The following is a 115343-nucleotide window of genomic DNA, read 5'->3' as shown; positions in this document are numbered from 1 at the left end:
ATCTCACCGGCTATGTGGCCGAGGAGGGGTACGAGACGGGCTCCGCCGCCGCGGACGACAAGAACCGCTACGCGCTGCTGCGTCTGCTCCACCCCGCCCCGGAGAGCTGGGCCCTGCCGGTGGTCGCCGCCGTCCTCCTCGTGGTCGTCGCCCGAGTGCTGCTGCGCGGCGATCCCGGGCGGCCCTGGCGCGGCGCGCTGGTGGTGACCGGGACCGCGTTCCTGCTGATGACGCCGGGCTATCCCTGGTACGCGCTGCTGGTGGTGGCGCTGGTGGCCCTCGACGGGCGCTGGGAGTGGCTCGGCCTGTCGCTCGCGGGAGTTGCCCAGTATGTGACGGCCCGTGCGGTCGACGACGGCGCGTGGGTCGGAACGCTCGGGTACGCGGTCGCCGGTGCGGCGGTCATGGCCGGCTGGGCCGTGCGGGCCCTGCGGGCGGCTTCCGCTCCCCCGCCGCCGGGGCCCCACGCCGAGGCCCCGGGCGGCGGCGCCACACCCGGATCGCCACCCGGATCGCCAGCCATACGGCCGAGGCGCCGAAGAGTCCCGCGGTGATCAGCAGCCAGCGCGGCCAGAAGACATCGGCGCTCAGCCCGGTCGCGTTCTCGTAGCGGCGCTCCTGCCGGCCGAGGATCAGCGGGAACCACACCAGCAGAAGCAGCCCGGAGAGGAAGACGGGCACCCGCACATGGTTGATCCACCGGGCCGTGGCCGGGAGTACGGCGCCCACGGCCCGGTCGGCGATCGCGTACAGCGGGAGCAGCACCAGGTCGTGCAGCAGCGCGCCGCCGACGATCCACAGCACGATCCCGAACCAGTCGCCGCTCAGCAGCCTGACCCCGGCGTAGGCGGTCAGCGCGAAGGAGCACATCAGCAGCACGAGCTGCAGCGGCGACTCCTTCTCCAGCCGCCGCAGTCCGAGGCGGTGCAGGGCGGCCCGCGGCCCGAAGCGGCGCAGTGCGGCCTTCATACGGTCTCCTCGGAGCCCCTTCATACGGTCTCCCCGAAACCCTCTCCTGCGGCCTCCCCCAAGCCCCTTCACGCGGTCTCCTCAAAGTTCCCGAAGGTCAGTCGGCCGACCCACTTGGTGTTGTGCACACCCGGGGCCCCGGGCACGATCACCCGCGCCGGATAGCCGTGGTCGGGCGACAGATCCGCGCCGTTGACCCTCAGGGCCAGCAGCGAGCGGGAGTCGCGGACCTGGACGTCGCTCAGCACGACGCGGCGGAAGGAGCCGTGCCGCTGCACCGACTCCACCAGGACCCTCGGCGGCCGGTCGGCATGGCCCACCAGCGCGGCGAGGTCGGCCAGCCGCACCCCGTCCCACCGCTGGTCGGACGTGGACCACCCCTCCACACAGGCGATGGGCAGCGCCGCGCCGTGTCGCGGCAGCCGCAGCAGTTGCTCCCGGGTGAGGACGGTCTCGCGGCCCGTCGCGCCCCGTACCACCAGCCGCCAGTCGGGCCCGATGTCGCGGGCGCGGAGGCCGACGGCCATGGCGGTCTTGTTGATCTGGAAGCCGTTGGGCCCCGACCCCGGGTTGCGGCCGTGCGGCGCGAGCACGGCGGTCTCGCGCAGCGGGCCGCCGATGCTCTGACCGGCCGTCACCACCAGCAGCGCGAACGAGCCGGTGCCGACCATGGCGAGCGCGCCCCGCCGTGACATGGTGGGCGCGGCCGGTTGCGGGCTGACCAGGCCGGTCTCGTCCGGCGGCTCCGGCTTGGTGTCCGGGGCGCGGGTGCGCAGCTCGGCCCGCAGATCGCGACTGCGCAGCGCCCGCACCATGGCCGGGAACCGCAGCGCCACATGGACCACGAGGGCGGCCATGAAGATCCACGCCCCGTAGAAGTGCAGCGGGTAGAAGGACCCCGGGAAGATGTAGTCGAGCTGGACGTTGAGCACCCCGGTCGCGAACTCGAACAGCCCGCCGCCGACCAGCGCCAGCAGCGAGAGCCGCTCCAGCCCGTGCCCCACCGACCGCACCGGCGGCCAGGTGAACAGCTTGGGGATGACCGACCACAGCTTGGCCAGCAGCACGGGGACGAGCACGATCCCGAGGGTGACGTGCACGCCCTGGTTGACGCGGTAGAGCCAGGAGGGGTTGGTCGGCCAGGTGAAGAGATAGAAGCCGAGCAGCCCCTTGTCCGGGGTCTGATCGTTGACCGGGGACAGATCGGGGTTGTAGGCGGCGTACGACAGCAGTCCGGTCACGAACAGCACGGGCAGGCCGAAGAGCAGGATCAGGCCGAGGACAGACGTCAGCCAGGGGCCGCGCAGCGGGCTTCGCCACAGGGCGCGACGGTCACGGTGAGTACGGGGAGGGTGGCTCATGGCATGACCGTAGGGCGGGCGCGCCGCGTTCCGGAGCCTTGAACCCATGACAAAACGGTGACGTCAGCCGCCCCGGCCGCAAGGATCTGACGGTCCGGTGACGGCGCGCGGCGCGGCGGCCCGGACGCGGGCTTCACGACGTAGCGTGACGTCGTGAAACTCCCTCTCCACAGCGGCATCGACACCCGGGCCATCGGGAACGAGAAGCGGACCGGCCGCCGCCGGGACGTGCTCGCCGCCGCTGCCGCCGCCGTGCTCTTCGCCGTCGCCGCCGTCGTCGGCACCCTGATCCAGCGGGCCCATCACTCGCTGTACGTCGACTGGGCGCCGCTGTACGCCGACTGGCTGCCCCATGTGGGCCCCGGCACGCCCGCCGCCCTGGCCGTCGCCGCAGCGGTCGTCGTCCACGGCCCCCGGCTCGCGGTGCGGCTGCCGTGGCGCGGGCTGCTGGGGACCGTCTGGGCGGCGTCCATGGCCTGGATCTGGTCACTGGCGCTGGTCGACGGATGGCAGCGGGGGGTGGCGGAGCGGCTGACCGCGCGCCACGAATATCTGCGCGGTGTCGACCGGTTCCACGACATCGGCGCGGCCCTGCGCGGCTTCACCGGCCACATCCTGCTCACCCAGCCCGACCACTGGCCCGCCCATATCGCGGGCCATCCGCCGGGCGCCGTGCTCACCTTCGTGGGCCTGGACCGGCTGGGCCTGGGCGGCGGCGGGTGGGCGGGGGCCTTCTGCATCACGGTGGGCGGCTCGGCGGCGGTCGCGATCCTGGTCACGCTGCGCGCCCTGGGGCAGGAGCGAGCCGCGCGCGCTGCCGCCCCGTTCCTGGTCCTGGCGCCCGGGGCGGTCTGGGTGGGCGCCTCGGCCGACGGCTATTTCGCGGCCGTCGCGGCCTGGGGGCTCGCGCTGCTGGCGCTCGCGGCGACGCGTACGGTCCGGGCGCCCGGGGCCGTCGCGTTCGGCTCCGGGCTGCTGCTGGGGCTGACGGCCTATCTCTCCTACGGGCTGACGCTGCTGGCGCTGCCCGCCGCCGCCGTGCTCCTGCTCGCCCGCACCGCCCGGCCGCTGCCCTTCGCGCTGATCGGGGCGGCGGTGGTGGCCGGTGCGTTCACGTTGACCGGCTTCCAGTGGTGGGAGGGGTACTCGCTGCTGGTCGAGCGCTACTACCAGGGCGTGGCCTCGGACCGCCCGTACGCGTACTGGGTCTGGGCCAACCTCGCGGTCGCGACCGTGGTCGCCGGTCCGGCTTGTGTCGCGGGCGCGCGGCGCATGCTGTCGGCGGTGCCCGACACCGTAAGGCGGTTGCGCCCGGGCGGTCCGGGCGCCCCGGACGGGCTCGTGGTGCTGACCTTCGCCGTGCTGTTCGCGCTCGTCGTGGCCGATCTGTCCGGGATGAGCAAGGCCGAGACGGAGCGGATCTGGCTTCCCTTCCTGGTCTGGCTGCTGCCCACCGCCGCGCTCCTGCCCGCTGTTGATCGTCGCCGCTGGCTTGTGGCCCAGGCGTGTCTCGGACTGCTCGTCAATCACCTGCTTTTGACCGGTTGGTGAGGAGACCGATGTGAAGGGCACGTGATACTTCTGTGATACTGAGGGGGACGTACATCTGTACTGTTGCCAGGGGGCGGGACCCGTGAAGGCGCTGAAGATCGTGAAAGCGTTGAAGGCTTTAAACGCGAAGAACGCCTATGGCGTGGCCGCGCCCATAGGCGCGCTCACGGCCGTGGCCGTCGTGGTGGCGCTGCTGATAGCCCTGACCTCGCCGGGGGACGCGGGCGGCACACAGGACGGGGACCTCCCCGCCGCCGCGGCGTCTCCCAAGTCGGACCGGGTCCCCAGGGAGCCCAAGAAGAAGGACAAGTACGCCCATTGGGACGGCAAGGTCAAGGTGCTCGGGGACGGCTCCACGTCCTACACCGGACCGCAGCCCCATCAGCTCAAGCCCGAGAAGCTCAAACCCGGTGAGAAGCCGCCGCAGTTCGTGGTCTTCTCCTGGGACGGCGCGCTGGAGAACGACGACCATCTCTTCTCCCGCTTCCGCCAGGTGGCCAAGGAGAGCGACGCCACGATGACGTTCTTCCTGAGCGGCATGTATCTGCTGCCCAAGGCGAAGAGCGACCTCTATCGGCCGCCCCAGCACAAGCCGGGCTCGGCCGCCATATCCTTCCCCACCGACGAGCACATCAGGGAGACCCTGGAGCAGCTCAGCGGGGCCTGGCAGGACGGCAACGAGATCGGCTCCCACTTCAACGGCCACTTCTGCGGCGCCAAGGGCGGGGAGGACTGGTCCACCCAGGAGTGGAAGAGCGAAACGGAGCAGGCCGTCTCCTTTGTGAAGCACTGGAAGACCAACACCGGCTTCACCGACATCAAGCCGCTGCCGTTCGACTACGACGTGGAGCTGGCCGGCGGGCGCGCGCCGTGCCTGGAGGGCCAGAAGACGCTGATTCCGGCCATCAAATCCCTCGGCTGGCGCTATGACGCCAGCTCCCCCGGCGACTTCCAGCTCTGGCCGTCCAAGATCGACGGAATCTGGAACTTCCCGCTGCAGCTGGTGCCGTACCCGGAGAGCGAGAAGCAGGTCCTCTCGATGGACTTCAACTTCCTCTTCAACCAGTCCGGTGACAGCACCGAGGGCGATCCGGCGAAGTACGCGGAGTGGGAGCGGCTGACCCGCGAGGGGTATCTGAACGGCTTCGAGCGGGCCTACAACGGCAGCCGGGCGCCGCTGTTCATCGGCAATCACTTCGAGACCTGGAACGGTGGCATCTATATGCAGGCCATCGAGGACGTGATGCGGAGCGTCTGCCGCCGCGACGGGGTGCGGTGCGTGTCGTTCAAGCAGCTCGCCGACTGGCTGGACGCCCAGGACCCGAAGGTCCTGGCGAAGCTGCGGATGCTGGACCCGGCGGAATCGCCGGACTGGTCCACGTACACCAAGACCAAGTAGCGGCGGAAGCGGTCCTGTTGCCGGCCTTCCGCCAGGGCTTGTTCCGCCGGGGCTTACTCCGCCGCCCGGTCCGTCATATAGCTCTTCCAGATGTCCAGGGGGTAGGCGTCGCCCGAGGTGTCGGTGGCTTCCCCGCCCATCCCCTTGAGCGGCATCAGCTCCTGCGACTTGGGGTCCACCCGGGACAGCGAGACCGCCGTCGACAGCTTCTTGGTGTAGCCGACGAACCAGGCGGAGTTGCCGTCCTGCGCCGTGCCCGCCTTACCGGCCACCTCACCACCGGCCGCGGCGGCTCCGTGCGCCGCGCCGTCCGGGCTCTGGACGGCGCCCCGCAGCGCCTCGTCCACCTGCGCCGCGACCGTCGTGCTGAAGGCCCGCTTGGCGCTGTCCTTGCGCAGTTCGAGGCGCTGCCCGCCGTGGGTGAGCCCGCTCACCGAGTACGGCGCGTAGTGGGTGCCCTCGGCGGCGAACGTCCCGTAGGCGCTGGCCATACGGATCGAGCTGGGCGTCGCGGTGCCGAGCGAGAACGCGGGCACCCGCGCCCCGAAGCTGCTGGGCAGCAGCCCCGCGTCGATGGACGCCTGCCGGACCCGGTCCAGGCCGACGTCCATGCCAAGCTGGATCATCGGGGTGTTGATGGACCGCACGATCGCCTGGCGCAGGGAGACCTGCCCATAGGAGGCGTCACCGTCGTTGCCGGCCCGCACGATCTTGCCGCTGCGGTCCCAGTACGGCCCCTCGGGCGTATGCACCGCGATCTTGTTGTCGCCGTTGTAGAGCGTCGAGGGCGTCACGGGCGTCCGCTCCCCGTTGCGCTTCAGCAGAACGCCGTCGCGCAGCGCGGCGGCGTAGACGAAGGGGGTGAAGGAGGTGCCGGCCGGGACGTTGGAGGCGTTCGCGTCGTTGAATCCCTGCTCCAGATAGCCGGGGCCGCCGTACAGCGCGCGTATCGCGCCCCCGGGAGCCACCGAGGCTGCGCCGATCCGCACATGGCGGTCCTCGGGGCGCTGCTCGGGATCGAGCGTGTCCCGGGTCTTCTTCACCGCCTTGGCGAGCGCCTGGACCTTCGGCTTCTCGAAGGTGGTGTGAATCTGATAGCCGCCCAGGTCGAAATCGGCGGCGGATATCTCGGTATGGGAGCTCACATACGCCTTGGCCGTCTCGACCAGATAGCCGACCTGACCGGTGAGCCCGGCCGGCTTGGGCGGCGCCTTGGGCTCGGGGAACGACGTATAGCGGGCCCGCTCGGACCGGGAGAGCTTTCCGATGTCGACCATCCGGTCCAGCACCCACTTCCAGCGGTCGACGGCCCGCTTGTGGTTCTTGGCGCTGAGCGTCGGATCGATTGTCCCGGCACCCTTGAGCAGCGAGGCGAGCAACGCGCCCTCGCTCGCGTTGAGTTCCGAGACGTCCTTGCCGTAGTACGCGTACGCCGCCCGCTGAATGCCGTAACTGCCGCGCCCGAACCAGCTGGTGTTCAGATAGCGCTGAAGGATCTCCCGCTTGCTCATCCGGTCGTCCAGCTTGATGGCCATGAACATCTCGGTGAGCTTGCGGGAAAATGTCTGGCGCTGATTCAGATAGGCATTCTTCACATACTGCTGGGTGATGGTGGATCCGCCCTGGGTCTCACCGCCCGTCACCATCCGCGTCACGGCGCGCATCAGCCCGCTCGGGGACACTCCGCTGTCGGAGTAGAAACTGGCGTTCTCGGCGGCGAGCACCGCCCACTGGACATCCTGCGGCACCTTGCCCAGCGGCACCTCCTGCCGGTTGACCGGACCGGTGCGGGCCATCTCGGTGCCGTCGGCCCAGTAGTAGACGTTGTCCTGCTGGGTGGCGAAGTCGTTCAGGTTCTTGGGTATGTCGGTCTGCAGATACAGATAGCTCAGCAGACCGGTCAGCGAGCCGAGGCAGAACAGGAAGAACAGGGTGATCTGACGCCACGTCGGCAGCCATCGCCCCACACCACGCCGCCCCGCCCGGGGGTAGTCCAGCCGGACCCGCGCGGCCGCCCAGCGACGCAGCCGCATCCCCCGGCTCCCCGAGGACGGCTTTCGGCGGTGCTTGCGGTGCTTCCCCATGGCGTTGTCACTGCTGCCCAGCACGTGTTTCCCCCACGCTCGCTCCGCGCGCGGGCGCGGCACAAAGGTGTGATCTTCCATCCCCCCGGACCAGACCGATCCTATTTTCCCCTCTGAACGTCTGTCGCCACAGGGCCCGAATTTTTTGTAACAGTGACCATATTCAGCGACACCACCCACCCGGTGACCTTTCGCACCGCCCGGACCCACCGCTGCCCGACACCCCCGCGTACGCCCCTCCGGCATGATGCCGCGAAGCTCAAATGAAGCTCTGAACCAGGGGGCCGGGGGATTCGTCCTCCTTATACGGGGTCATCACCCCGGCACGCGAGAACAACACCGCGGGGGACGCGGTACGGAACGAGGAGGGGGAGCCATGATGCGCCTCGGTACCGGAATCGGCTGGCGACCGGAGATCGCCGACGACATCGCGCGACTGCCCGGCATCGACTGGGTCGAGGTGGTGGCGGAGAACATCTGCCCCGACCATGTGCCGGACGCGCTCCGGCGGCTGCGCGAGCGCGGGACCACGGTGGTCCCGCACGGGGTGTCACTCGGCCTCGGGGGAGCCGAGCGGCCCGACCCCGGCCGCCTCCGGGCGCTGGCCGAGCGCGCCGAGGCGCTGGGCTCACCGCTGGTCACCGAACACATCGCGTTCGTCAGGGCCGGGGGGCCGCTGACCGCGTCAGCGGCCATCGAGGCCGGGCATCTGCTGCCGGTGCCACGGACCCGTGACGCGCTGGACGTGCTGTGCGAGAACGTACGCATCGCGCAGGACGCGCTGCCGGTGCCGCTCGCGGTGGAGAACATCGCGGCGCTGATCTCCTGGCCCGGCGAGGAGATGACCGAGGGCCAGTTCCTGGCCGAGCTCGTCGAGCGCACGGGGGTGCGGCTGCTCATCGACGTGGCCAATCTGCACACCAACCACGTCAACCGGGGCGAGGACCCGGCCAAGGCGCTGGACGAGCTGCCCACGTCGGCGATCGCCTACGTCCATGTGGCTGGCGGGGTCGAGAAGGACGGGGTGTGGCACGACAGCCACGCCCATCCGGTGACCCAGCCGGTGCTCGACGTCCTCGCCGAACTGTGCGCCCGTACGGCACCGCCCGGCGTACTGCTGGAGCGCGACGAGGACTTCCCGACGGCGGGGGAACTGGCGGACGAGCTGGACGCGATCCGTGGGGTGACGGCGGCGGGGGCGGTGGTGGGGATGGCGGAAGAGGCTGCCGCCGCGGTGACGGCCTCGGCCTCCGTCTCGGCCTCCGTAAGGCCCTCCGCCGCGCCCGAGGCTCCCGTGCCGGACGCCGTCCGTGAACGGCTGGCGCTCGCCCAGACCTCGCTGCTGTCCGCGCTGGTCGGGGGCACGCCGCCGCCCGAGGGCTTCGATCGGCGGCGGCTGCGGGTGCAGAGCGCGGCGCTGACGGCCAAGCGGGCGTCCGTGGTCGCCAAGGTGGCCCCGGAGCTGCCGGAGATCCTGGGCACCGGCTACCGCCCGGCGTTCGCGCGGTACGCCGACGGCCGCCCGATGACCGGCGGCTACCGCCGCGACGCGCTGGCGTTCGCCGAACATCTGCTGGCGGACAGGCGGCCCGACGACCCGGCGGCTCGGCGCCGTCTGACGCTGTGGTGGCAGGAGCGGTCCGGGCCCGCGCCCCTGGCGTCCCATCCGGCGGCGCGGCTGGCCCGCCGGGTCCGGCTCGCGCTGAGCGGGCGGCGAGCGGCATGAGCGCGGCGGTGATCCTGGTGTACGTGGCCGTCGCGCTGTCGTCGGTGGTACTCATCACCGGCACGGTCCGGGCCCGGCGCGGGGCGGCCGTGGGGCCGGTGGACGCCCGGGCGTACGACCTGCTGGAGGCCGCCTTCCTGGCGGGCGGGCCGGGCCGGATGGCGGACACCGTGATCAGCACGATGTACGCGGACGGGCGGCTGGCGATCGGCGGCCCCGGAGTGGTCTCGGTGCGGCAGCCGATCGCGCGCGGCCCGGTCGAGGAGGACCTGCTGCGGCTGTGCGCCCGCTCCCCGCACGGCGCCCTGAAGTGGCTGCGCCGGGAGTTGATGCGCAGTGCGGCGGTGCAGGCGATCGGCGACCGGCTGGCGGAGCGTGGGCTGATGGTGCGGCCGGACGCCCTCCGGCTCTGGCGGGGCGCGGCACGGGCGCAGAACACGCTCTGCGCGGTGGGCATGTTCCTGGGCATCATGATGAGCGTCGGCTCCATCGCCGACGGCGGACTTCCGCTGATCTTCGCGATCGCCCCCGCGCTCTTCACCGGCCTCCTCATCGGCGGAATCTGCGCCGGTGCGGCCAAGCGCCGGCTGACCGCCGCCGGGAAGCGGGCGCTGGCGGCGTACCGGAGGGAGTCGGGGGTCGGCGAACGGCGGCACGCCCTGTCCGTCGGCCATCCGGCGACGGTCCCCGTCACGGTCGTCGTCGCGCTGACCGGGGCGGCCGCCCTGACGGACGATCCGCTGCTGCGGAAGCAACTGCTGGACGCGCAGAAGGTGCCGGGCGGATCGGGGTCGTCGACCGACTCCGGGTCTTCGGGTGCCTCGGACTCCGGCGGCGGATCGTGGTGCGGCGGGGGCGGCTCCGGCTGCGGAGGCTCCTCGTGCGGCGGCTCGTCCTGCGGCGGAGGCGGGGGCGGCTCGTCCTGCGGCGGAGGCGGGGGCGGCTCGTCCTGCGGCGGGGGCGGCGGCTGCGGTGGTGGTGGTGGGGGCGGCTGCGGTGGTGGTGGGGGCGGCGGCTGCGGGGGCGGCTGAGCCGCCACACCACGGGCCGGATTGCCGCCAGGAGGTCCGGGCCCGGGAGGGCCAGGAGGTCCGGCAGGGCCCGCCTCGCACCACGATCGGCGGGCGCCGGGAACGGGCGGCCGACCCCAGCCCGACCGGGCCGAGCAGCAACCCGGTGCAACCGCCCAGCCCCCAGTGCCGACAACCATCACGCACACCACCACCAGAGGGCCCCAGGTGCGGACGGCCGGGCCGAGACCCGATGAAACCGCCCAGCCCCGGTGCCGATGACGATCCCACGCCCACGAGCAGCGGGCGCCGGGTGCGGGCGGTCAACCGTAGCTCTGCCGGGCCGAGCAGCAACCCAGTACAACCGCCCGGCCCCGGTGCCGCTGCCGATCGGTGAGGCGTCCTCACCGATCCGCAGCGGCTCGGGCGCCGCGTCCCGCACCGCCGTGGCCGTGCGGGTCGCGGGTGATCGGTCGCGGCCCTCGGGCAGGCCGTGCGGATCGCGCGCGACCGGTCGCGGTCCTCGATCAGGGCGAGCCGCGCCCGGGCGAGTCGTTCACATCGTGAAAACCGTGGCGCGACAGCGGTCGGGTCCAGTAGAACTCGGCCATGTTGTGGGTCCTTTTCCTGCTCGTCGCGTGGGGCGCGGCGGTTGTCAGTTGCACGCGTCTGTGCCTGGCGGCGGTCGCCGCCGCCCAGCCGATGGACCCTGATCCGGCGGCGGATGCGAAGGGCCTGAGCCTGTACGAGGCGGCGTTTCTGTCCGGCGGTCCGCGGCGGGTGGGCGAGCTGGTCCTCGTCACGATGTACCGCGAGCGCCGGCTGCTGCTCGCCCACACCGGCTGGGTCACCGTCGTGGTCCCGGACGGGCGGGACGAGCTGGAGCGGTCCGTGATCACCGCGATAGGACCGGAGGGCCAGTCCCCGGTGCGGCCGGTGCGGGCCGCGCTCGCCACCGCCGCCCCGGTGCGGGCGCTGGGCGACCGGCTGGTGGCGGCGGGGCTCGCGGTGCCCGCCTCTGCGCGTACGAACGTGGCGGTCGCGGTGCGGCATGTGCGGGCGGCCTGCGCACTGGTTCTGGCGACGGCGGCAGCCGCGCTGCTGCTGGTGCCGCCCGCGGCGGGGCGCGGTCCGGTGGCCTCGTGGTTCATGCTGCCCCTGCTGCTGACGGTGAGCTGTCTGCTGATCGCCCGGGTCGAGGCGCATCCGTACTCACGGTGGGCCTCCCCCGCCGGTCAGCGGCTGCTGGGCCGGATCGACGTGCCCCCGCGGCGGACCCTCGCCCAGCGCTCCGGCGGCGGCCCGGACGGCGGTGACGACGACGGCGAGGTGCTCACCGCGCTCGCGGTGCACGGCACCGCCGCCCTCCCCGACCGGGCGCTGCGCGCGGCGCTGAAGGGGCATTGGGGTCATTGACCCCGACACCGCGGCCCGGTGCTTTACATGGTCATCCGCCGCGCCAAATATCCCTTTCATCGCGCGATGCACGAAGGGATGGCCAGTGAGAGCAGCAGCGCTGTACGGCATCCTCGGCCCGCTGTCCCTGTCGCTGGCCATGAGCGCACTGCTCGCGACGCCCGCCACCGGCCGCCCGCTCGCCGCGTCCACCGCCCGCGCCGCCACGACGGCCACCGCGTCCAACCGGTCCGCCCCGGCCCCGGCCGGTGCGGCGGGCGCGCCACTTACCGGCCCGGCCTCCCCCACCGCCCCTTCGGCCTCCGCCGCGCCCGTCGCCCCCGCCGCGCCCGCCTGGAGCTCCTGGTCCGGCTCGCCCGCCTCGGTCGCCACGGCCGCCGCCCCGCCCGGTGACGCGGCCGCGGCCCGCGGGGTGGCGCTCGCCGCCCGGCGCGCGGCGGAGCGGGGCATCGGCTTCCGCCGCTGCCCCCGCGCCGAGGCCCTGGCCGCCCCCATCACCTGCGGAAAGGTCTCCGTCCCGCTCGACTACGCCCGTCCCGGCGGCAAGCACATCGCCCTCACCGTCAGCCGGATCCGGGCCACCGGCCCCAAGGCCCGGCGTCAGGGGGCGCTGGTCTACAACCCCGGCGGACCGGGCGCCTCCGGTATGGCGTTCCCCGAGTACGCGGCCGAGGTGGCCTTCCGCCGCGTGGCCGCCGCCTACGACTTCGTCGGCTACGCCCCACGGGGCGTGGGCCGTTCAGCCCCGCTGTCCTGCCAGCGGCCGTCGGCCTACGCCAAGGCGCCGACCAGCTCCCCGCCGCACCCCACCGCCGCCTTCAAACGGCGGCTGGTGGCGCGGGCGCGCGCCTATGTGCGGGGCTGTGTGCGCCGCGCGGGCAGCGCGCTCGCGCACTACACCACGCTGAACAACGCCCGCGATCTGGAGGTGCTGCGCGCGGCGCTGGGCCAGCGGCGGCTCACCTTCGTGGGCGCCTCGTACGGCACGTACTACGGGGCCGTCTACGCCACGCTCTTCCCGGGGCGGGTGCGCCGGATGGTCTTCGACAGCGTGGTCAACCCCGCCCCCTGGCGGATCTGGTACCGCGACAACCTCGACCAGTCGGTCTCCTTCGAGCGGCGCTGGCGGGACTGGCGCCGCTGGGTCGCCCGGCACCACGCCGTCTACCACCTGGGCACCACCGCGGATCGGGTGCTCGCCTCGTACGAGAAGGCGCGGCGGCGGGTGGGGCACAAGCCGGCGGGCGGGGTCGTCGGCACCGCCCAGCTCCAGAGCGCGTACCTGCGGACCGGCTACAACGACGCCTACTGGGATCCGGCCGCCCGGGCGCTGGCCGCCTATCTGCACGGTGACCCCGAGCCGCTGATCGCGCTCGCCGCGCCCGATCCGGCGCAGGCGGCCGACGACGAGAACGGCAACGCCGTCTACACCGCCGTGGAGTGCAACGACGCACCCTGGCCGCGCACCTGGGCCACCTGGAACCGCGACAACACCGCCCTCGCCCGCCGCGCGCCCTTCGAGACCTGGGACAACGTGGCGATGAACCTGCCGTGCGCCTTCTGGCCGCTGAAGCCCGGCCGCCCCCTCGACGTAGGGAACTTGGAGGCCGTGGGTCCCCGGACGGGGCGGGTCGCGCTGCCGCCGGTGCTGCTGCTGTCGGCGGAGCGGGACGCGGCCACCCCGTACGCGGGGGCGAAGGAGCTGTGGCACCGGCTGCCGGGCTCCTCGCTGGTGACCGAGCGGAAGGCGGGCACCCACGGGGTGTGGGGCGGGCCGAACGACTGCGTCAACCGCCATGTGGACACGTATCTGCTGACCGGGAGGACGCCGGGCCGGTCCGCCTCCTGCGCCCCGCGCCCGGAGCCCGCACCGCTTCCGGCCCCGGCCCCGCTGCCCGACTCGGGCAAGCAGCCGGCCGCGATCCCGGGCACGCCGTAAGAGACCGCAAGAGGCCGTAAGAGGACACGGGGCCCGTGCGGGACGACCGTAAGGCCGTCCCGACCGCCATAACCGCCATAACCGCCCTAAGGGGGACCGCCGTAAGGCCGTCAGGCCAGGCCGGCGACGAGCTCGGAGACCGCCTTGCGCCGCCCGGTGTAGAACGGCACCTCCTCGCGCACATGACGACGCGCCTCGGAGGCGCGCAGATGGCGCATCAGGTCGACGATCCGGTGCAGCTCGTCCGCCTCGAAGGCCAGGATCCACTCGTAGTCGCCGAGCGAGAAGGACGCGACCGTGTTGGCACGCACATCGGGGTAGCCGCGCGCCATCTTGCCGTGGTCCGCGAGCATCCGGCGGCGGTCCTCGTCGGGCAGCAGGTACCACTCATAGGAGCGGACGAACGGGTACACGCTGACGTAGTCACGCGGGTTCTCGTCCGCGAGGAACGCCGGGATGTGGGCCTTGTTGAACTCGGCCGGGCGGTGCAGCGCCATGTTGGACCACACCGGCTCCAGGGCGCGCCCCAGCCGGGTGCGGCGGAAGAGGTTGTACGCCTCCTGGAGGGCGTCGGAGGTCTCCGAGTGCCACCAGATCATGATGTCCGCGTCGGCGCGCAGCCCGGACACGTCGTAGGTGCCGCGCACGGTGACGTCCTTGGCGGCGAGCTGGGAGAAGAGCTCCTCGACCTCGTCGGCGTAGCCGGTGCGGTCCTCCGGCAGCACATCGCGCAGCCGGAACACCGACCACAGGGTGTAGCGGATGACCTCGTTGAGGTCCTTGGCCTTCTTACCGGCGTTGGGAGTCTTCTCAGGTGCAGCAGTCATGGCCCTATTCTCGCTCGCCGGCTCCGGAGCCCGGCTCCAGGGTGGCCGCCATGGCGCCCAGCAGCTCGTCGGCCGCCTTACGGGCGCTGCCGACGCACGCCGGGATGCCCACCCCGTCGTAGAGCGCGCCGCACACCCCCAGCCCCGGCACCTTGGCGACCTCGGCGCGGATGCGGGCCACCCGGTCGAGATGGCCCACCGGGTACTGCGGCAGTCCACCGTCCCAGCGGTCCACCCGGCTCGCGACGGGCCGGGCCGTCAGGCCGACGGCCTCGCCGAGATCGGCGAGCGACATCCTTACCAGGTCGGGGTCGTCCCGCTTCAGATCCACCTCGTCGTCAAACCGCCCGATCGAGGTACGCAGCACGAAGAGATCGGGCCCGGCGTCCCGCAGCCAGCCCCACTTGCGGCTGGAGAACGTCGCCGCCTTGATCGTCCGGCCGTCGACCGGCGGCACCAGGAAGCCGCTCCGCTCAGCGAGCGCGTCCACGCCGGTGAGCGCGTCGCGCCGGAAGGCCATGGTGACCAGCGCCATCGAGGCGTAGTCGACGGTGGCCAGCTCGGTGGAGGCGGCCGGGGCCTCGGCGGCCAGCAGCCGGGCGGCGGCGGGCGCGGGGACCGCCAGCACGACGGCGTCGGCCGTCACCACCGGCGGGCCGTCCGTGCCGTCCGTGCCGTCCGTGCCGTCCGTGCCGTCCGTGCCGTCCACGGCGAGGGTCCAGCCGTCGGCGGTGCGCCGCAGCTCCCGTACGGTCGCCCCGGTGCGGATCTCGCCGCCGGCGGCCCGTACGGCGTCGGCGACCGCGAGCGGCAGTCGGCCGATCCCGCCGTCGATGCCCATGAACACCGGGCCGTCCTGCCGTCGCGCGGCGCGCTCGGCCAGCTCCCGGACGCCCTCGGTCAGCGGGCCGCCGGAGCGGGCCACCTCGAAGAGGGTGGGGACCGAGGCGCGCATCGAGGTGCGGTACACATCGCCCGCGTACACCCCGCCCAGCAGCGGTTCGACCAGCCGGTCCACGACCTCGCGGCCGAGTCGAGCCGCGAGGTACTCGCCGAGCGCCACGTCCTCGCCGACCGGGGTGGGCGGCAGCTCCCGGTCGCGGGCGATCCGGTCCAGCCCCTCCTCCGAGATCACCCCGGAGGAGGCCAGCGGCGCCAGATCGCCGGGAACGCCCATCACATGCCCCTTGGGCATCGGGCGCAGTCCGCCGCGCGTCCAGAGGGAGGCGGTCGCGGTCGCGGGCGGCTGCAGCCGGTCGCCGAGGCCCACGGCGCGCGCCAGCTCGACGCCTTCCGGACGGCGGGCGAGCATCGACTCGGCCCCGAGGTCGACCGGTACGCCCTCGATCTCCCCCGCGCGCAGCTTGCCGCCGAGCCGCCCCGACGCCTCCAGGAGCGTCACCCGCGCCCCGCCGTCCAGCAGCCGGTGAGCCGCCGCGAGGCCCGCGATTCCGCCGCCGATGACCACGACATGGCCGGTGCGTCCCGTCCTCGGGGAGTTCGCCGCTCTCATGCCCCCACTCTCTCACCCGCCCCCAGGGCGTGATGTGCCGAGGCCGTCGCCAGATCGGCCTCGATCCGGGCCGCGGTGGCGCGCAGCGCCGGGAGGAGTTCGCGGCGGGCGCTCTCGGCGGTGCCGTGGCCGGCGTGGGTCGCCACGTTGAGCGCGGCCACCACCCGTCCGCGCGCGTCCCTTACGGGCACGGCGAGCGACCGCAGCCCCTCCTCCAGCTCCTGGTCGACCAGGGCGTGCCCCTCCGCCGCCGCGCGCTCCACCACGCGCGCCAGCTCGGGCACGTCGGTCACGGTGTGCCGGGTCAGCGGCCGGGGCCGCACCCCGGCGAGATGGGCGGCACGGGCCTCGGCGTCCAGGCCCGCGAGCAGCACCCGGCCCATGGAGGTCGCGTAGGCGGGGAAGCGGGTGCCGATGGTGATGTTGACGCTCATGATGCGGACGGTGGGGACGCGCGCGATATAGCGGATGTCGCCGCCGTCGAGGACGGCCAGGGAGGCCGACTCATGGACGGTGCGGACCAGTTCGCGCATATGCGGCTGGGCGATATCGGTGAAGCCGAGCTCGGCGAGGGGGGCGTAGCCGAGCTCCAGCACGCGCGGCAGCGGCCGGAAGACCCGGCCGTCGGCCTCCACATACCCCAGCTCGACCAGGGTCAGCAGCGAGCGCCGGGCGGTGGCCCGCGCCAGCCCGGTGGCCTCCGCGACGGCGCTGAGCGTCATTCCTCCGCCCCGGCCGCCGCCCGCCGTGACGGTCTCGCCCTGGCCCGCGCCCTCCGCCCCGCCCAGTGCCCGCAGCACGGCCAATCCGCGCGCGAGCGACTGCAGGAACCCCGCTCCCAGCTCCCGCTTGGCCATCCGCGCGGGGTCCTCGCCCAGGGCCGTCGGCGCCCCGCCCGGGGTGCCCCACGCACGCTCGGCGGCGGGGCGTGGCCGCCCCCGCCCGGCCGCAGCCGCCAAAGCCGCCTCCATCGCCGGTACTTGCGCACTCAGCGGCCCCAGCACCGCCGCCCGCAGCGAGTCCACGTCATGGCGGCTGGTGTGGCTGACCACGTTGACCGCGCAGGCGATCCGGCCCAAGGCGTCCCGTACCGGAACGGAGACCGCCACCAGGCCCGGCTCGATCAGCTGGTCGTCGGTGGCCCAGCCGTCGCGGGCGGCCTCCTTGACGCGGGCCTCGAAGTCGCCGCCGGAGGCGGGCCGGAGGCGCGGCGGGACGGCGGGGAAGGAGGTGTCCAGAGGGTCCTCGGCGCGGCGGGCGCGCCAGGCGGCCCAGCCGGACCCGGACCACTCGGCGGCGAAGAGCGCGCCGGGGGAACAGCGCTCGGCGGGGAGCAGATCGCCGATGCGGAAGGCGAGGGACATGGTGCGGCGGCGGGTCATCTGGACGACGAAGCGCACCCCGTCGCCGTCGGGGACGGCGACCGAGACCGACTCGTCGAGCCCGTCCGCGAGCCGCTCGGCGAACGGGCCGAGCGCGGCGGGCAGCCCGCTCGCGGCCAGATACGCGTTGCCCAGCTCCATCAGCCGGACCGACAGGCCGATATCGCGCCCGTCGAGCGTCACATATCCGAGCTGTTCGAGGGTGCCCACCACGCGGTCGACCACGGACCGGGCGAGCCCCGTGCCGCGGACGAGGTCGCCGGGGCGGACCGTCGTCCGCCCCTCGTGCGCGGCCAGCCGGGTCAGCTCGCGCAGCACGGCGAGGCCGCGCTCGAGAGGCCCGACGGGGCCATTGACAGGTGGTGGCACCGGGCTGAGACTCATCACCAGTCAATTATGAACGAAGTTTCACTCAGCGAACAAGTGGCGAGCCGCATGGACCACCACAGCGAGGGGACGATGTGATGCGCACGACCGTCGGCATCATCGGCGGCGGACCCGCCGGACTGCTGCTCGCCCGTCTGCTGCACCGCGCCGGGATCGACTGCGTGGTGCTGGAGAGCCGGGACCGGGCGTATGCCGAGCGGCGCCAGCGGGCCGGGATCCTGGAGCAGGGCACCGTGGATGTGCTGCGGGAGTGCGGCGCCGGCGGGCGCCTGGACCGCGAGGGGCTGCCCCACCAGGGCATCGAGCTGCGCTTCGAGGGCCGTGGCCACCGCGTGGACTTCCCCTCCGCCACCGGCGGCAAGTCGGTGATGGTCTACGCCCAGACCGAGATCGTGAAGGACCTGATCGCGCTTCAGCTCGAGGAGCCCGGCGGTCCGCCGCTGCTGTTCGAGGCCGAGGCGCTGGCCATCGAGAAGCCGGACTCCGCCGCGCCCGTCATCCGCTTCCGCCACCAAGGCCGCGAGCAGACCCTCAGCTGCGACTACGTGGCGGGCTGCGACGGCTTCCACGGCATCGCCCGGCGCGCGCTCCCCGCCGACCGGGTCCGCACCTTCGAGCACACCTACCCCTACTCCTGGCTCGGCGTGCTGGCCGATGTGGCGCCGTCCTGCGAGGAGTTGATCTACGCCCGCCATCAGCGCGGCTTCGCCCTGCACAGCATGCGCTCCCCCCAGGTCTCCCGGCTCTACCTCCAGGTGCCGAACGACACCGATCCGGCCGACTGGTCCCATGAGCGGATCTGGGACGAACTGTCGGCCCGTTTCGCGCTCGACGGGGACCGGACGCTGGAGCGCGGCCCGATCACCGCCACCTCACTCACCCCGATGCGCAGCTTCGTCCAGGAGCCGATGCGCCACGGCCGGCTGTTCCTGGCGGGCGACGCGACGCATATCGTGCCGCCCACCGGCGCCAAGGGGCTCAATCTGGCCGTCACCGACGTGATCACTTTGGCCCGTGCGCTGATCCACCACCAGGAGACCGGCTCCCCCGAGCTGCTGGACGGCTATTCGCAGACCTGTCTGCGCCGGGTGTGGCAGGCCGAGCGGTTCTCGTACTTCATGACGGACACGCTCCACCGCCGCCCGGACGAGAGCCCGTTCGAGGACCGGGTGCGGCTCGCACGGCTGGAGCGGATCGCTTCCTCCCCCACCGCCTCCGCCGAACTCGCCGAGAACTACGTCGGCCTCCCGCTGTCATGACGGCCCCGGGCCCGCTCACCCCCATGAGCCCACCGGGCTCCCGCGCCGCCGGCAGCCCGGACGCGGGCCGCTCGGTCGCCGGCCGGATGCTGGCGGTCCTCGACGCGTTCGACGCCTCGCACCGCTCGCTGTCCCTCACCGCCCTCGCCCGGCGCGCCGGGCTGCCACTGGCCACCGCGCACCGGCTGGTCGCCTCGCTCACCCGCTGGGGCGCCCTGGAGCGCGACGCCACCGGGGCGTACCACATCGGGCTGCGGCTGTGGGAGGTGGCGACGCTCTCACCGCGCGGGGTCGGGGTGCGCGAGGCGGCGCTGCCGTTCATGGAGGATCTGTACGAGGCCACCCACGAGAACGTCCAGCTCGCCGTGCGGGACGGCCTGGAGGTGGTCTATGTCGAGCTGATCTCGGGACACTCGGCGGTCCAGGTGCGCACCCGGGTCGGCAGCCGCTGGCCGCTGCACGCGACCGGCGTCGGGTTGGTGCTGCTCGCGTACGGGCCGCCACGGCTGTACGAGCGGGTGTGCGCCCGCCCGCTGCGCCGCTACACCGAGCTGACCATCCAGGACCCGCACCGGCTGCGGGCCGCCCTCGCCGAGGTGCGGCGCACCGGGATCGCGGTCAGCGACCGGCAGATCACCATGGACGGGCTGTCCATCGCCGCCCCGGTGCGCGGACCGCGCGGGGAGGTGGTGGCCTCGCTTTCGGTGGTGGTGCCGGCCGCGGAGGGGCGGGCCCCCGGGCTGATCCCGGCCGTACGGGTCGCCGCCCACGGCATCTCCCGTACCCTCGCCGCCGCCCTGGGGCAAGAGCCCGTCGCGGAGGCTTCCGGTCGGTGAAAGACCCCGGAACGCGCCTTGCCGCGGCCGGTATTCGGCCACATCCTGTGTGGCACATACCGCGCTGCCGAGCCTGAACGCCCAGGCCCGAAGGGGGACATGGAGACATGCCCGAAGTGACCGCAGAGCCCACCGCGCAGGGGCGGGAGGCGCCTCGGGGCGGCTGGCAGCCGTACCACACCCTGTGGGCCATGCTGCTGGGCGGCTGGCTCTTCTCGTACGCCGACCGCACCATCACCGGCCCGGTCGTCACCTGGCTGATCGAGAACGACCACGCCATGCTGGGCTCCGCCAGCCATCCGCACGCGCTCGGCGGCCTGATCGGCAGCCTCTTCTTCGCGGGCTACATGCTGACCCAGTTCCCCGGCGGCTATCTCGGCGACCGCTTCGGGCACCGCACCATGCTCGCGGTCTCGCTGCTGTGGGCGGGGGTCGCGACCCTCGCCAGCGGCCTGATGACCGGGCTGATCGCCTTCGTCGTGCTACGGGTGCTGACGGGCCTCGGCGAGGGCGTCTTCTACTCCAACGACCGCTCGCTGATCGCCCAGCGCACCCCGCCCGCCAAGGCCGGTCTGGGCATGGGCGTCGCCATCACCGGACTGGCCATCGGGCTGACGGTAGCGACCATCAGCGCGCCGTATCTGATCGACTGGGGCGGGGAGGTGCTCGGCGAGGAGGACGCCTGGCGGATGCCGTTCCTGGTGCTGGGCGGTGCGACGCTGGCCTTCGGCTGGGTCACGGCGGTCTATATGCGCCGCATCGGCGGTCCGCTCAAGGCCACCGGCTCCACCCTGCGGCTGCTGGGGATCTCGGCGGTGCTGTGCGCCGCGGTCATGGCGGTCTATCTGATCGCCGACGGGGCGGGGATGCCGAGCTGGGGCGTGGCCGTCCTGGAGTGCGTACTGGCGTTCCTGCTCATCGGGGCCATCTTCGCCCGGCGGAGCGGCAAACTGGGCTCGGTCTCCCGGAACCGCAATGTGCTGCTGCTCAGCTTCGCCTTCATCGCGGTCATGTGGAATCTGTGGTTCTTCAGCTTCTGGTCGGTGTCGATCGTCGCGGACGCCGCCCACAGCTCCTTCCAGAACGCCGCGCTGGTGGCCACCTTCAACGCGGGCGCGGGCATCCTCGGCTTCCCGGCCGGAGGCATGCTCTCGGACCGGGCGAAGGCCCGGGGCTGGGGGCGGCGGCCGCTGCTGATCGCGTTCACCGTGGTCCAGGGCGTGCTGGTGCTGGTGTTCGCCGCCTATCTGCAGACCAATGAGAAGCCCTCCCTCTGGGTGATGTCCATCCTGCTCTTCGTGACCAGCCTGTTCTTCAACGCGCTCCAGCCGATGGCGCACGCGCTGCTCAACGATGTGGTCGACGCGGCCGAACGCGGCGCGGCCTTCGGCCTGTTCAACCTGGTCGGGGAGATCGGCGCGGTGGTCAGCCCGGCCCTCAGCGGCACCCTCTTCGACCACTACGGAAGCTGGACGCACGCGGTCTACATCGACGGCGCGCTGATGCTCGCCAGCGCGGGGCTGTATGTGCTGATCCGGGAGAACACCTCGCGCGCATAGGTTGGTCCCCTAAAGCCGGACATCCAGTGGCGGAGGGGCATACATGGCGGCGGCACGACGCATGGTGGTCATCGGGGGCGACGCGGCGGGCATGTCCGCCGCGTCGCGGGCGCGCAGGCTCAAGAGCCGGAGCGAGCTGGAGATCCTCGCCTTCGAGCGCGGCCAGTTCACCTCGTACTCGGCCTGCGGCATCCCGTACTGGGTCGGCGGGGTGGTGGACGGCCCCGACGAGCTCATCGCCCGTACGCCCGAGACCCACCAGGGCCGCGGGATCGACGTACGGACGCACACCGAGGTCGTCGAGATCGACCTCGCCGGCCAGCGGGTCCTGGCGCGGGACGTCGACCCGCGCGGTAACGGCGACGAGCGCTGGCACGGCTTCGACGACCTGGTCATCGCGACCGGCGCCCGGCCGCGCCGCCCCGACATGCCCGGGATCGACGCCCCCGGCGTCCACGGGGTGCAGACCCTGGACCACGGGCGAGCGCTGCTGGAGACCCTGGAGTCCACCCGGGTCGAGCGCGCGGTCGTGATCGGCGCCGGATACATCGGGGTGGAGATGGCCGAGGCGCTCGTCCAACGCGGCTGCCAGGTCACCGTCCTGGAGCGCGGTGAGCAGCCGATGTCCACGCTCGACCCCGACATGGGGCGGCTGGTGCGCGACGCGATGACAGGGCTCGGCATCGACACGGTGACCGGCGCGGAGGTCACCGAAGTGGTCACCGGGGAGGACGGCCGGGTGCGGGCCGTGGCCACCAAGGTCAGCGAATACCCCGCCGACCTCGTGGTCCTGGGCCTCGGGGTGGCCCCCGAGACCGGGCTCGCCCAGGAGGCGGGGCTGCCGGTGGGCTCCTACGGCGGGCTGCTGACCGATCTGGCCATGCGCGTGCGCGGTCACGACAACATCTGGGCGGGCGGCGACTGTGTCGAGGTCCTCGACCTGGTCTCCGGCCGCACCCGGCACATTCCGCTGGGCACCCACGCCAATAAGCACGGGCAGGTCATCGGCGCCAATGTGGGCGGCGACTACGCGACCTTCCCCGGTGTCGTCGGCACTGCTGTCAGCAAGGTCTGCGATCTGGAGATCGCCCGCACCGGGCTGCTGGAGGCCGAAGCCGCCGCCGTGGGGCTGAAGTTCGAGGCGGTCACCATCGAGTCGACCAGCAGGGCCGGGTACTACCCGGACAGTCGGCCGATGACGGTGAAGATGCTCGCCGAGCAGCGCACGGGACGGCTGCTCGGCACGCAGATCGTCGGCCGCGAGGGCGCGGGCAAGCGGGTCGACATCGCGGCGGTCGCACTGACCGCCCGGATGACGGTGGAGCAGATGACGGCGCTGGACCTGGGCTACGCCCCGCCGTTCTCCCCGGTGTGGGACCCGGTACTGGTGGCAGCACGCAAGGCGGCGGGGACCGTGAAAATCAGCCCCTCCGGCGATTGAGGAGCGAGCTGAAACCAGCCCCTCCGGCGCTTGAGGAGCAAGGCCCGGGACCCCGGAACTGAAACCAGCCCCTCCGGCGCTTGAGGAGCGGGGTCCGGGGCGGAGCCCCGGTTGTGGGGAGGGGCGGGTAGGGGAAGGCTCGCCGCAGGCGCGCCACCCCAGGGGCGGGTCCCGGGCTGGTGGTACACGGGACCGCGGCCGGACAGGACCGCCCCGTACGCCTGCGTCAGGTCCGGCAGCGCGGCCCCGGGGCGCCGCGGCCCCGGCGCGCCCGGCCGCCGATCAGTTCGCGCCGTCGATGACCCGGAGCGCGAGCCGCACCCGCTGGGCCACATGGCGGGGGCAGCTCCACGCCTCGGAGTCGAAGGGCCACTCGGGCGTGTCGTACTCCCGGGGCGCGTAGAGATGGTTGAGATGGGCGCCGTAAGGGTCCTCGTGGAAGCCGAAGTGACGGCGCCCGACCAGCTCGGTCAGCACGTCCCAGGGATGCGCGTCCCCATGCGGGCAGGTCTCGGCCGCCGGAGCGGTCCGCACCGCGCCGAGGATCGCCCGCAGATCCCGGTGGACGGCCTCGGGCGGGGGCTCCTCGCCCGAGGTGACCGACCAGCAGGCGACCAGCAGCAGCACCAGCCGCTCGCGCGGATCGGCCGGGCCCGCCGCGAACCGCCGCGCGGCCCACAGCCCGGCGTCCTCCGCGGCCTGTCCGTCCCGGCACCGGAAGCGCACGGCGTGGGTGAGCCGTTCGATGTCGAGCCGTCCGTCGGGGCGCAGCAGCACATCGTCCAGATGGTCGGTGTCCCGGAGGCCGAACAGCCGCTCCCGGCCGGTCCGCAGATGGTCCAGCGCCTCGCGGGCGATCGCGGCGAGGAAGGCCGGGCACAGCCACGCCTCCAGTGGCGCCGTCTCCAGCTCCTCCCGGTGCCAGTGGCGGTAGACGCCCTGGCCGCCGGGGCTGAGCAGATGGATGCCCACGGTGGCCTGCTCCGCGGTGTCCCGGCCGACCTCGGGGTGGTCGCCCTCGCCGTGTGCGCAGGACGCGTCGCCGAGGCCGGGCAGCACCGCCTCCAGGGCGTCCACCATGGTGTCCAGGACCCGCTGGTCGCGGATCCGGCCGCTGGCGGCATACCAGCAGGCGGCGTGCAGGACGACCACGAGCCCGGCGCGGTGATAGCCCAGGGGGTTGGCGACCAGGTTCCTGGCGTAGGCGGACAGCTCCTGGCCGGGGTCGACGGCCGCGCTCGGGTAGTCCCAGACGATCGAGCGCAGATCCTCGGCGCGGCGCGCGTCGCGGGCCGGGAGCCGGGGCGGGATGCCGCCCACGCTGCCGGGGGCGATGATGTCCACGGCGACCCGCGCGTACCCGGCGATGTCGCGCGGGCACAGCCACCGCTCCTTGGTCGCGTCGTCCTCCCAGTCCGGGTCCTCGTCCTCGGCCAACCCGTTGGTGAGCAGCGGCAGATCGTCCACGAAGTGGTCGATCCGGTCGTCCAGATCGCTCTCGTAAGGATGCGTCCGGTGGGCGCAGGGCAGGTCACGCAGCCGCCGGTCGGTGGCGTGGAGGGCCTCCAGGGCCGCCGCCGCGACGTCCTTACGGGAGAACCGGCCGATGTACGCGGCCATCATGACCAGCCCGAGCGTCCAGGCGTACGCCTCTTCGCCCGCGGGATCGGCCGCCAGCCGCCTGGCACAGTCCAGGACGGCCCGGTCCGCGTCGCCGCCGTAGGTCTCGTGGAGGATGCCGTCCCATTCATCGACGAAATGGACACACTCCGGCAACTCTGACGAATCTGACAGCGCGGTGGCGGGCATGTCGGTCATGCCCCTCACGACGCCACGGGAGGCACGCGGGTTCCCGCTTGGTTCAGACCTTCACAGAAGGTGCGCGCGATGCACTCCTTGTGTGCACATACTCCACAAGGCGGGTCAGCGCGTCCGGGTCGGTGCTGGGCAGCACGCCGTGGCCGAGGTTGAAGATGTGCCCCTCCAGCCCCCGGGCGGCCTCCAGCACCTCTTCCGCCTTGGCCTCGACCGCCGTACGCGGGGCGAAGAGCACGGCGGGGTCGAGATTGCCCTGGAGCGCCTTGCCGGGGCCGACCCGCCGGGCCGCCTCGTTCAACGGCACCCGCCAGTCGACGCCCACGACATCCGCGCCCGCCTCGCCGAGCAGTCCGAGCAACTCACCGGTGCCCACGCCGAAGTGGATGCGCGGCACCCCGTATCCGGCGACGGCGTCGAAGACCTTCGTGGAGGCGGGCAGCACGCTGCGGCGGTAGTCGGCGGGGGCGAGGGCGCCCACCCAGGAGTCGAAGAGCTGGACGGCCGAGGCGCCCGCCTCGATCTGCACCTTGAGGAAGGCGGCGGTGATGTCGGCGAGCCGGTCGAGCAGCGTGGCCCACAGCGCCGGGTCGCCGTACATGAGCGCCTTGGTGTGCTCATGGTTGCGCGAGGGGCCGCCCTCGACCAGATAGCTGGCGAGCGTGAAGGGGGCGCCCGCGAAGCCGATGAGCGGGGTCGCGCCGAGCTCGCCGACGAGCGCCCCGACGGCCTCGGTGACGTACTTCACATCGTCCGGGTCGAGCGGACGCAGCCGCTCCAGATCGGCCCGGGTACGGATCGGCCGCTCGACGACGGGCCCGACACCGGGCTTGATGTCGAGGTCGATGCCGATGGCCTTGAGCGGCACGACGATGTCGCTGAAGTAGATGGCCGCGTCCACCCGGTGCCGGCGCACCGGCTGCAGGGTGATCTCGGTGACCAGGTCGGGCCGCATGCAGGACTCGAGCATCGCGGTGCCCTCACGCAGCTTGCGGTACTCCGGAAGCGAGCGCCCCGCCTGCCGCATGAACCACACCGGCGTATGAGGCACCGGCTCCCGACGGCAGGCCCGCAGAAAGGCCGAATCGGCTGTGGCACGAGCCGCGGCGCGGCCGGTCTGCTGCTGGCCCGAGGGCCGCTCATTGGCGCTCATGCCCCAAATCTTCGCACGGGCCGAACGAGTGACCCGCCAACCCGGGTGTTCCTCCCCGGTTAGGGCCCTCACTGCGCCTAGTCTTCCGGGCATGGCAGCGGTTCAAGGACACCTCTCGAACGGTGCTGACGGCCCTGACGGCACGGAAGCAGGCGGTGAGGACACCCCTCCCGCCTTCCGGCATGCCGTCGCCGCGCTGTGCGGTGTGCGGGTACGGCCCGAGGTGGAGCTCGATCCGACCCCACCCCCGCGTCGGCTCGCACCCTACTCGTACGCGCTGGAGGCGGTGGTCACCGGCGCGTCGGACGACGAGGAGCTGGCCGAGGGGCGGCTGATCCTGCTGCACGACCCGGCCGGGCACGACTCCTGGCGCGGCACCTTCCGCCTGGTCACCTTGGTCCACGCGGACCTGGAGCCGGAGATCGCGGCGGATCCGCTGCTGCCGGAGGTGTGCTGGTCCTGGCTCACCGGCGCGCTGGAGGCCCGCGGTCTGCCGTACGGGGAGCCCAGCGGCACGGTCACCCGGGCGAGCTCGCACTACTTCGGCGCGATGGGCGAACGGGAGCCGTCGACCCGGATCGAGATCCGCGCCTCGTGGACCCCGGCCGCCCACCCGGCCCCCGAACCGGCCCGCCCCGGCCCGCGGCGCCCGGAGCCCGGAGAAGAGGGCGCGGGCGAACCGCTGGGCGCGCCGGACACCGCGGGACATCTGGCCGCCTGGTGCGACCTCCTGTGCCAGATCGCGGGCCTGCCCCCGGTGGGGGCAGCGGAGGCGGGGGTCGTCTCGCTGCCCCAACGGCGGGGCCCACAGGCTCGCTGACCTTCCGGATGCTTGGGTCTTCCTACCGAGGTCACCCCCTTGCGGCACCCCGGTAAGCCCAAGGGCGCCGCAGAGCACCAGGGGGCTCGGGTCTTCCGGCCCGGGTCACCCCCCTGCGGCAACCGAGTAAGCCGAAGGGCGCCCCAGCGCATCCGGGTACTTGGTCTTACCGGCCGGGGGCACCTCCCAGCGGTAGCTGGGGGAGACTTTTGCGCCCCGGAGGCGAACCGAGCCTCAAAAAGTACTCCCGTGATCGATCAGTCGTCCTAATTGCCCGAATTGTTACTCACCAAATCGTGATCATTCCCTAAAGCCGGGCCGTATCGGTGCCGAAGGACGTGGTGACCCGTCCCACAACTCCCAGGAGGCCTGGTGTCTGTTCTCCTTGAGCAACCGTCCAGCCTGGTCGCCTACCGCCCGAACAAGCCGACGGCCATGGTCGTCGTCGCCGACCCCCGCGTACGGTCCACCGTCACCCGCCACCTCTGGGCCCTCGGGGTGCGCGACGTCATCGAGGCGTCGTCCATCGCCGAGGCCCGCCCCCGCATCGGAAATCCGCGCGACATCTGCGTCGCCGATGTCCACCTTCCCGACGGCTCCGGCCTCACCCTGCTCTCCGAGACCCGCGCCGCGGGCTGGCCCAATGGGCTGGCCCTGTCCGCCGCCGATGACATCGGCGCCGTAAGGAACGCGCTGGCCGGCGGAGTCAAGGGCTATGTCGTCACCGGCACCCGCACCAACCTCGGCATCCCGGGCCGTCCCGGCACCGCCCCGCTCGGCGCCGCCGCCCGGATGCACCGCCGCCCGCCGGGCGCCCCCGGCCACCCCGGCGGCTACCGGGAGCTGTCGGGCCGCGAGGTCGAGGTGCTGAGGCTGGTTGCGGAGGGCCAGTCCAACAAGGCCATCGGCGTCTCGATGGGCCTGTCCGCCCTCACCGTCAAGAGTCACCTCGCCCGGATCGCCCGCAAGCTGGGCACCGGGGACCGGGCCGGCATGGTCGCGGTCGCACTGCGCACCGGGATCATCCACTGAGCCGTATCGCCCACCCGGCCGTCGCGCCTCTTCCCACCATCCCCGCGCCCGTCGACGGAACGTTCCGTCGACGGGCGCCCTGCGTACTCGCCGCACACAGCTACCCTTGACAGGTGACCGACGCCCAAGAGACCGCAGCAGAGACGACACTGCGAACCACCGGGGGCGCTCCTCCGGACGACCTCCCCCCGGCGCCGGTCCCCTTGCTGGAGCCGCGCGAGGGCATCCCGCCCGTCACCGCCGACGCGGACGCGCTCGCCGAGGTCATCGCGACCTTCGCCGCGGGCCACGGCCCGGTGGCCGTCGACGCCGAGCGCGCCTCCGGCTACCGCTACGGACAGCGGGCCTATCTGGTCCAGCTGCGCCGGGCCGGAGCGGGGACCGCACTGATCGACCCCGTCGGCTGCCCCGACCTCTCCGGTCTGGGCGCCGCGATCGCCGACGCCGAATGGGTCCTGCACGCGGCGACCCAGGATCTGCCCTGTCTGCGTGACATAGGCATGATCCCCGCCCGGATCTTCGACACCGAACTCGCGGGCCGGCTGGCCGGATTCGCCCGGGTGGGGCTCGGCGCCATGGTCGAGAACATCCTTGGATACGCCCTGGAGAAGGGCCACTCCGCTGTCGACTGGTCGACCCGCCCGCTGCCCGACCCCTGGCTGCACTACGCCGCGCTCGATGTCGAGCTGCTGGTCGACCTCCGCGACGCGCTGGAGGAGGAGCTGGAGCGGCAGAGCAAGCTGGAGTGGGCGCATCAGGAGTTCGCGGCCATCGCCGCGGCCCCGCCCGCCCCGCCGCGCAAGGACCCCTGGCGGCGGACGTCGGGGATGCACAAGGTCCGGCGGCGCCGGCAGATGGCCGTGGTGCGCGAGCTGTGGACGGCCCGGGACCGGATCGCCCAGCGCCGCGATGTCTCGCCGGGCAAGGTGCTGGGCGACGCTGCCATCGTCGAGGCCGCGCTGGCCCTGCCCGCGAACGCCCGGGCGCTGGCCGCGCTGAACGGTTTCGGCCACCGGATGAACCGGCGCCAGCTTGAGCAGTGGCAGGCCGCGGTGGACCGGGCGCGGGAGCTGCCGGAGGCCGACCTCCCCCAGCCGGGCCAGCCGGTGACCGGTCCGCCCCCGCCCCGGGCGTGGGCCGACAAGGACCCGGCCGCGGCGGCGCGGCTCTCCGCGGCGCGTGCGGCCGTCACCCAACTGGCCGAAGGGCTGAATCTTCCGCAGGAGAACCTGATCGCCCCGGACACCGTCCGGCGGCTGTGCTGGGAGCCGCCCGCCGAGCCGACGACGGACGCGGTCGCCTCCGTTCTCGCAGGTCACGGCGCCCGTCCCTGGCAGATCGACCAGGTGACCCCGGCGCTCGCGGCCGCCTTGCTGGCGACCCCGGCATGATGTGACGCGCGTGGACCGGCGGCGGGCGCCGCCGGCCCGCGGCTGTGACCTTCAACCCTCCGGTCGTGAGGACTGGGCAGCTTGGTTACTCATAAGTAGCATGAGGCTGTGAGGCGCGCCCCGGGCGTGCCCGCAGCAGTGCCATCCCGCACCTGGAGGAGAGCCAACGTGCCTCGTACCGCTAGGGACGTCGTCTTCGTCGACGGCGTCCGGACCCCATTCGGCAAGGCGGGCCCGAAGGGCATCTACCATGAGACCCGCGCCGACGACATGGTCGTCAAGTGCATCCGGGAGCTGCTGCGCCGCAACCCGGATCTGCCGCCGGAGCGCATCGACGAGGTGGCCATCGCCGCGACGACGCAGATCGGCGACCAGGGCCTGACCATCGGCCGCACCGCGGGCATCCTGGCCGGGCTGCCCCAGTCGGTCCCCGGCTACGCCATCGACCGGATGTGTGCCGGTGCGATGACGGCCGTGACGACCACCGCGGGCTCCATCGCCTTCGGCGCCTATGACGCCGTCGTCGCGGGCGGCGTCGAGCACATGGGCCGCCACCCCATGGGCGAGGGGGTCGACCCCAACCCCCGCTTCGTCTCGGAGAAGCTGGTCGACGAGTCGGCCCTGTTCATGGGCATGACGGCGGAGAACCTCCACGACCGGCTGCCGCACATCACCAAGGCGCGCGCCGACGAGTTCGCGGTGCGCAGCCAGGAGAAGGCCGCCAAGGCGTACGCCAACGGCAAGATCCAGCAGGACCTGGTGCCGGTCTCGGTGCGCCGCACGTCCCCCGAGGGCGGGGAGCTGGGCTGGGGTCTGGCGACCGCCGACGAGCCGATGCGCCCGGGCACCACGCTGGAGGGCCTGGCCTCGCTGAAGACCCCGTTCCGCGCGCACGGCCGGATCACGGCCGGCAACTCCGCGGGGCTCAACGACGGCGCCACCGCCTCGCTGCTCGCCTCCGAGGACTTCGCCCAGGAGCTGGGCCTGCCGGTGCGGATGCGCCTGGTCTCCTTCGCCTTCGCGGGCGTCGAGCCCGAGGTGATGGGCTACGGCCCGGTCCCGGCGACCAAGAAGGCGCTCGCCAAGGCCGGTCTGTCGATCGAGGACATCGGCCTGTTCGAGATCAACGAGGCGTTCGCCGTCCAGGTCCTGTCGTTCCTCGACCACTACGGCATCGCGGACGACGATGCGCGCGTCAACCAGTACGGCGGCGCCATCGCCTTCGGCCATCCGCTGGCCTCCTCCGGTGTCCGGCTGATGACGCAGCTGGCGCGGCAGTTCGAGGAGCAGCCGGAGGTCCGCTACGGCATCACCACGATGTGCATCGGCTTCGGCATGGGTGGCACCGTGATCTGGGAGAACCCGCACTTCGAGGGGAACAAGTGACCAACACCGCAGAGCTTCTCAAGGGGGCGGCAGAGCTGTTCCCGGGCGAGGTCGTGACGCAGGCGCACGTCCGCCACCTCGATCTCCCCCAGGGCGCGGGCCGGTTCGCGCTCATCACGCTGGACAACGGCCTGGACCACACCAAGCCCACCACCTTCGGCCCGGCCTCGCTCGCCAACCTCAACACGGCGATCGACCAGGTCGAGAAGGATGCGGCGGACGGCGAGATCACCGGTGTCGGCATCACCGGCAAGCCGTTCATCTTCGCCGTGGGCGCCGACCTCAAGGGCGTGGAGCTGCTGAAGCGTCATGAGGACGCGCTGGCCATCGGCAAGGGCGGCCATGACGTCTTCAAGCGGCTGTCCTCGCTCGCCGTGCCCACCTTCGCGTACTACAACGGCGCGGCGATGGGCGGCGGGGTCGAGGTCGGGCTGCACTGCGCCTACCGCACCGTCTCCGCGGCGCTGCCGGCCTTCTCGCTGCCCGAGGTGTTCCTGGGCCTGGTCCCCGGCTGGGGCGGCTGCACCCTGCTGCCGAACCTGATCGGCGCCGACCGCGCGGTCTCGGTCATCATCGAGAACTCGCTCAACCAGAACAAGCAGCTCAAGGGCGAGCAGGTCTATGAGCTCGGGATCGCGGACGCGATCTTCGAGGGCGCGGACTTCCTGGAGCAGTCGCTGATCTGGACCGCCTCCGTCCTCAAGGGCGAGATCGAGGTCGTACGGCCCGAGATCGACCGCGGCGACGCCTGGCACGAGGCCGTGGTGCGCGGCCGGGCCATCGCCGACGGCAAGGTGCACGGGGCGGCCCCGGCCGCCTACCGCGCGCTGGAGATCATCGACGCCGCGCGCAACGGTGACCTCGCCCGGGGCTACGAGGCCGAGGAGAAGGCGCTCGCCGACCTGATCATGGGCAGTGAGCTGCGCAGCGGCATCTACGCCTTCAACCTGGTGCAGAAGCGCGGCAAGCGCCCGGCCGGCGCCCCGGACAAGTCGCTGGCGCGCCCGGTCTCCAAAGTGGGCGTCGTGGGCGCGGGTCTGATGGCCTCGCAGCTGGCGCTGCTGTTCGTGCGGCGTCTGGAGGTGCCGGTCGTCCTGACCGACATCGACCAGGAGCGGGTCGACAAGGGCGTGGGCTATGTCCACGGCGAGATCGACAAGCTGCTGCTCAAGGGCCGGATCAACCAGGACAAGGCCAATCGCCTGAAGGCCGCGGTGACCGGTTCGCTGGACAAGGCCGCCGCCTTCGGTGACGCCGACTTCGTCATCGAGGCCGTCTTCGAGGAGATGGGCGTCAAGCAGAAGGTGTTCGCCGAGGTCGAGGCGGTCGCGCCGGAGCACGCCATCCTCGCCACCAACACCTCCTCGCTGTCGGTGTCCGAGATGGCGTCCCAGCTCAAGCACCCCGAGCGGGTCGTGGGCTTCCACTTCTTCAACCCGGTCGCGATCCTGCCGCTGCTGGAGATCGTCCGCGGTGAGCAGACCGATGACGCGGCGCTGGCCACCGCCTTCGGCGTGGCCAAGAAGCTGAAGAAGACCGCCGTCCTGGTCAAGGACGCCCCGGCGTTCGTGGTCAACCGGATCCTGACCCGCTTCATGGGCGAGATCCAGAACGTCATCGACGAGGGCACCCCGGTCGACGCCGCCGAGCGCGCCATCGAGCCGCTGGGCCTGCCGATGTCCCCGCTGGTGCTGCTGGAGCTGGTGGGCCCGGCGATCGGTCTGCATGTCTCCGAGACGCTGCACGGCGCGTTCCCGGACCGCTTCACGGTCTCGGAGAACCTCCGGCGCGTGGTCGAGGCGGGCAAGCGCGGCTTCTACGTGCATGACTCCGGTAAGCCGGAGCTGGACCCGGAGGTCGCCGCGCTGCTCCAGCAGGGCGACACCGTCCTCACCGAGGAGCAGGTGCGCACCCGGGTGCTGGACGCCGTCGCGCAGGAGATCGGCCTGATGCTCGAAGAGGGCATCGTCGCCGAGGCGCAGGACATCGACCTGTGCCTGATCACCGGTGCGGGCTGGCCCTTCCACCTGGGCGGCCTCACGCCGTACCTGGACCGCGAGGGCGTCTCGGAGCGGGTGAACGGGAAGGCGTTCCTGGCTCCGGGCGTGGCGAGCGTTCCCGCGTAGCGTCGGCGGCGCAGGGCATTCCCGGGTGCCGGGCGGGCGAAGGCCCGTCCGGCACCCGGGTGTTTGGGTGTTCGCCCCACCGGCGTCGCCCCCGCGCTCCGGCGCGGGGCGCCCCGCTCGCGCCACCCGCCGCGGCCGGACATCGGCCCGGCGGCAACACCCGCCACCCGCATCCGGGGCCGGTCACTCCCGGCGGCCGGGTCACGCCCGGGGCGGGAAACGGACCGGCGGCACCTTCCCCGGGGGGCCGCGCCGACCGGGCTCTCAGGCGGGCTGCAGGGCCGCTCAGCCGCTTCCCACGCGGTTCCAGGCCCTCAGTGCCAGCCCGCCCTCGTCGGTCTTCTGACGGGCCACCAGGAGCCGTCCGTCCACTCCCAGGGCGGCCAGCACCACCCGGCCCTGTCCGTCCAGCGCCAGCGCCGGGGTGTGGGCGCCCTGCTCGCCCGAGGGCGTCCACCACACCCCCGCCGCCTCGTCCTCGCTGGGGTGGGCGGCGACGGCCAGCCGCCCGGCGTCCTGGTGGGCCAGGACGGTGCAGTCGTGACCGTCCACCACGGCGCGCACGGCGGCGACCGGGCCGGTGCCCGTGGACCCGCCCAGCGGCGCGGGGGCCGGGGCGTCCGGCCGCCAGGCCAGGAGCTCGCCGCTGTCGGCGTCGCGCCAGTAGTGGGTGAGGGTGCCGGGGCTGGTCTCCACCACGGCCGCCGAATCCGGCCGGGCGTCGGCGGGGACGTCCTCGCCCCGCTTCGGGGCGGCGCCGGGCTTGGGCTGGTACCAGCGCAGCGCGGCGCCCTTTCCGGCCGGTGCGAGCAGTTCGAGACGGCCGTCGGCGGTCGCGGCCGCCGACAGTCCGCCCAGCACTTGCGTGCCCTTCCAGTCGGTCCAGCGCTCCCAGGTCCCCTTGGGGTCCTGCCGCCGCGCGCTCACCCCGCCCCCGGCGTTGCGGACGAAGACGCGCAGGGCGCCTGAGGAGTCCACCGCCATGGCGGGCGCGCCGGTCCGCCCGGCCTTACGGGGGTCCTTCGGATGCGGGGTGCCCAGCGAGTGCCACGCCGTCAGCGGGCGGCCGGTCTGGAACTGGGTGGCGTGGACGATGTCGACGCGCGCCGGCTCGCCGGCGCCGCCCGGCCGGTGCCGAAGCCCTACCAGATGCGCGTACCCCTCCGCGCTCTGAGCGACGGTCAGACTGATTAGGCCGGGTGCCTGGATCAGCCAGGGGCCCGTCCACTCCGGCCCTCCGGGCCGGTCTTCCGTCCAGCGCGCGACACCGCCCGCCACCAGTGCATAGGCCGTGAGCCTGTCGTCCTTGCCGCGGAGCAACCGCAACGCCATGGCCCGCTGCCAACCTTCCCCGAGTTGGTCCACCTGATCGAACGACGTCCATAGTAATTTGCCTGGACTATGGATGGACTTGTGGTCGTCGATGCCGCCAACGTGATCGGCTCGGTCCCCGACGGCTGGTGGCGTGACCGCCGCGGCGCAGCGGAGCGGCTCCGCGACCGGCTGGCCGTCCTCGCCAGGACCGGGCTCCCCGACCGCCCGGGCGTGCCCGGCTGGGCCACCCGCCCTCCGGTGGACATCGTGATGGTGGTCGAGGGCGCGGCGCGGGGCGTGGAGCCGGTGGAGGGCGTACGGGTGGAGAGCGCGCCGGGCAGCGGCGACGACCAGATCGTGAAGGTGGTGGCGGCCCGTGACGAGGGCCGCCCCTGCCTGGTGGTGACGGCGGACCAGGGGCTGCGGGCGCGGGTCACGGCGCTGGGCGCGCAGGTGACGGGCCCCCGCTCGGTCCGCCCCGACGGCTCGTCCTAGGACGGCAGGACCGGTCAGGCGGCTCCTCGCGGGCCCTTTTCCGTATGCGTCCCCGTCTCGGCCACCCGGCTGTGGCGGCGCCCGTACAGGAAGTAGACGACGAAGCCGATGGCCATCCACACCGCGAACCGCAGCCAGGTCTCGGCGGGCAGATTGAGCATCAGCCACAGCGAGGCGGCCACCGACACGATCGGCAGCACCGGCACCCATGGCGTGCGGAAGGCGCGGGGCAGATCGGGCCGGGTGTTGCGGAGGATCAGCACGCCGAGCGCGACGACGACGAAGGCGAAGAGCGTGCCGATGTTCACCAGGGCGGCGAGCTGGGAGATGCTGGTGAACCCGGCGACGATGGCGATGAGCGTGCCGAGCAGGATCGTCGAGCGGTAGGGCGTGCGGAAGCGCGGATGCACCCGGGAGAAGACCCTGGGCAGCAGCCCGTCCCGGCTCATCGCGAAGAACACCCGGCTCTGGCCAAGCAGCAGGATCATGCACACCGTGGTCAGCCCGACCGCGGCGCCGAAGCTGATGACGCCCGCGTAGAAGGGGTGTCCGGTGGCCTTGAAGGCGTCGGCGAGCGGGGCGTCCACCGTCAGCCGGGTGTATTTCTGCATCCCGGTGACCACGATCGACACGGCGACATAGAGCACGGTGCAGATGAGGAGCGAGCCGAGGATGCCCCGGGGCATGTCCCGTTGGGGGTTCCTGGTCTCCTCCGCCGCGGTCGCCACCACGTCGAAGCCGATGAAGGCGAAGAAGACCACGGCGGCGGCGGTGAAGATGCCCTCGACGCCGAAGGTCGTCGGCTGGTAGCCGAACATCAGCTGGATCAGCGGCGCGGTGAGTCCCGAGCCCGAGACCGTGCCCTTGGCCTCGGGGATGAAGGGGCGGTAGTTGGCAGGGTCGATGAAGAAGGAGCCCGCGATGATGACCAGCAGCACCACGGCCACCTTCACCCCGACCACCACCGAGGTGACCCGCGCCGACAGCTTCATCCCGAGGACCAGGATCGCGGTGATCACCAGCACCAGTGCGGCGGCGAGCACATCGAAGGAGAAGCCGTGCGCCGCGTCGGGCCCGGACAGGGCGGCGGGCAGCTCCCAGCCGGCGTTGGCCAGCAGCGAGCGGATGTAGCCGGCCCAGCCGACCGCGACCACGGCGGTGCCGAGCGCGAACTCCAGCACCAGGTCCCAGCCGATGGTCCAGGCGGGCAGCTCGCCCAGTGAGGCGTACGAGAAGGTGTACGCGGATCCGGCCACCGGCACGGTCGAGGCGAACTCGGCGTAGCAGAGCGCGGCCAGCGCGCAGACGATGCCCGCGACGACGAAGGCGAGGGCGGTCGCGGGGCCCGCCTGCTCCTTGGCGACGGCCCCGGTGAGGACGAAGATGCCGGTCCCGATGATCACGCCGACGCCGAAGACCGTGAGGTCCAGGGCGGACAGCGACCGGGTCAGGGCGTGTTCGGGCTCCTCGGTGTCCTTGATGGACTGTTCGATCGACTTCGTCCGCAGATAGTCCGGCCGGACCTTACGGCCGCCATCGCCACCAGTGCCGCCGCCGGAGCGGCCCTCGGGTTCCCGCTCGCTCACCGATGCCACCTCCGCGCCTGCCCGTGCCCCGTGGGCGCCCATGGTTCTGCCAACCGGGCGGGAGGGAGGTGCGCACACCCGAAGCCCCGGCCGATTCACCCGATGGGGGCGGGCCCGGGGGACACACGATGGGCCGGTCGGAGCAGGAGGCTCCGGCCGGCCCGGGTGGGAAGGGGGTGGCGACCCGGTGGTTCAGTCGCGCACCGGCTCGGCCGTCGTCGATCGGGTCACATCCGCGCCCTGGGAGCCCGCGTGCGCCGACTCGCTCCCGTAGCGGCCGCCGATCCTGGCGACGAGCCCGGTGACCTGCCGGGCGATGTCCGGTGCGGTCAGCCCGATCTCCGCCATGACCTCCTTACGGGAGGCATGGTCGAGGAAGCGCGGCGGGATGCCGAAGTCGCGCACCGGCATGTCGACGCCCGAGTCGCGCAGCGCCTGGGCGACGGCGGAGCCCACACCGCCGACCCGGCTGTTGTCCTCGACGGTGACGACGACGCGGTGGCGCTCGGCGAGGGCGGGCAGCTCCTCGTCGACCGGCTTGACCCAGCGGGGGTCGACCACCGTAGTGGAAATGCCCTGTTTGTCGAGAAGGTCGGCAATCTCCAGGCACATCGGGGCCAGCGCGCCCACCGAGACCAGCAGCACATCGGGCCGCTCACGGTCGGCCGCCGCGGGCTCCCGCAGCACGTCCATGCCACCGATCCTGCCGACGGCCGCGACCGCCGGGCCCACCGCGCCCTTGGAGTAGCGCACCACGGTCGGCGCGTCCTCCACCTCCACGGCCTCGCGCAGCTGGGCGCGGACCTGGTCGGCGTCGCGCGGGGCGGCGATCCGCAGGCCCGGGACGACCTGCAGGAGCGACATGTCCCACATACCGTTGTGCGAGGCCCCGTCGGTGCCGGTGATACCGGCGCGGTCCAGCACGAAGGTCACCCCGCACTTGTGCAGGGCCACATCCATCAGGACCTGGTCGAAGGCGCGGTTGAGGAAAGTGGCGTAGACGGCGAAGACCGGGTGGAGCCCGCCGGTGGCGAGCCCGGCCGCCGAGACGGCCGCGTGCTGCTCGGCGATGCCCACGTCGTAGACCCGCTCGGGGAAGCGCTTGGCGAACTCGGTGAGCCCCACCGGGTGCAGCATGGCCGCCGTGATCGCGACGATGTCCTCGCGCTCCTCGCCGAGCTTGACCATCTCCTCGCCGAAGACCGAGGTCCAGTCGGCGCCGGAGGCCGAGATCGGCAGCCCGGTGTCCGGGTGGATCTTGCCGACGGCGTGGAAGCGGTCCGCCTCGTCCTGCAGGGCGGGCTGGTAGCCGCGGCCCTTCTCGGTGAGGCAGTGCACGATGACCGGGCCGCCGAAACGCTTCGCCCGCTGCAGCGCCGACTCCAGCGCCTCGATGTCATGGCCGTTGATCGGGCCGACGTACTTCAGCCCCAGGTCCTCGAACATGCCCTGCGGGGTGATGAAGTCCTTCAGCCCCTTCTTGGCCCCGTGCAGCGTCTCGTACAGCGGCCTGCCGACGACCGGGGTGCGCTCCAGCAGGTCCTTGCCGCGGGCCAGGAAGCGCTCATAGCCGTCGGTGGTGCGGAGGGTGGCGAGGTGGTTGGCCAGGCCGCCGATGGTCGGGCCGTAGGAACGCTCGTTGTCGTTGACGACGATGACCAGCGGGCGGTTCTTGGCCGCGGCGATGTTGTTGAGCGCCTCCCAGGCCATACCGCCGGTCAGCGCGCCGTCGCCGATCACGGCGACCACATGGTCCTGCTTGCCGAGCAGCTCATTGGCCTTGGCGAGGCCCTCGGCCCAGCCGAGGACGGTCGAGGCGTGGCTGTTCTCGATGACGTCGTGCTCGGACTCGGACCGCGAGGGATAACCGGACAAACCACCCTTGCTCTTGAGCTTGGAGAAGTCCTGGCGGCCGGTGAGCAGCTTGTGGACGTAGGACTGGTGCCCGGTGTCCAGCAGCACCTTGTCCCGGGGCGACTCGAAGACCCGGTGCAGGGCGATGGTCAGCTCCACCACGCCGAGATTGGGGCCGAGATGGCCACCGGTCTTGGAGACGGCGTCGACGAGGAAGGAGCGGATCTCCGCGGCCAGCTGGTCCAGCTCCTCCGGAGTGAGCCGGTCCAGATCGCGCGGTCCCGTGATGCGGGTCAGCAGCACCCGTGCCTCCTTGCTTCGAGCGTCTCCATGGAGCTTGCCGGTCCGCCCGAGTCTAATGTTCCGTCCTCCGGCGCAGACCTCCCCCCATGCGATGTCCGTCACGCGTGTTCTTTTCAGACAGCTGCCCGGCGCCTCCGTGGAGGCACCGGGCAGCCGGGTGAGACGTCCGGGTCAGCCGCGACCCGCGGACCGTTGTGTCCTGCGGGACACCGAGTCGATGACGACGGCGGCCAGCAGCACGCCACCGGTGATCATGTACTGGACGGAGTTCGCGACGCCCAGCAGGTTCATCCCCGACGAGATCGAGCCGATGACCAGCATGCCGAGCAGCGCCGACCAGACCGAGCCACGGCCGCCGAAGAGGCTGGTGCCGCCGATGACCGCGGCCGCGATGGCCTCCATCAGCAGGTTGCCGGTGCCGGCCTGCTGGCTGGCGGAGCCGATCCGGGAGGCGATCATGATGCCGCCGCACGCGGCCATCAGCCCGGCCAGCGAGTAGACCGAGATCCGGATGGCGACGACGTTGATGCCCGCGCGGCGGGCGGCCTCGACGCTGCCGCCCAGGGCGATCACCTTGCGCCCGTAGGCGGTGCGGCGGACCACGAAGTCGAGGATCACCAGGACCGCCACGAAGATCACCAAGGCGAGAGGCAGGCCCTTGTACTCGTTCAGCCGCCAGGCCGCGGCGAAGGCGATCACCGCGAGCACGCCCGTGCGGACCAGGATCTCGCTCAGCGGCCGCGAGGGCACGCCGACCGCCTTACGGCGCCTGCTGTCCAGGAACTGGGCGAGGAAGAAGCCCGCCGTCGCCAGCGCGGCCACCCCGTACGCGGCGATGAGCTGGCTGAAGTAGTGGGCGGTGAGATCCCGCACGAAGCTGTCGTCGGCGATGCTGATGGTGCCGGTGGTGCCGAGCACCTGGAGCATCAGACCGTTCCAGGCCAGCAGACCGGCCAGGGTCACCACGAAGGCCGGGACGCCTATCTTGGCGAAGAAGAAGCCGTGCAGCGCGCCGAGAGCCGCGCCGCTGGCGAGCGCGGCGATCACCGCGATCCCCTCGGGCACCCCCTCGTTGACGTTGAGCACCGCCAAAGTGGCCGCCGCCAGACCGCTGAGCGAGCCGACGGACAGGTCGATCTCACCGAGCAGCAGCACGAAGACGATCCCGACCGAGATCATGCCGGTGCCGCCGAGCAGGATCGAGAGGTCGGAGAGGTTCTTGGGCGAGAGGAAGGCGCTGTCCTTCCACTGGAAGACCGCCCAGATGATGGCGATGCCGACGATGACCGGGACCGCGCCCAGATCGCCGCTGCGCATCTTCCGGCCGAACTCCGCCAGATAGCCCTTGAACCCCTCCTGACGGACCAGCAGCCGGGGGTCGACGACGGTGACTGCGTCCTTGGCGACGGGGTTGACGTCGGCCGGGCCGCTCGCCTTGTTGCCGCCGTTCGACGCGCCGCCGTTGGTCTTGTCGACGTTCGTGGTCACTTCGCGACCTCCCCGCTACGCGCCTTGCGACGGGTCACGGCGTTGTCCGTGGCGCCGGTGATGGCGGAAATGATCTCTTCCTGAGAGGTGGTCTTCACATCGAAGATGCCGTTGTTACGGCCCAGCCGCAGCACCGCGACGCGGTCCGCGACGGCCTTGACGTCGGCCATGTTGTGGCTGATGAGGATGACGGCGAGACCACGGTCGCGCAGCCGCTCGACCAGGTCGAGGACCTGCGCGGTCTGCTCGACGCCGAGGGCGGCGGTCGGCTCGTCCAGGATCACCAGCTTGGGCTCGCCGAGCATCGAACGGGCGATGGCGACGGTCTGCCGCTGGCCACCCGAGAGCGAGGCGATCGGGATCCGCACACTGGGGATGCGGATCGACAGGGTCTGCAGCAACTCACGGGAGCGCCGCTCCATCTCGACCTCGTCGAGCACCCCGGCGCGCAGGATCTCGCGGCCGAGGAAGAGGTTGCCGACGACGTCGATGTTGTCGCAGAGGGCGAGGTCCTGGTACACGGTCGCGATGCCCAGCTCCTGGGCGTCGTGCGGCCGGTTGACCTGGACGGACTTGCCCTGCCACTCGATGACGCCTTCGTCGGCGGGGCCGACTCCGGCGATGGACTTGACGAGGGTCGACTTGCCGGCGCCGTTGTCGCCCACCAGGGCGACGACTTCACCGGCGTGGACCTCCAGATGGATGTCGGTGAGCGCCTGGACGGCGCCGAACCGCTTGGAGATCCCGCGCAACGCCAACACGGGTCCGTTCGGCACGATGGCCATCTCCGTTCCGGGCAGGGAGATCCCTGCTGTGTGACGGAGGGGAGAGCGCGCTCTCCCCTCGGTTGGGGGGTGTGTCAGGGGGCGGGCGGGCCGTCCGCGAGGTGACGGACGGCCCCGCGCCGCTACTTCAGACCAGCCGCGTCGCACGCTGCCTTGTACTTGGCGGTGCAGATCTGGGCGACCGTGTAGTTCCCGTCCTTGACGACGGTGTCCTTGATGTTCTTCTTGGTCAGCGAGATCGGGGTGATCAGCGTCGCCGGGATGTCCTTGGTGGTCGGGCTGTCGACCGTGTTGGACTCGTTGACCTTGTCGCCGCGGCCGAGCGCGATGGCCATCTCCGCGGCGGCGGCGGCCTCGTCCAGGTAGGACTTGTAGACGCTCATGTACTGCTCGCCGGTCACGACCCGGCGCACACCCTCGAGTTCGGCGTCCTGGCCGGTGACCGGGGGCAGCGGGTTGAAGCCGCCGCTCTTGAGCGCGGTGATCGCGCCGCCCGCCATGCTGTCGTTGGCCGAGTAGACGCCGACGATGTTCTTCTTGCCGAGGGAGGAGATGGCACCCGTCATGGCCTCATTGGCCTTGTCCGCGAGCCAGCGGTCGATGTCGTACGACTTACCGACGTTCACCTTGCCCTTGAGGACGGACATCGCGCCCTTCTTGAACATGGCGGCGTTGGGGTCGGCCTCCCAGCCGTTGAGCATGACGATCTTGCCGCTCTTGGCCTTGTCGCCCAGCGCCTCGAGCAGCGCCTGGCCCTGGACCTTGCCGACCGTCTCGTTGTCGAACGAGGTGTACGCGGAGACTGGGCCCTCGGCCAGCCGGTCGTAGGCGACGACCGGGATACCGGCCTCGTCGGACCTCTTGACCGAGGAGGCTATGGACTTGGAGTCCACCGAGTCGAGGATGATCGCGTCGACCTTCTTGGTGATCATCGAGTCGACCTGCTGCTGCTGAACCGAGGGATCCGACTTGGCGTTGACGTAAAGGATCTTGCAGTCCGCGCAGAGCGCCTTGAGCTTCTTGGTGATGTATGGCCGGTCGAAGTTCTCGTATCTGGCCGTCTGGTCCTCGGGCAGCAACAGCCCGATCGTGAGCGGACCGGTCTTCTTCTTCTCGTCCTTCTTGCCGCTGTCGGCCTCCTTCGCCGAACCACAGGCGGCGAGGGCGACGGTCATCGACAGGACAGAAGCAGCGAGAGCGACGCGACGCATCGTTGCGTTCATTTGGGGGTGACCTCCCTGACGAGGCCGCGTCATTGCGGCCGAGGTGGCTGGAAGTCAACTCGGCCGCCCGCATGACGTCAAGAAGTAAATCCTTAACGAGATGGCAACGGTGCCATTCGTTATCTGAGTGAACGCAGCCGGACAGGCCGGATAGACGGAGCGTGACCGGACAAAGCCGCTCAGGCAAGACCGGGGCCAACGGCCGCGATCCGGCGGTCAGGTGAGGGCCGGAGCCCCCGCCGAGAGCGCACCGTCCAGCAGCGTCGAATCTCCCATCTCGCTGAGCACCAGCGCCAGCGCGCCCAGCACCTCGGCCCGGCCGCCGAGTGCCCCGGGCATCACCGACAGCTGATGCGCCGCGCTGGGGATCGCGTACCGCGCGACCGACTCCCGGATCGGGCCCAGCACCAGCTCCCCCGCCTCGGCGAGCTGACCGCCCAGCACCATCCGGCTCGGATTGATCAGATTGCAGAGGTTGGCCACCCCGCTGCCGATGTGCCGGCCGACATCCCCGATCACCCGCCGGCAGCCGGGGTCGCCCTCGCGGGCCAGCTGCACCATGCGCTCCACGGTGAGATCCGCGCCATGGCTGGATCGCAGCAGCGGCAGCACATAGCGGGCCGCGGTGAAGGTCTCCAGACAGCCGCGGTTGCCGCAGCGGCACACCGGGCCCGACTCGTCGAGGGTGATATGGCCGATCTCGCCCGCCGTACCACCGGGGCCGCGGTAGATCTTCCCGCTGATCACCAGCCCCGCGCCGACACCGTCGGCGACCTTGATGTACGCGAGGTCGGCGACCCCGCGGCCGGAGCCCCAGACCAGCTCGCCGAGCGCGCCGAGGTTGGCGTCGTTGTCCACATGCACCGGCACCCCGAGCCGCTGCGCCAGGTCATCGCGCGGATTGGTGCCCGCCCAGCCCGGCAGGATCGCGGTCGAGCCCAGCGTGCCGGTCTCCACATCGATCGGGGCGGGCACGCCGAGACCGACGCCGACCACCTTGTCCTGGCTCAGCCCGCTGGCCGTGATCAGCCTGCTGACCAACTGCTCCGCCCGGTCCAGCCCCTGCGAGGAGGAGGCGTCCACATCCAGCGGCTCGGCCTCCTCGGCCAGCACCTGATGGGCGAGGTTGCCGATGGCGACGCGCAGATGCGTATGGCCGAAATCCACCCCTACGACGATGCCCGCGTCGCCGCTGAGCGAGACGCTGCGCGCCCGGCGGCCGCCCGCCGAGGTGGGGGTGACCTCGACCGTTCCGCCGTCCTTGAGCTCACGCACGATGTTGGAGACGGTGGCGGCGGACAGCCCGGTGGACCGGGCGATCTCCGCCTGGGTCAGCGAGCCCGCCATCCGCACCGCACGGACCACCCGCTCGAGATTGGCCCGGTGCAGCGACGACTGCGATCCCGGAGTCTCCACGCCCATCCACTCCCGCCTTCGCGGGCGGCACGACGGCCGCTCCGCCGGCCGGGCCGCAGCAGTGAGGCCCAGCGGTGTCTCCAACATGTGAACTCTAAGCTGAGCCGCCACGGTTGTCCCACGTCAAGTCCCTGACCGTCGCGGGACGCCCGGCGGCACCTTCCGACACCTCCGGTCCACCTCCTGATACCTCCCGCCCGTCTCCCGGCGGGTCCGCGGCATCGCGGCGATATTCCAGCCAGCGTACGGCCGGCGCGGCGGAACGGAATCCCTGGGGCGGCCCACAGCACACGGCCCCGTCCTTTCCGCGCGACGCCGCGCGACGGAAAGGACGGGGCCGTGAAAAGCGCTCTCCGGCCGCCCCTATTTGAGCGCGCCCGCGGTCAGGCCCGCCTGGACCTGCCGCTGGAAGAGGATGTAGACGCCGAGCACCGGAAGCATCGCCAGCACCAGACCGGCGAAAAGCGCGGACCAGTCGCCCTTGTACTGCTGGCTGGCCGCGAGCTGCACCAGCCCCTGGGTGAGCACCCGCTTGTCCTCATCGGTGTTGAGCACCGTGGGCAGCATGTACTGGTTCCACTGGCCGAGGAAATTGAAGATCCCGACGCTGATCAGGCCGGGCTTCGCCATCGGCAGCATGACCTGGAAGAACGTACGGGTATGGGAGGCCCCGTCGATCAGGGCCGCCTCCGCGACCGAGGACGGCAGCGTCTTGAAGAACGAGGTGAGGAAGAAGACCGTGAACGGCAGCGAATAGGCGATATAGACCAGAATGAGCCCATGGAAGGTGTTGAGTAGGCTCATGTTCTTCATCACGAAGAACAGCGGCACCAGCGCCAGGATGATGGGAAAACTCATCCCGCCGACGAACATGAAATAGATGAATCGCTTTCCCGGGAATTCAAAGCGAGCCAGGATGTATGCCGCCATCGAGCCCAGCAGCATCGTCCCGATCAGGGAGCAGCCCACCACCAGGATCGTATTGAGGAAGAAGTCGCCGATGTTCGACTTGCTCCAGGCCCGGGTCCAGTTGTCGAAGTGCAGGGCGGAGGGCAGTCCCCAGGGCGAGGTGAAGATCTGCTTGTCGGTCTTGAGGGAGCTCATCACCGCCCACAGCAGTGGCAGGGTGACGAGCAGCCCCCAGACCACCAGGATGCCGTGCGAGAAGACGTTGAGGACCTTGCCCTCGCCGCCGACCCGGCCCTCGGGGGTGAAGCCCGGCGGCGGCTGCTTGCGGACGGGCCCGGCGGGCGGCGCCTCGTCCTCCTTGGTGACGCCCGGGAGTTCCGAGGGCTCTGCGTGCGAGGTCACTGCGGTACCCCCAGATCGGTGGTCGGGCGGCGGCGGCCGGGTGCGGTCGGTGTGATCGGCATCAGTACTCCAGCCGCTCGCGCCGGCCGAGCCTGGTCACGATGACCGCGAAGATCAGCGTGACGATGAGCATCGCGACGCCGATCGTGGTGGCCCGTCCGGCCTGCCCGTCGTGGAAGGTCTTGGTGTAGACGTAGTAGCCCATGACCTGCGTGGAGTCGGCGGGGCCGCCCGGCCCCACGGTCATGATCTGCACCACGGCGAACGCGTCGAGCGCGATGATGCCCATATAGATCCAGCCGGTCTGGACCGTGTCCCACAGCAGCGGCAGGGTGATCTTGAAGAAGGTCTTGATCCGGTTGGCCCCGTCGAGCAGCGCCGCCTCGTAGAAGTCCTTCGGGATGGAGCTCATCCCGGCGGAGAAGAGGACGACGTAGAAGCCGACGTTGCTCCAGACCATCACCGCCATCAGGCACCACAGCGCCAGCTTGGGATCGGCCAGCCACTGCTGCTGGAACGATTCCAGGCCGATTCCGCCGAGGAAGGCGTTGATCGCGCCGTTGCGCGGGTTGTAGGTGAACTGGAACAGCAGGGCGACGATCGCGATCGACAGCACCTGCGGAAAGAAGTAGATCACCTTGTACAGGCTCGACCCGCGCACCCCGGAGATCGCCGAGTTCTTCCTCCCCCGGCCGCCCACATTGAGCATGAAGGCGAAGAAGAGCCCGAGGCCGAGCGTCACCAGCGGCACCACCAGCAGCAGCACGACATTGTGCCCGACCGCTTTCCAGAAGAGGTCGTCATGCAGCAGCCAGTTGTAGTTCTTGAACCCGACCATCTTGAAGTCGGAGCTCAGCCCGGTCCAGTCCGTGAAGGAGTAGTAGATGGCCTGGACGAACGGCGAGATCACGAAGACCGCGTAAAGGATCACCGGCAGGGCCAGGAACCCCGCGATGAACCGGTACTTCCCATGCTGCATTTCTACCGACCTCGGTCTTCCCCTACGGATAATGCCGCCGGCGACGCGTGGAGCCGCATCAGACGTGCTTGTACTTCTTGACGGCGTCGTCCTTGGCCGTTTCATCGGCGAACTTCTGGCACTTCTTGATCGTCTCGGCGGGGGTCATCCGGCCCGCCATCATCTCGCCGAGCGCGCCGACGCCGATCTGCTGCTTCTGCAGCGTCACGTACCAGTCCTGGAGCCGCGGGTTGACCACGTTCTTGCCCGCCTTGGTCAGCGCCTCCTGCGCCGACGCCAGGCCCGACGGCAGGCTGAGGCCCTCGGTGCCGCCGTTGAGGGAGGAGAGCGAGGAGACCTGCTTGACGAAGTTCTTGGTGGACTTCTCACCGAGCATGATCCGCAGCAGTTCCATGCCGCCCTGCGGGTTCTTGGCCGCCTTCGGGACGATGAAGGGCTCACCGCCGGAGGCCCAGAGGGTGCCGAACGGCAGCTTGTCGCTCCTGTCCAGGCTGGACGGCGCGGCCACCGCCATCTGGAAGTCCTTGGGCGTGGTCTTCTTCGCCTCGTTCTCCACCCAGGAGCCGTTGGGGATGAACAGCGCCTTGCCCTGGTTCCACGCGGTCTGGGACTCGATGTGGGACAGACCGGGGGTGCCCTTGAGGATGTAGCCCTTCTTGTAGAGCTCGTAGTACGCCTCGAAGGCGGCCTTGACGGCCGGGTGCTTCCAGGCGTTCGGCTCCAGGTTGTCGATCGAGTCCAGGACGTCCCGGCCGCCGATCTTGGCGATGAAGGGGTAGAGGCTGAAGGGCAGGTAGTAGGGGAACTTGCCGGGGTAGGTCCAGCCCGCGATCCCCTTCTTCTTCGCCGCCTCGCAGACCTTGAGCATGTCGTCCCAGGTCTCGGGGTACTCCACGTCGAGCTTGGCGAGATTGCTCTTGGAGTACCAGACGCCGTAGACGGTGTAGGCGTAGTAGAGGATCCACACCGGCTTGCCGTCGAACTGGCCCATCTCCACGACACCGGGGCGCAGGGTCTCGCGCACCGTCTTGCTGGGGTCGTCGAGGGAGGGCGCGTCCAGCAGCGGGGTGAGGTCGGTCAGCTGGTTCTTCCCGACCAGGGTGCCCATGTCCATCTGCTCGGCGCCGGAGTTGTCGACGAGGTCCGGCGGGGTGCCGCCGTTGAAGCGCGGCTGGAGCACGGTCTGGATCTTCTGGGTGGCCGCGTGCTTGACCTTGCCCTTGGTCTTCGGGAAGGCCGCGGCGTACTCCGCCTCGGCGTCCTTGGCGTACTGCTGCCCGAAGCCGCCGTCGAAGATGACGACGTCGAGCGCGGCGCTCTCATTGACGGCGAGCGGGTTCTTGGCGCTCTTCTTGCCCTTGTCGACCTTCTTGGCCTCGTCGTCACCGCCACTGGCACAGGCGGACAGCGCGCTCATCGCGGGCACGGAGATCAATCCGAGCGCCGCCGAGCGCTTGATCAGATCGCGACGGCCGACATCTGAGGTGGATCCCATGCTCAAGTCCTCGCCTTCGTCAGGACTCAGGCGGTGTAACGGTTTCCCGTACATACTCGCCTCCGGCGAGGGGCCCGACACCGCGGGTCAGTTGAAGCGTCAAGCGGAGTATTGCTGGGTGTACGCCGGGGAGTGCGGATGACCCGCCGAGGCCCTCCGATATGGGCCGCGGTGCGGCCTTCCCCCTGGGGCGACAGGTATAGTCCACTGGGCCTCATATGGGCAAGATCGAGAGGTCATCGGGTATCAGTCTTTCCCGAGTTGAGACCTGCCCGACATACCGTAGGTGGAGACAGTCCGTGCGGCACGCCGCCGTGCGCGCTCCCCGAAAGGCGGTTCCCGTGTCCCGGAAGCAGCTCACCCTCGTCACCAGCATTGTCGTGACCGCGACACTCGCGATCACCACGGGGTGCGGCTCCGGCAAAGGGGGCTCGTCGGCCGGGGACAGCAAGGGCGGCGCGGCGATAGGCAAGGGCATGGCCCAACTGCCGGTGGAGCCCACCCAGGCGCCGACCGAGGAGCCCACCGACGACCCCACCGACGACCCGTATGACGATCCGTCGGACTCCCCCACCGGCGGCTCCGGCCTCATCACCCCGGACGCCAAGATGGGAACGTGCGGATGGGGTTCGGACGGCAAGCCCTACGCCAATGTGAAGATCAGCAACTCCGGCTCCAGCACCGCCTACTACTCGCTGCTGGTCGGCTTCGTCGACAGCTCCGACAAGGCCGTGACCACCGGGGTGGAGTCCGACGCGGCCGTGGCGGGCGGCGCCGACAAGACCATCAAGGTCACCGGGCTCAAGGCGGACAGCTCCCACACCGCGAAGAAGTGCAGGCTCTCGCTCGCCACCAAGTCCGACAGCGCCGACTGAGTCCGACAGGGCCGACTGAGCCCGACAGCGACGGCTGAGGACGTACCAGACACAGCCTCATCAGGCGCGCCGAAACGCCCCCATGGACACGGGCCGTACCACCGATGGTGGTACGGCCCGTGTCGTACCGTCCGCCGGGCGCAGCCGAATTGGCGGTTGTCCGCATCCTTGACACCACCCTCCCCCTGCCTCCCTACTTATCTCTGCCCGACTCAGAGGACAACGTTGTCAGACTCGTTGAGAGGCTGCGTATGCGACAGAGACGACCACAGAGACGATGGCGTGGGATCGGACGGACGGCCCCCCTGGTGGCGGCCGTCCTGCTGGCGGTGACGGCCCAGGGCGGTGCGGTCGCCGCCCCCGCCGGCCCGGCCTCCGCGCACCACGCCGACCGCGCCTTCGCCTCATCCTTCGAGTCGGGCGATCCCCAGCCCGACTGGCGCAACACGGTCGAGACCGGACCCGACGGAAAGAAGAAGGCGTCCGGGGTGGACGGAGGCTACTCCTCCGGAATCCCCGGCAATGTCTCCGACAAGGTCACCGAGGTCCGGGCGAGCGGGGAGAACGCCGAAGGCGGGGAGGTCAAGGAGAACCTCGTCGACGGCGAGCTCACCAGCAAGTGGCTGGCCTTCGACACCACCACCGCCTGGCTCGAGTTCGATCTGAGCGAGCCGGTGAAGGCCGTCCGCTACGCCCTCACCTCCGCCAATGACGCCCCCGGCCGGGACCCGAAGGACTGGACCCTCAAGGGCTCGGCGGGCGGCTCCGACTGGACGACGCTGGACACCCGTAAGGACGAGACGTTCTCCTCGCGCCAGCAGACGCGGGAGTTCTCCTTCGACGGCACCACGGCGTACCAGCACTTCCGGCTGGAGATCACCCGCAACGCCGGGGACGACCTCATCCAGCTCGCGGAGGTGCAGTTCGCGACCGGCGACACCACACCGCCCGCGCCCTCCGACATGCGCACCCAGATCGACCGCGGCCCGACCGGCTCCCCCACCGCCAAGGCCAACGCGGGCTTCACCGGCACCCATGCCCTGCGCTACGCGGGCACCCACAAGCCGGGCGGCCGGGCGTACTCGTACAACAAGGTCTTCGACGTCGACACGGCCGTCACCCGGGACACCCGGCTGTCCTACCGGATCTTCCCGTCGATGCCCGAGACCGATCTCAACTACCCGGCCACCCATGTCTCGGTCGATCTCGCCTTCACCGACGGCACCTATCTGAGCGATCTGCCCGGCGCGGTCGACCAGCACGGCGCCCGGATGAGCCCGCAGGGCCAGGCCGACTCCAAGACGCTCTACGTCAACCAGTGGAACAACAAGGAGTCGCGGATCGGCGCGGTCGCCGCGGGCAAGACGGTCGACCGGATACTCGTGGCCTACGACTCCCCCAAGGGCCCCGCGCAGTTCCGCGGCTGGGTGGACGACGTCTCGATCGCCCCCAAGGCGCCCGAGAAGCCGCTCGAGCACCTGTCGGACTACGCGCTGACCACCCGCGGCACCAACTCCAGCGGCAGCTTCTCGCGCGGCAACAACTTCCCGGCCACCGCCGTCCCCAACGGCTTCAACTTCTGGACGCCGGTGACCAACGCGGGCTCCACCGACTGGCTCTACCAGTACGCCCGCGCCAACAACGCCGACAACCTCCCCACCATCCAGGCGTTCAGCGCGAGCCATGAGCCCAGCCCCTGGATGGGCGACCGGCAGACCTTCCAGGTGATGCCGTCCGGCGCGGCCGGCACCCCCGACGCCGGGCGCTCCTCCCGCGCGCTCCCCTTCCGCCATGAGAAGGAGACCGCCCGGCCGTATTACTACGGGGTGACCTTCGAGAACGGCCTCAAGGCGGAGATGGCGCCCACCGATCACGCCGCGGCGATGCGCTTCACCTATCCGGGTGAGGACGCGAGCGTCCTCTTCGACAACGTCACGGGCGACGGCGGGCTGACCCTCGACGCCGAGCACGGCGTCGTCACCGGCTACTCCGACGTCAAGAGCGGACTGTCCACCGGCGCCACCCGGATGTTCGTCTACGGCGTCTTCGACACCCCGGTCAGCGCGAGCGGCAAGCTGGACGGAGGCGGCGGCAAGGATGTCACCGGCTACTTCCGCTTCAAGCCGGGGAAGGACCGCACCGTCACGCTCCGGCTCGCCACCTCGCTGATAGGCGTCGACCAGGCGAAGGCCAACCTCGACCGGGAGCTGCCCGCGTCGAGGTCGTTCGGGCAGGTCAAGCAGGCCGCGCAGGCGGAATGGGACAACATCCTGGGCCGGATCGAGGTCGAGGGCGCGGACCGCGGCCAGCTCACCACGCTCTACTCCAGCCTCTACCGGCTGTACCTCTATCCCAATTCCGCTTTCGAGAACACGGGGACGGCGGCGAAGCCCCGTCACCAGTACGCGAGCGCCTTCTCGCCGGGCACCGGGGAGAACACCCCGACCCACACCGGCGCGAAGATCGTCGACGGCAAGGTGTACGTCAACAACGGCTTCTGGGACACCTACCGCACCACCTGGCCCGCCTACTCACTGCTCACCCCCAAGCGGGCGGGCACGATGGTCGACGGCTTCGTACAGCAGTACAAGGACGGCGGCTGGATCTCCCGCTGGTCCTCGCCGGGCTACGCCGATCTGATGACCGGCACCAGCTCGGACGTGGCCTTCGCCGACGCGTATCTGAAGGGCGTACGGTTCGACGCCGAGGCGGCGTACGAGGCGGCGCTGAAGAACGCCACCGCCGTCCCGCCCTCGTCGGGCGTCGGCCGTAAGGGCATGGCCAGCTCGCCCTTCCTCGGCTACACGAGCACCGAGACCCATGAGGGGCTGTCCTGGGCGCTGGAGGGCTATCTCAACGACTTCGGCCTCGCGAATATGGGCAAGGCGCTCTACGCGAAGACGAAGAAGGCCCGCTACAAGGAGGAGTCCGAGTACTTCCTGCACCGCGCGCAGGGCTATGTCTCGCTCTTCGACGACAAGGCCGGCTTCTTCCAGGGCAAGGACGCGGCGGGGAAGTGGCGCGTGCCCTCCGACAAGTACGACCCCCGGATCTGGGGCTACGACTACACCGAGACCAACGGCTGGGGCTACGCCTTCACCGCGCCCCAGGACAGCCGGGGCCTGGCCAACCTCTACGGCGGCCGGGCGGGCCTGGCCAAGAAGCTGGACACCTATTTCTCCACCCCGGAGACCGCCTCCCCCGAGTTCGCCGGTTCCTACGGCGGCGTCATCCATGAGATGACCGAGGCGCGGGACGTCCGCATGGGCAATTACGGCCACAGCAACCAGGTCGCCCACCATGTGACGTATATGTACGACGCGGCGGGCCAGCCGTGGAAGACCCAGGAGAAGGTGCGCGAGGTGCTCTCCCGCCTCTACACCGGCAGCGAGATCGGCCAGGGCTACCACGGCGACGAGGACAACGGCGAGCAGTCGGCCTGGTACATCTTCAGCTCGCTGGGCTTCTATCCGCTGGTGATGGGCGGCTCCGAGTACGCGGTCGGGTCGCCGCAGTTCACCAAGGCCACGGTGCATCTGGAGAACGGCCGCGATCTGGTGATCAAGGCGCCGCGCAACAGCCGGACGAACGTCTACGTCCAGGGTCTGAAGGTGAACGGCAAGGCGTGGAACTCCACGGCCCTCCCCCACTCGGTGCTCGCCAAGGGCGGCACCCTGGAGTTCGCGATGGGCGCCAAGCCGTCGGCCTGGGGCACGGGGAAGAACGCCGCGCCGTCCTCCATCACCCAGGACGACAAGGTGCCCACCCCGCGCCACGACCTGACGGTGCCGAGCGGTGGCACGGCCCTCCTGGACAACACGTCGGGGACGGAGGCGACCTTCGAGACGGTGGACCTGCCGATCACGAAGGCGGGCCGCGCGGTGCAGTACACCCTGACCTCGTCGGACCGGAGCAAGGCCCCGGCCGGATGGGTGCTCCAGGGTTCGCGCGACGGCGAGAAGTGGCGGGACCTGGACCGGAGGTCGGGAGAGACCTTCAGCTGGGACAAGCAGACCCGCGTCTTCTCGGTGCGGACGCCCGATACGTATGAGCACTACCGGCTGGTGCCGGACGGCAAGGCGACGCTGGCGGAGGTGGAGCTGCTGAGCTGAGCCGTCGGGTGGGCCGGGTCCGGCGTCCGGACCCGGCCTGCCCGACTGTAGACGCCAGTGGGCGAGTCCGGGACGTCCCGACGCCGTTGGCGGCGATCATTCACGAGGCCGCGCGGCGCGTTCGACGGTCTCACCGGGACCGGTAGTGGCGGCCTCCGCGCCGTCGTAGTGCAGGCGGGCACGCTCGACCTCGGGCAGGTTCTCGGCCGACCACGTCGCGAGCGTGGCGAAGAGCGGGCCCAGACTGCGGCCGAGATCGCTGATCTCGTACTCCACCCGGGGCGGAACCTCCGGATGGTACGTACGGCACACCAGCCCATCGCGCTCCAGTTGCCGCAGCCGCTGGGTCAGCACCTTCGGCGTGACCGCGCCGATGCGGCGCTGCAGCTCCACGAACCGCTGACGGCCGTGCTCATGGAGCGTCCAGAGGATGGGCGTGGTCCAGCGACTGAAGACGATGTCGACCACGGGAGCGATCGGGCACGCCTGTTCCGGTTCTTTCGACATAGTCACTTTCCCCTAGGTACCTACTATCCCCACGATGCTAGCTTCACCGTGCCGCGGCAAGGACAACGTCCGGCAACGTCTGTCACTACGGAACGGGGAGTCGCACATGATCGTGGTAACCGGAGCGACCGGGAATGTGGGTCGGCCACTGGTGGAGGCGCTGGCCGCAGTCGGCGAGCAGGTGACAGCCGTGTCGCGACGGCCCGGCGGCACGGAGTTGCCGGAGGGGGTACGTCACCATCAGGCCGATCTGGCCGACCCTGGGAGTCTGCGGCCCGCGCTGGACGGGGCCGATGCGCTCTTCCTGCTCTTCGCCGGCGAACTGCTGACCGGCGAACGGCCCGTCCGCGAACTCCTGGAGACCGCCGGATCCGCGGGGGTGCGGCGCGTGGTCGTGCTCTCGTCCCAGGCGGCCGAAACGCGGCCGCAGGCGATATCCCACGCCCCCTTGCGGGCGCTCGAGGAGGCCGTGCGGGCATCGGGGCTGGACTGGACCGTCCTGCGACCGGGAGGCTTCGGCTCCAACGCGTTCGCCTGGGCCGAGTCGGTCCGTACCCGGCGGACGGTCGCGGCGCCGTTCGGCGATGTGGGACTGCCGGTCGTGGACCCGGCGGACATCGCCGAGGTCGCGGCGGCGACGCTGCGGGGGCGGGGCCACGCGGGACGTACATACGAGCTCACCGGCCCGGCGCCGGTCTCCCCGCGCCAGCAGGCGCAGACGATCGGGGATGCGCTGGGCGAACCCGTACGGTTCACCGAGCTGAGCCGGGAGCAGGCACGGGCGGAGCTGCTGCGGTTCATGCCGGAGCCCGTCGCGGACGGCACCCTCGACATCCTGGGCGAGCCGACGGCCGCCGAACAGCGGGTGAGCCCCGATGTCGAGCGCGTCCTGGGCCGACCGCCGCGCGCCTTCGCCGATTGGGCAATGCGCAACATCGCGGCCTTCCGCTGATCCCGGAATGCCAGGATGGCCCGCATGGCAACCGTCCTGGCATTCCACGCCCACCCCGACGACGAGGCGCTGCTGACCGGGGGCACGCTCGCCCGACTCGCCGACGAGGGCCACCGGGTGGTGCTCGTGGTCGCCACGGACGGCCACATGGACGCCGCCCCGCCGGGCCGCGAGCCGCCTCGTCTGCACGAACTGCGGAAGAGCGCGTGCGTGCTCGGCGTCGACCGCGTCGTCCACCTCGGCTACGCGGACAGCGGTCACGGCCCGCTCTTCAACGCCGACCCGCCGGACCGTACGCGCTTCGCCCGGGCCGACACAGAGAAGGCGGCGGAACAACTGGCCACGATCCTGCGCGAGGAGAACGCGGCGATGCTGCTCAGCTACGACCCCAACGGCGGCTACGGCCACCGCGACCACATCAAGGTCCACGAGGTCGGCCGACGCGCGGCGGAACTGGCCGGGACGGCACGGGTGTTGGAGGCGACGCTCCCCCGCGACACCGTCGAACGCCTGGTCCGACTCATACAACTCCTGCGCATCCCCCTGCGCTTCGATCCCGACGAGCTGAGCACCCGCTTCAGCCCCCGCAGCGCCATCACCCACCACTTCGACGTACGCCGCTACGCCCGCCAGAAGCAGGCGGCCCTGGCCGCCCACCGCTCCCAGATGAACGGCACGGGCCGCATGAGCGCCGTCATGCGGAGGATGCTCCGGCTGCCGGCCCCGCTCTTCGGGCTGCTGCTGGGCCGGGAGTGGTTCATCGACGCCTCCCCCTCCCGGCCCTCTCAGCGCTAACCGTCGGCGAACAGATCCTCGGTGCGGGAGGCGGTCACGGCACGGTCCAGCCAGGTGTCGAGGAGATCCAGATCCTTGCATGCCTCAATGCGCTCGCGCGTCTTGGGAGTCACCTCAAGCCCTCGAAGGCTGAGCACGCGCAGAACATCATTCGCGCCTTTTACAGCCTGGCCCTCAGCCCGAACCTCGGCGAAGGCTCGCTGGGCATGCTCGGAGCGGAAGAAGTTCAGCAGCGCGGACATCAGGTCTCTCCAGATCTCTCGTGCCGGGGTGTCTCCGAGACCGGCTTCAACGAGTTCGGCGTAGATGGTCGCCTGGTTGGGGTCGAGCGTGTTGAGCGTTGTCGCCAGCGCCTTCAGTATGGCATCGACGTTTTCGCTCTTACTATGCGTAATCGCCGAGAACATGGCCATCGGAACATCCCGGACCACATCCTTCGCGTCAGTGACGATGAGAGTGTTGCCGGGCCCAGAACAAGTGGGCGAACCGTCAGGGACGGGTGGTCGGGAATGCCGAGCGTGATCGGGCGGGCGGCCCAGCGGGCCGTGGCCTCGTCCGGGCAGAGCACGACCAGCACCGGCTGGTGACCGAATTTGGCGTGCATATACGAGAGGTAGTAGGCCCAGGCCGCAGGCTTCTTCGGGTCTCTTCTGCGCTGCGACTCGATGGCGAATAAATACGTGCCGTCATCCTTGGTCTCGACCTGGAGCAGCGTGTCCACACGCCTTTCGACCGGTGCGATCTCGGTGAGGTCTGGGCTGACGACGAACACGCTGCTCGTCTCCGGGAAGGGGACGCCGAGCAGTTGTCTGAGCGCTCGGACGACGGCCCCCGTGTCCTCCTGGAAAATCCGATGGAGGGCTTCAGGTGAGGAACTGACCATGCGTTGAACGCTAAAGACCTAACGGCAAGTGCCGATGGCACTTGCCTTCACTTCGCTCGATCGTATGTGGCGGCTGTTCGCGTTGACGCCGTGCTCCAGGGCGGCGAGATGGCGGGCCCCGCGGGGCCGTTCGGGGACCCGCGAAGCGCCTCCGCGCCGCGCCTCCGCGCCGCGCAGGACTTCGGTGCCGCCCCGCACCCCCGCGACGGGACGGCACCGGCTTGGGGCGCTACTCCACGGGTGCCGGAGCGGGATCCGGGGCAGCGGCTGCGGGCGGCGCGGCGGCGGGATCCGCGGTAGCGGGGGTGGGCGCGGGCCGCTCGGTCAGGCCGATGCGGTGGTGCAGGCGGCGCAGCGGCCCGGGAGCCCACCAGTTGCCCCGCCCGGCCAGTCGCATGAAGGCGGGTACCAGCACGCCGCGGATCAAGGTGGCGTCCACGATCACCGCGAGGGCCATCCCGACCCCCAGTTGTTTGAGGAAGACGACGTCCCCCGTGGCGTACCCGGCGAAGGACACGGCCAGGATGGCGGCGGCGGCCGTGACCAGGGGCGCGCTGCGTGCGATGCCGCGCGGGACGGAGCCGATGGGGTCGCCGGTGCGGTCGTACTCCTCCTTGATCCGGGAGAGCAGGAAGACCTCGTAGTCCATGGACAGCCCGTAGGCGATGCAGAACATCAGGATCGGGATGCTCGGCTCGATCACGCCGGTGGGGGTGAAGCCGAGGAGGCCGGACAGATGGCCGTCCTGGAAGACGAAGACGAGCGCGCCGAACATGACGGACAGGCTGAGGACGTTGAGCACGGACGCCTTGAGCGGGGCCACCACGCTGCCCGTCATCAGGAACAGCACGACGAAGGTCACCGCGACGATCAGACCGGCGACGAGCGGGAGCCGGTCCGTCACCCCGTCGCGGTAGTCCGTGAGTTCCGCCGGATAGCCGCCGACCTCCACGGCGAAGGGCGCGGGCACCGCCCGTACGTCACGGACCAGGCCGGTGGCGTCGGCCTCCAGCCGGGTGGAGGAGGGCATGACCGCCAGCCGGGTGCCGGTGCCGTCCTCGGCGTCGTAGGAGACCCCGGAGGGCGAGGTGACGCGGTGTCCGTCGGCGTACGAGCCGGCGGCCGAGTCGACGCGTACGACCCCCTCGATTCCGGAGAGTTCGGCGGCGTAGGCGCCCACCGAGCCTCCGCTTCCCGCCGGCGCCACGACCTGGACGGCGTCGGACTCCTCGACCGTGAACGAGTCGCGGACCTGGTCGTACATCTGGCGGGCCGGTGCCGAGGCGGGCAGCACCCGGTCGTCGGGCAGCCCGAAGCGCACCCCGAGGAACGGTGCGCCGAGCAGCAGCGGGCGGCGCATCACACAGATGGGGGCCGCGCACCGGGAGGCGTTCGAAGCGATCGACTTCGCCGCCCTCACCCTTGACGACCTGCTGGACCGGATCGTCGATCCCATCGTCGGCTTCAACATCGCCAACCCGGGCTTCAAGGCGCTCTTCGCCCGCCCCGATATGCCCGATGGCCTCAGCGACGCCGCCCGCCCCATCCAGGCGGCCCTGCTCGGCCGGATCGAGACGATGATCGGCGCCCGGGCCCCCGGTCTGCCGGAGGGCGAACGGCAGCGCACGGCCCGGGTCTGCGCGCAGATCTTCCAGGCCATGGTGGTGCTGGTGGTCGCCGCCGAGGGCGACGAGCGCCAGGCGATGACGGGGGAACTGAAGAAGGCCCTGCGGGGCTATCTCGCCCCCGTCATCGGCTAGTTCACGGCTGGTTCACCGACTGGTCCATCGGCTGGTCCATCGGCTGGTTGGTGCGCGGATCAGGACGGTTCCGTGCGTGGGCGTCCGTCAGCCGCGGGCGATCGCGAAGACGTGGAGATCCGCGTTGTCGGGCAGGGTGACGCTCTTGACCGTCTTGCCCTCGGGCGCGTGGAACGCCTTCGTGGCGAAGATGTACGCGTCCACCACGTCCTTGTCGCCGCCGCTGATGTTGCGGTAGCCGGTCTTGGCGAGGGTCACGTTCCCGTACTGGACCGTTCCGCCGCCGCCACCCACCGTCCAGTCGGTGAAGGCCAGCTCCGCCTCGTCCGAGCTGCCGTCGGTGTAGGTGATCTTGGCAGTGGCCTTCTGGTTGCCGTTGACCGCGCTGCCGATGAAGGACAGGCCGGTGGACTCGGGCAGGGTGATGGTCTGGCCGGTGGTGGAGGCGTTGTCGGGGCGGCCGGGCGGGGAGGCGGGCCAGGTGAAGTCCAGGCCCTGGGTGGTGCCCTTGGCGCCCGGCTCCAGGCCGGCGGCGACGAGGGCCTGGCGGGAGTAGCTCCAGCCGCCGCCGTCGTAGTCGCCCTCGTCGTGCTCGCCGTCGTCGGCGGTCGCGCCGGTGTTGTTGTACGCGGCGAGCAGAGTGCCGGGGGCGGCGACGGTCAGCGTGATCGGCTGGACGACCTTGGTGTCCTGGCTGGTCACCGTCACCTTCGCGTCGTAGAAGCCCTCGGGCGTGTCCTTCCCCGCGCGCAGGGAGATCTCCGCCGTGCCGTCCGGGCCCACCGTCCCGGAGGCGGGTGAGGCGGTGAGCCCGTCGGGGGCGTCGGTGGTGAAGCGCACCTCGGGGCGGTCGCCCTCGCCGACCGGGACGGCGGCCACCTTCACGGTCAGGCTCTCGCCCGGGGCGAGCGTGCCCGTGGTCGGCCCGACCCCGATCTGGTACGGCTGCTCGCCGTCGCGGAAGGAGGGCGGGGCGTCGGACGGGGACGCGCCCCAGGCGCGGTCCGGGGTGTCGGACAGGGTGTAGTCCAGCGTGCCGCCGTGCCGTACGAAGGACTCCGGCAGCCAGGGACGGCCGCTCGCCCGCCCGTTCACCTTCAGCGACTGGACGTACGGCGCGCCGGGCGCGGCCTGCGGGGCGCGGATGGAGATGTCCCGGGCGCCGCGGTCGATCTCGATCCTCGGGAAGAGGGGCGAGGCCAGGACGAGTTCGGCGCGGGAGGGCACCTGCGGGTACATGCCGAGGGCGGAGAAGACGTACCACGAGGACATCTCGCCGAGGTCGTCGTTGCCGGGGATGCCGTCGGGCTTGGTGGTCCACAGCTGACGCATCGCGGCGCGCACGGTCTCCTGGGTCTTGTACGGCTGCCCGGCGTACGCGTAGAGATAGGGGACGTTGATCGACGGCTCGTTGTCCAGCTCGGACTTCTCGCCGCCCTTACCGGTGAGCGCCCAGCCCCCGTCGGCGTCGTGGAAGAAGGCGTCCAGGCGCTTGATCGCGGCGTCCTTACCGCCCATCGCGGCGAAGAGACCGGCGGGGTTGTGCGGGACCATCCAGGTGTACTGGGCGCTGGTGCCCTCGACGAAGCCGTTGCCGGTGGCCGGGGTGAAGCCGGTGACCCAACTGCCGTCGGCTTTACGGTTGGCGATATAGCCGCCGGTTTCCGGGTCGGCGGCGGCGTTGAAGTTGTTCTGCCACCACTGGGCGCGGTGCGCGAAGGTGTCGGCGGTGTCCTTACGGCCCGCGGCCCGCGCAAGCTGGGAGAGGGCGAAGTCCGCGCCGGACATCTCCAGGGTCTCGGCCGCGCCGCCCCACGCGTTGGAGACGGACGGCATGTAGTGCAGCTTGAGGTACTTGTCGAGGGAGGGCCGCTGGCCGGCCGACATGATGGGCTTGCCCGCCGGGCTGAGGTCCTTCTCCGTCGGCACGGTGGCCGCCTTGAGAAGCGAGTCGAGGGCGGCGTCGAGGTCGAAGTCACCGCCGCCGAAGGCACGGATCCCGGCGAGGGCGGCGGCCGACGGATCGCCGTTCATCACATGCGTCCCCGAGGCGCCCTGGAGCCAGCGGTCCCAGACGCCGCCGTTCTGCTGGGCGAGGTTCAGCAGGGACTGGGCGATGTCGGAGCCCGTCTCCGGCTCCAGCAGGGTGAGGAGCTGGAGCTGGGAGCGGTAGATGTCCCAGCCGGAGAAGGTGCCGTACTGGGCCCGGTGGCCCCGGCTCACCCGGTGCACCGCACCGTCGCTGCCCCGGTAGCGGCCGTCGGTGTCGCTGATGACGTTGGGGTGCAGCAGGGAGTGGTAGAGCGCGGTGTAGAAGGCGGTGCGGTCCGCGTCCGCGCCGCCGCCGACCCGGATGGCGGACAGCTGCCGCCGCCAGGCGTCGTACGCCGCGGTCCGCACCTGGTCGAAGCCGCGCCGCGGCGGGTTCTCGGCGGCGAGGTTGGCCCGGGCGCCCTTGTCGCCGACGTAGCTGATGCCGACCTTGACGCCCACCCGGCGGGTGCCCGGGGCGAATTGGAGATAGCCGCCGGAGCCCTTCCCCGCCACCGGGCGGCCGTCGGTGCCAAAGCCGCCGGAGCCGCCCTCGGCGCTGGTCGTGCCGGGCCGCAGGGTGCCGTCCTGCCAGGTGCCCTGGGCGGTGAACGCGGTGTCGAACGTGGCGGTGAAGTGCAGCGTGTAGTAGCTGCGGCGCCCCTCGGGGTCGAGATAGCCGCAGAAGTTGCCGCTGGTCACCGAGCCGGAGACGGTGCGGTGCGCCGGCTCGATGGTGAGGTCGGCGTCGCTGCTGCCGACCTCGGAGGAGGAGGTGCGGATCAGCAGGGAGGCGGTCTTGTCCGCGGGGTAGCTGAAGCGGGCCGAGCCGGTACGGGCGGTGGCGGTCAGCTCCGCGCCGGCGCCGGAGGCGAGGGAGACCTTGTAGCGGCCGGGTTCGGCGGTCTCGTCGGAGTGGCTGAAGTCGGAGGCGTAGACCTGGTCCTTGGTGTCGGCGGCGGGTGAGGAGGTGACCTCGCCCACGTGGGGGAAGAAGGGGATGTCCCCGGCGCCGCCCGCACAGCCGGTGCCGGACATATGGGTGAGGCTGAAGCCGCGGACGCGGGTGGCGTCGTAGTGGTAGCCGCCGGGCGCGGCGGTGCGGGTGGCGTCGCCGCGGGTGTTCTCCGGGCTCCACGACAGCATGCCGAAGGGGGCGACGGCGCCGGGGAAGGTGTTGCCGCCGGCCGAGCTGCCGATCAGCGGATCGACGTACGCCGCCGGGTCCTTGACCAGCGTCGGCGGCGGAGCGGCCGAAGCGGGCGCGCCGGCCGCGGTGGCGAGGAGCCCCGCGGTCAGGGCCGCGGCCGCCAGGGCGGCCAGGGGTCTTGAGGGCATTGCGGTCCCACCTTGTCGGAAGGGCCGCGATCACCGGGTCGAACAAGCCGTGGGGACCGTACCGCACGGGGGCCGTCGGCCGTAAGAGTGCGCGAACGGTCTTGACAGGGACACCCGGTTGGCGGCGTACTGATCGTTAAAGCCATGCTGACAACGTTGTCGCGTTCGCCGGTCGAGCAAGCCGCTTCCGCGCACCGACAATCCCCTCACCGGACGCGCCATCATGGGCTCATGATCCTCCGCCAGCTACGCGACACCGACGAGGACGCCGAGGCCGCCTGGGAGGTGGTGGCCGCCGCCTTCGGGGACGCCGCCGCCCTCGCGGGCAAGGACGGATGGCCACCGGGGTACATCGCCGAGATCCACGACCGGCACCGGCATCTCGCCCGTACCGACCCGGGCGGCTGCTGGATCGCCCTGGACGACGCCGGTATGCCGCTCGGCGTGGCGCTGTCCGCGCGGCGCGAGGGCACCTGGGGGCTCGCGCTGCTCGCGGTGCTGCCCCGGGCCCAACGGCAGGGCGTGGGCCGTGAGTTGCTGGCCGCCGCGCTGCTGTACGGACGGGGCTGCCTGCGCGGCATCATCTGCGGATCGGAGGATCCGCGCGCGGCGAGCACCTACCGGCGTGCGGGATTCGCGCTGCATCCGGCGATGCGGCTGCGCGGCACCGTCGGACCGGAGACCAAGGAGCGGCTGTCCCCGCCCGACGGCGCCGTCCACGAGGGCGTGGCCCGCCACCGGGACCTGCTGGACTCGGTGGACCGCCGCACCCGGGGCGGCGCGCACGGCGCCGACCACGAACTGCTGCTCACCCAACGGCGGCTGCTGGTCGTGGACGACCTGGCGGGCAGCGGCTACTGCTATGTCGCCGAGGACGGCAAGGTCGAGCTGCTGGCCGCGACCTCGCGGCGGCTGGCGAAACGGCTGCTGACGGCGGCGCTGCTGTGCCTTCCGGAGGGCACCGACGCCCGGGTCGCGGCGCTGACGGCCGAGCAGCAGTGGGCGGTGGACGTGGGGCTGGAGGCCGGGCTCGAGCTGTCCACGAGCGGCTATGTGTGTCTGCGGGGCATGCCGCCGCCGATGCCCTACATCCCGTCCGGGACGTTTCTCTGATCGCAAGGCAGCTGGTACGCGGACGGGCCGCACCCCCGCCGGGGGTGCGGCCCGTCGCCGCTGCCGTAAGGCGCCGCCGTAAGCCGTGCTTACTTGCGGATCAGCGAGCGCAGCACGTACTGCATGATGCCGCCGTTGCGGTAGTAGTCCGCCTCACCGGGGGTGTCGATCCGCACCTTGGCGTCGAATTCCACCGCGCCGGCCTTGACCTTGACCGTCTCCGGAATGCCGCCCTCGTTGAGCGCGGTGACGCCGGTGACGTCGAAGGTCTCCTCGCCGGTCAGGCCCAGCGACTCCGCCGAGGCGCCCTCGGGGAACTGGAGCGGCAGGACGCCCATGCCGATGAGGTTCGAGCGGTGGATGCGCTCGTACGACTCGGCGATGACGGCCTTGACGCCGAGCAGCGCGGTGCCCTTCGCGGCCCAGTCGCGGGACGAGCCGGAGCCGTACTCCTTGCCCGCCAGGATGACCAGCGGGGTCCCGGCGGCCTGGTAGTTCTGCGAGGCGTCGTAGATGAACGAGACCGGGCCGTCCGCCTGCGTGAAGTCGCGGGTGAAGCCGCCCTCGGTGCCGGGCGCGATCTGGTTGCGCAGCCGGATGTTGGCGAAGGTGCCGCGGATCATGACCTCGTGGTTGCCCCGGCGCGAGCCGTAGGAGTTGAAGTCACGACGCTCGACACCGTGCTCGGTGAGGTACTTGCCGGCCGGGGTGTCGGCCTTGATCGCACCGGCCGGGGAGATGTGGTCGGTGGTGACCGAGTCGCCCAGCTTGGCCAGCACGCGGGCGCCCGCGATGTCCTGGACCGGGCTCGTCTCCATGGTCATGCCCTCGAAGTACGGGGGCTTGCGCACGTAGGTGGACTCGGCGTCCCACTCGAAGGTGTTGCCGGTGGGGATCGGCAGGGCCTGCCACTGCGCGTCACCCGCGAAGACGTCCTGGTAGGACTTGTTGAACATGTCCTCGCCGATGGCGTTGGCCACGACGTCGTTGACCTCGGCCTCGGTCGGCCAGATGTCCTGCAGGAAGACCGGCTTGCCGTCCTGGTCGGTGCCCAGCGCGTCCGTGGTGATGTTCACCTTCATCGAACCGGCGATGGCGTACGCGACGACCAGCGGCGGGGATGCCAGGTAGTTCATCTTGACGTCGGGGTTGATCCGTCCCTCGAAGTTCCGGTTGCCGGAGAGCACCGAAGTGACGGCGAGGTCGGCCTCGTTGACGGCCTTGGAGACCTCGTCCGGCAGCGGGCCGGAGTTGCCGATGCAGGTGGTGCAGCCGTAGCCGACGAGGTTGAAGCCGACCTTGTCGAGGTAGGGGGTCAGGCCCGCCTTGTCGAAGTAGTCGGTGACGACCTTCGAGCCCGGGGCCAGGGTGGTCTTGACCCACGGCTTGCGGGTCAGGCCCTTCTCGACCGCCTTCTTGGCCACCAGGGCGGCGGCGACCATGACGTACGGGTTCGAGGTGTTGGTGCAGGAGGTGATCGCGGCGACGGTGACGGCGCCGTGGTCGATCTCGTACGTCGAACCGTCGGGGGCGGTGACCAGGGTCGGCTTGGTGGGCACGCCGTTGGAGACGGCCGGGGAGTCGGAGGCCGGGAAGGACTCGTCACCGGCCTCGTCCAGGTCGGCCACGGGGAGGTAGGCACGGACGTCCTGCGCGAACTTCTCGGCCGCCTCGGCGAGCACGATGCGGTCCTGCGGGCGCTTGGGGCCGGCGATCGACGGGACGACCGTCGACAGGTCCAGCTCCAGCTTCTCGGAGAAGTCCGGCTCGGCGGCCGGGTCCAGCCACAGGCCCTGCTGCTTGGCATACGCCTCGACGAGCGCGACCTGCTGCTCGGAGCGGCCGGTGAGCTTGAGGTAGTTCAGGGTCTCGTCGTCGATCGGGAAGATCGCGGCGGTGGAGCCGAACTCCGGCGACATGTTGCCGATGGTGGCGCGGTTGGCGAGCGAGGTGGCGGCGACGCCCTCGCCGTAGAACTCGACGAACTTGCCGACGACACCGTGCTTGCGCAGCATCTCGGTGATGGTCAGCACGAGGTCGGTGGCGGTGGTGCCGGGCTTCAGCTCACCGGTCAGCTTGAAGCCGACGACGCGCGGGATGAGCATCGAGACGGGCTGGCCGAGCATCGCGGCCTCGGCCTCGATGCCGCCGACGCCCCAGCCGAGCACACCGAGGCCGTTGACCATGGTGGTGTGGGAGTCGGTGCCGACGAGGGTGTCCGGGTACGCCTGGCCACCCCGGACCATGACGGTGCGGGCCAGGTGCTCGATGTTCACCTGGTGGACGATGCCGGTGCCGGGCGGGACGACCTTGAACTCGTCGAACGCGGTCTGGCCCCAGCGCAGGAACTGGTAGCGCTCCTTGTTGCGGCCGTACTCCAGCTCCACGTTCTGGGCGAAGGCGTCGTTGGTGCCGAACTTGTCGGCGATCACGGAGTGGTCGATGACCAGCTCGGCCGGGGCCAGCGGGTTGATCTTCGCCGGGTCGCCGCCGAGCTCCTTGACGGCCTCACGCATGGTGGCGAGGTCCACCACACAGGGCACACCGGTGAAGTCCTGCATGATCACGCGGGCCGGCGTGAACTGGATCTCCTGGCTGGGCTGGGCCTGCGAGTCCCAGTTGCTCAGGGCGCGGATGTGGTCGGCGGTGATGTTCGCGCCGTCCTCGGTGCGGAGCAGGTTCTCCAGCAGAACCTTCAGGCTGTATGGAAGCCGGGCCGACCCCTCGACCTTGTCCAGCCTGAAGATCTCGTACGATTCGTCGCCCACCTGCAGGGTGCTGCGGGCGTCGAAGCTGTTCGCCGACACGACAGTCTCCTTCATGCATGATTTCGCGCGTACCACCGCAATGCTGCCGTCACATGCCCGCGCCGATCCGCTAAGGTATGGCTAAGTTAGGCAAGCCTTACCGGTGCGGGGCGGCGATGCGTCTTCCAGCAGGTATCTCGATGTCGAGATAACTCTAATACATCGCCCCCGCGCGGTCATGCCCTGCCCGGGCGCGAGCGCGCCCCCCGGGTCGGTTCATGGGCGCTCACCGGCGTTCACCGGTAAGGGTGACCGCTTGCCGTAAGGGCCCCGGATGGCGGCGTTCCGCGTTAGACCTGAGGCCATGAGCATGCGCGCGGACGCGACCGACGGCCCCGGAACGGACGACGGCCGGGCCCGAACCGGCCCCGGTCACCCCCGAGTTCGGAACTGAGCCGCCCCGGCCCCCGCGATACTGCTGCCATGGACCCGCACCTGCTCCGCACGTTCGTCTCCGTGGCCCGCTGCGGATCCTTCTCCGACGCCGCCCATGAGCTGGGCTTCACCCCGGCGGCGGTCTCCGAGCACATCGCGTCCCTCGAAGCGGATCTGCGCACGTCACTGCTGACCCGGCGGCCGGTCATGCTCACCAGCGCGGGCGCACGGCTGCTGGAACACGCCGGTCCGCTGCTGCTGCGGCTGGACGCGGCGCGAGCCGATGTCGAGCGGCTGTCGGGGTCCGGCGCCGCCCGGCTGGTGGTGGGGGCCTCGCCGCTGGCGATGACCCCGAGAATCGCCGCGGCCCTGGACCGGGTGCGCCAGGCGCATCCGGCCATCCGGGCCTCGCTGCGGATCCTCGGCCGCCGGGAGATCCCGGCGGCGGTGGCGTCCGGGGCGCTGGACCTGGGGCTGATCGACGGCCCGGCCACCCCCGCCGACGCCCTGCCGCTGCCCGAGGTGGGTCCGCTCACCACGGTCACGGTCGCGGAGGCCCCGCTGGTGGTGGCCCTGCCCACCGGCCATCCGCTGGCCCGCCGGCTCGGCCTGCGGCTGGCCGACCTCGCCGACGCCCATTGGCTGGACGCCCCGGACGCCGCCATGCCGCTCGCGCAACTGCGCGCGATGAGCCGGAGCGGCGGCTTCCGCGCCTCGCTGACGTACGAGGGCACCGATGTACGCGGCCTCGTCGCCCTCACCGCCGCGGGCCACGGCCTGGCCCTCCTCCCCCACCCCGCCACCAAGAGCGCCCCCGGCATCGTCACGGCCCCCTTGATCGCCCCCCGCCTGGTCCACCGCACCGAACTCCTCCACGGCCCCGCGGTGGACGGCCCGGCGCGGACGCTGGCGGCGGTGGTGACGGGGGATCGTCACCGGTACGGGTGATCGCTGGGCATATTTGCCCAAGCCCGTGGAGGATTGCGATAGACCTTGCGCAGTCGTCATGCTGCAGTTACGCCGCCTGGTGGAGGACCGATGAGCGCGCAACCCCATTCGGAAACGGCTTCGTATGTGGCCGACGACCCCGAAACCGCATTGAAGTACGCGATCCAGCACATCCGGGGGGATGACCGGGTGCAGATCGTGGAGGGGGTCATCGAGCAGTTGTCACCGACATGGGACCATGAGAACGCCGCCGACGTGATCCGCGAACAGATCGGGCCGGTCATGCGCAAGCTCGACTGCAGAGCTGGGTCGGGAAATCTGGACTTGCCGGGCAGCAGCAACTGGTACGTACCGGATCTGGCCGTTGTGCCACGCGAGCTCGCCAAAGGTGGAGGAGCCCTGCTCCCCGACCAGACCTTCCTGGTCGTCGAGGTGACCTCCGATTCGAACGGGGACACCGACCGGATCGTCAAGCGGCGGCGCTATGCCGAGTACGGCGCCCCGCTGTATCTGCTGGTCGACCGGCAGCAACGCGCCTGCACGCTCTATTCCGCGCCAGGGAGCCTCGGCTACACCAAGGTGGACGGCCCCCACCCCTTCGGCACCCCCCTCGCGCTCCCGGAGCCGTTCGATCTGGAGCTGGACACCTCCGAGTTCTGATGGGCGGCAGCCGCCCGGCGGCTGACCGGAAAGCGCGCGCCGGCGAGAGGAAACACACCCGGATGGCCGTCACTCCTTCGCCCCCTCCGGTCGCGTGCGCATCTCATATGTGAGATAGCCTCTTCTGCATGACTGACGACTACCTCGCACGTATCGGCAAGCTCATCCGTGACGCCCGCCAACACCGAGGCTGGACCCAGTCCCAGCTCGCGGAGGCGCTCGGCACAAGCCAGAGTGCGGTCAACCGCATTGAGCGGGGAAACCAGAACATCAGCCTTGAGATGATCGCCAGGATCGGCGAGGCCCTGGACAGTGAGATCGTCTCCCTCGGCTACGCGGGCCCGATGCACCTTCGGGTGGTCGGCGGCCGCAGTCTCTCCGGTGCCATCGACGTCAAGACGAGCAAGAACGCGTGTGTGGCGCTGCTGTGTGCCACGCTGCTCAACGCGGGCCGTACGACACTGCGGAGAGTCGCCAGGATCGAGGAGGTCTACCGGATCCTCGAGGTCCTGGGCAGCATCGGCGTACGCACCCGCTGGATCAACGACGGCGCCGATCTGGAGATCGTGCCGCCCGCCGAGTTGGACCTCGAGGCCATGGACACCGAGGCCGCCCGCCGGACGCGCAGCGTCATCATGTTCCTCGGTCCGCTGCTGCACCGGATGAACCACTTCCGGATTCCCTACGCGGGCGGTTGCGACCTCGGCACCCGCACCGTTCAGCCGCATATGACCGCCTTGCGTCACTTTGGCCTCGAAGTGACCGCCACCGACGGGATGTACCACTCCGCGGTCGATCGCTCGGTCGCCCCCACCCGCGCCATCGTGCTGACCGAACGGGGCGACACCGTCACCGAGAACGCGCTGCTGGCGGCCGCCCGGCACGACGGCGTCACGGTGATCCGCAACGCCTCGTCCAACTACATGGTCCAGGATCTCTGCTTCTTCCTGGAGGAGTTGGGCGTCAAGGTCGAGGGCGTGGGCACCACGACGCTGACCGTCCACGGCGTCGCCCACATCGACCGCGATGTGGACTACTCGCCCTCCGAGGACCCGGTCGAGGCGATGAGCCTGCTGGCCGCCGCCGTCATCACCGAGTCGGAGCTGACGATCCGCCGGGTGCCGGTGGAGTTCCTGGAGATCGAGCTGGCCGTCCTGGAGGAGATGGGGCTGGACCACGAGCGCGGCCGGGAGTACGCGGCGGACAACGGCCGCACCCGGCTGGTCGACCTGACCGTGCGGCCGTCCAAGCTGCAGGCCCCCATCGACAAGATCCACCCGATGCCGTTTCCCGGCGTCAACATCGACAACGTGCCCTTCTTCGCGGCGATCGCGGCCGTCGCCCAGGGCTCGACGCTGATCCACGACTGGGTCTACGACAACCGCGCGATCTACCTCACCGAGCTCAACCGGCTCGGCGCCCACGTCAAACTCCTCGACCCGCACCGCGTCCTGGTCGAGGGCCCGACCCGCTGGCGCTCCGCCGAGATGATGTGCCCGCCCGCCCTGCGCCCCGCGGTGGTCGTCCTGCTGGCGATGATGGCCGCGCCGGGCACCTCGGTTCTGCGCAATGTGTACGTCATCAACCGGGGTTACGAGGACCTGGCCGAGCGGCTGAACTCGATCGGCGCCCAGATCGAGACCTTCCGCGACATCTGACCAAGCGTCTGCCGCCGCACCCGGTCCGACCTGTGAGGCAGCATCTCAGGAGGAGGTGCGGCGGCAGCCGTGGGACTTTCCTGCCAGAGATGAGCTCGCCTGCTGGGGTGGGTCGCGCGGCGATGGTCAGGAGGACGGCCCCGGCGTCGCGGCCGACGCGCCACCCTCCGCGAGCTGAGTCCGCACACCGCGAGGCACACGCAGGCCGTGACTGCGCAGGTTGCCGATGAATCGTGCGACGAGCGGATCCGGTTCCCCGGACGTCCCGCATGGCACCGCCCTCGCGCAGCAGATCGCCGAGGCCGCCCCCGCGAGCGCCCATGTCGTCAAGGCGTTCAACACCATCTTCGGCCATGTCCTGGCCGAGGACCGCCCGCTGGACGTGTTCATGGCCGGCGACGACGCGCAGGCCAAGGCGAGCATGTCCGCGTTCATCGAGAGCATCGGACTGCGCCCGCTGGACACCGGCGATCTGAAGATGGCGCGGTGGCTGGAGGGAGCGGGCCTGCTAATGATGGGCCTGGGCCGCCATGGCGTGGGGAACTACGACTTCTCTCTCGGCGTCAGCCTTCCCGGCTGAGCGCTCCTGCGCCCGCCGCTGCCGCGCATGCGGCGCGTGACGCCATCCCGGCCTGCCAGGATCCCGTCTGCCAGGCTCCCGCTTGCCAGGCCGGGATGGCGGGCAGCCCGCGCACCATCCAGTCCATGGAAACACCGTGAGGTTGTCCGGTCAGCCCAGCGACGCGCTGGCCGCACGCAGTTCGTCCAGGGCCGCCAGGGCGTACCCGGCGAGCTCGTCCTTGCCGTCACGGTCGCCCGCCGACCATTCGGCGTACCCCCGCTTGAAGGCGAGAAGGCCCAGTTCGCCCGCGAGAGCCGCGGTCGGATCGGGTACGCCGCGGGCGACCAGAGCGGTTGTCATCGCGGCCGCGAGGCTGACGCTTTTGAGGGCGTCACGCTCTTGAAGCTCGGCGCTGGCGGCGACGGCCGCCTTCAGACGAGGGACCAGTTCTCGATTGATGGGGCCCATGGCGGTCGAGGCGCGCTCGAGACCGGCAGCGACCGCCTCGAGCGGACTGGCGCCATCGGGCGCCTCGGCGATCCCCTCGGCCAGCAGCCGGCTCAGCGTCTCCTGCCCGGCCACCAGCAGCTCGCGCTTATCGGGGAAGTGCCGGAAGAACGTGCTTTTGGTGACCCCGGCGCGCTCGGCGATCTGCGCGACCGTCGTGGCGTCGTAACCCTGCTCGGTGAACAGGTCGACCGCGGCCACGACGAGGCGTTCGCGCGCCCCTGGTTCCCACCTGCCCATGGGCCCATCATAGGCGATGGGACTCTTGTCCCATCACTCGGCTATAGTGACGGGACAAGAGTCCCATCACTCGCGGGAGAATTTCCATGCGCGTCTTTGTCACCGGCGGCACCGGCCTGATCGGGTCCGCCGTCATCGCCGAGCTGCTCGGCAGCGGCCACACCATCCTCGCGCTCGCCCGCTCCGACGCGTCCGCACTGGCCGCCGAGGCGGCCGGCGCCGAGCCGCTCCGAGGAGCTCTCGCCGATCTGGACATCCTTCGCACCGGTGCCGCGCAGGCCGACGGGGTGATCCACCTCGCATTCGCCAATGACTTCAGCAGCCCCGACGCCCTCGCGAAGGCGGTCGCCGAGGAAAGCGCCGCCATCGCGACCCTCGGCGAGGAGCTCGTCGGCAGCGACCGCCCCTTCGTCACCGTCTCGGGTACGCCCCATGCGCCGGGCCGCGCCTCCACCGAGGCCGACCCCCTCATGACCGATGGGCCTGTCGGTGGCCGCGGTCGCGCGGTCACGGCGGCCCTCGGCCTGGCCTCGCGCGGGGTCCGGAGCACGGCCGTACGCCTGCCGCGCACGGTTCACAACCAGGGCACGGGCGGGTTCGCCGGCCTGCTGACCGACATCGCACGCCGGACCGGAATATCCGGCTACCCGGGAGACGGCGCACAGCGCTGGCCGGCCGTGCACGCACTCGACACGGCAGTCCTCTTCCGGCTGGCCCTGGAGCAGGCACCGGCCGGCAGCTCCTGGCACGCCGTGGCCGACGAGGGAGACACAGTGCGTGATATCGCCTCGGTCATCGGCCGCCGGCTGGGCCTGCCGGTCGAGTCGGTGTCATCGGAGACCTACGGCCCCCTCGGCCCGATCTTCGCGACCGACCAGCCCTCATCCAGCACCCACACCCGAGAGGCGCTCGGCTGGGAGCCGAAGCACCCGTCCCTCCTGGAGGACCTGGAGAACATCCAGCCCTGAGCGGCGGCCGGGAAGACCGGCCGGGCCCGCTGCCGGCGCCCGCGCCGGCAGCGGAAGACCCTCACCTCCGGACCCTGGTGACCCGGCCTCTACCGTCGGCATCCGTCGAGCAGCAGCCGAATGGTGAGGCGCGCGTCGTACTTCGGATCGACCCTCTCTCCGCCCGCGCAGATGTCGCCGATCGCGCGGATCAACTGGTAGGGGGAGATGTCGGCCGTGACCTCGCCCGCGTCCCGGGCGGCGCTGAGGATGTCGGCGAGAGCCGGCACGAGGCGCTCGATGAACAGTGCGTGCAGGGCGGTGAAGCCGTCGGGATCGTCGCGCATGGCGGCGGCGAGCCCGTGCTTGGTCGCCAGGAAGTCCACAAAGAGTTCCACCCATTGACGCAGCGCGGCGAACGGTGACGTCGCCGTCGCAAGCAGGGTGGGCCCGGCTTCGGCACAGGTGTCGACCTGGTGCCGATACACGGCCACGACGAGGTCCGCGCGCGTAGGGAAGTGCCGGTAGATCGTGCCCATGCCGACGCCCGCCGCGGCGGCGATCCGGCGCACCGGCGCGTCCACTCCGTCCGTGACGAACACCGACGCCGCGGCATCGAGCAGAGCCCTCTCGTTCCGCCGGGCGTCCGCGCGCTTGGCGGAGCTCGGGGTGGTCGACAACGGCTTGTCGCCTTCACTCACGGGGCGCTCCTGTTCTACGACCGCGCTTGCCAAGCGGAACGCCGCTCCGCATATTCAGAACGTCGCTCCGCTTAACCCGCGTATCCGGTAGCTCATGTCGTCGGACCTGCGCCGGCGACGCATGTATTCCCCCATGAACGCGGCGCTCATCGCAACCGAAGAGCAGCCCCACATGCCCGCACGACCCGACACGGCCGCCCCGCGCACCGTTCCCTCATCGACCACTGCGATCAGCCCACATCCCTCGATTCGCCGACTCTCGACAGCACTCCCGCCGACCCGCGGTACCCCGACATCTGGCGCATCCGGGGCCAGGACGTCGAGCGCTTACTCGACGAACGAACTCGACCACATCGTCGCCGCGGTCCCCGGCCTCGGCGACCACGTCGACAGCGAGCGCATCGCCGTCGCGGGACACTCCTGAGGCGGGCAGACCGTCAGCATGCCGCCCGGCGCGCGCGTTGTCGGCGCGGACGGGCAGCCCGGCCCCGACAAGACCGACACTCGGGTGAAAGCGGGCGCACTGCTCGCTACGACAGCTGCTGGCCGTACCACTCGACGTCACCGACCACGAGCAGGCCGCCGCGGCCGCCGCCGCGGGCATCGAGCGTTTCGGCAGAATCGACGTGCTGGTCAACAACGCCGTACCGAGTTCCGGTCTGCGCGCAGCATGCGCCGGGCAAGCGGCCCCCTTACGGCCCACGCCGATGCGGTCTGCACGTTCCTGACCGCGGTGGACGCCGGCGACGGCAACCAGCCCGGGGATCCCGCCAAGGCCGCCGCCATCCTGCGACTGGCCACCGAGCCGGAACCCCCGCCCCGACTGCAGTTGGGCAGCGACTGCGTGTCTCTGGTCGAGGGCAAGCTCGGCTTCGTCGCCAAGGAACTGGACCAGTGGCGCGAGTGGGCCCTGTCCGCCGATTTCCGCTCCGCGTAGCAGATAGCAGATAGCAGGCCGCCGGTCGCGCCTTACTGCTCCCCAGCGACTTACTACTCCCCCAGCGACGCGGCGGCGCCGGCCAGCAGCCAGTCGAGGCCGAGCTCGAAGCTCGCCTCAGGATCGTCGTTGTACAGCAACTCGCTGAAACCCGTGTCGGCGAGGTGGGGCAGCTTGCCGGTGTCGATCTGCGTCTGGACGAATGCGGTGGTGGCGTCGCGGCGGGCGGTGTTCGCCGCGGCCGTGGCGCGGCGCCGAATCCCGCCGGACAGCTCGGCCATGACATGGCCGAACGTGAACGTATCGACCGCAAGGATGAGCGCGCGCCGAACAGCGCTGTCGGCGTTGAGTTCGCGAACCGCGGCAGCGGACTCGTCCATGCGCTTGAGCGAGGCGGGGCCGATCGGGCACCCGGTGTCGCGCGTCGCGAGCAACCAGGGGTGGCGCAGGGCAGCGGCCCTGTTGTGCCTGGCGACCAGGCGCAGTGCCGCCCGCCAGTCGGCGGGAACGTCACCCACGAGCGTCTCCTCCACCACCGCATCGTGCATGAGGTCGAGGAGGTCGTCCTTGCTGTCGAAGTGTGCGTAAAGGCTCATCGGACGGGCCTTCAGCTCGCGCGCGATCCGGCGGATGGAGACGGCGTCGAGGCCCTCGCTGTCGGCAACCGCTATCGCCGCTTGGACGATCCGCTCGCGCGTCAGCGGATGAGGTTTCGCCTCGCGCTCGGCCTCGCGAATCCAGAACGGCTCGCTGTGGCTCTTGGGCAGGCGCTCGCCGGATGGACGCGGAGGGGGTGTCGGCACAGACCGAAGTGTAGCGAGATGTAGCGAGACGAGATCCGAGTGTGCGATACGCTGTACCGAGAACGATACGACGTATCACCCTCCTGTCATGGAGCTCCCCCTAATCGCTGCTCTGCCACTAATCGCTGCTCTGCCACGGAAGGAACAAAGTGGAGACCGTCCCTTGCTATCGATTCGTCGAGAACGACCTGACCTCGGCGAACGGAGACATGTCCTGGCGGGTCGGAGAGTGGAACAAGGTGAGCGGGCCCATCGCCTGTTGCTCCAGCGGTCTGCACGCGTCGTCGACACCCAGGGACTCCCTTCGAAACGTATACGGACAGCGGTGGTTCATCGCGGAAGCGAAGGGAGAAATCTCCCACCGGGGCCACAAGTTCGCGGCGAGCGAGATGAGGCTCGTTGAGGAGATTCCGGTTACCGTCCTACGGCGCTTCGCCATCAGATGCGCGAAAGACAGCCTCGACTACATCGAGCGGCGGCAACCGCTCGATACGCGGATACATCAATGCATCGAGGCCGCCCAGGGATATCTTCACGGTGAGCTCCGGGAAGAGGAGTTGCTCCAAGGGCGCCAAGCGGTTGGCGACGCACTTGCCTCCGGGGCAGTCGCCGGTGCCGACACCGGACGCGCCACGGCTGCCGCGATCGCCGCGTCCTGTGCCGCGAACGGGGATGCCGCGAGCTGGACAGCCGCCGCAGCAGCGGCCGCGTACGCTGCCCACGTTGCCGCGGATGCCATCAAGGCGGTCGGCGCCCTTACGGCCACGTACGCGACGGTGCACGATGTCGCGGCAGGCATCGCCGCCGCGCAGGCCGCCGATCATGCGGCGGCCTGCGCGCACACAGCCGCCGCCGCAGGAGCCGTCGCGCACGCCGCGGGCGTGGCCGCGGCGCGCGGTGCCTACGCGGCGGATACCGTTTCCGACCCCTACTTTGTTGCCTTCTCGGCGTTTGCCGAGCATCCCGCCGATCATCACTACCGAGCCCAGAATGCGGTACTGCTCGAGTTGATCGGCGACTCGACAGGAACGCGTACCTGACCCTCAGGCGCGCTGTGGCCAGTGCGGGAAAGCGTGCTGTCTGCCCGCGACGGTTGGGATCGCCGCGGCGATTCCCGGAAACCGGGGGCCGTGTGTGGCAGTTTCACGCGCCGTCGGCAGCCACCGAGTTCCTGACGGCGTCCAGACCGGTGGCATGGGAAACCATGGGCTGGTAATCGAGTTCGGCCACGGCCTTGTCCGTCCACAGAGTGCACGGCTGCCCGAGGAACCACCGGGCGGGAACGGGCACCTCGTGGGCGGCGGTCGTGACGTCGGTCGTGTGCCGGCCTCCGTCGATCCAGGCGAACTGTCCCGCCCTCGCCGCGGCCACCAGGCCCTCGATGAGGACGCTGCCGGGACCCCAGACGAACCGGGGGCGGATCGACACCGTGGCGAAGCCGGGGGCGTTCGCGTCGAGCACGATCTTCTCGGCAGCGGCCTTGAGCCTCTCCTTCGCCTCGTGCGCTGTGGATGGCTTCGCTTCGGGCGCGGCAGCGGCTCTCGGAAGGCCGACGCTCCCCGGAGAGCTGTTTGAATAAATTAGGAATAATTCTTGACAGGGTTTCGGCCGCGGGCCACAGTCTTCGCCGTGACGCCGTCGACGCCCGTCCGAGGGCGGCCGCGTCATGTCTCCTCCTGCTTCCCAACCTTCCGGAGAGGCACGTGTCTTCACACCCGCCCGCGCACAGACCCCGCCACCGAACGCTCACCCGCGGCGCCGTCGCGACCGCGATCGCCCTGGTCCTGGCCACGACCGCGGCCCCGGTGGCCATGGCCGCCCCCGCCGTGGACCAGGGGGCGCCCGACTACTACGACAGCGGGCTTGCCCCGACGCCCTATATGGGGTGGAACACCTACTACGGACTGGGGGCGCCCACCGAGAAGGAGGTGCGCGCGGTCGCCGACCGGCTCGTCAGCAGCGGGCTGCGCGACAGCGGATACGACATCGTGTGGCTGGACGGCGGCTGGCAGGCCGATGACCCCCGGGACGCACAGGGGCGGTTGGCGGCCCACCCGGACCGGTTCCCCTCCGGCATCCCGGCCCTCGTCTCCTACCTGCATCAGCGCGGTCTGCGGGCCGGGATCTACACCGACGCGGGCACCTACGACGGTGGCAAGAGCTGCGGCCTCGGCAGCCGTGGCCACTACACCGAGGACGCACGGCAGTTCGCCCACTGGAAGATCGACGCGATCAAGGTCGACTTCCTGTGCGGCATCGGCGAGAAGCTCGACCCGGGCCCGGCGTTCAAGGAGTTCAGCGACGCGGTCGCGAAGTCCGGACGCCGGATGCTGCTGAACCTGTGCAACCCGCTCACCGACGACTGGGGCCTGCCGCACACCCCCGAGCAGGACGCGCACAACACCTACGCCTACGGCCCGACGGCCGGGGACTCCTGGCGCACCGGCACCGATATCGCCTGGGGCACTCCGAGCCCCGGCCAGTGGCCCAATGTGCTGCGCAACATGGACGCCAACGCCTGGCACCCCGAGGCCCAGGGGCCCGGCCACTACAACGACCCGGACTATCTGATCCCGATGCGCCGTATGACCGACGGGTCGTACGAGCTGACGGAGGAGGAGTCCACCACGCAGTTCGTGATGTGGGCCGAGATGGGTTCGCCGCTCGTGCTGGGCTCCGACCCGCGCACCCTGTCCGACTCGATGCTCCGGACGCTGCGCAACCCGGAGATCATCGCGGTCGACCAGGACCCGCTGGCCGTCCAGGGCGTGCGGGTGGCCACCGACTCCGTCGGCGATGTCTACAGCAAGGTCCTCTCGGGTCACGGCCGGCGTGCGGTCGTCCTGCTCAACCGCTCGGACCAGCCCGTCGAGCGCACCGTGAACTTCGCCGATGCGGCGCTGGGCGGCGCGGTCGCGGTCCGTGACCTGCGGGCGCGTGCCGACCGCGGGACGCACACCGGCTCGTTCACCGTCGAGGTACCGGCGCATGGCACCGCGTTCCTCAGGCTCACCGGTGAGGACGCCCTCCCCGGTGCCGACCTGGGCGCGAAGGCCACGGCGAGCCCGGCCGTCGTACGTGACGGCGAGGCGCTGACCACGTTCTTCCGGGGGCCGGGCGGATCGCTCGTCCAACAGGCGGATGGCAGGACGCGGGACCTCGGCGGCCCGGCGCACGGGAAGATCCTCGGCCAGCCCGCCGCGTACGCCTCGGCGGGCGGTCGGATCGACGTCTTCGTGCGTGGCGCCGACTCCCGGGCGTACCGGCGGGTGTTCTCGCAGGGGCGCTGGGGCGCCTGGCAGGACCTCGGCGGGAAGCTGACCGACGCGCCCTCCGTCGCCTTCACCGATGCCACCCACTGGACGCTGTTCGCGCGCGGCGCCGACGGCCGGATCGCGCAGCGGGGGCCGTCGGCCGGCTGGTCGTCGCTCGGCGCGCCGGGCGACCGGCCGACGTACGGCAGGCCGTCGGCCGCCGTGGACGCGCAGGGCCGCGTTCAGCTGGCCGTGCGCACCGCTGCCGACGACGTGTGGACGCGGTCGCGGGACACCTCCGGGCAGTGGTCGGCGTGGAGTTCGCTCGGCGGGACCGTCAGCGGCAGCCCGACGCTGGTCGCCGTCGGCGACGCGGTGGCGCTGTTCGCCCGGGGCGGCGACTACACGCTCTGGCAGCGGCGGTACGAGAACGGCGCCTGGCAGGAGTGGAGCAAGCGGCAGGAGTTCCCCAGCGCCGCGTTCGACGGTGCGCTCGGGGCGGTCGCGGGCCAGGACGGTGTGATCGACGCCGTGTACCGCGGGGTCGACGGTTCGGTGCACCGAACCCAATTCAAATAAATTAGGTATTAATCTTGACGTGGTGCGAGCGCCACGCGAACCTGGATCCGCCGCGAGCGGGGCCCGGCGGCCAGCAAGCGGCCGGGCCCGCCGAGTGGATCCACAAGGAGCACTCCATGACGAACCAACACCCCAGCCGACGACTGCTTCTCGCCGGCCTCGGCGCCACCGGGACCACAGCACTGCTCAGCGGCTGTGTCACCGCCAGTTCCTCCGGCAAGGGCTCCTCCGGGGGCGGCGCGGTGACCCTCCAGTCCAACCTGTCCGCCCCGCAGGCGAAGGCGGCGATGGAGGACCTCGCCGCCGCCTACGCCAAGCAGGGCTCCGGGCGCGCGAGCCTCAACACGGTCGCCGCGGAGACCTTCCGCACCCAGCTTCCGACGTATCTGACCTCGGCCAATCCGCCGGACGTGCTCACCTGGTACCCCGGCTCGGTGGCGGAGGCCTACGCGAAGAAGAACCTGCTGCTCGACCTCAGCGACGTATGGGCCTCGCCCGATCTCAAGCGCTACTCCACGGCGCTGAACAAGCTGTGCACCGCGGCCTCGGGCAAGAAGGTCTTCGTCCCCACCACCTACTACTGGTGGGGCATGTTCTACCGGAAGTCCAACTTCGCCAAGTGGGGCGTGAGCGAGCCGAAGAGCTGGGACGACTTCCTCGACCTGTGCGACAAGCTCAAGGCCAAGGGCGTCGCCCCGATCGGTCTGGGCGCGGGCGGCAACACCACCTGGGTGGCGTCCGCCTGGTTCGACTACCTGAACATACGGATCAACGGCGCCCCCTACCACCGCGAACTCCTCGCCGGGAAGCACCGCTTCGACGACCCCGAGGTGCACAAGGTCTTCGACCGCTGGCAGGAGGTGCTGCCGTACTTCGACCCCAACGGCACCGCCGTGGCCTTCCAGGACGCCACGACCGCCCTGCTCAACGGCCGCAGCGGCATGATGCTCATCGGCACCTTCTTCGCCGACGCGGTGCCGAAGAACGCCCTCGACGACATCGACTTCTTCCGCTTCCCGGTCATCGACCCCAAGGTCCCGCTCGCCGAGGAGGCGCCCACCGACGGATACTTCGCCAGCGCCCGCACCGGGCGCCGGGACGAGGTCTTCGACCTGCTGCGCTATCTCGCCACGGCCGAGGCGCAGGAGATCTACATCAAGGGCTCCTCGGGCACCGCCCTGCCCTGCCACCCCGATGCCAAGGACTCCGGGACGCCGCTGGTGAAGAAGGGCCGCAAGCACATCGAGGAGGCCGCGGAGATCACCCAGTTCTTCAACCGCGACTCCAGCGACGCCCTCCAGCCCGCGACGGACACCGCGCTGACCAAGTTCATCGCCAAGCCGAAGAGCGTCGGGTCGATCCTCACCAACTGGCAGCGCGACGCCGAGAAGATCTGGCGGGCCTGACGTGGCCGTCCTCACCGCCCCCGAACGCACCTCCCCGGCCCCGCCGCCGCCCCGCGGCAGGCGGGCCCGGGGCCCTCGGCGCACACCCCCGCTGGTGCTCGCCTTCCTCCTCGTCCCGCTGCTCGCCGAGGCCGTATGGGTCTTCTGGCCCGCGCTCCAGGGCTTCTACCTCGCCCTGACCAACTGGGACGGCGTCTCGGCGCCCGAGTTCGTCGGCCTCGGCAACTTCCGCGAGATGGCCCACGACGAGGTCTTCCGCACCGCCGCCGTCGACACCGTGCTGTGGCTGGTGCTGTTCGGCGGGCTGTCCGCGCTCCTCGGCCTCGGCGCGGCCCTCCTCCTCCAGCAGGAGCGCCGCGGGGTCGGTTTCTACCGCGCCGCCCTGTTCCTGCCGGTCGTGTTCTCCCTGGTCGCCACCGCCCTGGTCTGGCAGGCCATCTACCAGCCCGACGGCGTCCTGAACCAGCTCCTGGAATCGGTCGGCCTGGACAGCCTGCGCCACGCCTGGCTCGCCGACCAGGACACCGCCCTGTACGCGGTGATCGTGCCCGCGCTGTGGCGCCAGGTCGGCTATGTGATGGTGCTGTACCTCGCCGGGCTCAAGGGCATCGACCCGGCCCTGTACGAGGCGGCCAAGGTCGACGGCGCCGGGCCCTGGCAGCGCTTCCGCTATGTGACGCTGCCGCAGTTGCGCGGCGTCAACGCCGTCGTCCTGTCCGTGATCATCATCGACTCGCTGCGCTCCTTCGACGTCGTGTGGTCGCTGACCCGGGGCGGTCCTTACCACTCGTCCGAACTGCTGAGCACCTACATGTACTCCACCGCCTTCCAGTCCCTGCGGCTGGGATACGGCTCCGCGCTGGCGGTCGTCATCTTCGTCCTGGCCTTCGGCGTCATCGCCTCCTACCTCGTGCGCGCCTTCCGGGAGGCCGACTGATGTCCGCCATCTCCACCGCCGTGCGCCGCAAGCGCGCCGCGACCGCCGGATTCCACCTGGGCGCCGGTGCGCTGGCCGTCCTGTGGCTGCTGCCCATCGCCCTGGTCCTGGTGACCAGCCTGCGCTCCTTCGACGACATCGCCGTCCACGGCCTGGGCAGTTGGCCCCGCTCCTTCGCTCTCGACAACTTCCGTCAGGCCTGGGTCGACGGCGGCCAGCAGCGCGCCCTGATCAACAGCCTGGTCGTCACCATTCCGTGTGTGCTGGTGACGCTGACCCTGGCCGCCATGGCCGCGTTCGCCCTCAGCCGCTACGAGGTGCCCTTCCGCCGCTCCCTGTTGCTGCTCATGCTCGGCGGCAACCTGCTCCCGCCGCAGATCCTGCTCATCCCCGTCTCCAAGCTGAGCGAGCTGATGGGCGTCTACGACACGCTCCCCGCGCTCATCGGGGTGCAGATCGGCTTCGGCGTCGGCTTCTACGTCTTCGTCCTGCACGGGTTCATGCGGTCGATCCCGGTCGAGATCCAGCAGGCCGCCGTCATCGACGGCGCCGGTCCCTGGCAGATCTTCTGGCGGATCATCCTGCCGCTCACCCGCCCGGCGCTGGCCGCGCTCAGCGCGCTGTCCTTCACTTGGATCTTCAACGACCTGCTGTGGGCGATCACCGTGCTGCGCAGCGACAGCAAGATGCCCATCACCGGTGCCCTGATCGGGCTGCAGGGCCAGTTCGTGTCGATGTGGAACGTGATCGCGGCCGGGTCCGTCATCGCCGCGGCGCCCACCGTGGCCGTCTTCCTCCGCTTCCAGCGCCACTTCGTGGCCGGGCTCAACCTCGGGGCGGTGAAATGACGTCGTACCAGCGCTGGACCCTGCGCACCGAACACACCGGCTACACCGTCCGCCTCTCCCCCGACGGCCCGTGGGCCGAACTCGACGCGTGGGGGCCGCCCGGCGTCGAGACCGGCCCGTCCGCGCTGGACTGGTCGAGGCGCACGCACTTCATCACGCCCGCGGATGCGGCGCCCGCCGAGTATCTGCCGTACGGGCTGCGGCCGTTCACCGGGGCCGACCTGGTGGCGGGGCGCCCGGGTGCGGAGCGGGGAGTGTGGTGGGAGTTCGAGGGCGCCGAGGAGGGGCCGGGGACCCTGCGGCTCACCTTCACCGACGGCCTGCTCGGCCTGCGTACGGTGCTGTGCTACGCCACGGTGCCCGGCACCGACGTCATCCACCGCTGGACCGAGCTCACCTGCACGGGCGAGGAGGAGCTGCGGCTGGAGCGGTTCGACTCGGCCGCCGTGAACGTCCCCGTCACCGCCGGTGCCCGGCTGACGTACCTCACCGGCCAGTGGTCGCAGGAATTCCAGCGCACCCAACTCACCCTGACCAGGGGCACGTTCACCATGGGCAGCAGCCAGGGCGTGCCCGGACACGCCTACGCGCCCTGGCTCGCGGTCCAGGACGCCGCGGACCCCGGGGACCCTCCCGCCTATGGCGTGGCCCTGGAGTGGCCCGGCAACTGGCACATCACCGCGGAGGCCGAACCGGGCGGCGCCGTGCGCGTACGCGCCGGCCGCGTACCGCACGAGGGCCTGGTGCGCCTGGCGCCCGGCGACACCCTCACCACACCGCGCCTGGCCAGCGCCTTCAGCGCCGAAGGGCTCGACGGGCTGTCCCGCGTCTGGCACCGCTACGAGCGCCATCTGACCGGCGAGCGGCTGCACCGCCCCCGCAAGGTCCTCTACAACTCCTGGGAGGCCACCACCTTCGACGTCGACGCGGCGGCGCAGCTCGAACTGGCGAAGACGGCCGCGGACATCGGGGCCGAACTGTTCGTCGTGGACGACGGATGGTTCACCGGCCGTACCGACGACACCGGTGGGCTGGGCGACTGGTATCCGGACCCGGCGGCCTTCCCATCCGGCTTCGACACGTTCGTGGCCGACGTACGCGCGCTGGGCCTGGACTTCGGCCTGTGGATCGAGCCGGAGGCCGTCAGCCCCGGCAGCAGGCTGCACGCCGACCACCCCGACTGGGTGTACCGGATCGACGGCCGCCCCACCCGTCTGGTGCGCAACCAGCTCCTGCTCGACCTGGGCCGGACCGATGTCCAGGACTTCGTCATCGCCACCTTGGACCGGCTGCTGACCGGCCATGACATCAGCTATCTCAAGTGGGACATGAACCGGCCGCCGACCGAGCGCGGCCGCCCCGGCGCCGGTCCCGCCGACCGTCTCGACCTGGACGCCCAGCACGTCGCCGGATATCTGCGCGTCCTGGACCATCTGCGCACCGCCCACCCCCGAGTCACCGTCGAGGGGTGCGCGGGCGGCGGCGGGCGTATCGACCACGCGACCCTCGCCCGTACCGACGTGGTCTGGCCCAGCGACAACACCGCGCCCCTGGACCGGCTGGCCGTCCAGTACGGCTTCCTGCACGCCCATGCCCCGCATGTGATGAGCTCGTGGGTCACCGACGCCCCCGGTGTCTTCGACCCCCGTCCGCGCAGCCTCGCCTTCCGCTTCGTGAGCGCCATGTGCGGAGTCCTCGGCATCGGCGCCGACCTGCGGCAGTGGGACGCCGGGCAGCGCGCCGAGGCCGCCGGCTGGATCGCCCGCTACAAGGAGGTGCGCGATGTCGTCCACCTCGGCGAGGCCCGGCTCCTGGGCAGCCCGCTGGACGCCACCTGCGGCGTCCAGTACGACGGCCCGGACGCGCGTACCGTCGTCGCGGCGCTCGGCACCGGCCGCCTGGACGGGTCCCCGCTCGTCCCGGGGCGTCCGGCCCGGCTCCGGCTGCGCGGCCTCGACCCGGCCGCCCGCTACCGGGACGCCGCGTCGGCGACCACGTACAGCGGCGCCCATCTGCTCCACTACGGGCTGCCGTTCACGTGGAGCGCCGACCACGACGCGGAACTGGTGGTGCTGACACGGCAGTAGACCGCCGACCGGCCCATGTCCGCCCCCGCCCGCAGTACAGCGAAGGAGCCCGAACCCCCGATGGAACAGTCCCGCCGGGACGGTGACCGCTTCACCGCCCGCACCGCCGTGGTCACCGGAGCCGCCTCCGGCATCGGTGCCGCCACCGCCGAACGCCTCGCCCAGGAGGGCGCCGCCGTCGTGCTCGCCGACATCTCCGAGGAGCGCGGCGCGGCGGTCGCCGCGCGGATCGGCGAGGACGGCGGCCGCGCCCGCTTCGTGGCCGCCGACGTCTCCGCGGAGGAGGACTGGGGGCGGATCGCGGCCGCCGCCCGCGACTTCGGCCCCGTCGACCTGCTCGTCAGCAATGCCTACACCGTCGACGTCACCCCCGCCCACGAAATGTCCCTGGGCTCCTGGCAACGGCAGCTCTCCGTCAACCTCACCGGCGCCTTCCTGGGATTCAAGGCCGTCCTGGACGATCTGCGGGCCCGCCGCGGAGCCGTCGTCCTGACCTCGTCCGTCCACGCCCACAAGGGCATCCCCGGCCACCCCGCCTACGCGGCCTCCAAAGGGGCGCTGCTGTCGCTGTGCGGACAGCTCGCCGTCGAGTACGGGCCCGAGGTGCGGGTCAACGCCGTCCTGCCCGGCCCGATCCTGACGGCGGCCTGGGACCGGGTGTCCCCCGAGGACCGCGCACGCAGCGTCGCCGAAACCGCGGCCGGCCGTTTCGGCACCCCGGAGGAGGTGGCCGCGGCCATCGCCTTCCTGGGCTCCCATGAGGCCGCCTACATCACCGGTGCGAGTCTTGTCGTGGACGGCGGCTGGAGCGTCGTCAAGTCCTCCGCATGACCACCGCGATCAGCTCGCAGCAGAAAGGCACTACGACATGACGCCCTACGCCCGTCGCGGCGTGCACGGCCAGACCGTGGAGGCCCTCGCCCGCCGCATCCTGGGCGGCGAGATCCCCGAAGGAGCCACCCTGGACCTGGTCGCCCTGCAGAGCGAACTGGACGTCAGCCTCACCGCCCTGCGCGAGTCGCTGAAGGTACTGGCCGCCAAGGGGATGGTCGACGCCCGTCAGAAGCGCGGCACCTTCGTACGCAACCGCTCGGACTGGAATCTGCTCGACGCCGATGTGCTGCGCTGGCAGTTCCACAGCGACCGCACCACCGACGCCGACCGCGCGCTGCTGCGCAACCTCGCCGAGGTGCGCTCCATCATCGAACCGGCGGCCGTACGCCTGGCCGCCGAGCGGCGCACCGACGCCGACCTCGCCGCCCTGGACGCCGCCGTGGACGCGATGGGAGCGGGCGGCTCGGACGCCGCCCACGCGGTGGAGGCCGACCTCGCCTTCCACCGGGCCCTGCTCGTCGCCACCCACAACGAACTCCTCGAACGCATGGAGATGGTGATCGAGTCGGGCCTCGCCCACCGCGACCGCATCGTGCACAGCTCCCCCCACAGCCAGGACCCCGTACCCGCCCACCGCGCCGTCCTGGACGCCGTGCGCGCCCAGGACCCGCGGGCCGCCGAGGCCGCCATGCGGGCTCTGCTCGACCAGGCAGGCCGCGACCTGGACCGGGTCGGCGGCTCCGACAACGACATGGAAAGGCCCTCTGGCCAGTGAAGATCACCCGTATCGAGACCTTCGCCGTGCCGCCGCGCTGGCTGTTCTGCCGCGTCGAGACCGACGACGGCGTGGTCGGCTGGGGCGAGCCCGTCGTCGAGGGGCGCGCCGAGGTGGTCCGCGCCGCCGTCGGCGTCCTCGCCGAATACCTGATCGGCAAGGATCCGCTGCGCATCCAGGACCACTGGCAGGTGCTCACCAAGGGCGGCTTCTACCGCGGCGGCCCCGTGCTCTCCAGCGCCGTCGCCGGACTCGACCAGGCCCTGTGGGACATCGCCGGCAAGACCTACGGCGCCCCTGTGCACGCCCTGCTGGGCGGTCCCGTGCGCGACCGGGTCCGGGTGTACGCCTGGGTCGGCGGCGACGAGCCCGCCGAGCTGTCCGAGCAGATCACCGCGCAGGTCGAGGCGGGCTTCACGGCGGTGAAGATGAACGGCGCCGGGGCGACCTCTCCGGTGGCCACCGCCGCCGAGACCGCCGCGGTCGTCGACCGGGTGGCCGCGGCCCGCGAGGTCCTCGGCCCGGACCGCGACGTGGCCGTCGACTTCCACGGACGCTTCACCGCCGCCAGCTCCCGCCGCGTCCTGGCCGAACTGGGCGCCCTCCACCCCCTGTTCGTGGAGGAGCCCGTCGTCCCCGAGCACAGCCATCTGCTCCCCGGCCTGGTCGCCTCGACCCCGGTGCCGCTGGCCACCGGTGAACGGCTCTACGGACGCACGGAGTTCCTGCCCGTCCTCGCCGCCGGTATCGCCGTCGCGCAGCCCGATCTGTCCCACGCGGGCGGCATCTCCGAGGTGCACCGCATCGCCTCGCTCGCCGAGACCTACGGCGCCCAGCTCGCCCCGCACTGCCCGCTCGGCCCCATCGCGCTGGCGGCCAGCCTCCAGGTCGCGTTCGCGACACCGAACTTCCTGATCCAGGAGCAGAGCCGCGGCATCCACTACAACAAGGACGCCGATCTGCTGTCCTACCTCGTCGACACCGAGCCGTTCCGCTTCGTGAACGGCCATGCGCCCCGCGGCCACGCCCCCGGCCTGGGCATCACGATCGACGAGGCGGCCGTACGCGCGGCCGACCGCACCGGTCACACCTGGCGCAACCCGGTCTGGCGCCACCCCGACGGCTCCTTCGCGGAGTGGTGACGACGGTGCTGCAGATCGTCACCGACCCCGCGCACGGCGGCCGCTGGACCTCGCTGCGCGCCGGGGACCGCGAATGGCTGTGGCGCGGCACGGCGGCCGGACGGGACCGGGTGTCGCCCGGGGACGTCTTCGTGGACGCGGGCGGCCTGGAGGAGTGCGTCCCCACCGTCCGCGGCGCCCCCGACCACGGCGACGCCTGGTCACGCCCCTGGCAGCGCGAGGGGGACACGGACACCGTCCAGTGCGACCGGTTCGCGCTGCGGCGCACCATCCGCGGTACGGCCGACGGCGCGGAGGCCGACTACGTCCTGCACGCCGACCCGGGCTTCCCCTTCGTCTGGGCCGCCCACGCGCTGCTCGACCTGTCCCCGCGGGCGTCCCTGCGCCTGCGCGACGGGGCGCGCGCCCGGCTCTTCCCGGAGGCCGCACCGCTGCTGGACCGGCCCTGGCCGAACGGGGCGCCGTGGGTGGAGGGTGACTGGCCCGCACCTCTCGGCCTGCCCCTGGACCGGTTCGGACCGGACGACGGCACCGCGGTCGGCGCGGTCGTGGACGACTCGCGCGCCTGCGTCCACGACGGCACGGGCTGCCTGGCCTTCGCGCTCGAGGCCGACGGGCAGCCGCGGTCCGTCGCCGTGTGGCGCAACCTCGGCGGTTTCCCCGCCGAACACCCCTACCGCAGCACAGGAGTCGAGCCGATGCTCGGCCGCGTCTTCGACCTCGCCGACGCGGGTCCCGGCGATGCCGCGCGCGTGCCCGCCTCGGGCGAGGTGCGCTGGCGGCTCACGCTCGGCGCGGTCTGCCGCTGCCCCTGAATCCGCCCGTTTCTACGAGGAGTTCCCCCCTGTGGACCTGCGAGCCGCCCTGGCCGCCCATCGGCTGGTCGCCGTCGTGCGCGGCGACGACCCCGAGGCCGCGCTGCGCACCGTACTGGCCCTGTCCGACGAGGGCATCGAGCTGATCGAGGTGTCGCTGTCCGGCACGGACGCCCTGACCGTCATCGAGCGGGCCCGCGAGGCCCTCGGCCCCGACCGTCCCCTCGGCGCGGGCACCGTGCTCACCGCCGAAGACGCCCACGCCGTCCACCGGGCGGGCGCCGACTTCGCCGTCACCCCCGGCCTGGGTGCGGGGATGTCCGCCGCACGTGAACTGGGCCTGCCGGTCCTGGCGGGGGTCATGACCCCGACCGAGATCATCGCCGCACGGGCGCTCGGCGCCGAGGCGCTGAAGATCTTCCCGGCCGCCCAGGCGGGCGGTCCCGGCTATCTCAAGGCCCTGCGGGGGCCGTTCCCGCACGTGCCGTTCGTACCGGTCGGCGGCGTGGACGAAGCCGCGGCCCGCGCCTATCTGGCCGCCGGGGCGACCGCGGTCGGCATCGGCTCGCCGCTCGTCGGCGACGCCGCCGACGGCGGCAGCACGGCCGCCCTGCGCGAGCGCGCCCGCGCCTTCCGCACCGCCGTCCGAGAGGCCACAGCGTGACCGAGGACCCGCGCCCGACCCGCCCCGACCGCCTCGAGCTGGGCGAGGGCATCCGCTGGACCGGCGAAGCCCTCGTCCTCGTCGATATCCTCGAGGGCCGTCTGCTGACGGCACCCGAGGACCCCACCGCGGCCCTGCGGACGCTGGCCGAGCTGCCCGTCCCCCTGGGCGCGGTGGCCCCCGTGGCGGACCGGCCCGGCACCTGGATCGCCGCCGCGGGCACCGGGATCTGCCTGCTCGGCCCCGACGGCGCCACCACCTGGCTGGCGCGGCCCGAGGCGGCTGCCCGCCCCGCCCGGCGCATGAACGACGGCACCGCCGACCCGTCCGGCAGATTCTGGGCGGGCAGCATGGCCTACGACGCCGACGAGGACGCGGGCTCCCTCTACCGGGTGGACCACGACGGCACGGTGATCCGGGTCCTCGACGGCATCACCGTGCCGAACGGGCCCGCGTTCACGGCCGACGGACGCGCCATGTATCTGGCCGACAGCGCCCGGGGCGTCGTCCGGCGGTACCCCGTCGACCCGGCGACGGGCGGCCTCGGCACACCGACGACCTTCGTCACGGTGGACGGCGGCAGCCCCGACGGCATGGCCGTCGACGACGAGGGTGGCGTGTGGATCGCCGTCTGGGGCACCGGGACGGTGCGCCGGTACCGGCCGGACGGCGAACTCGACCGCACGCTGCGGCTGCCCGCCGCCCAGCCCGCCGGAGTCTGCCTCCAGGGCGATGTCCTGCACATCACCACGGCCCGGGTCGGGCTCACCCGGCCGGGCCCCGACGACGGTGCCCTGTTCGCGGTCCGGGTCGAGGCGCCGGGCCCTCCGGCGGCCGTCTATCGCCCGCACCCCGGTGCCGGACCCGAACCGACACCGGCACAGGCGCACGCATGACGGCCCCATGGCCCCCGGCCGGACCGGTGGTCTGCGTCGGCGAGACGATGGCCGCGCTGGCCCCCGAACCGCCCGACTCCGTGGAAACCGGCGCGAGCCTGCGGCTGTCCGTGGCGGGCGCGGAGTCCAACGTCGCGATGTACCTCGCGGACCTGGGCGTTGCCGCCATATGGCTCTCGGCCCTCGGCGACGATCCGTTCGGGCGGCGGGTGCGGGCCGCCGTGGCCGCGGCGGGCGTCGACGTCTCGGCCGTACGGTCCGATCCGAACCGGCCGACGGGCCTGCTCGTGAAGGACCCGGGGCCCACGGGCACCCGCGTCCACTACTACCGGCGCGGTTCGGCGGCCTCGGCGCTGGGGCCCGGCATCCTGGACGATCCGCGGCTCGGGTCGGCGGCGCTCCTCCACCTCACGGGCGTGACCCCCGCGCTCTCCCCGTCCTGCGCCGCCCTGGTGGAACGGGCGCTCGCCACCCCCGCGCCCGACCGCCCGTACGCCATCAGCTTCGACGTCAACCACCGCCCCGCGCTGTGGCCGGACGGCACGGCCGCCACGGTCCTCCGCGACCTGGCCGACCGCGCCGACATCGTCTTCGTCGGCCTCGACGAGGCGCAGCACCTGTGGGGCGCGGGTCTCGACGCGGGCGGCGTCCGCACGCTGCTGCCGCATCCGCGCCTGCTCGTCGTCAAGGACGGCGGACGGTCGGCGACCGCCTTCGGCGACGGGTCACAGGTCACGGTGGAGGCCCTGCGCACGGAGGTGGTGGAGCCGGTCGGCGCGGGGGACGCCTTCGCCGCCGGTTTCCTGGCGGGGCTGCTGCGCGACGGGGACCTGACCTCGGCACTGCGACTCGGCCACATCACGGCCGCGTCGGCGCTCAGGGTGATCGGAGATCACGGCCCGCTGCCGGACCCCGCCACGGTCGAGCGGCTGCTCGGGCTGACGGACCGGGCCTGGGCGGAGCGGAACATCCCCGAGCGCGCGGGGCATACGCCGTCCCCACCGCCGCTCACCGGTTGACCAGGGGCCGGAACGCGGACCGCACATCGGATGTGGCGGCGCTGACGTACCTGTTCGACGCCGGGCCCGGGCCGGAGCTGCCGGAATAGTACGTGATCATCGCCGGGCAGCTGCTGCCGCCGATCTGGAGGGTGCGGTGGGACACGAGCTTGCCGGTGCGCAGCTCGTAGACCTTCACCGGGACCGCGATCTTACGGAACGTCACATACGTGGTGGAACCGGAACCTCTGGGCCGGTACGGGCAGGTCTGGACGGAGCTGCCGAAGGTGTCCGCGCCCATGCAGACCACCAGGACGGCGTCGGTGGCGTCCGCGGCCCTCCAGGAGCCGGGGAGCTTGTCCGAGTGGTCGTCGCCGTAGGTGTCCTGGCCGTAGAAGAGGGCGCGGTTGGTGCCCTTGCCCATGGGCTTGGCGCCGCCGTATTTCGCGGGCTTGGAGCAGTACGCGGGCTGGGCGCCGGTGCCCGGCGCGAGCAGGTTACGGACGTTCGCCAGCTCGATGCTGAGCGTGGCCTTCTTGGCACCCGTCCGGGCCCTGCCCGCGAGGCCGTCGCGGGGGTACTGGTCGAGCAGCCGCTTGTAGTGGGCCTGGGCCGACTTCCAGTTGCCGCGCCCCATCAGGTCGTCACCGCAGGCGACGAGCGCCGCGGGCGCGGTTCGCCGGGCCGTGGCGGCGGATTGGTCCAGTACGTCGTGGCTCCGCTTCCGCTCGCGGAGCCAGTCGGTGACGGCGACGGTGGCGCAGGGGTCCTTGGCGGGCAGGCCGCGGAGGAAGCGGGTCAAGGCCGTTTCGACCGTCTTCTCGTTGCCGGGTTGGGCGAGGACCGAGGCGAGGGTCTCGAATCCCCCTCCAGGGAGGCGGTGTCACCGGTCAGCCCAGTGGTGAGCTGACCACCGGCCGCCCCCAGCCGACGGCAGTCCTCGACGATCTCATCGCCCCGGGCGGTCAGCGGTGCGTCGGCCATGCGGTGCCCGAACCACACTCCGCCCTGGGCGCTCTCCACCTTCGCGCAGTCGCCGCGTTCACGGGCCTCGGCGACGCTCTCACCGACCCTGGAGGCGTCGAACCGCAGGAGTCCCACCGCCAGCAGCACCGGCAGCGTGACGCCGAGCGCGACCAGGCGCTGACCGCGCAGCGCACCCCGGCCGACGCCCTGGCCCGCGCCCGCGCGCGTCAGGAACCATCCGTGGACGATGACGGCCGTCCACCACACGCCCACGGCGACCTCGTACGAGGGACTGGCGGTCGAGACCAGCGGGGAGACGAGCACGACGGTGACGGCGACGGCGAGGACGGCGAGCCCGCGCCGCCGCAGCAGCAGATAGCCGACGCCGAGCAGGGAGGCGTTGCCGAGGGCGACGGCCAGCGGGTCGTGCGGCCGGGGCGCGGGCGGCGCGGGCTCCGGCCCGGCGAGGGGCGATTCATCCATCCTGATCTCTTCCCGTCACGGCGTGGGTGCGCAGGGCGCTCCGTGGTTCACCCCGGCCCGTGGGACCCCTCCCGAGGAGATCAGCGCGGGAAGCTCATGGGGCAGGGAATGCCGACGCCCCCGGGCAGAGAGCAGGGAGGTGAGATCAGGTATTTTCTGCGGAAACGACCGATATGGAGCAAACACCCCTACCAGGCCCTAGGTCCCGCCAAGAGTGGTCCACGGCCCCTTCCGGCACTATCGTCCGCTTCATACCGTCAAGGGCCGCGGTATTCCGTTTCACGCCGACCGACTGGACCCCTTCCGTGCCCGATCCCTCCCACGCCGCCACCTGGCGCTTCGCCCTGCCGCATACGACGGCCGCCGTGCCCCTGGCGCGCGCACTGATCCGGAACACCCTGGCCGATATCGGGGCGCCCGTGGACGGCGACACGGCGGAACTGCTGACGGCCGAGCTGGTGGCCAACGCGGTGCGGCACACGGACGGCGACGAGCCGATAGAGCTGGTGGTGGAGCTGGTGCCGACCGGGGGCTGGCAGGTCGAGGTGCACGACCAGGACCCGAATCCGCCCGGCGGGCTGGACTCGCTGGGGCGCCCCGAAGGGCCCAAGAGACCCGACGGCCTCGCCGAGGGCGGACGCGGGCTGCTGCTGATCCGGACCCTCAGCGCGGCCGCGGGCTACCGGCCGACCCCCTACGGCAAGGCCGTCTGGTTCGTCCTTCCGCCCACGGGAGGACCGGCGGAAGGCCCCACCGAAGGCCCGGCGGAGCCCGCCGCGGAAGGCCCTACGGAGCGCTGAGGGTCGCGACCAGCACCGCCTTGATCGTGTGCATCCGGTTCTCCGCCTCGTCGAAGACGACGGAGTACTCGGACTCGAAGACCTCGTCGGTGACCTCCAGCTCGGTCAGCCCGTGCCGCTCGTGGATCTCCCGGCCGACGTCGGTGCCCAGGTCGTGGAAGGCCGGCAGGCAGTGCAGGAACTTCACGGCGTCGTTGCCCGTCGCGCGCAGCACGTCCATCGTCACCGCGTACGGCCCGAGCAGCGCTATCCGCTCGTCCCACACCTCCTTGGGCTCACCCATGGACACCCACACATCGGTGGCGACGAAGTCCGCGCCGCGCACGCCCTCCTCGACGTTCTCGGTGAGCGAGATCCGGGCGCCGGTGGACGTGGCGAGCTGGCGCGCCAGCTCCACGATGGTGCTGTCGGGCCACAGCAGGCTGGGCGCGACGATGCGGACGTCCATGCCCAGCAGGGCGCCGGTGACGAGGTAGGAGTTGCCCATGTTGTACCGGGCGTCGCCGAGGTAGGCGTAGGCGACCTGGTCCAGCGGCTTGCCGCTGTGCTCGCTCATGGTCAGCACGTCGGCGAGCATCTGGGTGGGGTGCCACTCGTCGGTGAGGCCGTTGTAGACGGGCACCCCGGCGTGCGCGGCGAGCTCCTCGACGACACCCTGGCCGTGGCCCCGGTACTCGATCGCGTCGTACATCCGGCCGAGCACCCGCGCCGTGTCCTTGACCGACTCCTTGTGACCGATCTGCGAGCCGACCGGATCGAGGTAGGTCGTGGAGGCGCCCTGGTCGGCGGCCGCGACCTCGAAGGCGCAGCGGGTGCGGGTGGAGGTCTTCTCGAAGACCAGGGCGATGTTCTTGCCCCGCAGCCGCCGCTCCTCGGTGCCCGCGAGCTTGGCCGCCTTCAGCTCGGCGGCGAGCTCGATCAGGCGGCGGAACTCGTCGGCGGTGAAGTCCAGCTCCTTGAGGAAGTGGCGGCCGGTGAGGTCAATCGCCATAAGGGTGGCTCCTAGGTCACGACGAACACGGCGGATCAGGGGCTACGGCGATGGTGCCGCGGCCAGGAACCATGGAAGCATATACGATGCTCTGCATATATATGGAGACCAGGGGGTGAACCCTGGCATTACGGTCCGCAGGCCCGCGTTACGGGTCCGCGGGCTCGCCTACGGCTCCACCGGGTCCCGCTCGACCGGACAGCTCATGCACCGCGGCCCGCCCCGGCCCCGGCCCAGCTCGCTGCCCGGGATGTCGATGACCTCGATCCCGCACTTGCGCAGATAGGTGTTGGTCGTCGCGTTCCGCTCGTAGGCGACCACCACGCCCGGCTCGACCGCGAGCACATTGCAGCCGTCGTCCCACTGCTCGCGCTCCGCCGCGTGGACGTCCTGGGTCGCCGTGAGCACGCGGATGGAGTCCAGGCCGAGGGCCGCGGCTATCGCGCGGTGCATATGCTCCGGCGGATGGTCGGTGACCTTGAGGTCCTTGCTGCCCGCGCCCGGCTCGATGGTGTACGAGCGGAGCATCCCCAGCCCCGCGTACTGCGTGAAGGTGTCCCCGTCCACCATGGTCATCACAGTGTCCAGGTGCATGAACGCCCGCCCCTTGGGCATGTCGAGCGCCACGATCGTCCGGGCCGAACCGGCCTCGAAGAGCCGGTGCGCGATCATCTCCACCGCCTGCGGAGTGGTCCGCTCGCTCATCCCGATCAGCACCGCGCCCTTGCCGAGCACCAGCACATCACCGCCCTCGATGGTCGAGGGATACGCGGCCTGCCCCTCCGACCAGACGCGGAAGTCCTCCTTGGCGAAGAGGGGGTGATGGCGGTAGACGGCCTCGTAGTGCACCGTCTCGTGCCAGCGGGCGGGCCAGCGCATCGCGTTGATCGACACCCCGTCGTACACCCACGCGGAGGCGTCCCGGGTGAAGAGGTGGTTCGGCAGCGGGTTGACCAGGAAGTCATCGGGCTCCATGGCGTGGAACCGGACGGAGACCGGCTCCGGGTACCGCCCCAGATACTCCCGCTTGGTCATGCCGCCGATCAGCGCCTCGGTCAGCTCGGGGGCGCTCAGCTCGTCGAAGGCGGCTCGCAGATGGTCGGTGGCCAGGGGCCCGTACTCCTTCTCGTCGAAGACCCGGTCCAGCACCAGCGCCCGCGCCTCCGGCAGGCCCAGGCTCTCGGTGAGCAGATCCCCGAAGAGGTGGACCTCGACCCCGCGGTCGCGCAGGACGTCGGCGAAGCCGTCGTGCTCCTGGCGGGCGCGGCGCACCCACAGGACGTCGTCGAAGAGGAGGGCGTCCTTATTGGTGGGTGTGAGCCGCTTGAGCTCCAGGTCGGGGCGGTGCAGTATGACGCGGCGCAGCCGCCCGGCCTCGGAGTCGACATGGAATCCCATGCCCCCATCTTCGCCGCTCGCGGCCCGTTGTGAACGCCCGGCGACACGATCACTCGCGCTGATCGCGATGGCCACCGCGGTTCCGCCGCGCGGGGCGGGCCCGCCGTCGGCGGCGGGCGGCTGTCCGGCCGCGGGGGCGGCTATCCGGCCGCGATCACCACGATCAGCACCAGGGCGACCGCGATGAACCCCAGCAGCGCTGAGACCCATAGCTGGCCGGGCTTCAGATCGAGCCCGCCACCGTCGTCGGCGCCCCCGCGCCGCCACCGCCGCCGTGCCTCGCGCCGGGTGGCGCGGGCCGCCGCCTCCTCGTGCTCCCGGCACTCCTCGGCCACGCCGCCGAACAGCGCCTTCCAGCCCTTCTCGCCGAACCCCGTGAGCTGCCGGGTGCCGGCGATCCGGCGCACCACCTCACGGCCCGCGCCGTCGGCGGCCGTCCACAGGCCGGGCAGGACGCATGCCATCAGCTCCGGCACCGCGCCGCGCTGCGCGTACGGGCGGACCAGCCCCTCGTACAGCATCAGCGCGTTGCGCACCCGCAGCCGGCGGCCGGGGTCCGCGGCCGGTCCGTCCGCACCGCCCTGGGCGCGGGGCGGCGGGTCGAGATAGAGCTGGGCGAGCAGCACCTTCTCGCAGACCGCGTCCGCCAGCTCCGGTCCGCGCTCGGGCGCGCGGCGCACCAGCTCGACCACGACACGGGTGGCCCGCTCGGCGGGCAGCCCCTCGTCCAGCGCGCTCAGCAGCAGGCCGTCATCGGCCCCCCGCAGTGCCGCGGGCAGGTCGTCCCCGCCGTGGCGCAGCGCCTCGCGCAGCATCCGCGCCCCGGTGACCGAGACTCGGCGAACCCCCGCGCCCGCCGTCCTCGCCCGCTCCGCCGTGGTGTCGTCTGTGATCTCCGTGGTTGTCGGGTCCTCTGTCTCTTTCACCATCGATGTCTCTCTCCTCACAGCGCCTCCAGCACCTCCTGTATCCGTGTGGCCGCCGCGGCGTCGAGCGGCTCGTCGCCGTCCTGCGCCAGCCGCGGCAGAAAGCCGCACAACACCGTCAGTTGCCGCTCATCGCCGGCCGCCCGCCGGATCCAGCCGACCAGCGCGTCCTCGGCCGCCCCGGCCGATCTGGCCCAGGTCAGCGCGGCCCGCAGCAGCTCGGCCAGTCGCGGCGCGCACCCCGGATGGGCCGCCAGCACCGCCGTGGCCAGCGGCCAGGCGGCGTACGGCTCCAGCTCCGGCACCTCGCACAGCCCCCACAGATGCGAGGTGCGGGTGGTGACCGCGCGCAACACCGTGAGCAGCGCCAGGTCCCGGCGGGGCCGCCGGGTGTCGCGCAGCCAGCGGGTGAGCGCGGTCAGCACGGTCTCCGGCTCGGTCCCGGCCAGCAGCCGCAGCACGCTGTAGGAGGTGCTGCGGCCGTCGTCGGCGCAGGCGATCCGGCCGAGTTCCTCCAGGGACGCCACGATGGAACCCGCCGCCAGTCCGTAGCCGTGGGCGAGCGCGGCGGTCTCGCGCTCCCGCTCGTCGTCGCCGCGCGCCCAGTCCCGCAGCAGCCCGTTCACGGCGGGGCGCACCCCGGGGGCGCGGGACGCCTCGGCGAGTGCGGTGGCCGCCGCCATCCGCTGCACCGGGCTGTCGGTACGGGCCAGCGGCAGCGCCAGCTCGACCAGGCCGTAGAGGTAGTCGCGGGCACACAGCGCGCCCGCGGCGACCGCCGCGCGCACCCACACCTGCGGGCGCGGATCGTCGCACAGCCCGCGCAGCCAACGGGCCATCGGGCCGCGCAGGTTGTGGTGGGCGTCCCAGGACTCGTGGAGCACGGCGGGCGCCAGCCGCCGCCCCTCGAACCACACCGCGCGCACGGGCACCGACGCGTCCCCGAGGTCCTCCACCCCGTCGCCGTGGACCGCGCGCGCCGTGGCGAGCGAGGCCCCGGGGCGGGCGGCGAACAGCGGGCGCCCTGGCGCGTACTGCGGATCGAGCGTGACGGCCAGTTCCCAGGCCAGCAGTTCGGCGGCCTCCGCCATGAGGCTGTGCGCCGAGCCGTTGAAGACGGCGAGCGCGATCCGCAGCGCGGCGGCGCGCAGCGCGGGCAGCGCGGCGGGCAGGGTGCCGGGGCGCCCGGCCTCCAGGAACCACGCACGGGCCTGGTCCGGGGCGAACGACCGGCAGTGCTCCAGCAGCCGCTCCTCGGACAGCCTGCCCTCGGCGTGCGCGGCCAGCAGGCCCGCGAGCCGGGCGGCCTCGCCGGGCCGCGGCTCGTCCAGGCCGAGCGCCTCGGCCAGTTCGGGGCGCCAAGCGGTGGCGCGGGCCGTCTCCAGCAGCCCCGTGGGGCGGACGGCGAGCAGCTCGGTGAGGTGGCGGTCGAGAACGTCGGCGGCGGCCGGGGGCTCGTACGGCACGGCGTGGCGGCGGCCGCGCAACACCCGGTCGGCGGCCGGGCCGCCCGCGACCAGGACGACGCAGAACGCCTCATGCCCGGCGAAGTGGGCGCGCAGCCGGTCCAGCAGGGGCTCGATCGCGAAGTCCGGCTGATCAGCGGGGAGTTCGAGGAGATAGCCGTGGCCCCGCTCGGTCTTCTCCACACCGGACGCCCCGTGGAGGATGCCGGAACCGTGGGGGATGCCGGTCTCATGCGGGGTGCCGGAACCGTCCGGAATACCGGGCCCGTACGGAATACCGGGCCCGTACGGGATGCCGGAAAGCGGGGGGCCGGAACCGAGCGGGAGGCCGGACAAGTGTGGGATGCCGAGCCCATGCGGAATGCCGGACCCCAGCCGGGAGACCCCGCCGCCGGCCAGCTCGGACAGTTCGGCGAGGAGGGCGAGCCCGGTCCAGGCGCGGCCGGTGCCGGGTTCGCCGCACAGCGCCAGCAGGCCCGTGCGCCGCAGATGGTCGCGCATCGCGGCATAGCCGGGAACGGTCCGGTAGAGCCGCCGCAGCCGGTCCAACTCCTCGCGGGCCACCGGGCCTTCGGGGAGGGGGTACGGCGCCGGTTCGGCGCAGAGCCGGGCGGGGCCGACGGCGATGTGCAGATGGGCGCGCGCCTCGCGCGCCGTGCGGGCACCGCCCGGCTGGCCCGCCCCGTCCAGCGGGCCGCTCTTGGGGACGTCCAGCCGTCGTCCCCGCGACTCCGCCGGGGCGTCGACGTCTTCCGATGCGCTCATCGCCCGCCGTCCTTCATGCCGTGGCCCCCGCTTCCCGCTGTGGTGGTGACGGGGTGCCGGTGAATGCCCGAAGCGGGCGGCGGGGTTTCTCCCCCTGCCCGCCCCGCCGCCCTTCTCCGGTGCGGGGCACTGGGCCGTGCGCACCCCCGTCGCTCACGGTCCCGCGCCCTTTGTGCCACTCCAGGGTCGCCGGGGAACGGCGGGGCGGCTGTAGCCGTTTACACAGTCCCGGAGGACGCGTGGAAAGTGCGCGCCCGCGCTCAGTCGCGGGGGTCGGTCGCGGGGCGCGCCGGGATGTGCTCCCCCGCCGCCCGTCCCTCGGCCAGCAGCCGCAGCAGTCCGATGTCCATCACCACGAAGCGGCGCGAGGCGGTCCGGACGACGCCCTGGCCACGCAGCAGCCGCAGCGCCTTGGCGACCGCCTCCCGGGTCGAGCCCACGGCGGCCGCGATGTCGTGCTGGGGCAGCGGCAGATCGACGGTGATCGCCCCGTCGGCGGCGGGGTGGCCGGTGCGCTCGGCGAGTTCGACGAGCCGGGCCGCCAGCCGCTGCAGCACCTTCTCCGAGGCGAGTGAGCGCCGCTCCCCGTCGGAGCTGCGGAGCCGGGAGCTGAACTGGCGCATGATCAGCACGGTCGCGACGGGACGTGCGGCCAGATAGGCCCGGAACCGGTCGCCGGAGACCACCACCGCCTCCATCCGGCCGAGCGCGGTGACGGTGGCGCTGCGTGAGCCGTGGTCCACCGCGGCCTGGTCGCCCACGACCTCGCCCACCCCGCGCAGCGCCAGGATCAGCCGCACCCCGCGCTCGGTCTCCACCGAGATGGTGGCCCAGCCGGAGGTGATCGCGACGACGAAGGTCGTACGGTCGTGCTCGCGCAGCACGACCTCGCCGGCGGCGTAGGCCCGGGGGGTGCCGAGGGCGAGCAGTGCGCGCCGGTCGTCGGCCGGAAGCGCGTGCAGGAAGGGCCGTCCGTCCTCGAAAAGGCTCATCCGCCCTCCCCGCTCAGCTCGTCGTCGTCAGGCCTGCGGAGAATCCAGGGACCGGTCAGCACGCTAGGCAGCTGGCACGGGCACGTCAATGGTGCCGTAGCGGGTCCGTGCCGGATCCGCCGTTCTCCCCGGGGTCGACCCGAACTCCCGTACGCAAAGCGGCGCCCGCGACGGCCGCGAGCGCGGCGGTCACCGCCGTGAAGACCCACCCGGCGCGCAGCGCTTCCAGCCCCGGCCGTGCGGCGCCCCCGGTGATCACGACCAGCGCCGCGACGCCCAGGGCCGAGCCGCCCTGCCGGGACATCATCAGCACCCCGGAGCCGAGGGACAGCTGACGGGCCGGAAGCAGTCCGGCGGCGGAGAACATCACCGGCTGGTAGAGCCCCGCGCCGATCCCGGTGAGCACCAGCCCGGGCATGAACTCCACGGCGTAGTGCGCACCGTCGCCGCCCGCGAGGAGCAGCCACCACACCGGCCCCGCGGCGAAGCACAGCCCGCCCACGACGGCCGTGGTCCGCTCCCCCAGCGCCCGGACGATCCGCCCCGACAGCGTCGACACCACCAGGACGGTGAGCGGCCAGGGCGTGACGGCAAGGCCGGCCCGGGCCGAGGACCAGCCCCATGCCCCGGTGAACAGCAGGGTCGCGGCGAGGATCGAGGCGGCGTAGGCGAGGAAGTAGCTGAGCAGCCCGAGCGTGGCGGCGGTGAAGGCACGGGTCCGGAACAGCGCGGGGTCCACCACCGGGTCCGGATGGCGGCGTACGTGCGCCACGGCCAGGGCACCCGTGATCAGGCCGGCTGCGAGGAAGCCGAGGGTGGCCGGGGCGCCGTAGCCCCAGTCCGCGGCCTCGACGCAGGCGGTGGTGAGGGCCCCGGTGCCGAGGAGGACGAGCAGCGTGCCCAGCGGATCGAGGCGGCGGCGCTCACCGGGGACGGGCCCGGTGCGGACGGGCCCGGTGCGCGGCAGCAGCCGCAGCCCGGCCACCCATGCCAGCAGCACCACGGGCGGATTGACGAGGAAGATCCAGCGCCAGTCGAAGGCGGCCAGCAGACCGCCCGCCACCGGCCCCGCACTCGCCGCGACCGCGCTCACCGCCGTCCAGACGCCGACGGCCGTGGCCCGTTCTCGGGGCGGGAAGGCGGGCAGGGCGAGCGAGAGGGAGGTGGGCACCAGGACGGCCGCCGCCACGCCCTGCACCACGCGCGCCGCGATCAGCGTGCCGAGCCCGGGGGCCGCGCCACAGGCGACCGAGGCGAGCCCGAACAGCGCGATGCCAGTCAGGAACGAACGCCGCCCGCCGATCGCGTCGGCCAGCCGACCGGCCGGGACCAGCAGCGCCGCGAGCACGATGGTGTAGGCGTTGAGCACCCAGGACAGCTCGGCGGTGGACGCGGAGCGGAAGTCCGCGCCGATCGCCGGGAAGGCGATGTTGACCGCGATCATGTCGAGCACGGCGAGGAACTGGGCCGCCGACGCGACGGCGAGGATCAGCCAGCGCCGACGGCTGGGGGTGGGGGCGGGAGCCGGATCGGGGGTGGCCGCGGGCACACCGCTCCCCTGGGCCTTGGAGGAAGGGGGCGTCATGCCCGTCCAGCATCGGCCTCGGGGCACGGCGGAACGAGTGGCAGGAGTGACAGCATGCGCTACATTTCTGCCATGCGGTCCATAGCCCTCGCCGTCACCCCGGGCATGCCGATCTTCGACCTGGCGGTGCCCTGCCATGTCTTCGGCACCGATCGCCCAGGACTCCCGGACCCCTGGTACGAGCTGCGGGTCTGTGCGATCGGACCGGGCGGTTCGGAGGCCGGTGACCCGGTAGCCACCCGTTCGTGGTTCGCCGCCCACACCCCGTACGGCACCGAGGAGCTGATCACCGCGGACACGGTGATCGTCCCGGCCTCGGCCGATGTGCGCGGCGATCCGCCCGAGGAGCTGATCGCCGCGCTGCGCGAGGCCCATCGGCGCGGCGCCCGCATCGTGTCGCTGTGCTCGGGCGCGTTCACCCTCGCCGCGACCGGACTTCTCGACGGCCGTACGGCGGCCACCCACTGGATGTACGCGGCGCTGTTCGCCGAGCGCTATCCGGCCGTACGGCTCGATCCGTCCGTGCTCTATGTCGACCACGGCGATGTGCTGACCGGTGCGGGGTCCACGGCCTGCATCGACGTCTGTCTGCATCTGGTGCGCGTGGACTACGGCACCGAGGCGGCCAACACCCTGGCCCGGCAGCTCGTCGCGCCCGCCCACCGGCCCGGCGGCCAGGCCCAGTACATCGAGGCGCCGCTGCCGGAGCGCACCGACGACTCACTCGCCCCGCTGCTGCACTGGGCGGCCGAGCGGCTGCATGAGCCGCTGACCGTCGCCGACCTCGCCCGCCGCGCCCACACCAGCCCGCGCACCCTGGCCCGCCGCTTCCACGCCGCCACGGGCACGACGCCGCTGCGCTGGCTGCAGGGTCAGCGGATCGCGCGCGCCCGGGAGCTGCTGGAGGGCGGCGATCTGCCGGTGGACCGGATCGCGGAGCTGTGCGGGCTGGGCACGGCGGCCAACCTGCGCCGCCACTTCACCCGGGCGGTGGGGGTGCCGCCACACGACTACCGCCGTGCGTTCCGGGCCCGGGAGGCGCGGGCACCGGCCGTCTGACGCCGGGGCGGCCCGGACCCCGTCCCAGGCCCCGGCCGCCCGTACCTGGGGCGGGGCACACCGCCCCCGGCCCGGGACAGCGGTCCTGCCCCACCCCCAGCCGCTACAACCGCGGGTCCACCGGCTCGGACTCCAGCGCGAGCACCGCGAACACGGCCTCGTGGACGCGCCACAGCGGCTCGCCCTCCGCCAACCGGTCCAGCGCCTCCAGCCCGAGCGCGTACTCCCGCAGGGCGAGCGAGCGCTTGTGGCCGAGATGGCGCACCCGCAGCCGGTCGAGGTTCTCCGGGCGGGTGTACTCCGGGCCGTAGATGATCCGCAGATACTCGCGGCCCCGGCACTTCACGCCCGGCTGGACCAGCCGGCCGTCGCCCTTACGGACAAAGCCCTGGAGGGGCTTGACCACCATGCCCTCGCCGCCGGCCGCCGTCAGGTCCAGCCACCACCGCACGCCCTCGGCGACCGACGCCTCGTCCTCGGTGTCGACGATCAGCCGCCGGGTGGGGGCCAGCAGCCGGGTGCCGTGGCCGTCGGCGGGCGGCTTCTCGGCCTCGATCATCCGGTCGATCAGGGCGAGTTGCTGATCATGGGGCAGCGCGGTGGCGAGGTTACGGCCCTGGACGGCCAGGATCTGAAACGGCGCCATCCGGATACCGTCCGGCCCGTCGACCGGCCAGCAGTAGCGCCGGTAGGCGTCGGTGAACGCGGCCGCGTCCGCCGCCCGTTCACGCTCCTTGCCGAGCAGGGCGGACACCTCGACACCGCGCGCCTCCGCCCCCTCCAGCGCCGCGAGAACGCCGGGGAAGACGGCGCGGGAGGCGGCGCCCACCGCCGCGTACTGGTTGCGCAGCAGCCCCTCGGCCTTGAGCGACCACGGCATCAACTCGGCGTCCAGCAGCAGCCAGTCGCTGTCCAGCTCCTGCCACAGCCCGGAGTCCTCGAGGGAGCGGCTCAGCACGCGCAGTACGGTCTCGGTGAGCTGGACGTCGTCGAAGAACGGCCGTCCGGTACGGGTGTGGATCGTGCCCGAGGCGCCGTCCGGCGCGCCGAAGCGCTCCCGCGCGAGGTCCGCGTCACGGCAGACCAGCGCCACCGCGCGGGAGCCCATGTGCTTCTCCTCGCAGATCACCTGGCGCACCCCGTCCGCGCGGTAGGCGGCGAACGCCTCCGCCGGGTGTTCGAGGAAACCTCCGTCGGCGGCACCGCCGGTCCCCTCCTTCGAGGTGGCGGTCGGCGCCATGGTGGGCGGGAGATAGCCGAGCAGCCGGGGGTCCACCGCGAAACGGCTCATGACCTCCAGCGCCGCCGCCGCGTTCTCCTCCTTGACCGCGATCCGGCCCATATGACGGGTCTCGACGATACGGCGGCCCCGCACATCGGCCAGGTCGAGCGGGCGGCCGTCGGCGCCTCCGGGGGCCTCGGTGGTCAGCGGTTTGACCGGTTCGTACCAGACCCGCTCGGCCGGGACGTCCACCAGCTCGCGCTCCGGCCAGCGCAGCGCGGTCATCCGGCCGCCGAAGACACAGCCGGTGTCGAGGCAGATGGTGTTGTTGAGCCAGGAGGCGCGGGGGGTGGGGGTGTGGCCGTAGACGACGGCGGCCCGGCCGCGGTAGTCCTCGGCCCACGGATAGCGCACCGGCAGCCCGAACTCATCGGTCTCCCCGGTCGTCTCCCCGTACAGGGCGTGCGAACGGACCCGGCCGGAGGTGCGGCCGTGGTACTTCTCGGGCAGCCCGGCGTGACACACCACCAGCGCCCCGCCGTCCAGTACGTAGTGGCTGACCAGCGACTCGATGAACGCCCGCGCCCGCTCGACGAAGTCCGGGTCTGCGGTGTGCTCCCGGTCAAGCTGCTCCACGGTCTCGGCGAGGCCATGGGTGACCCGCACCTTGCGGCCCTTGAGATAGCGGCCGAGCTTGTTCTCGTGGTTGCCGGGCACGCACAGGGCCGCGCCGGAGGCGACCATGCCCATCACCAGGCGCAGCACCCCGGGGCTGTCGGGACCGCGGTCGACGAGGTCGCCGACGAAGACCGCCGTACGGCCCTCGGGGTGGGCGGCGTCCACCGGGCGGCCGGACTCGTCGCGGCGCAGCGCGTAGCCCAGCTTGCCCAGCAGGGTCTCCAGCTCGGAGCGGCAGCCGTGGATGTCGCCGATGATGTCGAACGGGCCCGTGAGATGGCGCAGATCGTTGTAGCGGCGCTCGGTGACGACCTCCGCGACCTCGACCTCGTCGACGCCGCGCAGGATGTGCACCTTGCGGAACCCCTCGCGCTCCAGGGACTTCAGGGAGCGGCGCAGTTCACGGCGCTGGCGGGGGATGACATGGTCGGGCATCCCGGCGCGGTCGGGGCGCCGGGCGTTGCGCCGGGCGCACTCGCCCTCGGGGACGTCGAGGACGATCGCCACGGGCAGCACGTCGTGCTCGCGCGCGAGCCCGATCAGGCCGCGACGCGACTCGCTGCGGACGTTGGTGGCGTCGACGACGGTCAGCCGCCCGGCGGCCAGCCGCTTGCCCACGATGTAGTGCAGCACGTCGAAGGCGTCGGGCGTGGCGCTCTGGTCGTTCTCGTCGTCGGCGACCAGCCCCCGGCAGACGTCGGAGGAGACGGTCTGGGTGGGCAGGAAGTGGTGCCGGGCGAAGGTGGACTTGCCGGAGCCGGTGGTGCCGACGAGCACCACGAGGGACAGGTCGGGCACGCCGATCAGGCGCTTCTCCTCGGTCATGCTGCTGCCTCCTTCGTCGTGATCGCGGTGCTGTCGCCGCTCCGGCTGCCCGTGCCGTCGCCGCCCTCGGCGGCCATGCGGAAGAGCGCGAGCTGGGTGGGCGGGCCGACCTCGGGGTCCTCGGGGCCGACGGGGCGGAACTCCACCGCGTAGCCGTGCCGCTCGGCGACCTGTTCCGCCCAGGCCCGGAACTCCTCGCGCGTCCACTCGAAGCGGTGGTCGCCGTGGCGCATCCGCCCGGCGGGCAGGGTCTCCCAGCGCACGTTGTACTCCACGTTGGGCGTGGTCACCACGACGGCCTTGGGCCGTGCGACGCCGAACACCGCATGCTCCAGGGCGGGCAGCCGGGGCGGATCCACATGCTCGATCACCTCGCTGAGCACCGCCGCGTCAAATCCGGCGAGCCGGGAGTCGGTGTAGGTGAGCGCGCCCTGGGTCAGCTTCAGCCGCCCCGACGACTGCCGCTCGACCGTGCCGGTGTCCAACCCCGGACGGTCCAGCCCCGGACGGTCCAGCCGCAGCCTCCGTGCCGCCTCGTTGAGCGCGCGCATCGACACATCGACGCCCACGATCTCGGTGAACCGAGTCTCCTTCAGCAGCGCGCCCAGCAACTGGCCCTGGCCGCAGCCCAGATCGAGCACCCTGGCCGCCCCGGTCCCGCGCAGGGCGTCGAGTATCGCCTCCCGCCGCCGTACCGCCAGCGGGACCGGCCGCTGCCCGGAACCCTCTTCGCCGTCGTCCTCCGCCAGCGGCTCGGCCGCCGGTTCGCCGATGGCGTCGTCGACGCCGTTGTCGATGGCGCTGTCGACGGCGTTGTCGATCTCCTCCGCCTCGGTGTCGTCGGCCTCGGCGAGCCGTGCCAGCTCCAGCCGCTCCAGCGCGCTGCGCGTCAGCGACCAGCGCCGGGCCAGATAGCGGTTGGTGATCAGCCGCTGCTCGGGGTGGCGCTCCAGCCAGCCCTCACCGGAACGCAGCAGCTTGTCCACCTCGTCCGGGGCGACCCAGTAGTGCTTGGCGTCGTCGAGCACGGGCAGCAGCACATACAGATGGCGCAGGGCGTCCGCCAGCCGCAGCTCACCCTCCAGCACCAGCCGCACGTACCGCGAGTCACCCCAGCGCGGGAACTCCTCGTCCAGCGCCACCGGCTCGGCCGTCACCGCCCAGCCCAGCGGTGCGAAGAGCCGCTCGACCAGGGCGGCGCCGCCGCGGGCGGGCAGCGCGGGCACCTCGATCCGCAGCGGCAGCGCCCGCTCCGGCAGCTCGGGCCGGGCCTTGCACTGACCCCTGAGCGCACTGGAGAAGACCGCGCTCAGCGCGACCGCCAGCAGCGAGGAGGCGGCGTACGGGCGGTCGTTCACGTACTGCGCGAGCGCGGAGTCGGGGGCGCCGCCCCGGCCCTTGCCGCGGCCCCGCCGCACCAACGCCACGGGATCCACTTCCAACAGCAGCGCCGCGGTGCAGCGTTCGGCGGTCGCCTCGGGATAGAGGACATGCGCGGTGCCGTAGGAGGTCGAGAACCGCTGCGCCTTGTCGGGGTGCTTGTGCAGCAGAAACCCGAGGTCGGTCGCGGGGCGCTCGGCAGTGCCGGTGGTGGTTATCGTCAAGAACACCCGTCCGAGTATCGCCCGGTGCCCCTTCCTCACCTAATGGTTTCTCACCACGGCGGCCAGCTCCGCGATCCGCTCCGGCCCCACCCGGCAGCAGCCGCCGATGAGCCGCGCCCCGGCGTCCTGCCATGCCCTGACCCGCCCCGGGTCGAAGGTCGCCCGGCCGCGCCAGCTCCGTGCCGCGGCATCCCACTCCTCTCCGCTGTTCGGATAGACCACCACCGGCTTGCCGGTGATGTCGGCCGCGATCTCCACGGCCCGGTCCGCATCACCCGGCTCACAGCAGTTGACGCCCACGGCGATCACCTGGTCGACCCCCGCGGCCAGGGCGAACGCGTCCCTCAGGGGCTGCCCGGCCCGGGTGGCCTCCCCCGCGATGCTGTAGGAGAGCCATACCGGCACCCCGCATCCCTCGACGGCGCTCAGCAGCGCCGCGGCCTCATCGGCGTCCGGCACCGTCTCCAGCGCCAGCACGTCGGGCCCGGCCGCGGCCAGCGCCTCGATCCTCGGCCGGTGGAACCGCGCCAGCTCGGCCACGCTCAGTCCGTACCGCCCGCGGTACTCGCTGCCGTCCGCCAGCATCGCCCCATAGGGCCCGACGGAGGCGGCGACCCACACCGGCTCCGCGCCCCGGTAGCCACCCGCGCCCCGGTCACCGCCCGCGCCCCGGTCGCCGCTCGCCGCCCGGTCGCCCGCGGCCTGGTCACGGGCCGCCGCGCGCTCGGTGGCCGCCCGCTCGGCCGCCGTGCGCGCCAGCTCGACACTGCGCCTCAGCAGCGCGGTGGCCTCCTCGTGGCCCACGCCCCGATGGGCGAAGCCCTCGTAGGTGGCCTGATAGCTGCTGGTGATGAGCACCCGTGCGCCCGCCCGTGCGTAGGCGGTGTGGGCCGCCTCGATCTGCCCCGGGTCATCGGCCAGCAGCCGGGCCGACCACAGCTCGTCGGAGAGATCGCAGCCCTGTGCCTCCAGTTGGTTGGACAGCCCGCCGTCGAGGACGAGCGGTCCGCGCTCCAACGCGGTGGCCAAGGGCGTGCGGGGTACGGACATCACGGGTGCTCCTGGTGGTTCGCTCAGCCCAGCCGGGCCTGGACCTGCGAGGAAATCAGCTCCAGGTGGTCGAGGTCCTGGAGGTCCAGCATCTGGAGGTACATCCGGGAGGCGCCCGCCTCCGCATAGCGGCCGATCTTGTCGACGACCTCGGCCGGGGAGCCCGCCAGGCCGTTCTCCTTCAGCTCCTCGACCTCCCGGCCGATCGCCGCGGCCCGCCGGGCGACCTCGGCGTCGTCCTTGCCCACGCACGCCACGAGCGCGTTGGAGTACACCAGGTCGTCGCCCTTGCGGCCGGCGGCCTCGGCGGCCTTCCGCACCCGGCCGAACTGGCGCTCACTGTCCTCGACCGAGGCGAACGGCATGTTGAACTCGTCCGCGTACTGGGCGGCCAGCCGCGGCGTACGGGTCGCCCCCTGGCCGCCGATCAGCACCGGCACCTTGTTCTGCGCGGGCTTGGGCAGCGCCGGGGAGTCCACCAGCTGGTAGTGGGCACCGTCATAGCCGAAGGTCTCGCCGACCGGGGTCTGCCACAGCCCGGTGACGATGGCCAGCTGCTCCTCCAGCCGGGCGAACTTCTCCTTGGGGAAGGGGATCCCATAGGCCCGGTGCTCCTCCTCGAACCAGCCCGCGCCCAGGCCCAGCTCGACTCGTCCACCCGACATCTGGTCGACCTGCGCGACCTGGATCGCCAGCACACCGGGCAGCCGGAAGGTGGCGGCGGTCATCAGCGTGCCCAGCCGGATCCGCCGGGTCTCGCGGGCCAGCCCGGCCAGGGTGATCCAGGCGTCGGAGGGGCCCGGGAGGCCGTCCACGCTTCCCATGCGCAGATAGTGGTCGGAGCGGAAAAAGGCGTCGAATCCGAGGTCCTCGGTGGCCTTGGCGACGGTGAGCAGAGTGTCGTAGGTCGCCCCCTGCTGGGGCTCGGTGAAGATGCGAAGATCCATGAGCCCCATCCTGCCTCTTCACGCGGCACCACCCCACTCCCCGCCCCACTCGCGGAACGTGAGATGCCGGAGCATCCCGTGCACCCGGTCCCGGGCCTCGTCCGCCGCGTCGATCGCCTCCACGCACTGCCAGTACAGCGCCTCCTCCTCCGTATTGGCGGCGACCCCGACCAGCGCGAATCCCGCCTCCGCGAGCAGATCTCCCAGCGCCAGCAGCACCTCTCTCGGATCGCGCACCTCTGAGAGCTGCGCGGCCCGTAAACCGCCGCCGCGCAGCGTGGGGTGGTGCAGCGCCGGGTGGAACAGGGCGCCGCGTGCCCGCCCGCCCGCCTCGCACAGACCGCGCGCCTCCGCTCGCGCGGCCGCCGGGCCGCTCACCACGAAATAACCGCCGACCGCCTCGGCCAGCGCTTGAACCTGCCAGGCTTCGGCCACGATGTCGTGCACGCCCCCGGCCTTCGCCAGGGCGTGCCGGGTGACACCGATCAGCCGCATCGCGTCCATTCCCCGCACCCCTCTCAACGGACTTCCGGGCCCGTCACTCCTCCACTACCCAGAGTGATGACTAACAGGCCGAAAAGCTAGGGGAATTCAGGAATCTGTTGACAACAGTTGCGATGTGGATAACTTTTTCACTACGGAGAGTGACGAAATGGAGGGTTAGGGGCTTGTAGACCATCCGAGATCACGGTTCACCGCCAGAGCGCCCGTTCACCGTCATAGTCCCCCGTTCACCGCCAGACCCACCATTCACCGCCAAAGCCCCCGTTCACGGTCGGCGCCCGTCCGCGATCAGCCCCCGTTCGCGGTCAGCGCCCTCCGTTCGCCGGAAAGCGCACCTCGTTCCGGTCGATCTTCGCCGAGAGCGCCGCGAGCGCGTCGATCCCCAGCACCTCGCAGAACTGGAGCAGATACGCCAGCACATCGGCGACCTCATCCTCGACCCGGGCCGCCTTGTCCTCGTCCTCCATCACCCGCGCCGACTGCTCCGGCGTCAGCCACTGGAAGATCTCCACCAGTTCCGACGCCTCGACGCTCAGCGCCGCCGCGAGGTTCTTGGGGGTGTGGTACTGCTGCCAGTCGCGCGCCGCCGCGAAGGCCGCCAGCCTGCGCTGCAGCGCCGCCACATCCAGGCCGTCGGTCCGGCCGCCGATCCGGCCATCGGTTCGTCGCTCGCTCTCATAGGACTCGCTCACGCCCCAGGTCTACCACCGTGACGGGGGCGTCCCCGACCGCCCCCGCCACGTCCCCCACCGTCCCCACGAGCCGGATGTGCCCCCGTGCGCACATCCGGGCCGCCACCCCCAGGAGCTCCCGGGCCTGCCGCCGGTCCAGACACCGGTCGAATCCGTCGGCCAGCACGGTCAGCACCTGCCGCGCGGGGAGCACATCGGCCGCCGGGTCCACGGCCAGCACACCGGGCCCGGTCAGCAGCACGAGCGCGAGCGCGAGATACCGCAACTCCCCGTCGCCCAGCCGCTCCACGGGCATCGCGCCGAGCTCCCCCTGCTCGACCAGGGCCCGCACCACCCCGTCCGCGTGCCCCTCGGTGACCAGGCCCTCCACCGGCCCGACGCACCCCGCGCGGACCGCCGCGACCAGCGCCGCATGGCGCGTGCCGCACTCCCGGCTGGTCCGCCGCAGCACCGCCGCCAGGTTCTCGCAGCAGCCGCGCAGCCGCCCGTCCCTCGACACCGCCGGCGCCCGCATCCGCTCCGGCCGCGGATCGCAGGGGAAGACCGAGCGCAGCGCGATGACCACCTGCTCGGCGGCGGCCAGCGCGAGCCGCTGACCCTCCGTCGTGCCCGCGACCCGCAGCGGCAGCAGCGAGGTCGCCAGCCGGTCGTCGGGCAGCGGGGCGCGGGTCACCGCGACCGCTCCCGCCGTATGCCAGGCGGCCTGGACACAGCGCCGCCCCGGGTCGCGCAGCGCCGTCTCCAGCAGGGTCTCCCCCGCCCCCGTCATCCGCTCGCCCACGATGCGCAGTTCGGGCTCGGCCTGTACGGCGACGTCGAGCCGTACGGGCCCGACCGGGCCGTCCACGGTGCAGCCGATGCGGAAGCCGCGCCGCCCCTGCCGGTCCGGCCGCGCCCGGCGCGGGATGTACGCGGCCGGGTCGCGGAACACCTCCGCGAGCCGGGCACCGCCCGCGAGCCGCGCGAGCGCCGCGTACGCCTCCAGTACCCCGGACTTACCGCTGCCGCTCGGACCGGAGATCAGGGTCAGCGGGCCCAGCGAGAAGGCGGCGCGGCGGTGGGTCTTGAAGGCCGACAGCCTCAACTCGGAGACGATGGGCCGCAGTTCGGTCCTGGCGGGCAGGAGCCCGGATGCGCTCATGCTCCGGAACATATCTCTGGCACATACCGCTGAACCGTTACGCCTTCCGTATCTTCCTACCATCGGGGGATAGCCGCGGTGGCCCATGATGACCAAGGGGCGGCGGATGACCAGAGATCGGGGAGTTGAGGACGGGATGGAGGGCCATGGCTGACAGCACCTTCTGGATCGCGGCCCTCACCGGCGGCACCGCCGTCCTGGCCAGCTGGGTCACCAGCCGCGGCAACACCCGGGCCGCCCGGATCCAGGCGGACACCGCCGTACTCGCCCAGCGCGCGGAGCGGCTGCGCGACAGCAGGCGCGGCGCGTATCTCGATCTGATCGAACAGACCCACAGCATGGGCGAGTTGTACTGGGAGATCGCCGCCGTCCAGCGAGCAGCCGAGGCGGGGCGCCGCCCCGCCCTCCTGGACGAGTTGGACGAGTTGGCCGAACTCGCCGAGCGCGAACGCGACGAGTACGGCAAGCTGCGCCGCTGTGTGCGCGTGGTCGAGCTGGAGGGCCCGGCCGCCGCGGCCACCGCCGCGAACGCGCTGCAGAAGGCAACCGGCCCGTTCCACCGCGCCCTGGGCGCGATGCGCTCCGGCGAACCGGAGGGACCGCAGCGCTTCCACGACGCCTTCCGCCCGTTCTGGCAGGCCCTTACGGACTTCGTCGAGGCCGCGAAGACGGCCCTCCACGAGCCGTAGCAGGGCGCCTTGTCGAGCCGTAGCGGGGCCTCGGCGAGGCGCGGCGGGTGGCTTGTCAGGAAGCGGACGGCGCGGGAGGCGGGGTGCCCGCGGCGGGCCGTCACACACCCCAATTTTGTCAGCAACATGTCAGTCCGCACCACTTCACGGCCCGACCGCACACCGGCACCGGAGACTCGTAGGTGGCCGTCGGCCCGGGCTCGAGAGGTGCCATCAGCACGGATGCTGATACGCGGGCCGCTCCCCTAAACCCTTTGGCGGAGCCGCCCTCAGCCCTCAGGTCGATTTCCACGGGGACCCATGGTGCGGCCGGAACAGCTGTCCTAGCGTGCCCTTTACTGGAACCTTAATCCCTAAGGAGCGTCATGTTCGGGCGAATAGGACGGTTTTCCGTCCACCGTCCATGGCTGGTCGTCGCGATGTGGGTCATCGCGGCGGTCGGCCTGGCCATCCTGGCCCCACCGCTGAAGTCCAGCACCGACCAGGCCGACTTCCTGCCGTCGCGCTATGAGTCGGTGCAGGTCTCCAAGCTCCAGGAGCATGCGTTCCCGCAGCAGGAGAGCGCGGCCGCCATTCTGGTCTACCAGCGGTCGGACGGTGGAAAGCTCTCCGAGGCCGACAAGGCCGCCGTCGCCAAGGCGACCACGGGGTTCCAGGACAAGAAGTACGCGACCTTCAAGTCCGTGGTGACCACGCCCGAGGCCGTCTCCAAGGACGGCAAGATGGCGCTGGCCAACGTGTACTCGACCAAGAAGGACGTCTACGACGAGGACACCCAGCAGTCGATCAAGGACCTGCGCGCGGACCGCGACAAACTGCTGAAGGGCACCTCGCTCAAGGTCGACGTGACCGGTCCGGCGGCCTCGGGGCTCGATGCCACCGAGTCCTCGGGTGACACCGACGCCATGATCATGATGGCCACCCTGGTCCTGATCATCGTGCTGCTCGGCGCCATCTTCCGCAGTCCGCTCATCGCGCTGATGCCCGTGCTGATGATCCTGGTGATGTTCATCATGGCCCAGGGTCTGATCGCCACCGCCAGCGACTGGTTCGGACTCGAGGCCGACAGCAGCGTGTCCGCGATTCTGATCGTGGTGCTGTTCGGCGTCGGCACGGACTACATGCTGTTCCTGCTGTTCCGCTACCGCGAACACCTCCGTAAGGGCCAGGAGCCCAAGGAGGCCCTGGTCGACGCGGTCACCCGGGTCGGCGAAACCATCGCCTCGGCAGCCGGTGCGGTCATCGTGGCGTTCCTCGCCCTGGTGCTGTCGACGATGGGCAGCATGCGCGCCATGGGGCCCTCGCTGGCGATCTCCGTCGCGGTGACGCTCGTGGCGGCACTCACCCTGGTGCCCGCGGTGTTCTCGCTGCTGGGAACGAAGGCGTTCTGGCCGTCCAAGGCGTGGAAGAAGGCCCCCCGCAACCGGCTCGCCAACGGCGTCGGCTCCGTGGTGTCGCGCCGTCCCGGGCTGATCGCCGCGGTCTCCGCCGGTGTGCTGGCGGCCCTCGCGGTGGGCGCGCTCGGCTTCAAGGCCGAGTTCGACACCGACACCACGCTCCCCAAGGACCTGGAGTCCGTCCAGGCCATGGCGGAGCTGCAGAAGAGCTTCTCGGCCGGCGAGTCCGACCCGAGCCTGGTGTACGTCCAGTCGAAGGGCGACAAGCTGGACCCCGCGGCGCTGACCGGATTCCGGCAGAAGCTGACGGCGGTCGAGGGCGTCGGCGAGGTCTCCCCCGCCGTGCTCAACCCCAAGGGCGACGTGGCCCAGTTCAGCGTGGTGCTGAAGTACCGGCCCGCCTCCGAGAAGGCCATCGAACTGGTCGCCGGGGAGCTGCGGGACACCGCGCACGGCTCCGCGCCCGAGGGCTCCAAGGCCCTGGTGGGCGGGTCGACCGCGGTACTGGCCGACATCGAGGACGCGGTCAACCACGACTACCGGCTGGTGTTCCCGGTCGCGGGCCTGGCCATCATGCTGATCCTCGGCCTGCTGCTGCGCAGCGTGGTGGCGCCGCTGTATCTGATGCTCGCCGTCGGCCTCGGCTTCGCCGCGACCCTCGGTTCCACGGTCTGGCTGTTCCAGAACGTACGGGGCGAGCACGGCCTGCTCTTCATGCTGCCGATCATCGTCTATCTGTTCGTGGTGGCGATCGGCACGGACTACAACATCCTCATGGTGGCCCGGCTGCGGGAGGAGGTCAGAAAGGGCAAGACACCGGCCGAGGCCGTCCGGCTCGCGGTGTCCCAGTCGGCGCCGACGATCGGTTCGGCCGCCATCATCCTGGCGGGCACCTTCGGTGTGCTGATGCTGGCCAGCAACACCATGCTCCAGCAGATGGGCTTCGCCGTGGCCTTCGGCATCCTGCTCACCGCGTTCATCATGGCGCTGCTGCTGGTGCCGACGGTGACCGCGATGCTCGGCTCCAAGGCGTGGTGGCCCAACCACCGCCACGACTCCCCCGAGACGCCCGGCGTCTCCGGCCCCGGGCGGGCCGAGGAGCCCGATGCGGCGGGCGAGACCGTACGGGTGTGACCTGACGCTCCCTCGGACGCCCGAACGGCGCGGTGGCCCTTCGCGACATGGTCGCGGAGGGCCACCGGTGGAGGGACGGGGGTTGCGGCGGATCAGGGGCCGACCGGCCAGAACAACTCGGCCGGGGCCCCGCCGACGTGGCCCGTCGCATGGGCGTCGAACAGGTCCCGGAAGTCCGCGTCGGGCGGCCAGAGCATGGAGTGCTGCGAGCGGTAGCACTCGATCGCCTCGTATTTGGCGGACCAGGAGGCGTCCCCGGCGGTCTCGGCCATCGGGTCCAGCAGGGCCCGGTCGTCCGGGAGCGGGGGGATGTCACTGCCCCGCAGTCCGTACGGAAGGTCCTCCCAGCACCGCACCGGGACCTTCCCGGCGACCGCGGTGACCACCGCGTCGCGGGTGCGCCGGTGGTCGATGTGGTTGCCGACCGCCGCGCTGGTCAGCACCAGTTCGGGCCGGGTCCGCTCGGCCAGCTCGGCCACGGTGCGCGTGAGCAGGTCGCAGAGCTGGGGTTCGGCGGCGTCGCTGCCCTGCACCATCGGGCCGTCGACGTCGATGAGCCAGCCGCCGTCGGGCAGCCGCCGGTAGACGGCGTCGAGGAACTCGCCGTGGACGGGGGTGGCGCCCAGCCGGGCCAGGGCCTTGCGGTCCTCCTCCCGCCGGTGCTCCATCGGCTCGGTGTCCAGGCCCCAGGTGTAGTGGAAGTACTCGGCGATGGGTGAGTACGGCAGTGGCGGGATGCCCGCGAACAGGGTGAAGACCGTGACCTCCGCGCCTTCGGAGGCCAGGTGGTGGATGCGGCTGCCGGCGGACAGCACGGCGTCGTCCAGGTGGGGGGAGACGACGAGGATGTGGGAGGACATCAGGACGTGGACCGTTCGTCATCGGTGGTGGACGGTTCGTTCGCGGCGGGGGACTCCGGCGCCCGCGGGGTACGAGGGACCTGCTGACGGGCACCGTCGGCCGTCTCCAGCTCCCCGGTCTCGCCCTGGGCGAGGGCGGCGGCGATCGCCGACGCGGAGCCCGGCCGGTTCTTCTGCACCCAGCCGGGGATGTTGCGTTGTTTGAGGGACCCCTCGGAGATGACGAGCGCGCCCGGCGGGACGTCCTCGGCGATCAGCGCGCGGGCGCCCGAATAGACCCCGTCGCCCACGGTGACCGGTGCGATGAGCCCGTTCTGGCCACCGATGCGGACGTTGCGGCCCACGACAGAGCGGTACTTCTTCCGGCCGTCGTAGTTGGCGAAGCCGGACAGGCCGCCGATGTTGCTCCCCTCGCCGATGTCCGCGTCGCCGATGTACGACAGATGCGGGACCTTGGCCCCGGCGCCCAGCGTGGAGTTCTTGATCTCCACGAACGTGCCGACCTTGGCGCCCTTGTCGAGCCGGGTGTCGGGGCGCACATAGGCGTACGGACCGACCTGCGCCGACGCCCCCAGGGCCGCCTTCTCCAGCACCGAGCTGCTGACCTGGGCATCGGCACCGACCTCGGACCGGAACACGGTCGAGTAGGCCCGCACCCGGGCGCCCGCGCCGAGGTCCGAGCCGGTCACGGTGGACCGCTCCACCAGCGCCCCCTCGCCCACCGCGGAGTCCCGCACCTCGCTGTCCGGGCCGATCACCGCGCCGGCCGCCACCGAACTGGCGCCGAGCACCCGGGTGTTGGTCAGCACGACCGCCCCGGCCGCCAGCCTGGCTCCGACGTCGATCCAGGCCGTCCCCGGGTCGGCGATGTCGACACCGGCCGCCAGCCACCAGCGGTTGATCCGGTCACGCAGGACGGCCCGCACGCGGGCCAGCTGGACCTGGTCGTTGGCGCCCAGGATGTCGTCCGGGTCCTCCGCGACGGTGATGCCGACGCGCAGGTCGTGCGCGGTGAAGTAGTCGAGCACGGTGGCCAGGTACTCGCCGGTGGTGTGCCCGCCGGCCAGCAGGTCGTCGAAGGCCGCGCGCAGGGCCGTGGCTTCGAACGCGTAGACCCCCGCCCCCACTTCGCGCAGCCGTCCGCCGGCCGGTCCGTCGCCGGGTTCACGGCGGTCGCCCCGGTCCGGCGGCAGCAGCGCCTCGTACTCCCCCACCTCGGACCGCAGCACCAGGCTGTAGCCGACGGTATCCGGCAGGCGGCCGGACAGCAGGGTCATGGCGTTGCCCGCCTTCTCGTGGTCGGCGACCAGCCGGGCCAGCGTGGGCCCGGTGAGCAGCGGCGCGTCCCCACAGCTCACCAGGATGGTCCCGGTGAAGTCCGGGAGCCGGTTCACGGCGGCGAGCAGGGCGTGGCCGTAGCCGCCCTGATGCTCCTGGACGGCGGTCTCCGGCGCTGCCACGGCGCCCCTGCCATGGGCGGCGAGGTACTCCTCGACGGCCGCGCGATGGTGTCCGGTGACCACGACCGTGCGCCGCGGCGCCAGTTCGGCCACGGCGTCGAGGACATGGCCGAGCATGGCCCGGCCGCCGACCTCGCGCAGCACCTTCTGCGGGCCGGGTCCCATGCGCTCCCCGTTCCCCGCGGCGAGCACCACGGCGGCCAGCTCCCGGGCGTTCTCCTCCCGGTCCTCCCCCGGTCCGGAAGCCAATTCTCCTGTACCGTCGAGTATCTTCTGGGAAATCATCTCAATCAGTCCCTCCTGAGGTTGCTCAGGCCGCCCGGACTCCCTTTTGGACAGCATGATGCAGGTCTCAGACAAGGGCGAAGCAGACAGGCCCGCAAGGGATGCACTGAGCCCTTGGCAGGAAGCTGTCTGCATGCTCGACCGTGCTGCCCGGCCTTCCTAGCATCGAATTCACCACATGACGTCAACCGGCCATCTGCAGCGTCCGGATGGCGGAAGAGGAGTTATCCGTGAACGTCTCCAGCCCGGGCCTTCCGGAGGGAATTCCGGAGAATGCGCGACCGCTGCACATCGCGATGTTCAACATCCCGGCGGACGGTCATGTGAATCCAAATCTCGCGCTCTGTGCAGAATTGGTCAAGCGAGGCCACCGGGTCAGCTTCTCCATCGACGAGGGGCGTGCCGCGGCGGTGCGGGCCACCGGGGCCGAGCCGGTCCTCTACCGGTCGACCTTCCCGGACGCGAGCCGCGGCGAGCGGTTCCCCATCCATGATGTGATCGCGATGTCCTCGCTCTTCCTGCGGGAGGCGGTCGCGGTGCTGCCGCAGCAGATCGCCGCCTTCGAGGACGACCGCCCCGATATCGTCCTCTACGACTACGCCGCGCTGTCGGCCCAGATCCTGGCCAGGCGCTGGGACGTCCCGGCGGTGCGGCTCTCCCCGACCCGGGTGTCCAGCAACACCTACGAACGGGATCTGGCCCCGTTCTACGCCACGGTGGCGGACGACCCGGCGTGGCTGGCCTACCGGGCGGAGTTCCAGCGCTTCCTGGACGAGGGCGGGATGGAGCTGACCATCGAGGAGTTCCTCTACGTCGGACAGGCCGACCACTATGTGGTCACCATCCCGCGTGCCTTCCAGGCCGACGCGGACGAACTCGGCGGTACCTACACGTTCGTGGGCCCCGTGGTGCGCGAGCAGGACCACCAGGTTCCCTGGCGGCGGCCCGCGAACGGCCGGCCGGTGCTGCTGATCGCCTTCGGCTCGGTCGCACCCGAGGTGCCGCAGGTGCAGCGGGTCTTCTTCGAGTGCGCGGAGGCGTTCGCCGACTCGCCGTGGCATGTGGTGATGTCGATCGGCAGGCATCTGGACCCGGCGGACTTCGGACCGCTGCCCCCACACATCGAGCTGGTCCCGGAGGTCCCGCAGCTCCAGGTCCTGGCCGAGTCCACGGCGTTCATCACGCACGCGGGCATGGGCTCCACGATGGAGGCGATCCAGCACGGCGTTCCCCTGGTGGCGGTGCCCATGGGGTTCGACCAGATGGAGAACGCCCGGCTGACGGAGGAGCTGGGCATCGGCGCACGGGTGCCCTTCGAAGGGGTCACCGGCGAGGAGCTGCGCGAGGCGGTGGAGCGGGTGTCCGCCGACCCCAAGGTGGCCCGGCGGCTGGCGGAGCTGCGCGCGGAGATCCTCGCGGAGGGCGGCGCCTCCGGGGCGGCCGACGCGGTCGAGTGCGTACTGCGGCGCGCTCGGGCCGGCGCGTGAGCGGATCGGGAACGGCCGCCGGGGCGGGGCCGGCGCGGGAGACGCGCCGGGCCGCCCTCGCCGCCTTCGTCTGGGCGGTCGTCTTCACCGCGATGCATGTGTACTGGTTCGCCGGGGGCCGGTTCGGGCTCGGCGACGCTCCCGAGGTGGTGCCGCGCGCCACCAGCACCAGCGACCGGGTCCAGGGCGCGGTCATCACCGTCATGTTCGCGGTGGGGATCGTGCTGCCCCTGGCGCTGACCCGGCCGTGGGGGCGGCGGATCCCGCGGTGGGCGGCGCTGTTCTGCCTGTGGACCGGCTGCGCGCTGGTGGCGGTGCGCGGGGGCGCCGGGCTGCTGGACACGGCGCTGCGCGGCACCGGGCTGGCGCCGCACGGTCTGACCGGCCTGACGTACGAGCAGATCACCGGCGACGCCCACCCTTCCGCGTACACCATCTGGTCCGGGGTCGGCGTCGACGCCTACTTCGTGCTCGGCGGGATCCTGTACGGCCTGACCGCCCTGTGGCTGGGCCGCAGGGCCCGGCCCGGGCGGCCCGTCACGGCAGAGTGACCACCAGCG

At 71.7% G+C, this 115343-nt stretch carries 90 protein-coding genes and 2 pseudogenes (1 of these 92 cut by a window edge); 48 read left to right on the top strand and 44 right to left on the bottom strand.

Annotated features, from left to right (window positions below):
• Window positions 1–425 (top strand): annotated as a pseudogene (locus tag CGL27_RS35140) (glycosyltransferase 87 family protein) (its annotated part extends 1165 nt beyond the left edge of the window); the annotation flags it as partial.
• On the opposite strand, the gene CGL27_RS51105 reads toward CGL27_RS35140, so the two are convergent.
• Window positions 403–969, bottom strand: coding sequence for a hypothetical protein (locus tag CGL27_RS51105; RefSeq protein ID WP_240450739.1), 567 nt, complete (start codon window positions 967–969; stop codon window positions 403–405). The pseudogene CGL27_RS35140 and the gene CGL27_RS51105 overlap by 23 nt on opposite strands.
• A 68-nt stretch (window positions 970–1037) precedes the next feature.
• Window positions 1038–2330 carry a molybdopterin-dependent oxidoreductase gene (locus CGL27_RS35130; RefSeq protein WP_119991823.1) on the bottom strand — a complete coding sequence of 431 codons (1293 nt, stop codon included), beginning with the start codon at window positions 2328–2330 and terminating at the stop codon, window positions 1038–1040.
• 153 nt (window positions 2331–2483) lie between these two features.
• On the opposite strand from CGL27_RS35130, the gene CGL27_RS35125 reads away from it, so the two are divergent.
• The gene (locus CGL27_RS35125; protein WP_119991822.1) at window positions 2484–3881 is read left to right on the top strand and encodes a hypothetical protein; all 1398 of its coding nucleotides are present in this window, start codon (window positions 2484–2486) and stop codon (window positions 3879–3881) included.
• A gap of 109 nt (window positions 3882–3990) precedes the next feature.
• Entirely contained in the window at window positions 3991–5280 is a 1290-nt protein-coding gene (locus CGL27_RS35120; RefSeq protein ID WP_240451033.1) for a hypothetical protein, read from the top strand.
• Between the two features lie 53 nt (window positions 5281–5333).
• On the opposite strand, the gene CGL27_RS35115 is transcribed toward CGL27_RS35120, so the two are convergent.
• A complete protein-coding gene (locus CGL27_RS35115; protein ID WP_119991820.1) occupies window positions 5334–7313 on the bottom strand; it encodes a transglycosylase domain-containing protein in 1980 nt (659 codons plus the stop codon).
• 427 nt (window positions 7314–7740) lie between these two features.
• Here CGL27_RS35115 and CGL27_RS35110 point away from each other — a divergent pair, with 427 nt between their 5' ends.
• The 4 genes from CGL27_RS35110 to CGL27_RS35095 all read left to right on the top strand — a co-directional run bounded on the left by CGL27_RS35110 (window position 7741) and on the right by CGL27_RS35095 (window position 13455).
• Window positions 7741–9090 (top strand): DUF692 domain-containing protein, encoded by a 1350-nt coding sequence (locus CGL27_RS35110; protein ID WP_205587794.1) that lies wholly within the window; start codon window positions 7741–7743, stop codon window positions 9088–9090.
• Window positions 9087–10121, top strand: a complete 1035-nt coding sequence (locus CGL27_RS35105; RefSeq protein WP_119991819.1) for a TIGR04222 domain-containing membrane protein — start codon at window positions 9087–9089, stop codon at window positions 10119–10121. Before CGL27_RS35110 ends, CGL27_RS35105 begins: the two co-directional genes overlap by 4 nt.
• A gap of 588 nt (window positions 10122–10709) precedes the next feature.
• Window positions 10710–11516: a TIGR04222 domain-containing membrane protein gene (locus CGL27_RS35100; RefSeq protein WP_119991818.1), complete on the top strand. Its 807-nt coding sequence runs from the start codon at window positions 10710–10712 to the stop codon at window positions 11514–11516.
• Window positions 11517–11601: 85 nt separating this feature from the next.
• Complete coding sequence (locus CGL27_RS35095) at window positions 11602–13455, top strand: alpha/beta hydrolase (protein ID WP_119991817.1); 1854 nt, start codon at window positions 11602–11604, stop codon at window positions 13453–13455.
• 110 nt (window positions 13456–13565) lie between these two features.
• Here CGL27_RS35095 and hemQ read toward each other — a convergent pair whose 3' ends face one another.
• The 3 genes from hemQ to CGL27_RS35080 are packed head-to-tail and all read right to left on the bottom strand — an operon-like array spanning window position 13566 to window position 17561.
• Window positions 13566–14282, bottom strand: coding sequence for a hydrogen peroxide-dependent heme synthase (gene hemQ, locus CGL27_RS35090; RefSeq protein WP_119991816.1), 717 nt, complete (start codon window positions 14280–14282; stop codon window positions 13566–13568).
• Window positions 14283–14286: 4 nt separating this feature from the next.
• Window positions 14287–15795 (bottom strand): protoporphyrinogen oxidase, encoded by a 1509-nt coding sequence (gene hemG / locus CGL27_RS35085; RefSeq protein ID WP_119991815.1) that lies wholly within the window; start codon window positions 15793–15795, stop codon window positions 14287–14289.
• Window positions 15792–17561, bottom strand: a complete 1770-nt coding sequence (locus CGL27_RS35080; RefSeq protein WP_162953136.1) for an IclR family transcriptional regulator C-terminal domain-containing protein — start codon at window positions 17559–17561, stop codon at window positions 15792–15794. The genes hemG and CGL27_RS35080 overlap by 4 nt, the downstream gene beginning before the upstream one ends.
• Before the next feature lie 80 nt (window positions 17562–17641).
• Between CGL27_RS35080 and CGL27_RS35075 the strand changes: the two genes are divergently transcribed.
• The 4 genes from CGL27_RS35075 to CGL27_RS35060 all read left to right on the top strand — a co-directional run bounded on the left by CGL27_RS35075 (window position 17642) and on the right by CGL27_RS35060 (window position 22659).
• A complete protein-coding gene (locus CGL27_RS35075; RefSeq protein ID WP_119991814.1) occupies window positions 17642–18823 on the top strand; it encodes a 4-hydroxybenzoate 3-monooxygenase in 1182 nt (393 codons plus the stop codon).
• 23 nt (window positions 18824–18846) lie between these two features.
• Entirely contained in the window at window positions 18847–19659 is an 813-nt protein-coding gene (locus tag CGL27_RS35070) for an IclR family transcriptional regulator (protein WP_107439421.1), read from the top strand.
• Window positions 19660–19766: 107 nt separating this feature from the next.
• Window positions 19767–21218, top strand: a complete 1452-nt coding sequence (locus CGL27_RS35065; protein ID WP_119991813.1) for an MFS transporter — start codon at window positions 19767–19769, stop codon at window positions 21216–21218.
• Window positions 21219–21261: 43 nt separating this feature from the next.
• The gene (locus CGL27_RS35060) at window positions 21262–22659 is read left to right on the top strand and encodes an FAD-dependent oxidoreductase (RefSeq protein WP_119991812.1); all 1398 of its coding nucleotides are present in this window, start codon (window positions 21262–21264) and stop codon (window positions 22657–22659) included.
• Between the two features lie 282 nt (window positions 22660–22941).
• Here the strand turns inward: CGL27_RS35060 and CGL27_RS35050 are convergent, their stop codons facing one another.
• Together CGL27_RS35050 and hemE are read right to left on the bottom strand one after the other, a co-directional pair.
• Window positions 22942–24477 (bottom strand): hypothetical protein, encoded by a 1536-nt coding sequence (locus CGL27_RS35050; protein ID WP_240450738.1) that lies wholly within the window; start codon window positions 24475–24477, stop codon window positions 22942–22944.
• A gap of 43 nt (window positions 24478–24520) precedes the next feature.
• The gene (gene hemE / locus CGL27_RS35045; protein ID WP_119991810.1) at window positions 24521–25627 is read right to left on the bottom strand and encodes a uroporphyrinogen decarboxylase; all 1107 of its coding nucleotides are present in this window, start codon (window positions 25625–25627) and stop codon (window positions 24521–24523) included.
• A gap of 91 nt (window positions 25628–25718) precedes the next feature.
• On the opposite strand from hemE, the gene CGL27_RS35040 reads away from it, so the two are divergent.
• The 5 genes from CGL27_RS35040 to CGL27_RS35020 all read left to right on the top strand — a co-directional run bounded on the left by CGL27_RS35040 (window position 25719) and on the right by CGL27_RS35020 (window position 32382).
• Window positions 25719–26447 (top strand): DUF3000 domain-containing protein, encoded by a 729-nt coding sequence (locus CGL27_RS35040; protein WP_119991809.1) that lies wholly within the window; start codon window positions 25719–25721, stop codon window positions 26445–26447.
• A 372-nt stretch (window positions 26448–26819) separates the two neighbouring features.
• The gene (locus CGL27_RS35035) at window positions 26820–27479 is read left to right on the top strand and encodes a response regulator transcription factor (RefSeq protein ID WP_014055528.1); all 660 of its coding nucleotides are present in this window, start codon (window positions 26820–26822) and stop codon (window positions 27477–27479) included.
• A gap of 113 nt (window positions 27480–27592) precedes the next feature.
• Window positions 27593–28870, top strand: a complete 1278-nt coding sequence (locus CGL27_RS35030) for an HRDC domain-containing protein (protein WP_078644386.1) — start codon at window positions 27593–27595, stop codon at window positions 28868–28870.
• 168 nt (window positions 28871–29038) lie between these two features.
• Window positions 29039–30256, top strand: coding sequence for an acetyl-CoA C-acyltransferase (locus tag CGL27_RS35025; protein WP_078644385.1), 1218 nt, complete (start codon window positions 29039–29041; stop codon window positions 30254–30256).
• Window positions 30253–32382 carry a 3-hydroxyacyl-CoA dehydrogenase NAD-binding domain-containing protein gene (locus tag CGL27_RS35020; RefSeq protein ID WP_119991808.1) on the top strand — a complete coding sequence of 710 codons (2130 nt, stop codon included), beginning with the start codon at window positions 30253–30255 and terminating at the stop codon, window positions 32380–32382. The genes CGL27_RS35025 and CGL27_RS35020 overlap by 4 nt, the downstream gene beginning before the upstream one ends.
• A gap of 285 nt (window positions 32383–32667) precedes the next feature.
• Here CGL27_RS35020 and CGL27_RS50365 read toward each other — a convergent pair whose 3' ends face one another.
• Window positions 32668–33714, bottom strand: coding sequence for a hypothetical protein (locus CGL27_RS50365; protein ID WP_162953135.1), 1047 nt, complete (start codon window positions 33712–33714; stop codon window positions 32668–32670).
• A gap of 69 nt (window positions 33715–33783) precedes the next feature.
• On the opposite strand from CGL27_RS50365, the gene CGL27_RS35010 reads away from it, so the two are divergent.
• On the top strand, window positions 33784–34191 hold the full coding sequence (locus tag CGL27_RS35010) for an NTP pyrophosphohydrolase (RefSeq protein ID WP_078644382.1): 408 nt from the start codon (window positions 33784–33786) through the stop codon (window positions 34189–34191).
• Window positions 34192–34205: 14 nt separating this feature from the next.
• Here CGL27_RS35010 and CGL27_RS35005 read toward each other — a convergent pair whose 3' ends face one another.
• From CGL27_RS35005 to ngcE, 9 genes are all read right to left on the bottom strand, one after another.
• Entirely contained in the window at window positions 34206–35777 is a 1572-nt protein-coding gene (locus CGL27_RS35005; protein WP_240450737.1) for an amino acid permease, read from the bottom strand.
• Between the two features lie 192 nt (window positions 35778–35969).
• Window positions 35970–37934: a 1-deoxy-D-xylulose-5-phosphate synthase gene (gene dxs / locus CGL27_RS35000; protein WP_119991806.1), complete on the bottom strand. Its 1965-nt coding sequence runs from the start codon at window positions 37932–37934 to the stop codon at window positions 35970–35972.
• Window positions 37935–38105: 171 nt separating this feature from the next.
• The gene (locus CGL27_RS34995) at window positions 38106–39422 is read right to left on the bottom strand and encodes an ABC transporter permease (protein ID WP_078644380.1); all 1317 of its coding nucleotides are present in this window, start codon (window positions 39420–39422) and stop codon (window positions 38106–38108) included.
• Window positions 39419–40207: an ATP-binding cassette domain-containing protein gene (locus CGL27_RS34990; protein ID WP_205587793.1), complete on the bottom strand. Its 789-nt coding sequence runs from the start codon at window positions 40205–40207 to the stop codon at window positions 39419–39421. Before CGL27_RS34990 ends, CGL27_RS34995 begins: the two co-directional genes overlap by 4 nt.
• Window positions 40208–40329: 122 nt before the next feature.
• Window positions 40330–41430 (bottom strand): substrate-binding domain-containing protein, encoded by a 1101-nt coding sequence (locus tag CGL27_RS34985; protein ID WP_078644378.1) that lies wholly within the window; start codon window positions 41428–41430, stop codon window positions 40330–40332.
• A gap of 216 nt (window positions 41431–41646) precedes the next feature.
• Complete coding sequence (locus CGL27_RS34980; protein ID WP_078647720.1) at window positions 41647–42846, bottom strand: ROK family transcriptional regulator; 1200 nt, start codon at window positions 42844–42846, stop codon at window positions 41647–41649.
• A 363-nt stretch (window positions 42847–43209) separates the two neighbouring features.
• Window positions 43210–44157 carry a carbohydrate ABC transporter permease gene (locus CGL27_RS34975; RefSeq protein WP_119991805.1) on the bottom strand — a complete coding sequence of 316 codons (948 nt, stop codon included), beginning with the start codon at window positions 44155–44157 and terminating at the stop codon, window positions 43210–43212.
• A gap of 61 nt (window positions 44158–44218) precedes the next feature.
• Window positions 44219–45136 (bottom strand): sugar ABC transporter permease, encoded by a 918-nt coding sequence (locus tag CGL27_RS34970; RefSeq protein WP_078644377.1) that lies wholly within the window; start codon window positions 45134–45136, stop codon window positions 44219–44221.
• Between the two features lie 58 nt (window positions 45137–45194).
• Window positions 45195–46631 (bottom strand): N-acetylglucosamine/diacetylchitobiose ABC transporter substrate-binding protein, encoded by a 1437-nt coding sequence (gene ngcE, locus CGL27_RS34965; RefSeq protein ID WP_119991804.1) that lies wholly within the window; start codon window positions 46629–46631, stop codon window positions 45195–45197.
• A gap of 341 nt (window positions 46632–46972) precedes the next feature.
• On the opposite strand from ngcE, the gene CGL27_RS34960 reads away from it, so the two are divergent.
• Together CGL27_RS34960 and CGL27_RS34955 are read left to right on the top strand one after the other, a co-directional pair.
• A complete protein-coding gene (locus CGL27_RS34960; RefSeq protein WP_240450736.1) occupies window positions 46973–47506 on the top strand; it encodes a PT domain-containing protein in 534 nt (177 codons plus the stop codon).
• 251 nt (window positions 47507–47757) lie between these two features.
• Window positions 47758–51618, top strand: a complete 3861-nt coding sequence (locus tag CGL27_RS34955; protein WP_119991802.1) for a GH92 family glycosyl hydrolase — start codon at window positions 47758–47760, stop codon at window positions 51616–51618.
• Between the two features lie 96 nt (window positions 51619–51714).
• On the opposite strand, the gene CGL27_RS34950 is transcribed toward CGL27_RS34955, so the two are convergent.
• The gene (locus tag CGL27_RS34950) at window positions 51715–52125 is read right to left on the bottom strand and encodes a helix-turn-helix domain-containing protein (protein ID WP_119991801.1); all 411 of its coding nucleotides are present in this window, start codon (window positions 52123–52125) and stop codon (window positions 51715–51717) included.
• 106 nt (window positions 52126–52231) lie between these two features.
• On the opposite strand from CGL27_RS34950, the gene CGL27_RS34945 reads away from it, so the two are divergent.
• Window positions 52232–53077: an NAD(P)H-binding protein gene (locus CGL27_RS34945; protein ID WP_078644372.1), complete on the top strand. Its 846-nt coding sequence runs from the start codon at window positions 52232–52234 to the stop codon at window positions 53075–53077.
• Window positions 53078–53101: 24 nt separating this feature from the next.
• Entirely contained in the window at window positions 53102–53872 is a 771-nt protein-coding gene (locus CGL27_RS34940; RefSeq protein WP_119991800.1) for a PIG-L deacetylase family protein, read from the top strand.
• Here CGL27_RS34940 and CGL27_RS53630 read toward each other — a convergent pair.
• Both CGL27_RS53630 and CGL27_RS34930 read right to left on the bottom strand, forming a co-directional pair.
• Entirely contained in the window at window positions 53869–54285 is a 417-nt protein-coding gene (locus CGL27_RS53630) for a hypothetical protein (protein ID WP_346345754.1), read from the bottom strand. The genes CGL27_RS34940 and CGL27_RS53630 overlap by 4 nt on opposite strands.
• 699 nt (window positions 54286–54984) lie before the next feature.
• Complete coding sequence (locus tag CGL27_RS34930; protein ID WP_240450735.1) at window positions 54985–56115, bottom strand: MMPL family transporter; 1131 nt, start codon at window positions 56113–56115, stop codon at window positions 54985–54987.
• Window positions 56116–56122: 7 nt separating this feature from the next.
• Between CGL27_RS34930 and CGL27_RS34925 the strand changes: the two genes are divergently transcribed.
• Entirely contained in the window at window positions 56123–56515 is a 393-nt protein-coding gene (locus tag CGL27_RS34925; RefSeq protein WP_119991799.1) for a hypothetical protein, read from the top strand.
• Window positions 56516–56602: 87 nt separating this feature from the next.
• Here the strand turns inward: CGL27_RS34925 and CGL27_RS34920 are convergent, their stop codons facing one another.
• Window positions 56603–59884 carry a GH92 family glycosyl hydrolase gene (locus CGL27_RS34920; protein ID WP_119991798.1) on the bottom strand — a complete coding sequence of 1094 codons (3282 nt, stop codon included), beginning with the start codon at window positions 59882–59884 and terminating at the stop codon, window positions 56603–56605.
• Between the two features lie 231 nt (window positions 59885–60115).
• Between CGL27_RS34920 and CGL27_RS34915 the strand changes: the two genes are divergently transcribed.
• The gene (locus tag CGL27_RS34915; protein WP_078644367.1) at window positions 60116–60997 is read left to right on the top strand and encodes a GNAT family N-acetyltransferase; all 882 of its coding nucleotides are present in this window, start codon (window positions 60116–60118) and stop codon (window positions 60995–60997) included.
• Between the two features lie 89 nt (window positions 60998–61086).
• Here CGL27_RS34915 and acnA read toward each other — a convergent pair whose 3' ends face one another.
• Window positions 61087–63804, bottom strand: coding sequence for an aconitate hydratase AcnA (gene acnA / locus CGL27_RS34910; RefSeq protein WP_078644366.1), 2718 nt, complete (start codon window positions 63802–63804; stop codon window positions 61087–61089).
• A gap of 423 nt (window positions 63805–64227) precedes the next feature.
• Here acnA and CGL27_RS34905 point away from each other — a divergent pair, with 423 nt between their 5' ends.
• The 4 genes and pseudogenes from CGL27_RS34905 to CGL27_RS34885 form a co-directional block, all read left to right on the top strand.
• Window positions 64228–65127 carry a LysR family transcriptional regulator gene (locus CGL27_RS34905; protein ID WP_078644365.1) on the top strand — a complete coding sequence of 300 codons (900 nt, stop codon included), beginning with the start codon at window positions 64228–64230 and terminating at the stop codon, window positions 65125–65127.
• A 90-nt stretch (window positions 65128–65217) separates the two neighbouring features.
• Window positions 65218–65787 (top strand): Uma2 family endonuclease, encoded by a 570-nt coding sequence (locus CGL27_RS34900; RefSeq protein ID WP_119991797.1) that lies wholly within the window; start codon window positions 65218–65220, stop codon window positions 65785–65787.
• A 128-nt stretch (window positions 65788–65915) separates the two neighbouring features.
• Window positions 65916–67445: a UDP-N-acetylglucosamine 1-carboxyvinyltransferase gene (locus tag CGL27_RS34895; protein ID WP_078644363.1), complete on the top strand. Its 1530-nt coding sequence runs from the start codon at window positions 65916–65918 to the stop codon at window positions 67443–67445.
• Between the two features lie 262 nt (window positions 67446–67707).
• Window positions 67708–68025: pseudogene (locus tag CGL27_RS34885) on the top strand (NADP oxidoreductase); the annotation flags it as partial.
• A gap of 150 nt (window positions 68026–68175) precedes the next feature.
• On the opposite strand, the gene CGL27_RS34880 reads toward CGL27_RS34885, so the two are convergent.
• Window positions 68176–68754 (bottom strand): TetR/AcrR family transcriptional regulator, encoded by a 579-nt coding sequence (locus CGL27_RS34880; protein WP_119991796.1) that lies wholly within the window; start codon window positions 68752–68754, stop codon window positions 68176–68178.
• A gap of 86 nt (window positions 68755–68840) precedes the next feature.
• On the opposite strand from CGL27_RS34880, the gene CGL27_RS34875 reads away from it, so the two are divergent.
• On the top strand, window positions 68841–69722 hold the full coding sequence (locus CGL27_RS34875) for an SDR family oxidoreductase (RefSeq protein WP_119991795.1): 882 nt from the start codon (window positions 68841–68843) through the stop codon (window positions 69720–69722).
• Between the two features lie 89 nt (window positions 69723–69811).
• Here the strand turns inward: CGL27_RS34875 and CGL27_RS34870 are convergent, their stop codons facing one another.
• Window positions 69812–70402 carry a TetR/AcrR family transcriptional regulator gene (locus CGL27_RS34870; protein ID WP_119991794.1) on the bottom strand — a complete coding sequence of 197 codons (591 nt, stop codon included), beginning with the start codon at window positions 70400–70402 and terminating at the stop codon, window positions 69812–69814.
• A 670-nt stretch (window positions 70403–71072) separates the two neighbouring features.
• On the opposite strand from CGL27_RS34870, the gene CGL27_RS50360 reads away from it, so the two are divergent.
• A complete protein-coding gene (locus CGL27_RS50360) occupies window positions 71073–71339 on the top strand; it encodes a hypothetical protein (RefSeq protein ID WP_162953134.1) in 267 nt (88 codons plus the stop codon).
• Window positions 71340–71392: 53 nt separating this feature from the next.
• Here CGL27_RS50360 and CGL27_RS34855 read toward each other — a convergent pair whose 3' ends face one another.
• Window positions 71393–72142 carry a TetR/AcrR family transcriptional regulator gene (locus tag CGL27_RS34855; protein WP_119991793.1) on the bottom strand — a complete coding sequence of 250 codons (750 nt, stop codon included), beginning with the start codon at window positions 72140–72142 and terminating at the stop codon, window positions 71393–71395.
• A 149-nt stretch (window positions 72143–72291) separates the two neighbouring features.
• On the opposite strand from CGL27_RS34855, the gene CGL27_RS50355 reads away from it, so the two are divergent.
• Window positions 72292–73182: a hypothetical protein gene (locus CGL27_RS50355; protein ID WP_162953133.1), complete on the top strand. Its 891-nt coding sequence runs from the start codon at window positions 72292–72294 to the stop codon at window positions 73180–73182.
• 103 nt (window positions 73183–73285) lie between these two features.
• Here CGL27_RS50355 and CGL27_RS53255 read toward each other — a convergent pair whose 3' ends face one another.
• Window positions 73286–73810, bottom strand: coding sequence for a hypothetical protein (locus CGL27_RS53255; protein ID WP_276147890.1), 525 nt, complete (start codon window positions 73808–73810; stop codon window positions 73286–73288).
• A gap of 143 nt (window positions 73811–73953) precedes the next feature.
• On the opposite strand from CGL27_RS53255, the gene CGL27_RS34840 reads away from it, so the two are divergent.
• From CGL27_RS34840 to CGL27_RS34785, 12 genes are all read left to right on the top strand, one after another.
• Window positions 73954–75975, top strand: a complete 2022-nt coding sequence (locus CGL27_RS34840; RefSeq protein WP_240451032.1) for a glycoside hydrolase family 27 protein — start codon at window positions 73954–73956, stop codon at window positions 75973–75975.
• A gap of 116 nt (window positions 75976–76091) precedes the next feature.
• The gene (locus tag CGL27_RS34835) at window positions 76092–77381 is read left to right on the top strand and encodes an extracellular solute-binding protein (RefSeq protein WP_119991791.1); all 1290 of its coding nucleotides are present in this window, start codon (window positions 76092–76094) and stop codon (window positions 77379–77381) included.
• 1 nt (window position 77382) lies between these two features.
• A complete protein-coding gene (locus CGL27_RS34830) occupies window positions 77383–78318 on the top strand; it encodes a sugar ABC transporter permease (RefSeq protein WP_119991790.1) in 936 nt (311 codons plus the stop codon).
• The gene (locus tag CGL27_RS34825; RefSeq protein WP_119991789.1) at window positions 78318–79166 is read left to right on the top strand and encodes a carbohydrate ABC transporter permease; all 849 of its coding nucleotides are present in this window, start codon (window positions 78318–78320) and stop codon (window positions 79164–79166) included. The genes CGL27_RS34830 and CGL27_RS34825 overlap by 1 nt, the downstream gene beginning before the upstream one ends.
• Window positions 79163–81253, top strand: a complete 2091-nt coding sequence (locus CGL27_RS34820; RefSeq protein WP_119991788.1) for an alpha-galactosidase — start codon at window positions 79163–79165, stop codon at window positions 81251–81253. Before CGL27_RS34825 ends, CGL27_RS34820 begins: the two co-directional genes overlap by 4 nt.
• A 60-nt stretch (window positions 81254–81313) precedes the next feature.
• Entirely contained in the window at window positions 81314–82084 is a 771-nt protein-coding gene (locus tag CGL27_RS34815; protein ID WP_078644350.1) for an SDR family NAD(P)-dependent oxidoreductase, read from the top strand.
• A gap of 37 nt (window positions 82085–82121) precedes the next feature.
• The gene (locus tag CGL27_RS34810) at window positions 82122–82862 is read left to right on the top strand and encodes a FadR/GntR family transcriptional regulator (protein WP_119991787.1); all 741 of its coding nucleotides are present in this window, start codon (window positions 82122–82124) and stop codon (window positions 82860–82862) included.
• On the top strand, window positions 82859–84004 hold the full coding sequence (gene dgoD / locus CGL27_RS34805) for a galactonate dehydratase (protein ID WP_119991786.1): 1146 nt from the start codon (window positions 82859–82861) through the stop codon (window positions 84002–84004). Before CGL27_RS34810 ends, dgoD begins: the two co-directional genes overlap by 4 nt.
• Window positions 84001–84819: a hypothetical protein gene (locus tag CGL27_RS34800; protein WP_205587791.1), complete on the top strand. Its 819-nt coding sequence runs from the start codon at window positions 84001–84003 to the stop codon at window positions 84817–84819. The genes dgoD and CGL27_RS34800 overlap by 4 nt, the downstream gene beginning before the upstream one ends.
• A gap of 31 nt (window positions 84820–84850) precedes the next feature.
• The gene (locus CGL27_RS34795) at window positions 84851–85483 is read left to right on the top strand and encodes a bifunctional 4-hydroxy-2-oxoglutarate aldolase/2-dehydro-3-deoxy-phosphogluconate aldolase (protein WP_119991785.1); all 633 of its coding nucleotides are present in this window, start codon (window positions 84851–84853) and stop codon (window positions 85481–85483) included.
• The gene (locus tag CGL27_RS34790; protein WP_119991784.1) at window positions 85480–86379 is read left to right on the top strand and encodes an SMP-30/gluconolactonase/LRE family protein; all 900 of its coding nucleotides are present in this window, start codon (window positions 85480–85482) and stop codon (window positions 86377–86379) included. The genes CGL27_RS34795 and CGL27_RS34790 overlap by 4 nt, the downstream gene beginning before the upstream one ends.
• Window positions 86376–87398, top strand: coding sequence for a sugar kinase (locus CGL27_RS34785; RefSeq protein WP_119991783.1), 1023 nt, complete (start codon window positions 86376–86378; stop codon window positions 87396–87398). Before CGL27_RS34790 ends, CGL27_RS34785 begins: the two co-directional genes overlap by 4 nt.
• Here CGL27_RS34785 and CGL27_RS34780 read toward each other — a convergent pair.
• On the bottom strand, window positions 87388–88179 hold the full coding sequence (locus CGL27_RS34780; protein WP_119991782.1) for a hypothetical protein: 792 nt from the start codon (window positions 88177–88179) through the stop codon (window positions 87388–87390). The genes CGL27_RS34785 and CGL27_RS34780 overlap by 11 nt on opposite strands.
• The gene (locus CGL27_RS34775; RefSeq protein ID WP_119991781.1) at window positions 88176–88826 is read right to left on the bottom strand and encodes a hypothetical protein; all 651 of its coding nucleotides are present in this window, start codon (window positions 88824–88826) and stop codon (window positions 88176–88178) included. The genes CGL27_RS34780 and CGL27_RS34775 overlap by 4 nt, the downstream gene beginning before the upstream one ends.
• Window positions 88827–89131: 305 nt before the next feature.
• Here CGL27_RS34775 and CGL27_RS34770 point away from each other — a divergent pair, with 305 nt between their 5' ends.
• Entirely contained in the window at window positions 89132–89626 is a 495-nt protein-coding gene (locus CGL27_RS34770; RefSeq protein WP_078644339.1) for an ATP-binding protein, read from the top strand.
• Here the strand turns inward: CGL27_RS34770 and argF are convergent.
• From argF to CGL27_RS34740, 6 genes are all read right to left on the bottom strand, one after another.
• Entirely contained in the window at window positions 89613–90617 is a 1005-nt protein-coding gene (gene argF, locus CGL27_RS34765) for an ornithine carbamoyltransferase (protein WP_119991780.1), read from the bottom strand. The two genes, CGL27_RS34770 and argF, sit on opposite strands and share 14 nt — an antisense overlap.
• A gap of 168 nt (window positions 90618–90785) precedes the next feature.
• Entirely contained in the window at window positions 90786–92015 is a 1230-nt protein-coding gene (locus CGL27_RS34760; RefSeq protein ID WP_119991779.1) for an arginine deiminase, read from the bottom strand.
• 140 nt (window positions 92016–92155) lie between these two features.
• Window positions 92156–92944 (bottom strand): hypothetical protein, encoded by a 789-nt coding sequence (locus tag CGL27_RS34755; RefSeq protein WP_078644336.1) that lies wholly within the window; start codon window positions 92942–92944, stop codon window positions 92156–92158.
• A 14-nt stretch (window positions 92945–92958) separates the two neighbouring features.
• Window positions 92959–95172 carry a hypothetical protein gene (locus CGL27_RS34750; RefSeq protein WP_119991778.1) on the bottom strand — a complete coding sequence of 738 codons (2214 nt, stop codon included), beginning with the start codon at window positions 95170–95172 and terminating at the stop codon, window positions 92959–92961.
• A gap of 260 nt (window positions 95173–95432) precedes the next feature.
• A complete protein-coding gene (locus CGL27_RS34745; RefSeq protein ID WP_119991777.1) occupies window positions 95433–96164 on the bottom strand; it encodes a Crp/Fnr family transcriptional regulator in 732 nt (243 codons plus the stop codon).
• 85 nt (window positions 96165–96249) lie between these two features.
• Window positions 96250–97749 (bottom strand): MFS transporter, encoded by a 1500-nt coding sequence (locus CGL27_RS34740; protein WP_119991776.1) that lies wholly within the window; start codon window positions 97747–97749, stop codon window positions 96250–96252.
• Between the two features lie 72 nt (window positions 97750–97821).
• On the opposite strand from CGL27_RS34740, the gene CGL27_RS34735 reads away from it, so the two are divergent.
• Window positions 97822–98808 carry a helix-turn-helix domain-containing protein gene (locus CGL27_RS34735; protein WP_119991775.1) on the top strand — a complete coding sequence of 329 codons (987 nt, stop codon included), beginning with the start codon at window positions 97822–97824 and terminating at the stop codon, window positions 98806–98808.
• Window positions 98809–98911: 103 nt separating this feature from the next.
• Here CGL27_RS34735 and CGL27_RS34730 read toward each other — a convergent pair whose 3' ends face one another.
• From CGL27_RS34730 to CGL27_RS34700, 7 genes are all read right to left on the bottom strand, one after another.
• Window positions 98912–101533, bottom strand: coding sequence for a polynucleotide kinase-phosphatase (locus tag CGL27_RS34730; RefSeq protein ID WP_119991774.1), 2622 nt, complete (start codon window positions 101531–101533; stop codon window positions 98912–98914).
• A complete protein-coding gene (locus tag CGL27_RS34725; RefSeq protein WP_119991773.1) occupies window positions 101530–103143 on the bottom strand; it encodes a 3' terminal RNA ribose 2'-O-methyltransferase Hen1 in 1614 nt (537 codons plus the stop codon). Before CGL27_RS34725 ends, CGL27_RS34730 begins: the two co-directional genes overlap by 4 nt.
• Before the next feature lie 33 nt (window positions 103144–103176).
• Window positions 103177–104187, bottom strand: a complete 1011-nt coding sequence (mmuM, locus tag CGL27_RS34720) for a homocysteine S-methyltransferase (RefSeq protein ID WP_119991772.1) — start codon at window positions 104185–104187, stop codon at window positions 103177–103179.
• A 23-nt stretch (window positions 104188–104210) separates the two neighbouring features.
• Window positions 104211–105134, bottom strand: coding sequence for an LLM class F420-dependent oxidoreductase (locus CGL27_RS34715; protein ID WP_119991771.1), 924 nt, complete (start codon window positions 105132–105134; stop codon window positions 104211–104213).
• An 18-nt stretch (window positions 105135–105152) separates the two neighbouring features.
• Complete coding sequence (locus CGL27_RS34710) at window positions 105153–105638, bottom strand: DUF6099 family protein (RefSeq protein ID WP_078644322.1); 486 nt, start codon at window positions 105636–105638, stop codon at window positions 105153–105155.
• 305 nt (window positions 105639–105943) lie between these two features.
• Window positions 105944–106288, bottom strand: coding sequence for a nucleotide pyrophosphohydrolase (locus tag CGL27_RS34705; RefSeq protein ID WP_119994695.1), 345 nt, complete (start codon window positions 106286–106288; stop codon window positions 105944–105946).
• A gap of 25 nt (window positions 106289–106313) precedes the next feature.
• Window positions 106314–107471 (bottom strand): ATP-binding protein, encoded by a 1158-nt coding sequence (locus CGL27_RS34700; protein WP_119994696.1) that lies wholly within the window; start codon window positions 107469–107471, stop codon window positions 106314–106316.
• Window positions 107472–107617: 146 nt separating this feature from the next.
• On the opposite strand from CGL27_RS34700, the gene CGL27_RS34695 reads away from it, so the two are divergent.
• Both CGL27_RS34695 and CGL27_RS34690 read left to right on the top strand, forming a co-directional pair.
• Window positions 107618–108160, top strand: a complete 543-nt coding sequence (locus CGL27_RS34695) for a hypothetical protein (RefSeq protein ID WP_119991770.1) — start codon at window positions 107618–107620, stop codon at window positions 108158–108160.
• Between the two features lie 365 nt (window positions 108161–108525).
• Complete coding sequence (locus CGL27_RS34690; protein WP_119991769.1) at window positions 108526–110691, top strand: MMPL family transporter; 2166 nt, start codon at window positions 108526–108528, stop codon at window positions 110689–110691.
• Window positions 110692–110783: 92 nt separating this feature from the next.
• Here the strand turns inward: CGL27_RS34690 and CGL27_RS34685 are convergent, their stop codons facing one another.
• Window positions 110784–111551: a PIG-L family deacetylase gene (locus CGL27_RS34685; RefSeq protein WP_119991768.1), complete on the bottom strand. Its 768-nt coding sequence runs from the start codon at window positions 111549–111551 to the stop codon at window positions 110784–110786.
• The gene (locus CGL27_RS34680) at window positions 111551–113296 is read right to left on the bottom strand and encodes an NTP transferase domain-containing protein (protein WP_162953132.1); all 1746 of its coding nucleotides are present in this window, start codon (window positions 113294–113296) and stop codon (window positions 111551–111553) included. The genes CGL27_RS34685 and CGL27_RS34680 overlap by 1 nt, the downstream gene beginning before the upstream one ends.
• 230 nt (window positions 113297–113526) lie before the next feature.
• Here CGL27_RS34680 and CGL27_RS34675 point away from each other — a divergent pair, with 230 nt between their 5' ends.
• Window positions 113527–114783 carry a macrolide family glycosyltransferase gene (locus CGL27_RS34675; RefSeq protein WP_162953131.1) on the top strand — a complete coding sequence of 419 codons (1257 nt, stop codon included), beginning with the start codon at window positions 113527–113529 and terminating at the stop codon, window positions 114781–114783.
• Complete coding sequence (locus tag CGL27_RS34670) at window positions 114780–115334, top strand: DUF3995 domain-containing protein (protein WP_162953130.1); 555 nt, start codon at window positions 114780–114782, stop codon at window positions 115332–115334. Before CGL27_RS34675 ends, CGL27_RS34670 begins: the two co-directional genes overlap by 4 nt.
• Window positions 115335–115343: the final 9 nt, after the last annotated feature.

This window comes from Streptomyces sp. 11-1-2 (assembly GCF_003595545.1).
Lineage (GTDB): Bacteria > Actinomycetota > Actinomycetes > Streptomycetales > Streptomycetaceae > Streptomyces > Streptomyces hygroscopicus_B.
Note: the sequence above shows the minus strand (reverse complement) of the source record. Positions and strands in the feature narration are given on the sequence as shown.

Bases quoted from the DNA above. Each gene is read 5' to 3' on its own strand.
- CGL27_RS35100 (WP_119991818.1), top strand. From the start codon at position 10,710: ATGTTGTGGGTCCTTTTCCTGCTCGTCGCGTGGGGCGCGGCGGTTGTC.
- CGL27_RS34875 (WP_119991795.1), top strand. From the start codon at position 68,841: ATGCGCGTCTTTGTCACCGGCGGCACCGGCCTGATCGGGTCCGCCGTC.
- CGL27_RS34835 (WP_119991791.1), top strand. From the start codon at position 76,092: ATGACGAACCAACACCCCAGCCGACGACTGCTTCTCGCCGGCCTCGGC.
- CGL27_RS34915 (WP_078644367.1), top strand. From the start codon at position 60,116: ATGATCCTCCGCCAGCTACGCGACACCGACGAGGACGCCGAGGCCGCC.
- CGL27_RS34745 (WP_119991777.1), bottom strand. From the start codon at position 96,164: ATGAGCCTTTTCGAGGACGGACGGCCCTTCCTGCACGCGCTTCCGGCC.
- CGL27_RS34945 (WP_078644372.1), top strand. From the start codon at position 52,232: ATGATCGTGGTAACCGGAGCGACCGGGAATGTGGGTCGGCCACTGGTG.
- CGL27_RS34685 (WP_119991768.1), bottom strand. From the start codon at position 111,551: ATGTCCTCCCACATCCTCGTCGTCTCCCCCCACCTGGACGACGCCGTG.
- CGL27_RS50365 (WP_162953135.1), bottom strand. From the start codon at position 33,714: ATGGCGTTGCGGTTGCTCCGCGGCAAGGACGACAGGCTCACGGCCTAT.
- CGL27_RS34690 (WP_119991769.1), top strand. From the start codon at position 108,526: ATGTTCGGGCGAATAGGACGGTTTTCCGTCCACCGTCCATGGCTGGTC.
- CGL27_RS35065 (WP_119991813.1), top strand. From the start codon at position 19,767: ATGCCCGAAGTGACCGCAGAGCCCACCGCGCAGGGGCGGGAGGCGCCT.
- CGL27_RS34985 (WP_078644378.1), bottom strand. From the start codon at position 41,430: ATGAACGCAACGATGCGTCGCGTCGCTCTCGCTGCTTCTGTCCTGTCG.
- argF (WP_119991780.1), bottom strand. From the start codon at position 90,617: ATGGCGATTGACCTCACCGGCCGCCACTTCCTCAAGGAGCTGGACTTC.
- CGL27_RS34815 (WP_078644350.1), top strand. From the start codon at position 81,314: ATGGAACAGTCCCGCCGGGACGGTGACCGCTTCACCGCCCGCACCGCC.
- CGL27_RS34680 (WP_162953132.1), bottom strand. From the start codon at position 113,296: ATGATTTCCCAGAAGATACTCGACGGTACAGGAGAATTGGCTTCCGGA.
- mmuM (WP_119991772.1), bottom strand. From the start codon at position 104,187: ATGTCCGTACCCCGCACGCCCTTGGCCACCGCGTTGGAGCGCGGACCG.
- CGL27_RS34750 (WP_119991778.1), bottom strand. From the start codon at position 95,172: ATGAGCGCATCGGAAGACGTCGACGCCCCGGCGGAGTCGCGGGGACGA.
- CGL27_RS34810 (WP_119991787.1), top strand. From the start codon at position 82,122: ATGACGCCCTACGCCCGTCGCGGCGTGCACGGCCAGACCGTGGAGGCC.
- CGL27_RS34920 (WP_119991798.1), bottom strand. From the start codon at position 59,884: ATGCCCTCAAGACCCCTGGCCGCCCTGGCGGCCGCGGCCCTGACCGCG.
- CGL27_RS34955 (WP_119991802.1), top strand. From the start codon at position 47,758: ATGCGACAGAGACGACCACAGAGACGATGGCGTGGGATCGGACGGACG.
- CGL27_RS35110 (WP_205587794.1), top strand. From the start codon at position 7,741: ATGATGCGCCTCGGTACCGGAATCGGCTGGCGACCGGAGATCGCCGAC.
- CGL27_RS34735 (WP_119991775.1), top strand. From the start codon at position 97,822: ATGCGGTCCATAGCCCTCGCCGTCACCCCGGGCATGCCGATCTTCGAC.
- CGL27_RS34970 (WP_078644377.1), bottom strand. From the start codon at position 45,136: ATGCAGCATGGGAAGTACCGGTTCATCGCGGGGTTCCTGGCCCTGCCG.
- CGL27_RS34925 (WP_119991799.1), top strand. From the start codon at position 56,123: ATGGGGGCCGCGCACCGGGAGGCGTTCGAAGCGATCGACTTCGCCGCC.
- CGL27_RS34700 (WP_119994696.1), bottom strand. From the start codon at position 107,471: ATGAGCGCATCCGGGCTCCTGCCCGCCAGGACCGAACTGCGGCCCATC.
- CGL27_RS34730 (WP_119991774.1), bottom strand. From the start codon at position 101,533: ATGACCGAGGAGAAGCGCCTGATCGGCGTGCCCGACCTGTCCCTCGTG.
- CGL27_RS35075 (WP_119991814.1), top strand. From the start codon at position 17,642: ATGCGCACGACCGTCGGCATCATCGGCGGCGGACCCGCCGGACTGCTG.
- CGL27_RS51105 (WP_240450739.1), bottom strand. From the start codon at position 969: ATGAAGGCCGCACTGCGCCGCTTCGGGCCGCGGGCCGCCCTGCACCGC.
- CGL27_RS35060 (WP_119991812.1), top strand. From the start codon at position 21,262: ATGGCGGCGGCACGACGCATGGTGGTCATCGGGGGCGACGCGGCGGGC.
- CGL27_RS34760 (WP_119991779.1), bottom strand. From the start codon at position 92,015: ATGGGATTCCATGTCGACTCCGAGGCCGGGCGGCTGCGCCGCGTCATA.
- CGL27_RS35040 (WP_119991809.1), top strand. From the start codon at position 25,719: ATGGCAGCGGTTCAAGGACACCTCTCGAACGGTGCTGACGGCCCTGAC.
- CGL27_RS34695 (WP_119991770.1), top strand. From the start codon at position 107,618: ATGGCTGACAGCACCTTCTGGATCGCGGCCCTCACCGGCGGCACCGCC.
- CGL27_RS34785 (WP_119991783.1), top strand. From the start codon at position 86,376: ATGACGGCCCCATGGCCCCCGGCCGGACCGGTGGTCTGCGTCGGCGAG.
- CGL27_RS34900 (WP_119991797.1), top strand. From the start codon at position 65,218: ATGAGCGCGCAACCCCATTCGGAAACGGCTTCGTATGTGGCCGACGAC.
- CGL27_RS34740 (WP_119991776.1), bottom strand. From the start codon at position 97,749: ATGACGCCCCCTTCCTCCAAGGCCCAGGGGAGCGGTGTGCCCGCGGCC.
- CGL27_RS50360 (WP_162953134.1), top strand. From the start codon at position 71,073: ATGCGCCGGGCAAGCGGCCCCCTTACGGCCCACGCCGATGCGGTCTGC.
- hemQ (WP_119991816.1), bottom strand. From the start codon at position 14,282: ATGACTGCTGCACCTGAGAAGACTCCCAACGCCGGTAAGAAGGCCAAG.
- CGL27_RS35010 (WP_078644382.1), top strand. From the start codon at position 33,784: ATGGATGGACTTGTGGTCGTCGATGCCGCCAACGTGATCGGCTCGGTC.
- CGL27_RS35105 (WP_119991819.1), top strand. From the start codon at position 9,087: ATGAGCGCGGCGGTGATCCTGGTGTACGTGGCCGTCGCGCTGTCGTCG.
- CGL27_RS35080 (WP_162953136.1), bottom strand. From the start codon at position 17,561: ATGAGTCTCAGCCCGGTGCCACCACCTGTCAATGGCCCCGTCGGGCCT.
- CGL27_RS34715 (WP_119991771.1), bottom strand. From the start codon at position 105,134: ATGGATCTTCGCATCTTCACCGAGCCCCAGCAGGGGGCGACCTACGAC.
- CGL27_RS34710 (WP_078644322.1), bottom strand. From the start codon at position 105,638: ATGGACGCGATGCGGCTGATCGGTGTCACCCGGCACGCCCTGGCGAAG.
- hemE (WP_119991810.1), bottom strand. From the start codon at position 25,627: ATGAGCGCCAATGAGCGGCCCTCGGGCCAGCAGCAGACCGGCCGCGCC.
- CGL27_RS34990 (WP_205587793.1), bottom strand. From the start codon at position 40,207: ATGGCCATCGTGCCGAACGGACCCGTGTTGGCGTTGCGCGGGATCTCC.
- CGL27_RS34820 (WP_119991788.1), top strand. From the start codon at position 79,163: ATGACGTCGTACCAGCGCTGGACCCTGCGCACCGAACACACCGGCTAC.
- CGL27_RS53255 (WP_276147890.1), bottom strand. From the start codon at position 73,810: ATGACGCGGCCGCCCTCGGACGGGCGTCGACGGCGTCACGGCGAAGAC.
- CGL27_RS34775 (WP_119991781.1), bottom strand. From the start codon at position 88,826: ATGGATGAATCGCCCCTCGCCGGGCCGGAGCCCGCGCCGCCCGCGCCC.
- hemG (WP_119991815.1), bottom strand. From the start codon at position 15,795: ATGAGAGCGGCGAACTCCCCGAGGACGGGACGCACCGGCCATGTCGTG.
- CGL27_RS34895 (WP_078644363.1), top strand. From the start codon at position 65,916: ATGACTGACGACTACCTCGCACGTATCGGCAAGCTCATCCGTGACGCC.
- CGL27_RS34940 (WP_119991800.1), top strand. From the start codon at position 53,102: ATGGCAACCGTCCTGGCATTCCACGCCCACCCCGACGACGAGGCGCTG.
- CGL27_RS35130 (WP_119991823.1), bottom strand. From the start codon at position 2,330: ATGAGCCACCCTCCCCGTACTCACCGTGACCGTCGCGCCCTGTGGCGA.
- CGL27_RS35070 (WP_107439421.1), top strand. From the start codon at position 18,847: ATGAGCCCACCGGGCTCCCGCGCCGCCGGCAGCCCGGACGCGGGCCGC.
- ngcE (WP_119991804.1), bottom strand. From the start codon at position 46,631: ATGGGATCCACCTCAGATGTCGGCCGTCGCGATCTGATCAAGCGCTCG.
- CGL27_RS34930 (WP_240450735.1), bottom strand. From the start codon at position 56,115: ATGCGCCGCCCGCTGCTGCTCGGCGCACCGTTCCTCGGGGTGCGCTTC.
- CGL27_RS35050 (WP_240450738.1), bottom strand. From the start codon at position 24,477: ATGACCGACATGCCCGCCACCGCGCTGTCAGATTCGTCAGAGTTGCCG.
- CGL27_RS34950 (WP_119991801.1), bottom strand. From the start codon at position 52,125: ATGTCGAAAGAACCGGAACAGGCGTGCCCGATCGCTCCCGTGGTCGAC.
- CGL27_RS34840 (WP_240451032.1), top strand. From the start codon at position 73,954: ATGGCCGCCCCCGCCGTGGACCAGGGGGCGCCCGACTACTACGACAGC.
- CGL27_RS34755 (WP_078644336.1), bottom strand. From the start codon at position 92,944: ATGGTGAAAGAGACAGAGGACCCGACAACCACGGAGATCACAGACGAC.
- CGL27_RS34905 (WP_078644365.1), top strand. From the start codon at position 64,228: ATGGACCCGCACCTGCTCCGCACGTTCGTCTCCGTGGCCCGCTGCGGA.
- CGL27_RS35115 (WP_119991820.1), bottom strand. From the start codon at position 7,313: ATGCGGCTGCGTCGCTGGGCGGCCGCGCGGGTCCGGCTGGACTACCCC.
- CGL27_RS34825 (WP_119991789.1), top strand. From the start codon at position 78,318: ATGTCCGCCATCTCCACCGCCGTGCGCCGCAAGCGCGCCGCGACCGCC.
- CGL27_RS34880 (WP_119991796.1), bottom strand. From the start codon at position 68,754: ATGGGCAGGTGGGAACCAGGGGCGCGCGAACGCCTCGTCGTGGCCGCG.
- CGL27_RS53630 (WP_346345754.1), bottom strand. From the start codon at position 54,285: ATGGCCATGTTCTCGGCGATTACGCATAGTAAGAGCGAAAACGTCGAT.